This is a genomic window from Mycobacterium sp., from assembly GCF_036490025.1.
Classification (GTDB): Bacteria; Actinomycetota; Actinomycetes; order Mycobacteriales; family Mycobacteriaceae; genus Mycobacterium.
Genome location: NZ_DASXEP010000167.1, coordinates 57,672 through 144,000 on the forward strand (window position 1 = coordinate 57,672; position 86,329 = coordinate 144,000).

Genomic DNA, 86,329 nt, shown 5'->3' on the forward strand with positions numbered 1-86,329 from the left:
ACGCGCGTACATCCCGTCGGTCGATGGTGTGCTTTCGACTGCCGCGCTGACGCGGCGGATCGCCGACGAGGTGGCGTCCGGCGGTGTCGTGCTGGCGCTGCACGAGTCTGCCGACCAGTCGCTGACGGAGCTGCAGCTGGCACAGGCGAAGTCGGTGACGTTGGTTGTCGGTCCCGAGGGCGGGATCGCTCCCGACGAGTTGGCCGCGCTGGCGGATGCCGGCGCCGTCGCCGTCCGGCTGGGCCCGACGGTGCTGCGCACCTCGACCGCGGCTGCCGTCGCATTGGGCGCGCTGGGCGTCTTGACGCCGCGGTGGGAACAGCCCGACCACGGGTCGCGCAGCGCGCCGAGATCGACGTGAGCGCGGCGTGTTCTCGACTTTTCCCACGCTGGCGGCGATCTCGACGTTGGTGGGCAGTCAGCGGCTAACCATTGGGTTGGCCAACCGACCGGCGGTAGACTCGAGAGGCTAACCCGCTGGCTACACCGCAGAAAGCAGGCATTAGAACCCACGTGACGCCCCGCGAAACCAACGCTGCTGGTTCGTCGACATCTCAGGTCCGCAGCAGCATCGACGTTCCGCCCGACCTCGTCATGGGCCTGCTCGGTTCCGCCGACGAAAACCTCCGCGCCCTCGAAGGCCTGCTGGCCGCCGATCTGCATGTGCGCGGCAACGCGGTGACGCTCTCCGGTGCGCCCGCCGACGTCGCGCTCGCCGAGCGGGTGCTCTCCGAACTCGTGACGATCGTCGCCGGTGGCCACCCGCTGACCCCCGAGGAGGTGCGCCACAGCGTCGGGATGCTGGTCGGCACCGGCAACGAGTCACCGGCCGAGGTGCTGACGCTGGACATCTTGTCCCGACGCGGCAAGTCGATTCGGCCCAAAACGCTCAACCAGAAGCGCTACGTCGACGCCATCGATCACCACACCATCGTGTTCTCAATCGGTCCGGCCGGGACCGGCAAGACTTACCTGGCCATGGCCAAGGCGGTCAACGCGCTGAAGACCAAACAGGTCACCCGCATCATCTTGACCCGGCCGGCGGTGGAAGCCGGTGAGCGGCTTGGCTTTCTGCCGGGCACGCTGAGCGAGAAGATCGATCCCTACCTTCGTCCGCTCTACGATGCGCTGCACGACATGATGGACCCCGAACTGATCCCGAAGTTGATGGCGTCCGGGGTGATCGAGGTCGCGCCGCTGGCATACATGCGGGGTAGGGCGCAGCCGATGTTCACCAAAGTGTTGACTCCCAATGGCTTTCGACCCATCGGTGAGCTTCGGGTCGGGGACATGGTAATCGGCTCGGATGGACACCCGACCGAGATTCTCGGTGTTTACCCGCAGGGTTTCAAGGAGATCTACCGCGTCCACACCCAGGACGGTTCGTCGACACTCGCATCAGGTGACCACCTCTGGTCCGTCTACACCCGTGCAGATCGCCTCCGTGGCAAGCCAGCACGCGTGCTGCAAACCAAAGAGATGGTCGGCAACCTTCGGGCGGCGCACTACCACCGCTACGAATTGCCTCTGTTGAGTGCGCCCGTCAGTTTCGAACCACAGCCGGTGTTGATGGATCCATATGCGCTGGGACTGCTTCTAGGCGACGGGTGTCTTACTTGCTCGACGACGTCCAGTTTCGCCACCAACGATCCCGAGTTGGCTGAATCCCTGGGCCGCCTGATACCTGGTATTGAGGTGCGGCGAAAGTCTGTGGTGGATTATGTGCTGAACCGGATCACCCATCCCGGCGAGGTAATCACGATCGAAAACCCGGTGACAGGTGTCTTGCGTCGACTCGGCCTTGCGGGTTCGCGTTCCAATACCAAGTTCATTCCTGATTGCTACTTGATCAACTCAGCCGACGTGAGGCTAGCTGTCCTTCAGGGTCTGCTCGACTCTGATGGCGGTCCGGTAACTCAGGCCGGCCGAACCTGTCGTATCCAGTTCACCACCGTGTCTCACCGACTGCGCGACGATGTTGTATTTCTGGTTCAGTCGCTCGGAGGGGTCGTCACCCAACGGACCCGGCTTGCCGCTAACCGCAAGCCGGGATTAGCCCGCGGTCGAGACGTGCACCATCGCTCTGACGCCCACACACTCGATATTCGTCTGCCCGAGGGCATTGTCCCCTTCCGCCTAGCACGGAAAGCCGCCAAGTACGACGCAACCGGCGGGGGTCGTCCGATGCGATTCGTTGACCGTATCGAGTCCGCTGGTACCGAGGAGGCAGTGTGCATACGGGTCGCGGCGGCGGACTCGCTATATGTGACAGAAGATTTTCTGCTTACGCACAACACGCTCAACGATGCGTTCATCATCCTCGACGAGGCGCAGAACACCACTGCCGAGCAGATGAAGATGTTTCTCACCCGACTCGGATTCGGCTCCAAAGTCGTTGTCACCGGCGATGTTACGCAGGTCGACCTGCCGGGCGGCAATCGATCGGGGCTGCGGGCGGCGGTCGACATCCTGGACGGCATCGACGACATTCACGTCACGGAGTTGACCAGTGCTGACGTGGTCCGGCATCGGCTGGTCTCCGAAATCGTGGACGCCTACGCACGATACGAGGAGCCCGGGCTGACGCTGAACCGGGCTGCGCGACGTGGCTCGAGCGCCCGCAGCCGCCGGTGAGCGCGCCGTGAGTCGCGCCGGCGACGATGCAGAGCGAAGCGATGAGGAGGAGCGGCGCCAGTGAGCATCGAAGTCGCCAACGAATCCGGAATCGACGTCTCCGAATCCGAATTGGTCAGCGTCGCAAGGTTCGTCATCAACGAGATGGACGTCAATCCGGTCGCTGAGCTGTCGATGGTGCTGTTGGACACCGCGGCGATGGCCGACCTGCACATGCGCTGGATGGACCTGCCCGGGCCAACCGATGTGATGAGCTTTCCGATGGACGAGCTCGAGCCGGGCGGCCGGCCCGACGCGCCTGAGCCGGGACCGGCGATGCTCGGTGACATCGTGTTGTGCCCCGAGTTCGCCGCGGAGCAGGCCGCGGCCGCCGGTCATTCGCTGGGTCATGAGTTGGCGCTGCTGACAATTCACGGCGTACTGCATCTGCTCGGCTACGACCACGGCGAGCCGGACGAAGAAAAAGAGATGTTCGCCTTGCAGCGCCGGCTGCTCGAGGAGTGGGTCGCCGATCAAGTGCAGGTCTACCGTCAGCAACGCCAGCACGAGCGCGACCAGCGGTTGCTAGACAAATCAAGGCATTTCGACAATTGAACAGCCTCGCCTCACTGGTCGGTGGGATCGTGCTGATCTGCCTGGGCAGCGTGTTCGCGGCCATCGATGCCGCGATCAGCACGGTGTCGATGGCACGGGTGCACGAAATGGTTCGCGACGAGCGGCCGGGGGCGGTGCGTCTGGCCAAGTTGATGACCGACCGGCCCCGATACATCAACCTGGTGGTGCTGCTGCGGATCGTCTGCGAAATCAGCGCGACGGTACTGCTGGCCCGGTTTTTCTATCGGGAAGTGAGCCGCGACTGGGGCCTGTTGATCGCCGCGGCCGTCATGGTGGTGATCAGCTTCGTCGTCATCGGGGTCGGTCCGCGGACGCTCGGGCGCCAAAACGCCTATTCGATTGCCCTGGTGTCAGCGCTCCCGCTGCAGGTGATTTCGGTGTTGCTGGCGCCGATCAGCCGGCTACTAGTGGTGCTCGGGAACATGCTGACGCCCGGTCGGGGCTTCCGCAACGGACCGTTCGCCTCCGAAATCGAGTTGCGTGAAGTCGTCGACCTGGCACAGCAACGCGGTGTGGTCGCCGCCGACGAGCGACGGATGATCCAGTCGGTGTTCGAACTCGGCGACACGCCGGCCCGTGAGGTGATGGTGCCGCGCACCGAGATGATCTGGATCGAAAGCGACAAGTCCGCCGACGAAGCGACCTCGGTGGCCGTGCGCAGCGGGCATTCCCGCATCCCGGTCATCGGTGAGAACGTCGACGACATTGTCGGGGTGGTATACCTGAAAGACTGTGTCCAGCAAGCGTATTACTCGTCCGTGGGCGGTCGCGACACCGTCGTCACGGAGGTGATGCGCCCGGCGGTGTTCGTGCCGGACTCCAAGCCGCTGGATCAGCTGCTGCGAGAGATGCAGCGCGACCGTAATCACATGACGTTGTTGGTCGACGAATACGGCGCGATTGCCGGGTTGGTGACGATCGAGGATGTGCTGGAAGAGATCGTTGGTGAAATCGCCGACGAATACGACGCGGCCGAGGTCGCGCCGGTAGAGGATCTGGGCCACAATCGGTTTCGGGTATCTGCGCGGCTACCGATAGAGGACGTCGGTGAGTTGTACGGCGTGGAATTCGACGAGCATCTCGACGTGGACACGGTCGGCGGGTTACTGGCCTTGGAGTTGGGTCGCGTTCCACTGCCCGGCTCCGAGGTGGTATCCCACGGCCTACGGTTGCACGCCGAGGGAGGTCCCGACCATCGCGGGCGGGTCCGCATCGGCACCGTACTGCTCAGCCGCGCGGAGGTCGTGGGTGCGGAAAGTGACTGAATTTCATTCCGGCTTCGTCTGTTTCGTCGGACGGCCGAACACGGGTAAATCGACGCTGACCAACGCGGTGGTCGGCTCGAAAGTGGCGATCACGTCGAGCCGTCCGCAGACCACCCGGCACACCATTCGGGGCATCGTGCACCGCGACGATTTCCAGATCATCCTGGTCGACACACCGGGACTGCATCGGCCGCGCACGCTACTGGGTAAGCGGCTCAACGACTTGGTCCGCGACACCTACAGCGAAGTCGACGCCATCGGCTTGTGCATCCCTGCCGACGAGGCGATCGGACCGGGGGACAGGTGGATCGTCGAGCAGATCCGCTCCACCGCGCCTAGAACGACCTTGGTTGCCGTCGTCACCAAAGCCGACAAGGCGTCCAAAGGCCAGTTGGCTGCCCAGCTCGTTGCCGTGAGCGAGTTGGTCGGCGACGCCGCGGAGATCGTCCCGGTCTCGGCGGTCACCGGTGAGCAAATCGACGTGCTCACCGGGGTACTGGCCGCCGCACTGCCGGCCGGACCGCCGTACTACCCCGACGGCGAGCTCACCGATGAACCCGAGGAAGTCCTGATGGCCGAGTTCATCCGGGAAGCCGCATTGGAAGGCGTGCGCGACGAGTTGCCGCATTCGCTGGCGGTGGTCATCGACGAGGTGAATCCACGCGAGGGCCGTGACGACCTGATCGATGTGCACGCCGTGCTGTTCGTCGAGCGGGACAGCCAGAAGGGCATCGTGATCGGCAAAGGCGGGGCGCGGCTGCGCGAGGTGGGCACCGTCGCCCGGAGCCAGATCGAGAAGCTGCTGGGCACCAAGGTCTACCTCGAGTTACGCGTCAAGGTTGCCAAAAACTGGCAACGAGACCCTAAACAGCTTGGCAGGCTTGGCTTTTGAGCCTCAGTCAACACCGCCGAGCAGACGCAAAAGCCCCTAACGCCCCGGCGTGTTGGGAGCTTTTGCGTCTGCTCGTGTGTCCGTGCCGGTATTCCACCACACGACCGGTTGCTTGGCCGTCCAGCCGCCCAGCGCCTCCAATTCGGCGGCGAGAGAAATCAGCAGCGGCTCGCTGTTGGCCGGTCCCATCAGTTGCACGCCGATCGGCAAGCCTTCCGAGGTGAAGCCGGCCGGAACATTGATCGACGGCCACCCCAACACATTCCACGGCCAGGTGACCGGGCAGGCGGCGATCATTTGGCGATCGGTGCCCAGACCACTGAGCCGGTCGAAGGTGTGTGCCGCCGGGGCAGGCTGCGCGGTCGTCGGCGCGAGCACGACGTCCACGATGCGGAAAATCGAGCCCACCCGACGCTGGTCGGCCGCTTCGTGGGCACGGGCGGAACGCAGTATCGACTCGGACAGCACCCGGCCCATCCGCATGTTGGACAGCGTCCGGTCGTCCAGCTCCACGCCGTCACCCAGCCGCTGGGCCCATTCCAGCAGCCCGGATGTGGACCGCGACAAGAAGTTCCAGGACAACCGCAGCCCGTAATCGGGATTACCCGAGACGACGTTGTGGCCGAGCAGTCGAAGTTGGTCGCCCACCGATTCGACCGCTGTCCTGATCTCTGGATGCAGGCGAGCCCGAAATGCGGTGAACGGGAACCGAGTTGACAGCGCGATGCGCAGGGGGCCGGGTGCGATGCCGACATGGTCGGACACCGTCACCGGTTGCGGCTTGTGCAGGTCGCCGTCGACGTTGCCGGATGCGGCGTCGAGCACCAGCGCCGCGTCCGCGACGGTGCGGGCCAGCACGCCGTTGACCGTGATTCCGTTGAACGCCTCCCGCAGCGGCCACGTCGAGATGCGGCCACGCTGGGGTTTGATGCCGACCAGGTGGGTCCAGGCGGCCGGGATGCGGACGCTGCCTGCTCCATCGGAGCCGATCGCGGCGGTGACCAAGCCGGCGGCCACCGCGGCCGCGCTGCCACCGGAGGATCCGCCGGGTGTGTGCTTGCGCGACCACGGGTTGCGGGTGTGGCCGAACCCGGGTCCGCTGGTGAACGGCCATTGGCCCAGTTCGCAGGTGTTGGTCTTGCCGACGATCACGGCACCGGCCGCCTTGAGGCGGCGTACTACCTCGGCGTCTTCGGTGGCCGGCCGCACGTACCCGGATGTGCCGAAGGCGGTGGGCTGCCCGGCGACGTCGACGTCGTCTTTGACTGCGATCGGCACACCCAGCAGCGGTGCCTGATCGCCGGCGGCGCGCCTACGGTCGGCCTCGGCAGCGTCGGCCAGCGCGGTCTCGGTGAGCACCACGCGGAAGGCATTCAGCGTCGATTGGCTCAGGTCGATGGCGTGCAGGGAGCGACGAACCAGCTCGTCAGAGGTCACCGCGCCGCTGGCTAACTGGTAGAGCTGGTCGGTCAGCGTCGGGAAGCGGCGATAGGCGGAGTTACTCATCGGTATCGACATTATCGGCGCGTGCGCGAGGTGCCGTCGCAACGTGGTGACAAACTGATATCTATGCGGCTGTACCGGGACCGGGCGGTGGTGCTGCGCCAGCACAAGCTCGGCGAAGCCGACCGGATCATCACCATGCTCACCCGCGACCACGGACTGGTCCGCGCGGTGGCCAAGGGTGTGCGCCGCACCCGCAGCAAGTTCGGCGCGCGTCTGGAGCCGTTCGCGCATATCGATGTACAGCTGCATCCGGGCCGCAATCTGGACATCGTCACGCAGGTTGTCTCGCTTGACGCGTTCGCCACCGACATCGTCAGCGACTACGGCCGCTACACCAGCGCGTGCGCGATGCTGGAAACGGCCGAGCGCCTCGCCGGCGAGGAGCGGGCACCCGCCCCGGAATTGCATCGACTCACCGTCGGTGCGCTGCGCGCGGTGGCCGACGGTAGCCGGCCCCGCGAACTGGTGCTCGACGCGTATCTGCTGCGCGCGATGAGCATCGCCGGGTGGGCCCCGGCGCTGACCGAATGTGCCCGCTGCGCCACGCCGGGTCCGCACCGGGCATTTCACGTCGCCGCGGGCGGCACCGTCTGCGGGTACTGCCGCCCCGCCGGTGCGACGACGCCACCGCTGGGTGTGCTGGATCTGATGTCAGCGCTGCGCGACGGCGATTGGGAGGCCGCGGAAAACGCACCGCAATCGGCCCGCAGCCACGCCAGCGGATTGGTGGCCGCTCACCTGCAATGGCATCTGGAGCGCCAGCTGCGAACCTTGCCGTTGGTCGAGCGGATGCGACGTGTCGATGTGGTCGATCAGAGCCTCCTCGACCGTCGCATAGCTCTGGTCAGGCAGGATGTGGCTGATGGGGACGAGCCGGGTGAGCCGCTCAGAGCGCAGGGCTGAGCGCAAGCGGAAGCCCGATTTTCCGCAGCTCGCCCCGGCGCCCGAGGACTATCCGGTCTTCCCGGACACCTCGACGTGGCCGGTGGTTTTTCCGGCGTTGCCGCCGTCGCCCGATGGCGGGCCCCGCCGGCCACCCCAACACATCTCCAAGGCGGCCGCCCCGCGGATTGCGGCGGACCAGTTGCCCGATCACGTCGCCATCGTGATGGACGGCAACGGCCGCTGGGCCACCCAGCGCGGTCTGCCCCGCGTCGAAGGCCACAAGATGGGCGAGGCGGTCGTCGTCGATATCGTCTGCGGCGCAATAGAAGTCGGAATCAAGTGGTTGAGCCTCTATGCGTTCTCCACCGAGAACTGGAAGCGGTCCGCCGACGAAGTCCGGTTCCTGATGGGGTTCAACCGCGACGTGGTCCGCCGCCGTCGAGTCAGCCTCAACGAGATGGGCGTGAAGATCCGGTGGGTGGGCTCGCGTCCACGCCTGTGGCGCAGCGTGATCAACGAGTTGGCGGTCGCAGAGGACATGACGCAGAGCAACGACGTGATCACGGTGAACTATTGCGTCAACTACGGTGGTCGTACTGAGATTGCCGAAGCGGCAAGGGATATCGCGCGTGAGGCTGCGGCGGGCAAGCTGAACCCCGAGCGGGTGACCGAGACGACCGTCGCGCGGCATCTGAACCGGCCGGACATCCCCGACGTGGACCTGTTGCTGCGAACTTCGGGTGAGCAGCGGACGAGTAACTTCATGCTCTGGCAAGCGGCCTACGCCGAGTACATCTTCCAGGACACGCTCTGGCCCGACTACGACCGCCGCAACCTGTGGGCGGCCTGCGAGGAGTATGCATTGCGACATCGACGGTTCGGGACGGCATGATGCCTTCCCTGCAGGAGCGTTTGCTCTCAGTGCTTTCCGAGGTGCTGCACGTCGAGGAGGAATCCGACGGAGCGCTGACCGTGCATCACGACGGCACGATCGCGTCGTTACGGGTGGTCACCGTCACCGACGACCTCGACCTGGTGTCGCTGACACAGATGGTCGCGTGGGATCTCGTGCTGACCAAGAAGGTTCGTGACACCGTGGCCGAGCAGTCGCGGGCGACCCTGCTGGGGTCGGTGGCGCTGGTGGAGAAGCCCGGTGACGGGCCGGCAAAACGCAATTCCGGGAAGGCCGCAGATGTGGTGTTGCGCTACAACTTTCCGGGCAATGGCCTCAGCGACGAGGCGCTGCGCACGCTGGCCCTGATGGTGCTCGGCAAGGGCGCCGAGATCCGGCGCGCAGTAACGGCATAGCGCCGCGTCAGCGGCGACAGTCCGAGCAGGTGCCGTAGATCTCGATGGTGTGGCTGACATCGGAGAACCCGTGTTTGGTCGCCACTTCGGCCGCCCATGCCTCGACCTCATGGTCACCGACCTCGACCGTCGACCCACAACTGCGGCACACCAAGTGGTGGTGATGGTGTTCGGAGCAGCGCCGGTACACCGATTCGCCGGTGTCGTTGCGCAGGGTGTCGAGCATGCCCGCTGTGGCCATCGACTGCAGTGTCCGGTAAACGGTGGTCAGTCCGATGTTCTCGCCGCGCCGCCGCAACTCGTCGTGCAGCTCCTGAGCGGAGCGGAAATCGTCGAGGGTGTCCAGCAGGCTCGCGACCGCCGCGCGCTGCCGGGTGGAGCGCACGCCCGCCTTGGTTTCGTCGGCGGCCGCGCTCATCGGCGCCGCTCCTCAGCATCGCTGCGCTCTGCATCGTCGCTGGCGCGGCTCACGGCTTGTCCTCGCCGGCATGGGCGACGGCGTCGACCACGATATGCGCCAAATGGTGGTCGGCCAGCCGGTAAAGGACTTCGCGTCCAGACCGTTCCCCGGCAACCACGCCCGCGGCTTTGAGGATCTTCAAGTGCTGGCTGACCAGCGGCTGCGGGACGCCCAGCGCATCGACCAGCTCATGCACGCAGCGCTGGGACACGTGTAGCTGCAGCACGATAGCGATCCGCACCGGGGCTGCCAGCGCGCGCAACAGCTCACCGGCGGCGTCGAGAATCTCCCGCGGCGGCGGCGAGGGCAGCTCGGCAGAGTCGCTGTGCTGGTGTTCGCTCACCAGTTCGTCGCCGCCGGCTGTGGTTGAAGGTAAGAGAGACATACTGCTCCCACTGTCACATGCATGATCACGCATGTCAAAGAACGCCGGGTCGATCGTTACGATGACGGATTGTCCGCTCGAAGCATAGGAGTCATCACCTCGTGGCGTCCGTCATCGACACCGTCGTCAACCTCGCCAAACGACGTGGCCTGGTCTATCCCGCCGGCGAAATCTACGGCGGCACCAAGTCGGCGTGGGACTACGGGCCGCTGGGCGTGGAGCTCAAGGAGAACATCAAACGGCAGTGGTGGCGCACGGTGGTCACCGGCCGCGACGACGTGGTCGGCCTGGACTCCTCGATCATCTTGCCGCGCGAGGTGTGGGTCGCCTCCGGGCATGTCGAGGTTTTCCACGACCCGCTGGTGGAGTGCCTGAACTGTCACCACCGGCATCGTCAGGACCACATGCAGGAGGCCTACGCACTCAAGAAGGGCAAAGGCGAGGCGGCCGTCGAGCCAGATTCAGTGCCGATGAGCGAGATCGTCTGCCCCGACTGCGGCACCAAAGGCCAGTGGACCGAGCCGCGCGAATTCAACATGATGCTCAAGACATATCTCGGCCCGATCGAGACGGAGGAGGGTCTGCACTATCTGCGGCCCGAGACCGCGCAGGGCATCTTCGTCAACTTCGCCAATGTGGTGACGACCGCTCGCCGAAAGCCACCGTTCGGTATCGGTCAGATCGGCAAGAGCTTCCGCAACGAGATCACGCCGGGCAACTTCATCTTCCGCACCCGCGAGTTCGAGCAGATGGAGATGGAGTTCTTCGTCGAGCCGGCGACCGCACGCGAGTGGCACCAGTACTGGATCGACACCCGGCTGGCCTGGTATGTGGAGCTCGGCATCAACCCCGAAAACCTACGGCTCTTCGAGCACCCCAAAGACAAGCTTTCGCATTACTCCGACCGCACTGTCGACATCGAGTACAAGTTCGGTTTCTCGGGCAACCCGTGGGGTGAACTCGAGGGGGTCGCCAACCGTACCGACTTCGACTTATCCACGCATGCAAAGCATTCCGGAGTCGACCTGTCTTTCTACGACCAAGTCAACGACACCCGCTACACGCCCTATGTGATCGAACCGGCGGCGGGGCTGACCCGCTCGTTCATGGCGTTCTTGGTCGACGCCTACCACGAGGACGAAGCGCCCAACGCCAAAGGCGGCGTGGACAAACGGACCGTGTTACGACTCGACCCGCGGCTGGCGCCGGTGAAAGCGGCGGTGCTGCCGCTGTCGCGGCATGCCGACCTGAGCCCCAAGGCACGCGATCTGGCCGCCGAGTTGCGCAAGTACTGGAACGTCGAGTTCGATGACGCCGGTGCGATCGGGCGGCGTTACCGACGTCAGGACGAGATCGGCACACCGTATTGCGTGACGGTGGATTTCGACTCGCTCGACGACCACGCCGTGACGGTCCGTGCTCGGGACGCCATGACGCAGGAGCGGGTGGGCATCGATGCGGTGTCCGACTATCTGGCCTCGCGGCTGCGGGGCTGCTAAAGCGTGCAGCGACCGATGGAAAAAATTTTCGCGATTTCCAACACTATTGGTCACACGATCAATATCATGGTGACCGTCGACGCGACGGCTCACTAGGGCGTGGTGAGCTGTCGCGTCCACCATTTTATGCAGAACTCGTTGCTTCTAGAACCGGCCACCGCCGCCCATGAAGCCGCCATCGGAGCCCGAGCCGCCGAACGACGTCGGGCCCCAGCCGCCGCCGAATCCGCCTCGCATGGCGCCACCGAGCATGTCGCCGATGATGATTCCACCCATCATTGCGCCGGTGTGGTCGCCGTTGCCGTAGCGCGCCGTGTACGCGCGCTGAGCGGACTGGACGTCGGCCTCGGCCAGCGACTGGGCCTGCGCGGCCAGCGATGCGGCGCGGTTGGCATGGGTGATCGCTTCGTTCAGGTCGCTGGTCTTCTTGTCCTGCGCCGCTTGGATTTGCCGACTCGCCTCCGCCAGTCGGGTACGCGCCTCGGGTCCGACGCTGCCGCGACGGTTGTCGATGTATTCGGACACGGCGTGCACGCGGGACTGCGCGGTGAACAATGACTGCTCCAACGTCCGGTTGAGCCGCTCGGCGGCTGCCTGCTCCTCGGCGACGGTGGCCAGCAGCCGATTCAAGTCGGCGTTGGCCTTGGCCAATCCGGTGAACGAGCCGAGTGGATCGGATGAACCGGTGCTGCGGGCGGTGTCGAGCGCCGTGGCCGCCGTGCGGCGGGCACTGGCCAGATCGCGCAGATGCGGCGCCTTGGCTCGTTGCGCGCTCTGCACCGCGGTGTCGGCATGCTCGATGCCGGACTGGATGTCGGCAATCAGGGTCGGCAGTGTGGCGACCGCGTGCCGGATGTCGGTGGCGGCGGTGTCGACTGCGTCAAGCAGCGAGCGGGCTTGTCCCAGCGATGATTCCGCGGCATGTACGGCGTCGACGAGACCGCTCTGCTCGCCGCTGACCGGCCTGGCCGACAGGTCGCGGGCCCGGCTGAGGTTCTGGTCTGCGAAGGCCAGCCGGTCTTTGGCAGTCGCCACGTTGGTGGCCACCGAAGCCAGTGCGGCAGAGTCGAATTCGCTATGCAACTCGGTCATTCGTTCTTCAGCGGGATCGATGCGTGCGGTCAGCTCGACGACCTGTTGAGTCAGGGCGTCCAGGCGCGCCGGCGCGTTGACCACCAGGTCGCGCATCTCTTCGAATCCGTCCCGCTGCGACTCCAGTTCTCGATCGGCCCGCGATGCGGCGACGATGACCTCGGTCAGCAGCTCGCGCCGCTGTGCCCGGGTTTCGGGGATCGCATCATCGAGTTGCTGACGCACTGTGAACGCTTGAGCCAGAGCTGCTTTGGCGTTGTCCACCGCGCGGGTGAACGGCGCGGTTCGCTGTTCGCCGAACTCCTCGATCGTCAGCGCGAGCTCGTTGGCGCTGGTGCGCACGGCGTTGTCGACGTCGACGACTTTCCACCGCGACAGGTCGTCGAGGGCACCCAACGACAACCCTGCCAACGCATCCGGGTCGGTGGCGTCGACCCGTTTCGCCGCGGCCAGTTCGGCGGCACGCCTGCGACGGCGCCGATAACGGGTGAACACATACAAGGCCACCACCGCGACCAGGATCACGCCCAGACCGATCAGCAGCGGCGCGCTGCTTGGTGGCTGCGGGCCCCGGTCGAGCCCGTTGGCCGCCGCGATCGCGGCGCCGGCCCAGTCGCCGCGGCGCAGCGCGGGTTCAATCTGGTTGCGCCGCAAATCGTCGACCTGACTGGCGCTGATCGTCTGCACTCGGCGCGGAACCCGGAACGCATAGGAACGATCGACGGTCGCCACGGCGAGTATCGCGTCGAAATCGCCCAGATCGCTTGCGGCTTGGGTGTTCTCCGTCCAGCTCACCGCCGGTTGTCCGGAGAAGTCGGTGACGAAGACCACCCACAGCTGGATGTGGCGATCGGAGTACAGCTTGCCGGCGGCCGACTGAACAGCCGAGCGGGCTGAGCCATTCAACGCCCCGGCGTTGTCGGTGAGATAGCCGGCGAGCCGGAACGGCGGCTGAGCCGTGGCCGATGGTGCTGCCATGAGTGCAGTAATCAGCATCACCATGAACACGGCGACCGAGCGGAGGGTGGTCATGTTCGCCAATCTAGCCTCGCAGCGAGCCGGGTCCCATGGTTGCCGGCTGTTGCGCGGCGCCGGTGCTCGCTACTGGCAGACTGTGCGTCGATGACCCAGCACGGCCCCTACGACGACTTCGACCGCCAGCGGGTGGTGGCCGAGGCGCCGAAGACTGCGGGATTGCCGGGCAGCGATGCTCAGCGCCGCACCGACTTCGCCCGGGATCGTGCCAGGGTTCTGCATTGCGCCGCGCTGCGTCGGCTCGCGGACAAGACTCAAGTCGTCGGGCCGCGGGAAGGGGACACTCCGCGTACCCGGCTGACCCATTCGCTGGAGGTCGCCCAGATCGGGCGGGGCATGGCGATCGGATTGGGCTGCGATCCCGACCTCGTCGACATGGCCGGGTTGGCCCACGACATCGGCCACCCGCCTTACGGCCACAACGGCGAACAGGCCCTCAACGAGGTCGCGGCGGCGCACGGTGGCTTTGAGGGAAACGCGCAGAACTTCCGGATCTTGACCATCCTGGAGCCCAAAGTCCTTGACCAGCAAGGCCATAGCGTCGGCCTGAATTTGACCCGGGCGGGGCTGGATGCGGTCACCAAGTATCCCTGGGAGCGACGCCGGGATCAACGCAAGTTCGGCTTCTACGACGTCGACCGCGCGGCCGCCGCCTGGGTGCGCGACCGGGCTCCGGCAAACCGGCCCTGCCTGGAGGCCCAAGTGATGGACTGGGCCGACGACGTCGCCTATTCGGTGCACGACGTGGAGGACGGTGTCGTGTCCGGACGGATCGACCTTCGTGTGCTCGCCGACGAACACGAAGCCGCCGCGCTTGCCATGCTCGGCGAGCGTGATTTCGCCGGAGTCCGCGCCGACGACCTGGCCGCGGCCGCACATCGGCTGTCGGGGCTGCCGGTGGTCGCCGCGGTCGGAAAATACGATGCCACGCTGTCGGCCGCAGTGTCGCTCAAGCGGATGACCAGTGAGCTGGTCGGCCGGTTCGCTTCGGCGGCGATTGCGGCCACTCGCGCGGTCGCCGGACCTGATCCGCTCGCCCGCTACCAGGCCTACCTGTCCGTGCCCGAGGTGGTACGTGCCGAGGTTGCCCTGCTCAAGACGCTGGCATTGCAGTTCATCATGTCCGACCCGCGACACCTGGAAATCCAGGCCCGACAACGGGAACGCATCCATCGGGTGGCGGACGGGTTGCTGGCCGGGGCCCCCAACACCCTGGACCCGGTTTTCGTCCCCGCCTTCAACGCCGCCGCTGACGACGGCGGGCGGCTACGGGTGATCGTCGACCAGATCGCCTCCTACACCGAGGGACGGGTGGAACGTATCGAGACCGCTCAGGCCTGAGCCACGGTTAGGGTCGTGGACATGGTCAAGTCCTCGCTCGTCATCGCCACAATGTCCATTGCCGCACTCAGCGCGTGCAGCTCTCACCAGCCGTCGTCCACCGCGAGCTCGACCAGTGCCGCGGCGGGCGCGCAAACTCTGAGCACTGAATTGCACACGGCCGATGGTCGGTCGGTGGCGACCGCCACTTTCGAATTCGCCAACGGCTATGCCACCGTCACCGTGAAGACCACCGCGGAGCACATCCTGACGCCGGGATTTCACAAAATGCACATCCACGGTGTCGGCAAGTGCGAGCCGAACTCGGTCGACCCGATGATGGGCGGTGCCCCCGGCGACTTCCTGTCGGCCGGCATGCATTACCAGGCGCCCGGGCACACGGGCGAGCCGATGAGCGGGGATCTCACGTCGCTGGAGGTGCGCCAGGACGGTGCCGCCTACCTGGTGACCACCACCGACGCGTTCACCAGGGACGATCTGCTGGCCGGCAGCAAAACAGCGCTGTTGTTGCATGGCGCTGAGCACAGTCCCGACGCCGAGAAGCGATTCGCGTGCGGCGTGATCGGCACCGGCTGATCCCGGCGGGTCGCTTCGGGCATCGTCGCCGGGGGGCGGCTCTACACTAGGCCGATGGCCGGCCGTATCTCCGATCGCGATATCGCGGCCATCCGCGAAAGAGTCCGCATCGAGGACGTCGTCGGCGACTACGTCCAACTGCGCAGGGCGGGCGCGGATTCGATGAAGGGCCTGTGCCCGTTTCACGACGAGAAGTCGCCGTCGTTCCATGTGCGACCCAACCACGGCCACTTTCACTGCTTCGGCTGCGGCGAAGGCGGCGACGTGTATGCCTTCGTCCAGAAGATCGAACACGTCAGCTTCGTGGAGGCCGTCGAACTGTTGGCCGACCGGATCGGGCACACGATCAGCTACACCGGAGCCGCGGCGACCAACGTGCAGCGCGACCGGGGGAGTCGCAGCCGGCTGATCGCCGCCAACGCCGAGGCGCTGGCGTTCTATGCGGCGGCGCTGGAATCGCCGGAGGCCCAGCCTGCGCGAAAGTACTTGACCGAGCGGAACTTCGACGGTGACGCCGCGCGCCACTTCGGCTGCGGCTTTGCGCCGTCGGGCTGGGATTCGCTGACCAAGCACCTGCTGCGCAAGGGGTTTGAGTTCAAAGAGCTCGAGGCTGCGGGCCTGTCGCGGGAGGGCCGTCGTGGCCCGATGGATCGATTCCACCGCAGGCTGCTGTGGCCGATCCGGTCCTCGGCCGGCGAGGTGATCGGGTTCGGGGCGCGACGGCTGTTCGACGACGATCCGATGGAAGCCAAGTACGTCAACACGCCAGAGACGTTGCTGTACAAGAAGTCTTCGGTGCTGTTCGGTATCGATCTGGCCAAGCGTGAGATCGCCAAGGGACATCAGGCCGTCGTCGTCGAGGGCTACACCGACGTGATGGCGATGCACCTGGCCGGGGTGGCGACGGCGGTGGCATCCTGCGGCACCGCGTTCGGCGACGAACACCTGGCGATGCTGCGCCGACTCATGATGGATGACAACTTCTTTCGCGGCGAGCTCATCTACGTGTTCGACGGCGACGAGGCGGGTCGGGCAGCCGCGCTCAAGGCGTTCTCCGGCGAGCAGCAATTGGCCGGCCAGTCGTTCGTCGCGGTCGCGGCCGACGGCATGGACCCGTGTGATCTGCGGCTGGCGTCCGGTGACGGCGCACTGCGCGATCTGGTGGCACGACGAAGTCCGTTGTTCGAGTTCGCTATTCGTACGACACTGAACGACATCGATTTGGAAAACGCGGAGGGCCGGGTGTCCGCGTTACGCCGTTGCGTGCCGATCGTCGCCCAGATCAAGGACCCGACCCTGCGTGACGAGTATGCGCGACAACTGGCCGGCTGGGTCGGCTGGTCAGACGTCGCACAAGTCATCGGCCGGGTGCGCGAAGAAGCGAAACACCCCACGGCGCAAGGGCGCGACAAATCACGTCGTCCCGTCAGCACGCAGGCTGAGGCCGGAGCGCGGACGCTGGCCGCGCCTCGCCCCGATCCCAAGGACCCGACGCTGTGGCCGCAACGCGAGGCGCTCAAGTCGGCGCTGCAATACCCGGCGTTGGCCGGGCCGGTGTTCGACGCGCTCACCGTCGAGAGCTTCACCCATCCCGGTTACGCCGCGGTGTGCATGTCGATCGAAGCGGCCGGCGGCGCCGCAACCGGTGTCGGCGGGGCGGAATGGCTTGACACGGTGCGGCAAAAGGCGCCGTCGCCGGCTGCGGCCGGGTTGGTCACCGAGCTTGGCGTCGAGGCGATCCGGGTCGACGACGACGAGAAGCTGCCGCGCTACATCTCCGGCGTCTTGGCACGTCTGCAGGAGGTCTGGGTCGGCAGGCAGATCGCGGAGGTCAAGTCCAAATTGCAGCGGATGTCGCCGGTGGAGCAGGGCGACGAGTACCACGCGCTGTTCGGCGATCTGGTCGCGATGGAGGCCTATCGACGCAGCCTGCTGGAGCAGGCCAGCGGCGACGGCCTCACCGCCTGACGGTGCCGCGTCAGCGTGCGGTTTGCGGCCGCTGCGGCTCGACCACGCTGATCGCGTCGTCGATCTCGGACAGCGTCACCATCCGCGCGTCCGGCGAGACGCGATTGGCGACCTTGCGCCGTCCCGCTTCGATCAGCGACTTAGCGGCGGGGCTGCTGGTCAGGGCGCGGTAGGTGCCGACGATCTGCTCGTAACGGCGCCGTCCCGCCTTCGTGCCCAACACATAGCCCAGTCCCAGCACGACGACGTATCGGATCAAAACGGTCCCTCCCGAGATTGGCGCTTCTGCGCCCATCCTGCCCCATACTCGCGGGGTGGTGCCCGCCGGCGGGCCCTCAATCTGGTTGGGCGTGCGCACGCCGGTACGCTAGAGTCATCCAGCGATCCGCGCCGATGTGCACGCGGACACCAGGCAGTCCCCTGTAGCTCAATTGGCAGAGCATTCGGCTGTTAACCGAAGGGTTGGTGGTTCGAGTCCACCCGGGGGAGCAAGCCCTCTAGCGACTCGGACCTAAACCCGGGAACGGCGAAGAACTTTTGGTCGGCGTGCTCGACTTGTTCAAGTAGTCCGGGCAGTAGGCGCTCGATGCCAGTGCAGCGAATTTCATCGCGCCGCCGGAATTCAATCCCGGGTTGAGCAGGCTCAACTTGCTGATCACGTCCTGTTCGGAGGTACCCGCGTTCATCATGTCGCAGGCCATCCGGCCGGCCGCGATGGCGCTCGACCCGTTGTTGTACGTCATGCCCGCGTTGTTGAGTGAGTCGAGGAAGGTCGCGTCCGCAGCCGGATTGTCAGGCACGCTCGGCGGGGGCGGGTCGGCCTGGGCCGGCACGGCCAGCCCGACCATGGTGGCGACGGTGGCAAGCACAAGAGGCAGTCGCATCACCTCATTGTCTGCCAGATCGGCGCGGTTGTCCTGTCGACAATCCTGGCCGCGGGATCGGAGTGGGGGTTGGATGGAGTCTGTGACAACAGTGGAGTCGCGATCTGAGCCGGTCGCGGAAAGCTCAATCACCTGGGCCGACGGCGCGTTGCTGGCCATTGACCAGCGCCTGTTGCCGGGGGAGCTGCGCTGGCTGCGGATCACCACGGTCGACGAGGTCATCGACGCGATCAAGGCCCTGGCCATCCGCGGAGCGCCCGCACTCGGCGTGGCCGGCGCCTTCGGGGTGGCGCTGGCGGCCTACACCCATCCCGGCGATGCCGACACGACAACGTCGGAAGCGGCGCGGATCGCGTCGGCCCGGCCCACCGCAGTGAATCTGGCCTGGGGTGTACGGCGAGCGCTGGCCACGCTGCCGGCGGGGCCGGATGCGGTGCTCGCCGAGGCGCGGCAGATGCTGGCCGAGGACGCCCTAGTCAATCGGATCTGCGCCGCCCATGCCGCCGACCTGGTGCTGCGGCTGTGTCCCGATCGGCCGTTGCGGGTGCTCACGCACTGCAACACCGGCCGGCTGGCCACCACTGCTTACGGCACCGCACTGGGCGCGGTGCGGGTGTTGCACGACCGCGGCAAGGTCGCCGAGGTACTGGTCGACGAGACACGACCGCTGTTGCAGGGAGCCCGGCTGACCGCGTGGGAGCTGGCCGAGGCCGGTATCGCGCATCGGCTGACGATCGACTCCGCGGCGGCCTGGGCGATGGCCACCGGACAGGTCGACTGCGTGATGGTCGGCGCAGACCGCATCGCCGCCGATGGTTCGGTCGCGAACAAGATCGGCACTTACGCGTTGGCAGTGGCTGCGCACCGGCACGGCATCCCATTCATCGTCGTCGCACCGGAATCGACACGTGACATCGCGACGGCGACGGGAGCCGAGATCGTCGTCGAGGAGCGGGCGGCGGCCGAAATCACCCATGTCGGCGGCATTGCCACCGCACCGCACCGTACCGACGTTTTCAATCCCGCGTTCGATGTCACACCCCCGGACCTGATCACCGCTGTGGTTACCGAAAACGGTCCCGTTGGCGAGCCGAATAACGCTGTGGGACAGCGTATTTGCGAAATCTCCCGAAGCCTATACGCGCGCGGCTGGATGCCCGGTACGGCAGGCAACATCTCGGTACGTACCGGGCAGACGGCGACGATCACCGGCAGTGGGCTGTCCAAGGGCGAACTCACCGCCGACGACATGGTGACGGTGACTGTCGCCGACTCACAACCGGTGTCGGGCAGCCGCCGGCCGTCGGCAGAGACGGCCATTCACACCGCGATCTACCGGGCCACCGACGCCGATGCCGTGGTGCACGTCCATGCACCGCACGCGACCGCCCAAACGGTCGGTGCATCAAAGACTTTGACGTTCAGCGGCTACGAGCTGATCAAAGGCCTGGGTACGACGCAGACCATCAGCGTCCCGGTCTTCACCAATCACGCCGACGTCGCACGCATCGGCGACGACATCGAACAGCACCTGAGAGAGCATCCCGAAGCTCCGCCGGTACTGTTCATCGCCGGCCACGGAATCACCGCGTGGGGCGCCGATCTCACGCAGGCCCGCGATCGGGTCGAATGCCTGGAAGCCATCTGCGAGCTGGTGACGCTGACCGGGCGTCGCGAGATAGGGGTCGAATGACACTGCTACAGGTGATGGCCGACGACAATGCCGCTCAGGTACGGCTGCGCACCGACGACGTCAGCCTGATCGGCGCCGAACTGCTCACGCGGGACATCGTTTTCGACCGCTTGCCGATTGCGACGGACCTCAACGCGAGCCAGCCGCTGGAACGCATATTGGCCGAGCACGCCGACCAGGTTGCGGTGATCAACTTCGACGACCGCTACCGGCATATCGACGTGGCCGCGGTACAACCCGACCGCACTGACCCCGGCTGGCACGCGACGGCGGCCGCGGCGCGCTCGAAATTCCTTGCCGAACATCACCACGCCGAAGACGAAGTGCGCTTCTTCATCGCGGGCCGCGCCTGCTTCTATCTACATCTCGAACCGGAAGTCTTCGCGGTGGTCTGCGAAAGCGGCGACCTGATGACGGTGCCGGCGGGCACCCGGCACTGGTTCGACATGGGCTCAGAACCCGACTTCGCGGCGATCCGGTTTTTCGAGCAAGAGGACGGCTGGATCGGCCACTTCACCGGCGATGCGATCGGAGCAAGCTTTCCGACGCTCGATCAGCTCGTTGCGACGTGATCGCAGCGGTCGTCATCGACATCGAAGGCACCACCAGCCCGACCAGTTCGGTACGCGACGGGCTCTACGGCTACACCCGCGGACAGCTAGGACAGTGGCTGGCTGACAACATCGGCGGAGCCGCGGATTCGGTGATCGCCGAAACGCGCGAACTGGCTGGGCGGCCGGGCGCCGCGACTGCCGAGGTAGCGGAAATCCTCCGTCAATGGCTGGATTCCGACGTCAAAGCCGGACCGTTGAAAACCGTACAAGGCCTGATCTGCGCAGCGGGCTTTCGCGCCGGCGTATTGCACGGCGAATTCTTCGACGACGTCCCGGCGGCGCTGGCGGCCTGGCATGACGCGGGTATCGGGCTGCATGTCTACTCATCGGGTTCGGTTCGCAATCAACAGGATTGGTTCGGCTATGCTCGCGGAGACGAACTGGCGTCGCTGATCAGCGGCTGGTTCGATCTGGCCAATGCGGGCGGCAAGCGTGAAAGCTCCTCGTATGCAATGATTGCCCGGACGATCGGCGTGGCATCGGATCGAATCCTCTTCCTGTCCGACCATCCCGATGAACTTGACGCAGCCGCCGCGGCCGGCTGGTCGGTGCTGGGAATCCACCGGCCCGGTGAACCGAATTCCCCGCGTCCGCCGCATCGATGGATCACCTCGTTCGACGAAGTCGACCTGCCAGGTCGGTGACCGCGCCTGCCACCAGGCACGTCTTGAACTCACGGTGATTTCAAATTGCCGGGAAACGCCGCCGCCGGGAAACTCCTTCTAGGCAACTGTCAACAGGTGTTGGGAGCGGAACTCGATGATCTTCACGCAGCACTACCTGGACTGCTTGTCACAGGGGTCGTACCTGATCGGGGATGAGAGCACCGGCAAAGCCGTGGTCGTCGACCCCCGCCGCGATATCGACGCCTATCTGGCCGAAGCTGCCGAAAATGGACTGCAGATCGACCGGGTCATCGAAACGCACATTCACGCCGACTTCCTGACCGGGCATCTGGAGTTGGCGGCCGCGACCGGCGCGCAGATCTGCTACAGCCAAGACGCCGAACTCGAGTTCCCGGTTGAGTCTTTGCCAGACGGTCAGCGAATCTCGTTGGGAGAAGTCACTTTAGAGATTCTCGCGACACCGGGTCACACGCCCGAGTCGATATGCATCGTCGTGTATGAGCACCCTGGCGACGAGGTGCCCTACGGCGTGCTCACCGGCGACACGCTGTTCGTCGGGGACGTCGGGCGTCCTGATCTGCTATCCGGCGGCGGCCTGTCAGCGGACTCATTGGCGCGATCGCTCTACGAGTCGTTGCACGACAAACTGTTGAAGCTGCCCGATGCCACTCGGGTATTTCCTGCCCACGGCGCCGGATCGGCGTGTGGCAAGCAGATATCCAGCGATACCAGTTCGACGATCGGCGACCAGCGCCGCGACAACTATGCGCTACAACTTCCCGACGTCGACGCATTTGTTGGCGCGATCACCGAGGGTCAGTCACCGCAACCGCGCTACTTCGCGTTCAACTCGGTGCGCAATCGCGAGCAGCGCCCGCTGCTCGACGGCAACGCGCCGTCCTTACTGGGAATCGAGGGAGTGTGGCGGCACGCGGCGGTGGGGGCGATCCTGCTGGATACCCGAGAGCAGGCCGAGTACGCCCGCGGTCACCTGCGCGGTGCCGTCAACGTCGGCCTGCAGGGAAGATTCGCGGAAAACGCCGGTCAGGTATTTCCGCCCGACCGCGACATCATCCTTGTCGGCGCCAGAGAGCTCGCGCAGGAATCCAAGACCCGACTGGCCCGCGTGGGGCTTGACCGCGTCATCGGCCAATTGGACGACTTGGCAGGTGTTTTCGCACGATCCCCGCATATGGTCGAGACCGCTGCACGCTTCACCCCCGAGCAGCTCGCCGAACTGCTGAACCTCGAACCCGCTCTGCAGGTGGTGGACGTGCGCAACCCGGGGGAGACGGAGGACGGCATCGTTCCGGAGGCTCAGGAGATCCCGCTGCCGACGCTCACCGATTCGTTCGAAAGCCTCGATCGCTCAGCGCCGGTGGTCACGTATTGCGCCAGCGGGTACCGCTCACTGGTGGCCGCCGGCGTGCTGCGGGCCGCGGGCTTCGAGAACGTCGGCGACCTGGTCGGTGGATTCGGTGCGTGGCAGGACGCCGGAATGCCGATCAGATAGAGAAGTCTTCGCCATGCCACACGCCGGCTTCGGGCGGCCGGATGACGCGGCCGGTGTGCGGTGTGTCGCCCTGGGATTCGAGCCTGGCCACTCTGGTGAGTAGGGACTGCAGGCTGACGCCCACCAGGTCGGGCATCATCGAGTCGTCACCGCCATTCGGCTTGGCGCGGCTGATGGCCTGTCCGGGCACGCCGACGACCACGGCGCTGGACGGTACTTCTTTGACCACGACGGCGTTCGCACCAATCCGGCTGTCGTCGCCGATCTTGATCGCGCCGAGCACTTTGGCTCCGGCGCCGATGGTCACCCGGTCGCCGATGGTCGGATGACGTTTTCCGGTGTCGTTGCCGCTACCGCCGAGGGTGACGCCGTGATAGATCGTGACGTCGTCGCCCACTTCCGCAGTTTCCCCGATCACCACACCGGTTGCGTGGTCGATGAACAAGCCGGTGCCCAGGATGGCTCCCGGATGGATATCGACGCCGGTCAGAATGCGGGTGATCTCCCCGATAGTGCGGGCGGACACCTTGGCGCCGCGTCCCCACAGCCAATGGCTGACCCGGTGGCCCCAGATGGCGTGCACCCCGGGATAGGCGAAGACGACCTGCAGCGTGCTGGGGGCGGCCGGATCGCGTTCCTTCGCCGCCCGTATGTCGTCCCGGAACGCTGCGAGCATGGCTAGTCGGCCGCGTCACCGAATAGCGGTGTGCTCAGATACCGCTCGCCGAAGTCGGGCAGGACGACGACCACGAGTTTGCCTGCGTTCTCGGGCCGGCGGGCCACTTGCAGCGCCGCCACCGTGGCCGCACCCGAGGAGATGCCGACCAGCAGGCCCTCTTCTCGGGCCAACCGGCGAGTCAGGTTGACCGCGTCGTCGTTGCCGACGGTGATGATCTCGTCGACCAGATCCAGGTCGAGCACCGGCGGGATGAACCCGGCGCCGATCCCCTGGATCGGGTGCGGTCCCTTCTTGCCGCCGGACAGCACCGGCGACGCGGCCGGCTCCACGGCCACGAACTGCACCGAGGGCTTGCGTTCCTTGATCACCTCAGCGACACCGGTAATGGTGCCACCGGTGCCGACACCCGCCACGAAAATGTCGATCTTCCCCTCGGTGTCGCGCCAGACCTCCTCCGCGGTGGTTTTGCGGTGGACGGCCGCGTTCGCCGGGTTTTCGAACTGTTGGGGGATGAAATACCGCTGATCGGTCTTGGCCAATTCCTCGGCTTTGGCGATTGCGCCGGGCATGCCCTCGGCACCCGGGGTCAGGATGAGTTCGGCACCGTAGGCGAGCAGCAACTTCCGCCGCTCGACGCTCATCGTCTCGGGCATGGTCAACACGAGCCGGTAGCCCCGTGCCGCGGCCACCTGCGCCAGCGCGATGCCGGTGTTTCCGCTCGTCGGCTCGAGGATGATGGTGTCCGGGTTGATCAGGCCCGCTTCTTCGGCCGCGTCGATCAGGGCCAACCCGAGGCGGTCCTTCACGCTGTTGGCCGGGTTGAAGGATTCCAGCTTGGCGACAACGTCGGCGCCCGCGCCGTCGGTGACTCGGTTCAACCGGACCAGCGGTGTATTTCCGATCAGTTGTGTGACGTCTTCGGCAATGCTCATTTACCTTCGCTCCAACGATCGTCGATCAAAGTTCGTCGGCCTCCCACCTTATGTCGAACTCTATGGCCGTGTCGGTGGGGATGGCTAGCGCAACGGGGGTAAACCGTTGTGCCGCCCCGTCCAACGCCACCCCGGTCAACACGCGTCCGCGCAGATCGCCGGGAGTTTTCGCGGTCAGTGTCGCCGCCGACGTGCCGGGCGCGCGACGGAGGTAGAAATCGGTCCCCGGTTCAACGGTGTCAATCGAAAAACCGTCGGCGTCAACGAGATCGTGCCCGTCCGATGCGGTCAGCGTCAGCGCGGTTGCCACCCGAAAGGGTCCGATGAGCTCGGAATCGGCGACGGCGTCGACATCGACGAGTGCGTTCTCAATCGCGTCGCCTCGCGTTGTGCCACCAACTGTGTGCGCCCCGTTGAGCAGATAGTTGTACAGGTGCACAACCTTGTCGGTGTTGCGATAGTGCCGGGCGCCGGTCAGCCAGAAACTGACCCGCCCGATTTTGGGCGTACCGGTCTCTGACGTGGTGATCAACCGGTAATAGCGATAGCCGCGCCCGCCGCGGCCGTGGCTGCTGGTCGATAGCGTGCTGCCCTCACCCAGCGTGCGTTGGTAGCTGCCTGCGTCGCTGCCGGTGGTCAGCAGCGATCCCGAAACATCCTGCCATACAACGCCATTGACGGATTTCTGCAGTCTCAGCTCGGCGGCGGCGCCGGACTCGGTCCACACCGAGTAGCCGCCCAGCTGAGGTTCGCCGTCGAATTCGTAGGTGGTGACCGCTCCACGTGCGCGGCGCACGGCGACCGGCACGTTGAGCGGTCGGGTGTCTAAGGCCAGCCCGTTGGTCAGGTACCAGATCGCGGCCTGGGTGGCGGCGATCGCCTCGTGTTCGCTGATGTTGGATGGCCCGATCGAATAGCCGGCCGCGCGCACCCGTTGGCTCAGCTCAGTAGTGGGCAGCAGCGGGAACGAGTTTCGCAGGATCCAGTCGACCTCAGCTTCTGTGCCCGACGCCCGCAGGTGAGGCAGCTCCGACCACGTCCCGGGCAGATAGCGCGACGGGTGGTGTGGCGCGACGCCGGTGAAGTCCAGCGAGTAGGCGGGCACGTTGGGATTGAGCCGAATCAGGTCGGTGCGTGCCCAGTTCCCGTCGGTGAAAACGATTTTGTCCACCGTGTGCGAATAAGTGCCGCCGCGGTAGCGGGTCATCGGTGTCAGTTCGATGGCCGGCCGGACCGCGACGCGGCTTTTGGTCGCGACCCGTGCCGCCGTACGGCGGGCTGAAAACAAGATTGTCATCGTTGCTTGGTCTTCCCGAAAGACTTTGGAGCGGTGCGCAATTCGATTCCGCCAAGCAGGCGGGAATCATTACCCCGATGCGGGGAAGCGCGAGGATTTCTACAGCGTCAGAGAGCGTCCGGAAATCAACGACAACAACAGCAACAACAGTGCACGGCGAGGCAGCGCGACGGGACAAAGCGCGGCGGTGCGGCGTGTTGCATAGCGCCACTATAGGGCATGATCTGATGCGGGCCGTTCGTCCGAAGATTCCCGCACTCCGGCGGGAAAAAAATCAGGCTGAGTTTTACACTTGCCACGGCTCGGTGCGGAGCCTTCGGCGCGTCGGCCTGTGCGGCCCGGCACCGATCAGCACTCGACGACGGAAGGACCACGATGACGTCGGCTCAGAACGAGTCACAGGCACTTGGCGATCTTGCTGCCAGGCAGCTGGCTAATGCGACCAAGACTGTTCCCCAGCTTTCCACCATTACGCCGCGCTGGCTGCTGCATCTGCTCAGCTGGGTGCCGGTGGAGGCGGGCATCTACCGCGTCAACCGGGTGGTCAACCCCGAGCAGGTGGCGGTCAAGTCCGAAGAGGGTGCGGGCTCCGAAGGGCCGCTGCCCGAGACGTACGTCGACTACGAGACCAACCCGCGCGAATACACGCTGCGAACGATCGCCACGCTGCTCGATATCCACACCCGGGTTTCCGACCTCTACTCCAGCCCGCACGACCAGGTCACCCAGCAGCTGCGGCTGACCATCGAGACCATCAAGGAGCGCCAAGAGTTCGAGCTGGTCAACAGCCCTGAGTACGGTCTGCTGGCCCAGGCCACGCCCGAGCAGACAATTCAGACGCTCGCCGGTCCGCCCACGCCCGACGACCTTGACGCACTGATCACCAAGGTGTGGAAGACGCCGAGTTTCTTCCTGACCCACCCGCTCGGTGTCGCGGCATTCGGGCGTGAAGCCACCCGTCGTGGAGTGCCGCCGGTGGTCGTCAGCCTGTTCGGCGCGCAGTTCATCACCTGGCGGGGCATCCCGATCATCCCGTCGGACAAGGTGCCGGTGGAGAAGAGCAAGACCAAGTTCATCCTGGTACGCACCGGTGAGGAGCGGCAGGGCGTGGTGGGGCTGTTCCAGCCCGGCCTGGTCGGCGAGCAGGCTCCGGGTTTGTCGGTGCGGTTCACCGGCATCAACGAATCGGCGATCGCCCGTTACCTGGTGACGCTGTACACCTCGCTGGCCGTGCTCACCGACGACGCGCTCGCCGTTCTCGATGGCGTTGCTGTGGACCGATTCCATGAGTACAAGTGAGCACCGCGCGGTAGACGCCGAAAGCGACTTGCCCCTCAGCGCTGCCGAGCTTTCCGCGCTGGCCAGCCAGTTGTACGCGGCCAGTATCCGGCCGAGTTTCGACAGTCCGCCGCAATCCGCGCCGGTTGCCCCCAGGGGTAACGCGCCGGACACCACGGCAGTCGCCTCGGCAGGTCAGACGGCTGCCGGCTCGGCGGATCAGTACCCGGTGCCGGTTCCGCTGCTCGGTGTTTCCGACGTCTACCTGCCCGCTCCGACATCCCCGGAACCCGAGCCGCCGCCACAGATGGTGCCGGTGGCCCCGCGGGGCACCGTGCCGGATGCGACGGCAGCGCCGTCAGCCGCGGCGACTACCGGGGGTGTCGCAGATCCCTACCTGCCGCCGGCCGATCTCAGTGCGTTTGCAGTGCCGACCGAAGGGATCGTCCCGACGCTGCCCGGGGTGCTGGCCGCAGCGACGCCCACTGTCCCGGTGGCTCCGCGCGGATCGGCGCCGGCGTGGCCGGCAGATGCGCCGTCGGTTCCCGAGCTGGGTTGGTTCGACGGCGTGCACACCGACCCGGACACGCCGGCCGGCGACGAGAGCAATTATCACTTCTTGACCGCCGCCGACCCGGTGCCGGTGTTACCGGATGAGCACGAGGTGTTCGACGTCACCGCGGTGCGGGCGGATTTCCCGATCCTCAAAGAGGTCATCCACGGAAAGCCACTGATCTGGTTCGACAACGCGGCCACCACTCAAAAGCCGCACGTGGTGATCGATCGGCTGGTGACGTTCTACTCCCACGAGAACTCCAACATCCACCGTGCCGCGCACGAGTTGGCGGCGCGGGCGACCGACGCCTACGAGGAGGCTCGCGATACCGTCGCCGAATTCATCGGCGCGCCAAGCTCTGAGAACATCGTGTTCGTTCGCGGCACCACCGAGGCCATCAACCTGGTGGCACACGCGTGGGGCGGCAAGCATCTCCAGCCCGGCGACGAGATCGTCATCACCCATTTGGAGCATCATGCCAATATCGTTCCTTGGCAGCTGATTTCGCAGAAGACCGGTGCGATCCTCAAGGTGGCTCCGATCGATGATGCAGGCAACCTGTTGTTGAACGAGTTCGAAGACCTGCTGGGCCCGAGGACGAAACTCGTTGCGGCCAGCCAGGTGTCGAATGCGTTGGGCACCGTGGTCCCAGTCGACAAGATCGTCGAGCTGGGTCACCGTTACGGAGCTCGGGTACTGATCGACGGCGCCCAGTCGGTCCAGCACATCCCGGTCGACGTCGCCGAACTCGGTGCGGACTTCTTCGTGTTCTCCGGCCATAAGATATACGGCCCCACCGGAATTGGTGCGCTCTACGGCACCGAGGAGGCGCTGACCGAGACGCCGCCGTGGCAGGGCGGCGGTCACATGATCGCCGACGTCACCCTGGAACGGTCGCTCTATCAGGGTCCGCCGACCAAATTCGAAGCCGGTACCGGCAACATCGCCGACGCGGTCGGACTCACCGAGGCGCTGCGCTACGTGCGGCGGCTGGGAATCGACCGGATCGCCGCCTACGAGCATGCGCTACTGGAATATGCGACGCCGCGGTTGGCCGACATCCCCGGAGTGCGACTGGTGGGCACCGCGACGGAGAAGGCCAGCGTGCTGTCGTTCGTGCTGGCGGGTCACGATCCGCTCGAGGTGGGCAAGGCGCTCAACGCCGAAGGTATCGCGGTGCGCGCCGGCCATCACTGCGCGCAACCGGCGCTGCGGCGGTTGGGGCTGGAGGCGACGGTGCGCCCGTCGTTCGCCTTGTACAACACCTTCGAGGAGATCGACGTCTTCCTCAACGCGGTGCGCCGGATCGCCGAAGGTGGCACCAACGTCGGCTAGTTCACATTTCTTCTAGCTGATTCGAACTATCCCGCCGCGGGCTGTCGATCCGTAAATTTACGACGTGGTCTGTGTGTGCAGGCGGGCAGCGGCATTGATGCCGCGCGCTTGCACGCGCGCATACCCACAGATTGCAGGGTGATTCCAAAACTTCCCCTTAGGCAGAGGAGCGCGATGACGTGCATCGTGAGACGGCAGAGCGAGCAAACTCGATGAACGCCGCTGCCATCGCCGTGACCTCAACAATCGCAGGGGAGTCAGTCCTGTTCAAGGCAGAATATCCGAGCGGCTGGACGACCCGTCCGGTGCGACGCGGTGGGTCCGATGAGCAAACTAGCCCAGCTGTAAGGTCATGGTCGTCGTCACGCCGGTCCGACCTTCGGTGGAGCGGATAGCCGGTGCCAGGTAGATCTGCAGGGCCGACGATTGCGGGAATCGACTGGTCCAAGCCCGCGAGTGGAATCGGCGATTTCGTGGTTCTGGCCGGCGAAACGTTCGCTGCCGCCTTCCGTCGCCCCTTCGCGTTGCGCGAGCTCATCGAGCAGATTTGGTTCGTGGCCCGGGTGTCCATTGTTCCGACGCTCGTGCTCTCGATCCCCTACACCGTCCTGATCGTCTTCACGCTGAATATCGTGCTGATCGAAGTGGGCGCCGGCGACCTGTCCGGCGCCGGGGCCGCGCTGGCCTCGGTCACCCAGGTGGGGCCGGTGGTCACCGCAATCGTGGTCTCCGGCGCCGGCGCCACCGCAATGTGCGCGGACTTGGGTGCCCGAACGATTCGTGAAGAGATCGACGCGATGAAGGTCATCGGCGTCAACCCCGTTCAGGCACTGGTAGTGCCCCGGGTCATCGCCGCGACATTCGTTGCGCTGCTGCTGTATTCAGCGGTTGCCGTGGTGGGCCTCACCGGCAGCTATTTCTTCGTGGTCTACGTGCAGCACGTCACGCCGGGGGCGTTCATCTTCGGCATGACGCTGCTGACCGGCCTGCCGCAGGTGATCGTATCACTGGTCAAGGCAATGCTTTTCGGGCTTTCGGCGGGTCTGATCGCGTGCTACAAGGGCTTGTCCGTGGGCGGCGGACCGATCGCGGTGGGCAACGCCGTCAACGAGACCGTGGTGTTCGCCTTCATGGCCTTGTTCCTGATCAACATCTTGGCCACTGCGTTCGGCGTGAAGGTGGCACCATGACCGGCCGGCGGGAGCGGGTTTCATGACGACGGCCGAAGAAGACGAGAGGTACATACCCGGCCGCGAGGTCCTGCGTCGCGTTGTCGAGGCGATCCGCAGCCTGGGCGAGCAGACGGTGTTCTACGGCAACGCACTGGGTTCCACCGTCGACGCCGTCCGACGGTATCCGGGTGAGGTGCTGCGGCTGATCGCCGTCCTGGGAATGGGTACCGGGGCGCTCGCCGTCATCGGCGGCACGGTGGTCATCATCGGATTTCTGACGCTGACCACCGGCGCGCTGATCGCCGTGCAGGGCTACAACACGTTGTCCAACGTCGGGATCGAGGCTCTCACAGGGTTTTTGGGAGCGTTCCTCAATGTCCGCTTCATCGCGCCGGCGACAGCGGGCGTGGCGCTGGCTGCCACCATCGGCGCCGGCGCAACCGCGCAACTCGGGGCCATGCGGATAAACGAGGAAATCGACGCGTTGGAGTCGATGGCCATCCGGCCGATCACCTACCTGGCGTCCACCCGCATCGTGGCGGGCGTGCTCGCGGTCATTCCGATCTACACCGTCGCGGTGCTGATGTCGTTCCTGGCCACCCGTTTCGGTACCACGATCATCTACGGGCAGTCGCGGGGCGTGTACGACCACTACTTCTCGTCGTTCCTGCACCCGACCGACCTGTTGTGGTCGTTCACCGAGGCGCTCGCGATGGCCGCTGCGGTGATGGCGGTGCACACCTATTACGGCTACACCGCGACCGGCGGTCCGGCCGGTGTCGGCGAGGCAGTCGGTCGTGCGGTGCGGTCCTCGATCACCGCAGGCGTTTTCATTCTGTTGACCATCACGCTGTCGGTGTACGGACAGTCCGGCAATTTCCACTTGTCGGGGTGACGGGATGAGCCAAGAGCACCGGCGGCGCCGGGGAATTGATCCGATCTGGTGGGCACCGGTACTGGTGCTGGTGGTCGTGGCGGTCAGCACGCTGACCGCGATGGCGTTCGAGGGAACTTTGCGGACGACCGTTCCGCTCACGGTGATTTCCGATCGGGCCGGTCTGGTCATGGAGGACGACGCGAAGGTGAAGCTGCGCGGCGTCCAGATCGGTGAAGTGGCAAAAGTCGTGTCCTACGCTGATTCGGCCGGCGCGAACCTTTCGAAGCTGAAGCTAAAAATCTATCCGAACGAATTCCGCTACCTGCCCAGCAATATCGAGGCGGAGATCAGGTCCAGCACCGCGTTCGGAGCGAAGTATGTCGACCTCGTCGTCCCTGCAGAAGGCGCCAGCCATCGCGAATTGGCCAAAGGCGCTGTGCTGCATAGCCGCAACGTGACCGTTGAGGTCAACACAGTGTTCGAAAACTTGCAGTCGATCGTCCGCTCGATCGACCCGGCGAAGCTGAACGGTGTGCTGTCGGCATTGGCCGAAGGTTTCCGCGGCAAGGGTGAGCGCATCGGTGAGGCGATCACCGAAGGCAACAAGGCCCTGCTGGCAGTGAACCCGAAGCAAGCGACCATCCGGAAGGACTGGCAGCTGTTCGGCAAAACCGTCGAGGCCTATTCGGTTGCGGCGCAGGATATCTTGTCGACTCTTGATTCGTTCTCGACGACCAGCGTAACGATCACCAAGAACAAAAAAGCGCTCAACGAGCTGCTGCTGGACGCAATCGGCTTCTCGAACGCCGGAATCAACACCATCGGCCGAAATGAGCAGAACCTGGTCAGCGCAATCAACCTGGTGGCGCCGACCTTCGAGCTGCTGAACAAATATTCACCGACCTACACCTGCACATTCCAGGGCGCCGTGTGGTACCTGGAGAACGGCGGTCGAGCTGCCATGGGGGGCAACGGCAAGTCCCTCATGATCGACGGCGGACTGCTTTTCGGCGACGACCCGTACCGCTATCCCGATAACTTGCCCATCGTGCAGGCCAAGGGTGGGCCCGGAGGCAAGCCGAGTTGTGGTTCCTTGCCTGACGCGAGCGCGAACTTCCCGGTGAAGTATCTGGTTACCGACACCGGATTCGGCACCGGGCTGGATATCCGGCCGAACCCCGGCATCGGTTTCCCCGGCTACGTCAACTACTTCCCGGTCACCAAGGGCACGCCCCAGCCACCGCTGATCCGCTACCCTGGCGGTCCGGCGCCGGGCCTGGCGCCCGCCTACCCCGGACAACCGCCGTCCGGTGCGCCTGACTACGCCGGCGCTGCCACACCGCCGGTCCCGCCCGCACCGCCATCGCCCTAAGTCACCTGAGCCTCGCGAAAAGTAAGGAACCGCAATGAGAACCAACGCCGGCGCCATCGCGCGTGTGGTGGCGTTCACCGTTGTCTCCCTTGCTTTCGTGTTCATCCTGGTTACCGTCTTCGGGCAGTTCCGGTTTGACACCCGTACTTCCTACAGCGCGGTGTTCGCTAATGTTTCCGGGCTCAAAGGCGGGAACTTCGTCCGTATCGCCGGTGTAGAAGTGGGCAAGGTCAATGACCTCAAGCTTCAAAAGGACGGCACTGTCCACATCGACTTCGCCATCGACAAGGGACTGAGGCTCACCGAAGGCACCAAAGCGTCGGTGCGCTACGAAAACCTGATCGGCGACCGCTATCTCGCTCTCGAGGATGGACCCGGCCCGCCAAGGAGATTGCCGCCGGGAGCAACGATTCCGTTGGCCCGTACCTCTCCCGCTCTCGACGTCGATGCCCTCATCGGTGGTTTCCGGCCACTGTTCCGCGCGTTGGATCCCGATCAGGTCAACGCGCTGTCCGGCCAACTGCTCAGGGTGTTCCAGGGTGAGGGAGCCACCATCTCGTCGGTTCTCGGCGAGACTTCCGCGCTGACTACCACGCTGGCCAACCGCGACAAGCTCATCGGAGAGGTGATCACCAACCTGAACACCGTGCTGCACACCTTCGGCACACGGGACCAACAGTTCTCAGACGGCCTGGACAAGCTGTCCCAACTTGTCGGCGCACTGTCCGAGCGCAAGACCGATATCGCCAAGGACGTGGCCTACATCAATGCCGCAACGGGATCCGTTGCCGACCTGTTGACGACGGCGCGCCAGCCGATCAGGGAAACCGTGGTGCAAACGGACCGCTTCGCGGGGCAGGTCGAGTCCGATCACGACTACTTCGATGATCTGGTCAAAACCCTTCCCGACGTGTATCAGGTGTTGTCGCGCAACGGTCTTTACGGCGATTACTTCGGCTTCTACATCTGTGACGTGATCATCAAGCTCAACGGCAGAAACGGACAACCGACGTTCGTCAAGCTGGTGAGCCAGGTAACCGGGCGGTGCTTGCCGAAAAAATGACCTCGATTACAAGCCGTTTCAGCGCGCTGAAACACAAGCTCAAGCCACGCGACATCAAACCGCTCGCGGACCGCAACCGGACCACGGTCGGTCTGGTCGGCATCGGCATCGTCCTCGCCATGGTCGTTGCCGTCTTCTCCTACGAAAAGATCCCGTTCCTGACCGGCAAGTCCGGCTATTCCGCGTATTTCACCGAGGCAGGCGGAATCAAACCGGATAGCGACGTGCGAGTTTCAGGACTGTCGGTCGGCAGGGTGTCCAGCGTCAAACTGGACGGGACGAAGGTCAAGGTGAGCTTCACCGTTGACGACGACGTCGCCCTGGGCGATCGCACCGAGGCGTCGATCAAAACGGAGACCGTGCTCGGCAACAAGATGCTGGAGATCACCCCGCGCGGTGAAGGCAAGCTCGAAGGTCCCATTCCACTCGAGCGCACCCGCGCGCCTTACGACCTGCCGGATGCGTTGGGCGACTTGACCAGCACTATCAGCGCTCTGGACACCGCAAAGCTGTCTTCGGCGCTCACCACGTTGGCAAATACCTTCAAGGACACCCCGCCCGATCTGAAGGTTGCATTGGAGGGCGTTGCGCAGTTCTCCAGCACGCTGGACAATCGCGACGCGAAATTGCGCAGCCTGCTGGCGAATGCGAACAAGGTCGTCGGCGTGCTGGGCAAGCGCAGCGATCAGATCGCGAGCTTGGTCATCAACGCCAATGCGTTGCTGGCCGAGCTTCTGATGCAACGCAATTCAGTCGACGCGCTGATGACCAACGTCGGGGCCGCGGCACGGCAGATCTCTGCTGTCATCGGTGACAATCGGACGCAGCTCAAGCCCGCACTGGACAAGCTCAACAGTGTGCTGTCGGTCTTGGACGACCGCAAGAAGGAACTGCAGCGCACCTTGTATCTTCTTCCGAAGTACGCGATGTCGTTCGGCGAAGTGCTCGGGTCAGGGCCGTTCTTCAAGGCCTCGCTGGTGAACCTGACGCCGGGACAATTGATACAGCCGTTCACCGACGCGGCGTTCTCTGATCTGGGGCTCGATCCCAACGTGCTTCTGCCATCGCAACTTACCGACCCGGGCACCGGCCAGCCAGGCCTGCCGCTGCTGCCGTTGCCCTATCCGCGCACCGGACAGGGCGGCGAGCCGCGACGGTCGATCCCGGATGCGATCACCGGCAACCCGGACCAGCAGTCATGCGGTCCGGCCGGCACGCCGCTACCCGGCCCGGCCTGCTATCCGTACCGGCCGCCGCCGCCGGCGCCGCCGCCAGGTGGGCCACCGCCCGGCCCGCCGGCGGATCTCAAGCCGCCGCCCAAGCAAACGCCGGTGTACGTGCCGGCGCCCAATGAAGTACCCGCGAATGGCGGTCGCTGATGGTATCCGCGAATGTCAGTGCGACGGTTCGCAGCCGGCTCGGCAACGTCCGCGGGTGGATCCAGAACCATCGACGCGTCACAAGGGTCGGGACCGCGATCAGCCTGGTGCTGACTCTGCTTGTCGGGATCAGCATGATGGTTTCGCCGTGGTGGAAACAGGTGACCCGGAACACCTACATCGCATACTTCCCGAACACCAACGGTGTCTACACAGGCGACGAAATCCGGATTCTCGGCGTCGCCGTCGGAACGATCGAGAAGATCGACCCGCAGCCCGACGCGGCGAAGGTGACGTTCACCGTCGACTCGCAGTATTCGTTGCCCGCCGACGTCAAAGCGGCGATCCTGTCGCCGTCGCTGGTCACCGCGCGTGCGATCCAGCTCGTCCCGGTCTACTCCGGCGGCCCGAAACTGGCTGACGGCGCGACCATTCCCGAAGAGCGGACCGCGGTGCCCGTCGAGTGGGACGACCTGCGCAAGCAGTTGGAGAAGCTCACCGATTCGCTGCAGCCCACGACCGAGGGCGGGACCAGCCCGCTGGGGCAATTCGTCAACAGCTCGGCCGCGAACCTGCGTGGCGAGGGTGACACCGCGCGGGACACCGTCATCAAGCTTTCCCAGGCGGTTTCAGCGCTCGGCGACCACAGCACCGACATTTTCAGCACGGTGCGCAACCTGGAGAAGTTTGTCTCCGCGCTGACCGCAAGCAGTGATCTGCTGGCCTCGTTCAACAAGAATTTGGCCAGCATCAGCACCGTGATGACTAACACTCCCAACGAGTGGGGCCAGGCTATCCAGGGATTAGACGGCGCCGTCAACGATCTGCGCCCGTTCGTCGCCGAGAACCGAGAGGCCATCGGTACCACCTTCGACCATCTCAACGCCATCACCACGGCGTTGAACGACAGCCGCCGGGACATCAAGCAGACCCTGCACGTCGCGCCGGACGTGTTCCAGAACTTCCTCAACATCTACCAACCGGCGCAGAGTGCGGTGACCGGCATCCTGGCGCCGGTGAACTTCGCCGATACGGTCCAATTTCTCTGCGGTGCAATCGAATCAGCAGGGCGTGTTGGGGCGAAGCAGTCGGCGCGACTCTGCGAGCAGTATTTGTCGCCGATTATGAAGAACCGCCAATACAACTTCCCGCCGATCGGCCTCAACCCATTCGTCGGAGCATCGGCGCGCCCCAACGAGATCACCTACAGCGAGGACAAACTCAACCCGCACATACCGCCGCCGGGATCGCCTGGCGACCTGCCCGCCGGTGGCAACGGCCCCTCGCCGACGTCGCCGCAGGCGCTGCCGGGCGGCGCCGTGCCGCCGGCGCCGACCGCCGTCCATTCGACCGACCCCAATGCGGGACTACCTGGCCTGATGGTGCCCGCGGCCGCACCGGCACCCCCGGCGGGTGCGCCATGAGGCGGACAGTTGCTGCGGCGCTTGCCCTCTCGTGCTTGTGCTTGCTGACGGGTTGCGGCTGGAGGGGTCTCAACACGCTCAGGCTGCCGGGGACCGAGGGCAAGGGCGACGGCGCGTACACCATTCAGGCTCAACTGCCCGATGTCGTCGTCATTCAGCCGAACACCCGGGTGCGGGTGGCCGACGTCAACATCGGCAACGTCACCAAGATCGAGGTTCAGGACTGGCATGCCCTGGTGACCATGCGGATCAACGGCAATATTCACCTGCCGGCGAACAGCACCGCCAAAGTCGGCCAAACCAGCCTGCTAGGCTCCATGCACATCGAGCTGGCGCCGCCGACCGACGAGACGCCGACCGGTGAGCTCAAGAACGGCTCGCTGATTCCGCTGTCCAGAGCAGCGACGTACCCGACCACCGAGCAGACCCTCGCGTCGGTGGCGATTCTGCTCAACGGCGGCGGACTGGGTCACCTTCAAGAGATCACCCGAACTTTCGCGACGGCGTTGACCGGCCGTGAAAAAGAGATGCGCAGCCTGTTGACCCAACTGGACATCTTCGTCACCGAGACGAAAGCCCAGACTGACGACATCATCACGGCCATCGACAGTCTCAACTCGTTGGTCGGCCAGGTGGCGGAGAAAGATCAAACGGTCGACAAGGCGCTCACGACGATCCCGCAGGCGCTGGGAGTCCTTGCAGATACCCGGAAGACACTGGTCGATGCGATCGACAAGGTGGGCCAGTTCAGTGCCGTCGCTGCCGCCACGATCAATCAGACCAAGAAATCGCTCGTCGACCACTTCCGCAACCTCGCGCCGGCGCTGCGCGAGCTGGCCAACGCCGGGCCCGCCCTCACCAGAGGTCTGGACTTCCTGTCCACCCTTCCGTGGGTGAAAAGCACCGCCCCCAATTGGTTTCGGGGTGACTTCGCCAACATCTCGCTCGTCGTCGACCTGACCTTGAGCCGCCTGGACAGCGGTTTCTTCACCGGGTCGAAGTGGGAAGGAAATCTCACCGAACTCGAGATGCAGTGGGGCCGAACCATCGGCCAGATGCCCAGCCCGTACACCGCGGTCAATCCACTGATCGTGCCCTACCACTGGGGGGGTTACTAGCATGGCGCGTACAAGTTCGCTGCGCCTGTCCCGCCGGATCTGGACACAGCTGTCGATCTTGGCATTGGTCACGTTGATTTCAATCGCCGTGATGGCGTTCGGCTTCGTGAAAGTGCCTGCGCTGCTTGGGGTTGGTAGATACACGGTGAACGTCGACCTGCCCGCCTCCGGCGGGTTGTACCCGACGTCGGTGGTGAACTATCGCGGTAGCGAAGTCGGCAGCGTGAAATCGGTCGATGTCACACAAGGCGGGGTACGGGCAATTCTCTCCCTGAAATCCGGCATCGCGATTCCCGCCAACGTGACAGCGGCGGTGCACAGCCGCTCGGCGATCGGTGAGCAGTTCCTTGAATTGACACCGCATTCCGGCACCGGCCCGAAATTGCGTGACGGTGATGTCATCGCCGTCGGCAAGACGCAGATCCCCGTCGACATCGGGTCGCTGCTCGACACGACCAATAAAGCGTTGAAGGCGATCCCGCAGGAAAATCTGCACACTGTCGTCGAGGAGGCATCCAAAGCCGTTGCCGGTTTGGGGCCGGAGCTGTCCCGGCTTGTCGACGGTGGCACCGCGCTGGCGATCGACGCCGGCAAGACCAGCGACACGTTCTCCCGGCTGATCGACGAGTTCCCGCCGGTGGCCAGCTCGCAGGTGCGGACGTCGGATTCGATCGCGACGTGGGCGCGGCGGGTCAACGCGATCACCAGTCAGCTCAAGGCACAAGACAATTCGTTCGCCGACCTGCTCAATACGGCCGGCCCGGCGCTCGACGAAGGCACCGCCCTGTTCGACCGGCTGGCTCCCACGTTGCCGGTGCTACTGGCGAACCTGGTGAGTTTGGGCAACATCGCGTTGTCCTACCGCAACGATCTCGAGGAGCTGCTGGTTCTCTTCCCGCAGGGCACCGCGGTGATGTCGTCGATCATCGTGCCGGACAGGGTTGCCAAGCAGGACTACAAAGGCATCTATCTCGACTTCAACTTGAACCTGAATTCGCCGCCGCCATGCAACGCGGGATTCTTACCGGTGCAGCAGCAGCGCATCCCGGTCCGGGAGGATTATCCCGACCGCACCAACGGTGAGTTGTATTGCCGCATTCCGCAGGATTCCGACATGAACGTCCGTGGTGTACGTAACAATCCCTGCGAGACGAAGCCGGGCAAGCGCGCCCCGACGGTCGAGATGTGCGAAAGCGACGAGCAGTACCTCCCGCTCAACGACGGCCTGTTCTGGAAGGGCGATCCAAACGCCACGTTGAGCGGCCAGACTGTGCCGCAATACCCGAAGGGCGGCGCACCGTATTCACCGGGGGAGCATTGGCACCCGCCCGCTGAGTCGACGGTACGGCCGCCGGTCGCCATCCCTTATGATCCCGCGACCGGAACCTATGTCGGCCCGGACGGCCGTCAATACAGCGAATCCGACCTCGCCGCCGGCATGAAAGGTAAGACATGGCAGAGCATGATGGTGCCGCCGAAAAAGCCGAATCCGTAGACGCCCCCGAGCTCGTCGACGACGACAGCGACGAGGTCGCCGACCCGGACACAAAAAAGCCCGCACGGCAATGGTTTTCGGGCATTCCCAGACAGATCTCCGTCGGAGTCGCCATCGTCGTGGCTTTGGTCGGCTTAGCAGGCTGGCTGGGATACCGCGTGCACCAGGACCGCCAGGTGCAGGCGCAGCGCAACCTCTATGTGCAAGTCGCGCGGCAGACCGCGATCAATCTCACCACGATCAACTACACCGAGGTCGATGCCGACATCAAGCGGGTTCTGGACTCGGCGACCGGTGCTTTTCACGATGAATTCCAGAACCGGTCGCAACCATTCGTCGAGGTCGTCAAGAAGGTGCAGTCGAAAACCGAAGGCACCGTCGCCGAGGCGGGGCTGCTGTCTTACACCAAAGACCAGGCGCAAGTACTCGTCGCGGTGGCGGTCAAGACGTCGATGGCCGCAGCCCCGGTCGACCAAGAGCCCCGCAGATGGCGGATGCGTCTTACCGTCGACAAGACTGGGGACAGCGCCAAGGTGTCGAATGTCGAGTTCGTGCCGTGAGCAGCCGAACGGCGTTAACTACGCAGGAGGAGGACTCCGCGATGTCCGGTGACAACGACTCAGTCGCCGACGAGTCGTCGCCCGACGACCTGGCTGAGCGCGATGATCTGGTCGACGCGGCAGAGGCGGCTGACGAGGCAGATCTGCTCGACGTCGAGGAAACCGTCGCCGAAGACGATGGCGCGGACGAGGTGCCGACCAAGCAAGGCGCTCGGTTCTCTTGGGGTCGGCTCCTGGTTGTGCTACTTCCCGCGTTGGCGTTGATTCTGGCTCTCGGGGTCGGCTATCTGAAGTGGCTCGACGGGACGGCGCGGGAATCTCGAGTGGCCGCAGAGCAGTCGGTTCGAGCCGCCAGTGACAGCACCGTCGCGATGTTGTCGTACCAGCCGGACACCGTGGACCAGGAATTGAAGGCCGCCGCTGATCGGCTTACCAGCGGCTTCCGCCAGCAATACCTGCATCTCGTCAATGATGTGGTTGCGCCGGGTGCCAAGCAGCAGCACATTTCGGCGGTGGCCACCGTGCCTGCGGCAGCTTCGGTTTCGGCGACCGGAAAGCACGCGGTGGTCTTGGTTTTCGTCGATCAGACCACCACTATCGACAACGATGCGCCCTCTCAGAGCACGTCCAGCGTGCGCGTCACGCTCGACAAAGTTGATGGCCGGTGGCTGATTTCGCAGTTCGACCCGGTGTAGCGATGGACAAGTGAGGCGGAGATGAAGAGTTTGTCGATGACTTGGCGGCGGCTTTACGTCATCGCGCTGACCCTCGGATGGTGTGCGGCGACATCGCTTTCGGGCTCTGCGGGCACCACGAGGGCGGCCGGCTTCGAGAGCCTGCTGGTGCCGTCGCCGTCGATGGGCCGTGACATCCCGGTGGCCTTCCTGGCCGGCGGTCCGCATGCGGCGTACCTGCTGGACGGGTTCAACGCCGCACCCGATGTCAGCAACTGGGTGACTGCGGGCAATGGGATCAACACCCTTGCCGGGAAAGGGGTTTCGGTGGTAGCGCCGGCCGGCGGCGCCTACAGCATGTACACCAACTGGGAGCAGGACGGCAGCAAGCAGTGGGAGACATTCTTGTCGACAGAGCTGCCGGACTGGTTGGCTGCCAACAAGGGCCTGGCGCCTGGCGGGCACGGCGTCGTGGGCGTCTCGCAGGGCGGGTATGCGGCTGCGGCCCTGGTCACCTTTCATCCTGACCGGTTCCGCTATGCCGGATCACTGTCGGGATTTCTCACCCCCGAACGCGCCGGCGTGGACGGGACGATCACCGCGGCGCTGAAGCAAGGCGGCGCCGACAGCGATCACATGTGGGGCCTGCCCCAGCTGGGGCGCTGGAAATGGCATTCGCCGAACCAGAACATCCAGCAGCTGGTGGACAACGATGCACGGCTCTGGATTTACAGCCCCGGCAGCGGCGCGCCGACCGACCAGGGTGCAATGGCCGGCTATGGCGATATCTCTCAAGGGACCAACGCGCAGTTCTACTCGCACTATCGAGATGTCGGCGGCAAGAACGGCCACTTCGACTTGGGCCGTGGTGGCGGCAACGACTGGCCGACCTGGGGACAGCAGCTGGGCGCGATGTCCGGCGATCTCGCCGCCAACATCCGCTAGCAGTTCGAGAGAAATGAGATGCCATGACTGACAGGCGCATTCGCCGCCTTGGACGGGCGCCGTCGATACTGTTGGCGGTCGGCGCCGGGTTGACAGCATCGAGCTCGGTCGCGGTTGCATCGGCTGCTCCCGGGGTTCCCGGAAACAACGACCGGCTCAACAATGGCATCGTGGTTAACGTCGACACGATCAAGAGGCAGGCCGGTTGCACCACCAACCTCAAGATCAACCCGCAGTTGGTGTCCGCTGCGCGGCAGCACACGGTCGATGTGCTCAACAACCGGAACCTCGACGGTGATATCGGGTCGGACGGGTCATCGGTGCCGGATCGGGCCCGCGCGGCGGGCTATACCGGCACGGTCGCCGAAACTGTCGCGATCAACCAGTCGCTGACCATCAATGACCTTGACGTCATGGGCAATTGGTATTACCGGCCCGACTATATGGCGATCATGTCGAACTGCGCCAACACCCAAATCGGGGTGTGGTCGGAGAACAGCTTCGACCGCAGCGTGTTGGTCGCCGTGTACGGGCAACCGGCATGATGAAACGCGAGATATGGCTGGCCGGCCTGATTTTCGCCGCGACAATCGGTGGTGGCGCAACCGCGCTGGCGACGCGCGCGCACGCCGTTCCGGCCCCCGATATCGAGTTCATCTACGACACCACCGTGCGCAAGCAATACAGTTTCGCGAACACGGCGGATGCCATCAGCTATGCGCACGGCATCTGCGACAAGATCACCGGCGGCGCCAGCTACGCCCAAGTCATTGGCGATGTGAAAAACGATGTACGGCCCAACGACGAGTACTCGGCCAACTATCTGATATCGAACGCGGTGAACATCTATTGCCCGGCCCAGCTGTGGCAATTGCGCAATTCGGCCGGCGGCTATGCCCCGCCGCCGCAGTGACTCAGATGTCGAAGCCGAGCTATCCGCCGGCGTTGCCGAGGTCCGGCGCGTAGGACGGTGGTGGATAAACGCCGCGGAGCAGCCAGGCGTACGCCGCGATACCGTATTCCAGCTCGTCGCTGGCGTCGTAGTCCGGGTTCGGATTCATCTGGCTAGCGTATCGCGCTGGACCGCCGGGCACCGGTCGAACCCGCACTACGTGGAGGTCGCGCAAGACTTGCGGTGATTTTAACGATCGGCGACCGGTCGCGGTGCGAGCCGCGAGGTCACCCGTGCACTAGTGCCGAATCGGTAGCGCCTGTCTCATCGGCACCGGCCGCGGGCAACTTCTCCGGGTGCAGCATGTCGGCGTAGCGCAGCGACTCGGGGATTCCGAAGCCGTCGACCAGGGTTTCGGCGTACGGCCGCAGCAACCGGCACCGGTCGTTGATACCGCGGGTGACCGCCTTGGCCCGTTCGGTGGACAAGAAGCGGTGTTCGACGTACCACGCCTTGTCCTCTTCGATGATGGTCAGCGCGTAGAGGTCGCAGACCAGCCCGAGGATCTCGCGGGCTTGGTCGTCCTCGCACACGTCGAGCCCGGCGACGAACGCCTCCAGCACTACCCGGTCGATGTGGGCCCTGGCGGCATGCAGCACATGATCCTGTACCGAGTTGAACGCGTCGAACGCCGACATTTCTTTCGATTTGGACTGCAGCCTGCGCGCCACCGAGGCGATGATGTATTCCTCGCGGTCCTCGAACATCTGCAGCTGAGTGCCGCGGTTGAACAAGCTGCCTTCCTCTTCGTTGTCTTGTCGGGCGTCAATGAAAGTTTGGATAATCGTCTCGGCCGCAGTACGTTTCAGCACGCGCTCACCGGCGAAGTTCGCCGCGAAGCGCACCCATTCCACCGGGCTCATGCTCTTGATGTCGTCGGCGTAGGCGGTCAGCAGTTCCTTGGCCACCAATTGGATCAGCACGTGATTGTCGCCCTCGAACGTTGTGAACACGTCGGTGTCGGCACGCAGCGCGATCAGCCGGTTGTCGGCCATGTAGCCGGCGCCGCCACACGCTTCGCGGGCCTCCTGGATGGCGGTGGACGCGTGCCAGGTGTTCACGGCTTTCAGGCCGGCGGCCCGTGACTCCAGCTCGCGTTGTTCTTCGGCGTCAGGTGCGTCAGAGGTTTGCAAATCATGGCACTTGGCCACTAACTCGTTCTGCGCGAACTGCAACGCGTACGACTTCGCGATCAACGGGAACAACCGGCGCTGATGGACCAGATAATCCATGATCAGCACCTCGCCCTCATCGTCGGGCGCGCTGAACTGCTTGCGCTGCAGGGCATATCGGGTCGCGATGTCCAGAGCCACCCGCGCCGCGTTGCCGGCGCTGCCTCCTACACAGATCCGGCCGCGGATCAGGGTGCCGATCATCGTGAAAAACCGGCGGTTGGGGTTTTCGATGGGCGAGTTGTAGGTGCCGTCGGCTTCCACGTCGCCGAATTTGTTGAGCAGGTTCACCCGCGGAACACGGACGTGGTCGAACACGATGCGACCGTTGTCGACGCCCGGCAGCCCGCCCTTGTATTGACAGTCCGAGGTGGTCACGCCGGGCAGGTCGTTGCCCTCGTCGTCGCGGATCGGCACCAGGAAGCAGTGCACCCCGTGGTTGACCTGCTCGCCGTCCTCGGTGGTGATCAGCTGGGCGAATGCCGCTGCAATAGTGGCTGTTTCGGCAGCACCGCCGATGTAGTCCTTGCGTGCGGTCGGGGTCTCGGAGTGGATCACGAACTCTTCGTTGTCGGCGTCATAGGTCGCCGTCGTCTCGAGTGCCTGGACGTCGCTGCCGTGTCCGGTCTCGGTCATCGCGAAACAGCCGCGCAAGTCGAGGTTGATGATCTTCTTCACGTACGCCTCGTGGTGGCGTTCGGTCCCCAGATTCTCCACGGCCCCGCCGAACAGGCCCCACTGCACGCCCGCCTTGACCATCAGCGACAGATCCGACATGGCGAGCATCTCGATCATCGTGACCGCGGCCCCGACGTTGCCGTGGCCGCCGTGCTCTTTGCGGAAGCCGTCGTCGGCTGCGCCACCGGCGGCCATGATGCGCATCTGCTCGGCCACTTTGGCCCGGGCGATCACCGTGTTCGGTGTGTAGTGCGGACGGAAGATGTCGTCGGCCAGCCGCTGACGCACTTGGTTCTTCACGTCGCGCCAACGTCCGTCGAGCGAGTTGCGCAGATGTTCCGCAATAGTGGTCATACCCGACGGTAACCGATCACAATTGAGACGCCGAGATTAGCTTCGCCGGACCGGCTGACACTTAACCAAAGGTGTCTATAGTCTGTCGCGCGGTCGCTGCGATGCGGCCAAGGGAAGGTGTGCCATGGGCGGGACTCCCCGCGCTTTCAGCAAAGAGGGCGCGGTTGAAGTGGAGACCGTTGCGGCTGCCTTGCAGCCGAAATTCACCGTGGCCGCCGGCCCGGAGAAGGCGGCCGCACACACCTGGCTGGATACCTTCGACTGGCGGCTGCACTCCGCGGGGATCGCGCTCGAATACATCGACGGCGGCCCGCTGGTCCTGCAGCTTCCGGACGGTGCCCGGTTGCAGGCGCCGCTGGCCGGGCTGAAATGGCCCGCGGAGGTGCACGACCTGCCGGCGGGGCGGCTCCGCGATTGGCTCGCCCCGATCATCGCGTTGCGTGCGCTGATGCCGGTGGTCGCTGTTCGGTGCATGGTCCGGGAAAGCCGGGTGCTCAACGTCGATCAGAAGACGGTCGCCCGGTTGCTGACCGAAAATGTTGACGGCGGCACCAGTCAGCTGCGGATTCAGCCGCTGCGCGGCTATGACGCCGAGAGCGATCGGATCGCGCGTCTGCTGGGTCGTCTCGACGGCTTAACGGCGATGACGACGACGCCGTACAACCTCGCGCTGACGCACGCGAGCCGCAGCCCCGGAGACCGAAACGGCAGTACGACGCGGCTGCGATCCGAAACGCCTGCGGCGGTCGCGGTTGCGCAGATGCTGGCGGGGTTTGCTGCGACCATCGAGGAGAATGTGCCGGGCACCATCGTGTCGATCGACACCGAGTTCCTGCACGACCTACGGGTAGCGGTGCGGCGGACCCGCTCGATTCTGAAGCTCGCCGGTGACGCGCTGCCGGCCAATCTGGCGGAGCGGTTCCAGCCGGAATTCAAGTGGCTGGGCGATCTGACCACTCCGGTCCGCGATCTGGATGTGTACCTGCTCGAACTGGACACCACGGCCGCCCGGCTGACCTCGGCAGACCCCCGCGATCTCGATCCGTTCCGGTCATTTCTGGTTCGGCACCGGGCTGTTGAGCGGCGGCGGCTGGTGCGCGGGCTGAGGTCGCAACGTTTCGCGCAGCTGATGACCGAGTGGCCCAGCGCACTGGCCCAGGTGGCCGCCGACGCCAAGGGCGGGCCCACGGTCGCGATGTTGGCGCGGCAGCGACTCACCGGGGCATATCGGAATGCGGTGCGGCGCGGTAGACGAATCACTGTGGACTCGCCAGGCGATGAGGTGCACGCGCTGCGCAAGCGGTGCAAGGAGCTGCGCTATTTGCTCGAGGTGTTCCGGCCGGTGTGCGCCAACGCACCACACCGTGGGCTACTCAAAGAGCTCAAGTGGCTGCAGGACGTTCTCGGTGAATTTCAGGACGGCGAAGTGCAGCGGGAAGCTGTCCGGGAATTCGCCGCGGCGATGATGAAGCAGGGGGCGGCCCCGCCCGCGACAGTGTTGGCGATGGGGGAGATGGCCGCGCAACTCGACGCGCACCAGCTGAACGCACGCGCGGCACTGGCCGACCGGCTGCAGCCGTTTCTGGCTGAGCAGAACCGCGACCTCGTGAAGGCTCTCGTGCGCTGATGAAGGTCTACGCGACGTACAACATCAAAGGCGGCGTGGGCAAGACCTCGGCCGCGGTGAACCTGGCGCACCTTGCCGCGCTCGGGGGCCATCGCGTACTGCTCTGGGATCTCGACCCGCAGGGCGCGGCGACCTACCTGTTCCGGGTGCGGCCCAAGGTCAAGGGCGGCGGCCGGGCTCTGGTGGACGGCACGCGATCGCTTGACGACGCGATCAAGGCCACCGATTTCGACGGACTTGACCTGCTGCCGGCGGATTTCAGCTACCGCAACATGGATGTGCAGCTCGACGACAGGAAGCGGCCGACGCGCCGGATCCGTCAGCTGTTGCGACCGCTCGACGGGCAATATGACATCACCTTCCTCGACTGTCCTCCGAGTATTTCGTTGTTGTCGGAGAACGTCTTACATGCCGTCGACACCCTGCTGGTGCCGATGATCCCAGCGACGTTGTCGGTTCGGACATTCGACCAATTAACCGGCTTCGTCAGCGATTTCGATGGCCGCCGACCGCAAGTGCGGGCCTTCTTCTCGATGGTGGACCGGCGTAAGCGATTGCATTGCGAACTGGTGCAACGGTTGTCGACCGAAAGAGCCGGAATCCTGGCCACCGCAATTCCGGCGCTGTCGATCATCGAGCAGATGGCCGAACACCGGTCGCCGGTGACGGCATTCGCCCCGCACAGCGCCGCATCCCACTGCTACAAAGCGCTGTGGTCGGAGATCAACGGCGGGTGAATCACGCTCGACTGTTATTGACGCCGGCGCGAAGGCCGCCTCAATCGCCAGCGCAGCGCCACCGTGGCGGCTACGCCGAAGCCCAACAGCAATCCCATGTCGAGCAGCCACTGGCCAGCCGAGTGTTTCCATGAATCATCGGACTCGGCAAGCGGATTGACCGCGTGCACATCGACGGTGGCAGCCGCGGCGGCGAAGCCCCACCGGGAAGGCACCAGCGCGGCGATCTGCTCCAGGGGCATCCGGCCGGATATCGGGAACATCGCTCCGGCGAACACCAGCGAGATCAGGACGATCAGCACGGCGGTCAGCAGGATCTGCTCGGAGTACGTCGCGAGCGAGGAGAAGGCCAGCGCAACCATCGCCGAGACGATGGCGGTGGCGGCCAGCGCGATGAACAGTTCGACGTCGGCCCCGAGCTTGCTGTGGCCGAGTAGAACGGCGCCTTGGGTGGGCGCCCCTTTGCCGGCGGCAGCGACGACGGCGATGACGGCGGTCTGGACGATGGCGGCAAGGCTGTAGACGATGAACTTGCCGGCCAGCAATGCCGTCGCTGACAACCCGTGCGCTTGCTCGCGGCGGAAGATGCGCTGTTTCCCGAAGAGGTCGCGGATACCCAACGCCGTGCCCATCGTGACGGCGCCGATGACGAGCACGGCGAGGATCTCGACGGCCGCGTCGGGGCTGTTGCCGTACCGACTTGCCGGGCCCAAACCGGCGTCCCCGGGTACCAGCAGTGACATCGCGCCGAAAAGCAGCGGAAGGATTGCCAGGAAGATGAAGTACCGCTGATCCGCGACCATCAACCAGGCTTGCCGACGGGTCGCGACAACGATCTGGCGCAACAGTTTTGGGCGCCTGGCAGGGGCGGCGCGCCGGATGGCGGCTCGCGGCTCCTGGTCGGCGGCGGGCGCGTCGTGCTGACGGGCCAGGTACGCGTCGTGGGCGCCATAGGGATCCGCACGGATTCGCTCGATGATCTTTACCCAGTCGGTCGTGCCCAGCTCCGCACCGATCTCCGAGGGTGCTCCGGCGAACACCGGAATGCCCGACGGGGTCAGCACCAACACCTGGTCGCAGACGTCGAGGCCGGTCGGCGCGGTGGTCGCCATCACGACGACCCGTCCCTCGTCGGCGAGTTGCCGCAACGTCGTCGCCATCCGTTGGTGCGCCGCGGAATCAAGGCCCGCGGTGGGCTCGTCGAAAACAAGCAGCGAGGGCTCGGTCAGCAGTTCCATCGCCAGCGATGCGCGCTTGCGTTGTTCGACGGTCAGATTGCCCGCCCTGACGGTGCGCAGCGTGCTCAGCTCCACCTTGTCGATCACCGCGCGCACGACCTCGCGGCGATGGTCCGCGGAAACCTCTGGCGGCAAACGCAATTCGGCGGCATAGCTCAACGCTTGCTCGATGGTCAGCTGCGGATACAGCAAGTCGTGGCGTGGCACCACTCCGACATGCGGCCGTACGTCATCTGCCGCAACGTCGTGGCCGCCGAAATCGACACTGCCGACGCTTGGTTGCACCGCGCCGCCCAGCACGTCGACCAGAGCAGATGTGCTCGCTTCCGACAGCCCGACGACCGCGGTGATCGTCCCCGGCGACGCAGTGAAGGAGAGATCGGCCAAGGCCTGTTCGCCGTCAACGCTGAGCCGCACCCGGCGCGCCTCCAGCGGCCCGGTGATGCGTTCCGGTTCCGGTTCCGCTTCCGGTGAAGGCGACGGTGACGCGACCTTCTCGTCGTCCTGCTGGGGCAGCTGAGTTGTCGGGGCCGCCTCGTGCGGCCGGGGTTGCGGACGCCGCGGCAACAGCTTCTGCATTGCGCCGGTGAGGCGCGCGGTGACCACGCTCCGCTTTGGTTGAGCCGACTGCGGGGGCGGTGGCGTCGCTTGCGATGGCAGCGGAGGCAGTGGTGGCGGCGGCGGAGGCGGCCTGAGCGGCGGCGGTGGCGGAACCGGGGGCCGGTCGTAGTGAAACGGCCGAGTGGCCGGTGGCGCGGGGGGCCGCATCGGCGGAGGGGGTCGGATCGGCGGAGGGGGTCGGATCGGCGGCGGGCGTCGGATCGGCGGCGGCGGGGGCGGCGGGGCGCCGAGCTGGAAGACCAGGCGTGGCCCGTGCTGCGGATCGCCAAGCGTGATCGCTCGACCGTCGTGGATGAAGACGGTCGACATCCGCACACCGTCGACATAAATCCCGGCTTCGCTCCGATCGACAGCGATCCACTGGCTGCCGTTGAAATGCAGCACCACCAGGGTCGGGTCAGTGCGGGTGCCCAGGCCGTCGAGGCGGATGTCGGCGCTGCCGTCGAGCCCGACGGTCACATCTCGGCCGGGGGGAAAGCTGTACCTACGAGGGCCGAGCCAGACGATCAAGGGGAAGCCGAACGCCGCCGTCGACACAGCCACCCCCTTTCCCGCCCATCATTTCGAGTCGACAGACCATTATCCAGCCGCCATCATGCGCCGAGAACCGACCCTTGGTCGTCGGCGCTGGCCAGGCGCCGCCGGGGCAGCTGCTAGCGAGACGCGCCCGGCCGTGGGACGGGCGGCGCCGAATCGTCGAGCAACTGGCGCAGCACGGCGACGGCGTCGATCAACGTCTGGCGATCTGCGGCATTCAGCTGGCCAAGCTGTGGCTCGATCGCACGGGCGCGATCGACCCGGACGCGGTTGAGCGTCTGTGAACCCTCGGCGGTGATCCGGATGCGGACGGCCCGGGCGTCGCCGGGGTCTACCGTGCGGGTGACCAGGCCTGCGTCTTCGAGCCGTCGGACCTGCGTGGTCATCGTGGGTTGGGAGCAGTGATCCACCGCGGCCAGCTCGCAGATACGTGCCTCAGCCTGGGCATCGATCGTCGACAGGAGCCGTGCTTGTGCGGCCGGCAATTGCATGTGGATGCGCTGGGTGGCATAGCGGTTGAGCCTGGCGACGACGGCGAGCAGATCCGCGCCCAGACCGGCGACAGCCTCCTCGGCCGCGCCCCGCTCATTGGTTGCGGATGACATCATGTGTATATGGCTAGCATAGCTAGGCTATCTAGATCGCGAACCGGCCAATTTCATTGCCGTTAACTCAAATGAACCGCCTATGTTTGCTCACGGGAACACCCCGCGACGGCTGGCAGAATCGATGAAATGAACGCGACTCGTCCTGCGGCCGGGACACCCGGGTCCCGCGCGCTGCGTCCCGGCGAGCTCGCGCAGTCATCGGTTATGGCCGCACTGTGCGCGGCGACCGCGATCATCTCCATCGTCGTTCCCTTCGCCGGCGCGCTCTCGTTGCTGGGCACCGTGCCGATGGGGTTGCTGGCCTATCGCTACCGCGTTCGTGTGCTGATCGCGGCGACCGTCGCCGCCGGCTTGATCGCCTTCTTGATCGCCGGCCTCGGCGGCTTGCTGACGGTGGCCAACAGCGCTTATGTGGGCGGACTGACCGGGATCGTCAAACGCCGGCACCGGGGAACCGGGACGGTGATCGTGGTGTCCTTCGTCGCCGGAGCGGCGTTCAACGCGGTCGCGGTTGGGGCGCTGGCGCTTCTCGCGCGGCTGCGGCACTTGATCTTCGACGCGATCACCGCCAACGTCAACGGCGTCGCGGCCGTCCTGACGGCAACCGGACGCTTCGTGACTGAGCACCCCTTCCCGCTCAGCAGACGGATCGGGGATGGCCTCGCGGCAACGGCCCGCGGACTGCAATGGTCCCTCGGCGAGGCGCTGCACTACTGGCCGTGGCTGATTTTCGCCAACGGCATCGTCTCGATCGTGGTGGTGTCCTTGATCGGATGGTGGGCGCTGTCGCGTGTGCTGGACCGGATGCGCGGTATCCCCGACGTGCACAAACTGGATGCAACGCTGGACACGGCCCCGATCGCGCCGGTTCCGGTGCGGCTGAATCAGGTCCGCTTCCGCTACCCGAATACCGACAACGACGCGTTGCGCCCGGTCAACCTGGAGGTTCGGGCCGGCGAGCATCTGGCCATCACCGGAGCCAACGGCTCGGGTAAGACCACGCTGATGCTCGTGTTGGCCGGCCGGGAACCGACGTCAGGCGTCATCGAACGTCCCGGGGCGGTGGGACTGGGCCGGTTGGGCGGCACCGCGGTGGTCATGCAGCATCCGGAAAGTCAGGTGCTGGGCACCCGGGTCGCCGACGATGTGGTGTGGGGTCTGCCGCCGGGGACCACCACCGATGTGACCCAGTTGCTTCGCGAGGTCGGCCTGGAATCGCACGCCGAACGTGACACCGGAAGTCTGTCCGGCGGTGAATTGCAGCGCCTTGCGGTGGCCGCGGCGCTGGCGCGCGAACCGGCGCTGCTCATCGCCGACGAGGTCACCAGCATGGTCGACCAGCAGGGCCGCGAGGGGCTACTCGGGGTGTTGTCCGGGCTGAAGCAGCGGCACCGGACTGCACTCGTGCACATCACGCACTACAACAACGAAGCCGATTCCGCCGACAGCACAATCAATCTCAGCGAGTCGGGAGACAACACCAGCATGGTCGACACGGTCGCCGTGCCGGTGACCACGCCGCCGACGGGACACGAGTCCGGGCCGGCAGTCCTCGAGGCCATCGGCGTCGGCCATGAATACAACAGCGGGACACCGTGGGCCAAGGCGACGCTGCGCGATGTCAACTTCGCGGTACACCAGGGCGATGGCTTGTTGATCCACGGTGGCAACGGTTCGGGCAAGTCGACGCTGGCGTGGATCCTCGCCGGACTGACGGTGCCGACCACCGGCTCCTGCCTGCTTGATGGCCGACCCTCACACGAACAGGTTGGCGCGGTGGCGCTGTCATTCCAGGCGGCCCGACTTCAGCTGATGCGCAGCCGGGTCGACTTGGAAGTGGCTTCTGCGGCGGGCTTTTCGCCCGAGGACCAGGGCCGGGTGGCGACCGCGCTCGCCGTCGTGGGGTTGGACAGTGCGTTGGCCAAGCGGCGCATCGATCAGCTCAGCGGTGGCCAGATGCGCCGGGTCGTGCTGGCCGGTCTGCTGGCACGGTCGCCGCGCGCGCTGATTCTCGACGAGCCGTTGGCCGGCCTGGATGCCGTCACCCAAAGCGGTTTGGTGCGATTGCTCGAGGAGCTGCGCCGTGAGCAGGGTCTGACCCTCGTGGTGATATCGCACGACTTCGCCGGGTTGGAAGAGCTCTGCCCGCGCACCTTGGATCTGCGTGACGGCGTGCTGCATGCGGTCACGGCGGCAGCCGGGGGATTGTCGTGACCACGGCGTCACCCGACGAAGGATCCGAACGCCGGCCGTCTCGCTCGGTCGTGCTGCTGCGCCCGGTGCCCGGTACCTCCGTGGTGCACGAGCTCTGGGCCGGCACCAAACTGCTGGCGGTTGGCGGCATCTCGGTACTGCTGACGTTCTATCCGGGGTGGATCGCCATTGGACTGATGGCTGCGCTGGTGCTGACGGCGGTCCGGCTCGCGCACATACCGCGCGGCGCGCTTCCGAATGTGCCGCACTGGCTGTGGATCCTGTTGGCGCTCGGCGCGATGTCTGCGGCGTTCGCCGGCGGTAGCCCGGCTCTCGAATTAGCGGGGGTTTCAGTCGGATTCGGTGGACTGTTGAATTTCCTGCGGGTCACCACCTTGTCGTTCGTGCTGCTGGGTCTGGGAGCGATGGTGTCCTGGACAACCAATGTCGCCGAAATCGCGCCGGCCGTGGCCACTTTGGGCCGCCCCCTGCGGTGGTTACGGATCCCGGTCGACGAGTGGGCCGCCACCATCGCTTTGTCATTGCGCGCATTCCCCATGCTGATCGACGAGTTTCGGGCGCTCTACGCCGCGCGCCGGCTGCGGCCCAAACGGGTCGCGGATACCCGCAGGGCCCGTCGCAGGCGTTGGAAGGCGGAACTGATCGACTTGCTCACGGCGGCTCTCACGGTGACCTTGCGGCGCGCCGACGAGATGGGTGACGCGATTACGGCCCGCGGTGGCATCGGCCAGATCTCGGCGATGCCGTCTCGGCCGAAACGGGCCGACTGGGTGGCGCTCGCGATCACTGTGGCGGTGTGCGCCGCCGCGATCGCGCTCGAAATTCCGCTCGGGCGCTAGCCCCGCGCGGCAGCGTTGGCGGCGTCCTGGGCACGTCGCAGCATCATTGCGATATCGCCACGGCCCAGGAACATCTCGTCGAAATAGGGTTTGAGGGCCTGATTCCCGGCGCCGAACCCGGCGCCCCCGGGCGCGGCGATGCGTGGGCCGTCGAGGACAGCGAAGAACGGTCCGACATCGACGCCCTTGCTCCGCCAGTAATCGAAGTACACCTGCTGGGCCGGGATGACCGCGGGAATGGCGCTGCCCTGGCCGCCGATGTATCGGTTGCCCTCGGCGCTGCCCATCCACGCCAGCACCTGGCGCACCGCGTCGGGGTGCACCGATGCCGAATTGCCCGCCGCGGCAATGCCGTTGGTGACGCTGACCCGGCCCTTCGGGCCGGCGGGCAACATCGATACGCCCCAGTGGAAGTTGGCCTGCCCGGCGACCGTCGCCAAGTTGTAGGTGCCGGACTGGAAGAGTGCCATTTTGCCGGCCAGGAACTGGTTGCGGGAGAAGTCGCCGTTGTCGTTGGTCTCCGATGCCGGCGGCGCGACGTGGTCGTTGTTGATCAGCCTGACCAGGTAGGTGAAAGCCTCGATGGCGCCTGGGTTGTCGAACGCGAAGTGGTCAGCGCTCTGGAACGCGCCCCCGGCCGAGCCGATGTAGTTCAGGTAGATGCCCTGCGCGTCGTTGGCCGCGTTGTAAGCCCACTGCCGGACCCGTCCGGCATCGAAACCCGGTGTGGCCGCGCTATGTCCCGCGGCATCGACGGTGAGGCGGGCAAGTAAGGGGCGCAGCGTGTCATCGCCGTCCGGACTCCAGCGCAGTGCGGTCAGGTCGGCGACGTCGACCCCGGCGGCGGCGAGCAAATCCCTGTTGTAGTACACCGCGATGCCGGCATCGGTGAGCTGCGGTACTGCCCAGAGTGTTTGGTGGCGGGTGAACTGGTCGACCACCGACGGTTCCCACGCCTTCGCGGCGCTTGGTCCGAGGGTTTTCCCGATGTCCATCAGCCGGCCGCTGTCGGCGTATCCGGCCAGGTAGGCGTTGGAGACCCAAAAGATGTCGTCGGCGCTGCCGCCTGCGACATCGGTGCGCAGCGTGGTGAAGTAGTTGGAATACGAGACGACGTTGGTCCGCACCTCGATGTCCGGATGAGCTCGGGTGAACGCCGCGAACGACTTTCGGTACGCGGCGGCGACCTGTTCGTCCCACAGCCGGACGGTGACGATGATCTTATCGCCGCGCGTTCGCGCCGTGACATCCAGCAGCACGGCCGCGATGGCCAAGAGCGCGGCGATCAGCGCGAAGCCCAAGGCGAACAGCGTGGAGTACCGGGCCCGGCTCACTTCAACCCCGTGACGACGATCGAGCGGACGATGTGTCGCTGGAACATCACGAACAAGACCAGCAGTGGCACGATCGCCACCGCCGTCGCGGCCATGACCAACGTCCACTGGGCGTTGTAGCGCGACTGCAGCGCCGCCGTCGCCACCGTCAGCACCTGCCACTTGGTGCCGCTGGTGATCACCAACGGCCACATGAAGTGATGCCATTGCGATACCACGGTGATCAGCATCAGCGTCACCAGCACCGGCCGACTGGACGGTATGACCACGTGCACGATCACGTCCAGCGTGTTGGCTCCGTCGAGATAGGCGGCGTTGATCAGGTCATCGGGGATAGCGCGAAAGTATTGGCGGAGAAGGAAAATAGCGTAGGGCGAGCCGAAGACGAAGGGTAATACCAACGCCCAGAAGGTGTTACGCATCCCCAGTTGCGCCATCATCAGATACAGCGGAACCACGGTCACGCTGCCCGGCACCATCAACGTCGCGAGGTACACCCAGAAAAGCGCGTCCCGGCCGGGAAACCGCAACCGCGCGAACGCAAACGCGGCCAGCACCGAGGAGCTCAGCTGGCCCAGCAGAATCACCGCTGTCATCAACGTCGTCACCGCAAGCGCCCGACCGAATCCGGCGCCACCCAAGTCGGCGTAGTTCGCGAGCGTCGGTGGCCGCGGCCACGCCAACGGTGTGCCCGTCGCGAACTGGTGGGCGGAGGTGACTGAGGTCAGCAGGCCGAGCACGAACGGTGCCAGCGTGATCAACGCACCGGCCAGCAGGCCGGCGTAAACCAATACCGCCGCAGGTCTTTTAGGTGAGGTCATAGCTGACCCGCCGACGGAAGTACAGGTGCTGGACGATGGTGACGGCGGCCAGGATGACGAACAGCACGACCGCCATCACCGAGGCGCGGCCGATCGCCGCGGCCCCGAACGCCTCCGCGTAGATGCGGTGGGCTACCAGATCGGTACGGTGCTGGGGGCCGCCGCCGGTCAGCGCGTAAACTGTGTCGAAAACCTGTGCGGCACTGATGACTCCGGTGACCAGCACGAAGAACATGGTGGGCCGCAGCATGGGCAGCGTGATGCGCCAGAACCGCTGCAGGGAGGTCGCGCCGTCGATGCGTGCCGCCGACTGGATCTCGGCAGGGATGGCCAGGATCCCGGCGAGGAAAAACAGCGCGACATATCCGACGTTGGACCACACGACGACCGCCGACACCACTGGCAGCGCCAGCCCGGGATCGGTGAGCCATTCGATGCGATGCCCGAGCAGCGTGCTGATGGCGCCGTCGGTGGGTGCCAGGATCCAGCGCCACAACATCGCGATCGCCAGCGGCACACAGATCCACGGCAGCACGTACATCGTGCGGAACACACCGCTGCCGGGCAGGTCGCGTGCCAGCAGCGCCCCGACGGCCAGCCCGAGCACGGTTTGCACCGGGACCACGATCGCCACGAACGTCAACGTCACCAAAAGGGAGTTGCCGAATGCCTTGTCGTTGAGAACCGAGCGCCAATTCTGGCCTCCGACATACTCGATCGGGCCCAGCAGGTCCCACCGATGCAGGCTCAGCCACACCACCACCAAGATCGGCAGCAGCAAAAACGCGACGACCCCGAACAGGCTCGGCGCGAGCAGGGCATACCCCAGCGCCGTCGATCTGCGTCCGGTGTTCTTCATCGGATTTGCGGCGTGTGAAAACCCCTGGCTGTAGCCGGAGGAGAAAATTGCCGCGTTCCTCCTTTCGGGGTTTTGTCGGTGGCCGCGCCTATGTTGCGGGTGTGTGCAGGTTTCGGTTGCTTCCTAGTATTGAGCAGGTGCCAGTATTGGCCGAGCATTGTCGCCATGCCCGGTTTGTGTGGAATCTGGCCGTCGAGCAGCAGCAGCACTGGCAGCCAGGACGCCAGGCACCCCGTTGCAACGAGCAATGTGCCCAGTTGACTGCGGTGACAGCACGGGGAGACCTCGGCATTAGCCGGTCTGTAAACCGTGAACCTCAACCCTGTTCTCCTGCTGCGTAGCTGGGACGGAGTTGGAACCGACCGGCTTAAGCCGGTGGGGGACGTCAATAAAGCCGGTGGATACGGTGGAAACGTGACACCGAACCGGGAGATCGATGCCGACTTCCTCAGCCTGCCGCGCCACGAACTGGCCGATGCGTCGCTGTCCGCGGCCACCGCAGCCGGCGCCACCCACGCCGACCTGCGAATTCACCGGCTGATCAATGAGGTCATCCAGTTGCGCGATGGCGAGCTGGAGACCGCGGTGGTCAACCGCGAGATCGGCCTGGCCGTCCGGGTGGTCGTTGGCGGCACCTGGGGATTCGCGTCGCACGCCGAGCTGTCGCCGGAAGTTGCCGCGGACACGGCACGTCGCGCAGTGTCGGTTGCGCGCACGCTGGCCGCGTTGAACACCGACCGGGTGGAGCTCGCGCCTGAGCCGGTGTACGCCGACGCCGCCTGGGTGTCGAGTTATCGCATCGACCCGTTCACCGTGCCGCTCGCCGAGAAGATCGCGGTGCTCGACGAATACTCCGGCAGGCTGTTGGCTGCCGACGGCGTCGATCATGTGTCGGCCAGCCTGCAGTCCGTCAAAGAGCAGACTTTCTATGCCGATACCGCCGGCTCGTCGATCACGCAGCAGCGGGTGCGGGTGCAGCCTCGATTGGAGGCGGTCACTGTGGACTCCGGCGGCTGCGGATTCGACTCGATGCGGACCCTGGCGCCACCGATGGGTCGCGGCTGGGAAATGCTGGCCGACGACGAGGTGTGGAACTGGACCGACGAGCTCGCCCAATTGCCGTCGCAGCTGGCCGAGAAGATCAAGGCGCCCAGCGTCGCGGCCGGCCCGACGGATCTCGTGATCGACCCCACAAACCTGTGGCTGACCATCCACGAATCCATTGGCCATGCAACCGAATACGACCGCGCCATCGGCTACGAGGCGGCATACGCAGGAACGTCGTTCGCCACCCCCGACATGCTCGGCACGCTGCGCTACGGTTCGCCGATGATGAACGTGACCGCCGACCGCACGGTCGAATTCGGTTTGGCCAGCATCGGTTACGACGACGAGGGGGTGGCCGCCCAGAGTTGGTATCTGGTGCGCGACGGGATCTTCGTCGGGTATCAATTGGATCGGGTGTTCGCTCCCCGGCTCGGCCAGGCCCGGTCCAATGGCTGCTCCTATGCCGATTCGCCACACCACGTGCCGATCCAGCGGATGGCCAATGTGTCGCTGCAGCCCGGATCTGAAGACTTCAGCACTGCCGACCTGATCGGCCGCGTCGATGACGGTATCTACATCGTCGGCGACCGGTCGTGGTCAATTGACATGCAGCGCTACAACTTCCAATTCACCGGACAGCGGTTTTACCGGATCCGGAACGGGCGTCTGGACGGTCAGCTGCGCGACGTTGCCTATCAGGCCACCACGACCGATTTCTGGAATTCGATGGAAGCCGTGGGCGGCCCGTCGACCTGGCGGCTGGGCGGAGCGTTCAACTGCGGCAAGGCCCAGCCCGGGCAGGTGGCCCCGGTCAGCCACGGCTGCCCGTCGGCGTTGTTCCGCGGGATCAATGTGCTCAACACCCGCGTGGAGGCGGGCCGGTGATCCGCGCCGGCGAGCGGACCGTGCGCCACATGAGCGGCGCCAGTGCTGAGGAGTGGCGCAAATGATCAACGCGCAGCAGGTCGTCGACATCGCGCTGGACGCTGCCGCGCGGCTCGGCGGCGCCGACGAGACCATCGTGCTGGTCGGTGACCGCGTCGCGACGTCGTTGCGGTGGGCGAACAACTCGATGACCACCAACGGCGTGTCGACCGCTCGCAGCACAACAGTGATTTCGATTGTCCGACAAGGTGATAGCGCGCGGGTGGGCACGCTGTCCTCGGCCGAGGTCGACCCGTCGGCGATCGAGGGATTGGTCGCCGCGTCGCAGGCCGCCGCCGCCTCGGCGCCCGAGGGCCGCGACGCCGCGCCGCTGCTGAGTAGCAACACCGTGCCGGCCGACTGGGAGGCGCAGATCCCGGTGACCGGGCCCGAGGTGTTCTCCGGCATCACCGGCCCGCTGGCTCGCGGATTCCGAGGCGCCGACCAGTTGTACGGCTTCGCGCAACATGTGCTGGAGACGACGTTTCTTGCGACGTCGAGCGGACTGCGGCGCCGCGACACCCAACCGACCGGCTCGGTGGAGATCAACGCCAAACGTGACGGGGCCAGTGCCTGGGTGGGCGTCGGAACACCCGATTTCGTCGGTGTGCCAACGGATTCGTTGCTCGAGCAGCTGTCGAAGCGATTGGGTTGGGCACAGCGCAGGCTCGAGTTGCCGGCGGCACGCTACGAGACGATCCTGCCGCCGTCGACAGTGGCCGACATGATGGTCTACCTGGCTTGGTCGATGAGCGGCCGCGGTGCGCAAGAGGGTCGCACCGCGCTCAGCGCGCGCGGCGGCGGAACCCGGGTAGGGGAGAAGTTGACCGACTTGCCGCTGACGCTGTATTCCGATCCCGCGGTGCCCGGGCTGGGCTGCACACCGTTCGTGGCGACCGCGAGTTCGACGGAGACGCTGTCGATTTTCGACAACGGGATGAACATCGGCCGGGTGGACTGGATTCGCGACGGGGTAGTCAACGCGCTGGCCTACCCGCGGGCCGCCGCTGCCGAATTCGGCGCCCCGGTTGCCGTCGCGGCCGACAACATGGTGATGACCGGCGATGGCACCGACCTCGCCGACCTGATCGCCCAGACCGAGCGGGGGTTGCTGTTGACCACGCTGTGGTACATGCGCGAGGTCGATCCCACCTCGCTGCTGCTGACCGGACTGACTCGGGACGGTGTCTACCTGGTCGAAGACGGTGAGGTGACGGCGGCGGTCAACAATTTCCGATTCAACGAGAGCCCGTTGGATTTGTTGCGACGGGCCAGCCAGGCCGGTGTCAGCGAGCCGACGCTGCCGCGGGAGTCGGGCGATTGGGTGACTCGCGTCGCGATGCCGTCGTTGCGGATTCCGGACTTCCACATGTCATCGGTGAGCCAAGCGACATAATCGGCTTGTGGTGCTGCACGACGAGTTGACCCGGCTGGTGGCGTTGTCACCCGGCGACGGTCGCACAACTTCCCTGATCCGGCGCATCTGCGCCCAGACCGTCTGGTTGCCCGCGCTGCCTGCCGAGGTCGAGGTGAGCCGCCCGGGATCGGACGCCGAGGGCGTCGTCGCCGACTTCGCCGAACAATTCAGCATCGACGTCTCGACGATCGGCGCCGAGCAGCGCTCGCGGCTGTGGAAAGCACTGGGCGACAGCACCTTCAGCATCGTCGTGCAGATGTATATCGCCGACTTCGTACCACGGGTGCGCGCCGGACTGGAAGCGATCGGCGTCGGTAACGAATACCTCGGGTGGGTTGCCGAGCCGGTCACGTGGGATCACGCCACTGATCCGTCCGGCACCGTGTTCAACGAGTTTCTGCCGACGGTGGCCCGGCTGCGTCAGCTCGATGCGCTGACGGCCGAGGTGGTTCGGTTGCGCGGCGCCACCCAACACAACTGCCGGCTGTGCAAGTCGCTGCGCGAGACGACGGCGCTGGACGCCGGCGGATCGGAGACGCTGTACGGCGACATCGAGCAGTTCGAGGCATCGGCCCGGCTGACCGACCGGCACAAGGCGGCGTTGCGCTACGTCGACGCGCTGATCTGGTCGCCCAGCCGGATCGACGACGAGGTGGCCGCCGGGGTGCGTGCGCATTTCTCCGACGCCGAGGCCGTCGAGCTGACCCTCGACGTGATGCGCAACGCCAGCAACAAAGTCGCGGTGGCGTTGGGCGGCGATGCGCCGCGGGTCGAGCACGGTACCGAGCAGTATCTGCTCGATGTCGACGGCCAGACGGTCTTCACCTGACATCGGTCTTTGGGCTGGCCGCGCCGGTCTTGAACCAAAACGGCGCCGCACTCGTGCTACTACCGGAAGGCTGGTCATGGAGATTCCGGAAACCAACCGGACACTAGTCGCTGACGCGTTTGCGCGGCTGTCTGCTGAGGATCGTGCATTTGTTCGACGCGCGTACTATTACGGCTGGACAACCGCACAAATCGGCGCGGACCTGGGAGTCGCCGAAGGCACCGTGAAAGCGCGGCTGCATCACGCGCTGCGAGCCCTGCGGCAGACGCTGCAGGAGATGGGAGTGGCACCATGACCGCCTTTTCGGGGCAGGGAGCACCCGTCCCCGGACCGCACGGACAAGATGGCCACAAGTATGCACAGTGGGACGCGGCCTACGTGCTGGGGTCACTGTCCGAGATGGACAGGCGCGAATTCGATGCACACCTGGGAGAGTGCCCGACATGTCGGGATGCGGTAACCGAGCTTTCCGGGATTCCCGCCCTGCTGGCGCTGCTCGACCTCGACGAGGTTATCGACCAAGATGATCCGATAGCAATTCGGCCGCCGATGCCGCAGCCGGATCTGATCGGTCGGCAGTGGGAAATGTCCGCCGTTGCAGGCTTGCTGAAGCGTGCAATCGATGGCCACGGCGCGGTAGTCGGCGTAGTCGGCTCACCTGGCATCGGCAAAAGCCGTCTCGTGCGCGAAGTTTCGGCAATGGCAGGCGCTCAAGATGTTGACGTGTTCACCGCCTTCTGCGAATCGCACACCAGCCAGATTCCCTTCCATGCCGTGACGCGTCTGTTGCGCGCAGTCACCGGCGTCGAGAGTCTCGACCCACCTGCCGCCCGGGCGCAGATCCGGGCTCAGGCTCCCGACGCGGCGCCCGAGGACTTGCTGCTCTATGACGACCTGCTGGGCATCGCCGACCCCGATGTGGAGCTGCCGAAAATCGATCCGGATGCTCGTCGGCGGCGGTTGACCATGTTGGTAAACGCGGCCTCGCTGGCCCGCCGGGCCCCGGCGGTCTTTGTCATCGAGGACGGCCACTGGATCGACGAGGTCAGCGAGTCGCTGTTGGCCGATTTCTTTACGGTCATGCTGCAGACGCCCTCGCTGGTCTTGGTCACTTACCGGCCCGAATATCAGGGCGCGCTGACGAGAGTGGCAGGTGCCCAAACGGTTGCCCTTGCGCCGCTGAGTGATTCAGAAACCGCGGGACTGGTCTCGGAGCTGCTCGGCCCGGATCCGTCGAATGGCGCGCTCGGCCAGAGGATCGCTCAGCGGGCCGCCGGCAATCCGTTCTTCGCCGAGGAGATCGTGCGCGAACTGGCCGGGCGCGGCGTGCTTCGCGGTGAGCGGGGTGCATACCGCTCGGCCGCAGAGGTTGGCCAGGTGAGCGTGCCGGTCACGCTGCAGGCAACCATCGCTGCCCGCATCGATCGGCTCGACCCAATGGCGAAGCGCACGCTGAGCGCAGCGGCAGTGCTGGGTGCGCGGTTCGACCTGGACCTGCTGGGCGCGCTGGGCGTTGAACCGGTCGTTGATGACCTGCTGGCCGCTCAGCTCATCGATCAGGTCCGCTTTGCTCGGCAACCGGAATACGTATTTCACCATCCGTCGATCCGCACGGTGGCCTACGAATTGCAGCTCGAATCGGATCGCGCCGAGCTGCACCGACGCGTCGCGGCCGCCATCGAATCGCGCAACCCGGTTGCGGGCGATGAAAATGCCGCGTTGATTGCCGAGCATTTGGAGGCGGCCAGTGATGGGCACGCCGCTTACGGCTGGCAGATGCGGGCCGCAACCTGGGCGACCAACCGTGACATCGCCGCCGCATGGCGGAGTTGGGAGCGTGCCCGGACGATCGCCGACGCCCTGCCCGCCGATGACCCCGGCCGAACATCCATGCGCATTGCGCCTCGCACCATGTTGTGCGGGATCGCCTGGCGAGTCCATGAACATGCGACCGGCGTCCGCTTTGAGGAATTGCGCGAGTTGTGCGCCGCGGCCGGGGACAAGGCGTCATTGGCCATCGCAATGTCGGGGCAGGTGATGGATCACTTGCACCAGGCCCGGCTGCACGAGGCGTCGCAGCTGGCATCGGAAGCGATGGCCCTCATCGAGTCGCTGGACGATCCGACCTTGACGGTGGGCCTGTCCCTAGCGTCGATCTACGCTAGAACTAAGTCCGCCGAGTGGCCTGACGCGCTGCGATGGTCACAGATGGTTATCGGCCTGGCCGACGGCGATCCCTCAAAAGGCAACTTCATCATCGGCTCTCCGTTAGCGCTTGCCTTTACGACGAGGGCAACGGCCAGTTATTGCCTGGGACTTCCGGGATGGCGCGACGACCTGCGGCACGGCCTCGCCATGGCCCGCAGCACCGACCCGATGTCTTTTGCCACCGTTGTCACCTATGCCTACTCCGCGGCAATACCGCCGGGCATGCTGAGGCCCGACGATCGCGCGATGGCCGAGATCGAGGATGCCCTGCGAATTGCGGAACAATCCGGTGATGATGTCGCGGTCGCCATCTCCCGGATGACGCTGGGCATTGCGCTGGTGCACCGTCGGACCAACACGGAGCGCGACCGGGGACGGCAAGTCCTGGCAGAGGTCGGTGAAGTGTTTTTGCATCGGGGGTTCTTCCTGGCCGAATTACCTATCGTCGAGGTCTGCTTGGCTCGTGATCAGGCTCAACGCGGAGATCGCGATGGCGCCATACCGCTCCTGCGTGCGGCCGCAGACGGCCAGTTCCGCGACGGACGCCTGCTGGGGTGGAGCATTCCGGCGACAGGTGTTCTGGTGGAAACACTTATCGAGCGGGGGGCCGAAGGCGACTTGGCCGAAGCCGAGGCTGCGATCGAGCGGTTAGCGGAGGCCACGATCGAGCGGTTAGCGGAGGTCGACGGTGGTTTCGCAGTGCGCGAGATCTGGCTGCTGCGGCTGCGGGCTCTGTTGGCGAGGGCTCACGGCGATGCCGCGTCCTATGCGCACTTCCGGGATCGCTACCGCGACATGGCGAAAACCCTTGGCTTCGAGGGGCATATCGAGTGGGCCGAGGTAATGCAATGACCGCCGCCATTGTGCACTTCTCGACGCCGATACGTCCCCGAAAATAGGCTGCGCCGAGGTCAGCATTGAGGGGTTGGGGCCGCATGGTCTGCGGCACACCACGGCGTCCCTCGCGATAACGGCGGGCACTACTGTCATGGTCGTGCAATGCATGCGTGACAAGCCGGAGGGTATATCGGCAGCTAGTTGATCCAGGGGCGGTAGCTCAGTTGGTTAGAGCCGCGGACTCATAATCCGTTGGTCGCGGGTTCGAGCCCCGCCCGCCCCACTCAGCCCCACTCGGCTGTTGTATGACCTCGGGTGATGCGGGACATTTCAGTTCTGGGTCATGCCTGACAGTGTTTCGGCTGATCCTTTACAGCGGTTTCGGTTGATCCTTGACACTCCCTAGATGAGGGAGTTAAGCGTGGCTGAGCAGAGGTATCAGGCCGTGATTGGTGATGGCCTGTCGATCTCGCAGGTCGCCGAGAAGGTCGGGGTGTCGCGCCAGACGCTGCATGCGTGGCTGGCCCGCTATGAGGCCGAGGGCCTCGACGGGCTCAAGGACCGGTCGCATCGGCCGGTGTCGTGTCCGCATCAGATGGGCGCCGAGGTGGAGGCCTTGTTGTTGGAGTTGCGGCGTTCACGCCCGTATTGGGGGCCGCGGCGGCTGGTGTTCGAGCTGGCCAAGCGCAACGTTGCTCGGCTGCCGTCGGCTTCGGCGGTGTATCGGGCGTTGCTTCGTGCCGGGATGATCGACCCGAGTCTGCGGGATCGACGCTCGCGCAAGTGGAAACGCTGGGAGCGCGGGGCGCCGATGGAGTTGTGGCAGATGGATGTCGTGGGTGGTTTCCCGCTTACTGATGGCAGCTGCGCCAAGGCGTTGACGGGCATTGATGACCATTCCCGGTTGTGCGTGGCGGCGAAGGTGATGGCTCGTGAGCGCACCCGCGCGGTCTGTGATGGGCTACGCGCCGCGCTGGCCAGATTCGGCGCGCCCGAGCAGATCTTGACCGATAACGGCAAGGTGTTCACCGGTCGGTTCAACCATCCGCCGGTGGAGGTGCTCTTCGATGCGATCTGCCGTGAGCACGGGATCGAGCATTTATTGACCCAGCCGCGCAGTCCGACCACGACGGGCAAGATCGAGCGGTTTCATCGCAGTCTGCGGGCTGAATTCCTGAGCAGCCGAACACCTTTCGCGAATCTCAAGACCGCCCAGCAGGCATTGGATGAATGGGTCGACTACTACAACACCACCCGACCACACCAATCCCTGGACATGACCACCCCCGCCCAACGATTCGCCACGGGCGCAGTGCTGACACTTCCATCGGCGGCGGCGCCCACCCCGCGCCACGACCGCACTGGGGATGACTGGGTCAGCCGCCGGGTGACCACCAACGGGATAGTTAGCGTGGCCTGGCAGCAGGTATGCCTGGGCGCCCACCATGCCGGCGCCCGCTGCGATGTCCACGTCGATGGTGACCTGCTGCGCTTTTTCATCGGCGACGATCTGGTCAAGACCGCTGCACGAACCAGCCGCGGCGAGGTAAGAAACAAACGGGCCTTCCGCAGCCGCGAACAGGCCTAACTGGCGAGTCCCCGATACCAAGTCCACCCGGAATTAGAGTCGGGTTTGTTTGATTCAGATTCAGTTGATGCTGCAGGCCACTGGGGTGTGGGTGCATCTGCAGGCTGCAGCGTACTCGGCGGGCGTGCGGTAGCCCAGGGCCGAGTGGCGGTGTCGGTGGTTGTGCTCGCCCTGGAAGTCGCCGATGACCACGCGGCCTCGAGCACGGTGTTCCAGTGGTTGCGGTTGAGGCACTCCTTACGTAGCCGGTTGTTGAACGACTCGATGTGTCCGTTGTTCCACGGCGTCCCCGGCGGGATATACGCCATGCCCGTCCTTCCGTTGCAGAACTGTTGCAGCGCTTGAGAAATGAACACCGGTCCGTTGTCCATCCGCTGCGGTCCAAGCCCAGCTTCCGGGATAGCCTATGCGCGAGTGTATTCGGCTACGTCGAAGACTCGGCTGGACTCGTCACTGCTCGCGAAGAGTCCCGGCTTGCCGAAAGTGGGCATGGTGTCAGCGACCGCTGACAGAGATTCACCTGCGATCCACAGCGACAGCGCTCTGACCTGAACTCAGAACAGCTCGCTGTCGAGGTGTTCTTCTGTTCGGCCACGTGCGAATTCGGCGGGATATCCGGTGCGGGCCGGCGTCGCGACCCGAAGACCTCGGCGGCCGCCGACGCGAAGCGGTCATCGCTTAACCGCGACCAACGCGATTCGGCGATCAAACCTGCCGCGTTCTGCAGGTACCCGTCAATGTGGTCCAGCGGCGAACACGAGCAGACCGTCTCACAGCCTGCGGCACAACAGATCCGAGACACGCCGGTGTGCGCTTGTTCGGCACGTCCTTTGCGCGGGTGCCGTCACCAGGCTTGAAATTACAGCCCGATTGAGGACAGCAGATCAGCAAATCCCGACGGATCAACGGCACCGACCGCATCGGTGATGCCTGGGGGAAGAAACAGGTCAACGATGGGGGTGATGTTTTCATTGCCGAACGGTGTGAGCACGAAATCCCCGACTGTGGCTGAAGTCCCGGCGCTATTCATGGACTCCTCGAAAACGTTGCCGTACCCCAACCCGAACTCCGAGATCAGGAAACTGGTCGGCTCGTCGGGCAGGACGGTCCCGGTGCCGCCGAGCGTGGTGATCTCCTCGCTGTAGCCGCCGGGCAGTCCGAAGTCCTGGCCGAGCTGACTCAAAATTCCGGATAAGCCGGTTGCGTCGTCAAAAGGCGTTGGCGTGTATTCGACATTCCCGGTGAACGTGTCAACCGGAAAACCAAGGCTAGAAAGACTGAAGTCCTGGGTGCCAAAGGTATCTGTGGTGTCCAAGTTGTTCGGGTCGGTGACGGTACTGATCGCCTCCTCAGGACCTACCGGCGCGACTGTGTACACGGGCGCGAACAGGTTCGACGGGTCCGGGCTGTAGGGGACCACAGCCGGGTCGAACTGATTACCCGAGCTGGCAGCCAAAGCCGTGTCAGACACGGCGGAGCCAGCTATGCCCACGCTGTCGTCGCCAGTGGCGTTGGCGGCTGGTGCGACACTCATGCCGATCACTGCGGCGGCAAACGCAGACCCGCCAGCCAGACCCACACCGGCGATCCAGAAGTGAACGTTGATGGTCATAAAGACCCCCATCGAAGATCGCACCGATGCCGATCGGCACGTAAGCATTACTGAGATTTCCTAAGTTTAGGCGAAGTTGGCCTCGCGCCCAACCCAACTCGACAGACTTCCAGCAAGGTCCCAGCAGGACTCACAGCAATTGCGCGGCGAGATGCTGACCGGTGATGCTGATGCGGGCGTAACCGGTCTGTTGGGGCTCTGCTTGCTGGTGCAGGCATTGGATACGCGATGAACCGGTGTCTTATCTGTAACGAGTTTCGAGAGCTGCTGCGCGAGTTCAACTCTTTGGACGCCAACCTTGAGCGCCTGGTCGCCGCACCGGCCGCGGACTCAGTATGTAGGCGGCGGCGGTCGCGATCGTTTGTTGCCGGGCGCTACCAGCACTGTGAGAGCTATGTGGACGACAGGTGGGCCGGACGATCTACTAATTTCAGCGACGGGGCGGTTGTTGACCGTGCCGACGTCGGACTTGTATGCCCTGCTCTGGCGCGCCGGCGTCCTGGAGCTCCTGGAGACGAATCCGGCGCCCGCTGATCGGGCACCGGGTGGGCACCCGTCGCGGCTGGCTCCGAGCCCCGCCGACCATCCGACAGGCGAGTCGTGGCGGCCACCGCGGCCGTGGCGGCCGCAGCGGATCCCAGCGCCTGCGCCCAGCCCAGCGGGCCAACGGGCGTACACCCGAGCAACTGACTGATCCCTGGTGTATTCACCATCAACGCGAATGCGGCAAACGAGCCCGCCGCAGTGAGCACCACTAGCGGGGCGTGCGAGTCGACCAGGGTCTGGCCCAGCTCAACGGACACCAACGCGATTAACGCCACCGTGGCCGCCCGTTGCGACCGCCCGGTGATCGAGGCCATCGCCCACGCCGCGGTGCCGGCGGCCGCGGTGATCCCGCCGCGAAACGCCACTGCACGCCACAGCCCGCGCTCGTCGAGGCCGTGCCCGACGCGCTGCACCGGGCCCCTCGGCGTGCTGACCGCAACCGCGGTGGCCGGCAGCGCGTCGGTCAACGTGTTCATCAGCAGCAACTGGCGGGTGTTCAGCGGCGAGACCCCGGTCAGGGCGGTACCGATGACGGCGAAGATCACCTCGCCGGCATTGCCGCCGAGCAGGCCGGAGACCGCCGCCTGCACCCCGCGCCACAGTCGGCGGCCCTCGTCGATGGCGTCGGTCAGAGCACCGATGCGGCCGTCGGTCAGCACCACATCGGCTACGGTGTGCGCCGAGTCGCTACCGCGCGCCACCACACCGACCCCGACGGTGGCGACCCGGATCGCGGCGGCATCGTTGGCGCCGTCGCCCACCATGGCGCACACCTGCCCGGCGCGTTCGAGCGTCTGGACGATCTGCACCTTGTTCTCCGGCGACATCCGGGCGAATATCATCCGCTCGCACACCACCCGTTCCTGGTCATTGCGCGACAACGCATTCCACTCGGACCCGGTGATGACCCGATCTGCTGTGACCGACACGCCCAACTCCGCGGCGATCGCCGAGGCGGTGATGGGGTGATCACCGGTGATCAGCCGGATGGCCACGCCCCGCTCGGCCAGGTCGGCCAGCAGCTGTGGTGCTTCTGCTCGCGGGGTGTCGGCGATCCCGAGCAACCCGGTCAGCGACAAACCGGCACTACACAAGTCGACGATCTTGTCGGGGTCACCCTGGATCGACTTCGCCTGCTGCGCCGTTAACCGGCGCTGGGCCACCGCGATCACCCGCAGACCCTGCGCCGCCAGTTCGGCCACGGTGTCGCCGCTGCCGGCGCTGACGTCGTCACACGCTGCCAGCACCACTTCCGGTGCGCCCTTGATCATCAGCTCACTGCCCGACACCGCCGCCGAGAACGCCCGACCGGAACGGAACGGCAGGAACGCGTCCGGTGCCCGGGTTGCGGCGCTGCCTTCAGCCAGGTGGGCCGCCGCTTCGATGACCGCTTGGTCGGTGGCGTGTGCGTGCGCGGCCCCGTTCGGCGCCGGCGCGGCATAAGCGGCACAGCGCACCACGTCGTCGTCCGAATGCCCCGACACCGGATGCACCCGAACCACCCGCAGGCGGTTCTCGCTCAGCGTGCCGGTCTTGTCGAAGCAGACCACATCGAGACGGCCGAGCGCCTCAACCGATCGCGGCACGCGCACCAGCGCACCGGTACCGCTCAGACGTCGCGCCGACGCGTACTGCGCCAGCGTCGCCATCAGTGGCATCCCTTCCGGCACCGCCGCCACGGCGATCGCGATCGCGTCACCCAACGCTTGGCGAAGGCCCCCGCCGCGGAGCAGCCCGAGCGCACCGACCAGCACGCCCCCGCCGCCACTGACCGGGAAGGCGCGGTACATGACCTTGCTGAGCTGATGCTGCAGGCCGACGACGGGCAGGTCGCCGGAGGCCAGTTCGGCCGCCCGGCGCGTCTGGGTGTCGGCGCCGACAGCGGTGATCAGCGCGACCGCCGTCCCCGCCACCACCGTGGTGCCCGCGTAGAGCATGCAGTGTCGCTCGGCCAGTTCGGCCCCCGGCGTCGCCGCGGTCTGCTTGTCCACCGACAGCGACTCACCGGTGAGCGAGGATTCGTCGACCTCGAGGTCGGTGGCCTCGATGATCCGGGCGTCGGCCGGCACCACCTCGTTGCTGCGGACCTCGATCACGTCGCCGGGTTGCAACTGCTCGGCATCCACCTCGCTGTACGCCGACGTATCGTCGGTTGCGACTCTGCGTGCCAGCGGGGTCTGCTGCGCCAGCAGCACATTCAGCCGGCTCTCGGCCCGCATCTGTTGGCCGGCCGAGAGCATGGCATTTCCGATCAAGACGACACCGACCATCACCGCGTCGATCGGTGAACCCAGTATCGCTGTCGCCGCGGAACCGACCGCCATGATGGGGGTCAGCGGATCCGACAGCTCCGCGCGGACCGCCTTGGCGAACTGCCAGATCGCGTTGGGGGATTCCGCATCGCCCGTCGCAGCCAGTGCACCCGCATCGGCCTCCGGCGGCGGTAACACCTCGCGGACCTGCTGGACGGACATGGCGTGCCACTCGTAGGCGGGTGCCGGGCTCGGCGCGGCCGTGCGCACGACCCGGCGCGCCAGCAGGTATCCGGAGAGCAACCCGGCAGCAGCGCCGATGGTCACGGGCCCCGGCCCACGCCCCTGCCGGAGCCGGATGCCGGGCACCATCAGCACCGCGCCCAACGCCGATGCGCTGGCGGACAGCGTGATGCCACGCTGACTTGCCTCTCGGGCCGCCGGCAGCGCCCGCAGCACCTGCCACGCGCCGGCCAAGTCGGCCAGCAGCAGATCTGCATCCCAGGGCGGCGCGCCGTCGGCGGTCGGCATGACGCCCAGCGCCACGTCGGCGGAGCACAGCGCTTGCGCGGCGGTTGATGACAGCACCGCGACGGTGCTACCGGATTGTTGCAGCTCAGCCAGCGCGCTGGCGAGTGCACCGTCGACCGCCCGGTCGTGGTATTCCGGCACGGGTCGGACGTCGTCGAACGCGGTCCGCAGCTCGCCGAGGATGTCGACGTCGACCGAGACGATTGCGGCCCCGGATGCGCGTGCTTCGGCCAGCACCGCAGATGCCAACGGGTGGTGCGCAGGCTCGATCAGCGCCTCCACCGGCCCCTTGTGACCGGACCGCCCCACCGGCACCCGGGGAATCCGGTGCCAGCCCGGGCTCAGCCCGGGTTTGTCGAGCAGATTCTGTGCCTTTTCCCAGGCCGCGGCCAGCCGGTCGTCGCTGGCCCCGCGGACGGTGACTACCCGCAACTTCTCGCCGCACAGCACTCGGGGATCAACCAGCAGCGCGTCGACCTGGTCGAGGCGCCGTAAGGCCTCCGGTCGCAGCGGCAGCACCGCGTGTTGGTCGGCCAGGCCCCGCCCCAGTGTCGCTGCGAACGACTCTTTTGTGGTGCGCATGGCTTTGGGGGCGGCCACCGTGGCCGCGGTCGACGCCATCGCGACGTTGCGGGTGGCGGCGCCGACCAGGCCGGCGCCGATCGCCTGCACGAATGCCATGCGCTTGCCGTGGCGTTCGACGGATCCGACCGGTGGAGGCACCGGGCGTGAGCGGTGGTGCACGCCGCCCTGGTCGGCGAAGCGCGCCAGTTCGGGTTCGTGGCGGCTCCACGCCTCCGACGCGGCGCGGCACTCGGCGGCTTTGAGGCCCTGCATGGTCAGATCCACCGACAGGGTTGCCGGTGACAGCGTGGCAACGTGTGCGGCGGTGCTGACCAGCGACAGCACGGTGTCGGTCGCGCCGGCGCCGATGCGATCCTCCAGCAGGTGACGCACCCAGGGCTGGTAGTTCGCCAGCGAGGCGACCGCGCTGACAGCGACCGGCGCCGCCGGCCACCGCAGCGTCCGACCCGCGACCGCAATGACCAGCGCGGTGGCATTGACGCCAACCATCGCTCCCCGAACCGCCAGCAACAGACCGTCCCCCGGCAGGCTGCCTGCCCCGACGGACTCGTTCGCCGCGTCGCAGCCGTTGAGCTGGCGGCAGCGCTGCTCGGCGTCCGCGACCACTGAGCACAGCTGGCTCAGCGATGTCTGATCACCGTCGGTCTCGACGACCACCCGCGACAGCGGACGGTTCAGGCTGACCGAAGTCACGCCGGGCGTGGCTCGCAATGCCTCGGCCACCGCGTGCCCACGCTCGGTCTCGTCGGGACCGCCCAGTCCGCGCACCTCAATCCACGCGCGGCCCTCACCGCGCCAACAACGTCGGGTCAGCGTCGAGACGGAGGTCTCGCCGGATAGCACTTTGCCGCCTTCCCGGAGCGGCATGGCGGCGATATCGAGGCCGGCTTCCGCTGCAGAGCCAATGGCCCCCGCGGCGGTTGTCGCACGGTGCACCGCTGCGTCAACGAACGCGGAAGTTGCTCGGATTCCCATTTCGACCGCACGCAGCGGCAAGATTTTCTGCATGAGAATCCTCCGGCTGTCGTGACAACGCCGGAGGTCTCTTCCGCCGCATAGCGGCCCGCGGTGCCGGTCGTCCGATGACGGTCGACGTGATGACGACGCCGCGACGAAGGAATACTCCCCTCCGCCCAGCAGTATGCCAGACGTACGTCGCGTCCACGGCGGCTCCGTGGTCCGCTCCTGACCGGTATGCCGAACCCCGGGTGCGTGACGGCGACGTCCTTGCTGTCCTGGCAACGCACGATGTCACTTTCACTACGGGCCAGATTCACCGCGTCCTGAACGCCTTCTCAGAGGAGGGCATCCGCAAGGTCCTTGCCAGATTGGTCGTGCAGGGCGTGGTACTGGCAGATCGCGTCGGTAATACCTATGCATACCGATTGAACACCGCCCACCTGGCGGCGGAGCCCATTGTGGCGCTGGCGAAGCTCTTCAATAAGTTCTTGAGTCGGCTTGAGCAACACTTCAGCGGGTGGGAGTACCCGCCGGTGTACGCCGCGGTTTTCGGGTCAAGCGTGCGGGGCACGATGACCGCGGACAGCGACGTAGATCTGTTTTTGGTAAGGGAGAGTGATACGCCTGAGACCGTGTGGGCGCGTCAGGTGAACGAGCTTGCCACCGCTGTCACGGCCTGGACTGGCAACGACGCCCGGGTTGTTGAGTACACCGCCGCCGACCTGCCGGCCGCTCGGACCGAGCCGATGGTGCAGGAACTCCTCGAGCGTGGACTCACCGTGGCTGGATCGCGTGCATGGCTGTTCAAGCAACTGAAGCCGGTCGTGGGCAAGGGGAGGTGATGGATGGCTGAACGAACAAGGACCAGCACGGAGGCGATCCGCGCCGGGCGAAATCGGTCAGCACTCCCGAAACGGGAGAGAATCCTATATCTGTTGTGTGGCAAGCATTTTCGAGAATAGATGGCGGTGGCGTTAGAGCCGGGTCAGCTTGCTGATCGTTTGAATTTCGGTGTCTCGGTAGGGCCGTCCATCGGGTTGGAGCAGGTCTGCAAACCAGAGCTTCGGAGGCGTCGTGTATGGGTGATCCCAGGAGTCCCACGGTAAGTAGGTTTGGGTCTTTCCAGCGACCAGCCCCCAATTGATCGCACCAACGTTGTGCCGCTTGGCAACTGGCAGGACCCCGTCAACGGTACTGCCCAGGGACCGGGCCAGGTACTCGGTGCAGAGGATCGGCCGCCCCAACGGCGACAGTTCGGCGATCCGGGCCTCGAAGGCTGCTGGTTTGTCGTAGCAGTGGAAGGTGATCACATCGGAGTTGTCCAGTTGGATGTCCGCGATTTCGCTACGCCCCAGGGGATCTCCCCACACGCCGTCCCACACCGCACTCGTTAACGGTTGACTCGGATCAACCGAACGGGCCCACCCGAACGCCAGCGCGAGCAGGTCGGCGACACGCTCCAGCTTGTCTTTCCTCTCGACCTTGCGATACTCGCGCGCGGGATTGTCGGGCTCATTCCAGATGTCCCAAGCCAAAACACGGTCGTCGGTGCGGAATTGGCTCAGCACGCCCGTGACATAGTCGAGCAGAGTGCGACGGTAGTCGAGGTCATCGAGGTGTTTCGCGCCCGGGCTTTGCACCCAGCCGGAGTTGTGGACCCCAGGCTTGGGGGCGCGCTGCCGTCCCGGTTTGGGGAACGGATCCCAACATGAGTCGAAGAAGACAAACATTGGTTTGATGTGGTGGCGGGCGGCAATGCTGACAAACTGCGCGAGACGACTCTGAAAGCCGCGATGGTCTTGGGCCCAGAGCTGATCGTGGAGGAAGACCCGCACCGTGTTGAGCCCGTGCAACTGGGCCCAGCCGAGCTCGGTATCGATGCGCCGGGGGTCGAAGGTGTCGGCCTGAAACATCTCGAGCTGGTTGATGGCGTTCGAGGTGATGTAGTTGACGCCGACGGGCCAACCTTGCGCCTGATACCAGCGGTTGGCGCGATCGGGCGACCATGGGCTTTGCTCAGCGGCGGCGCGGGGCGCCGGGGTCAGCGTCGGGCCCGCCGCCAGTAACACTGGGAGCGTTAGCACCGTTCGACGCCTCACCCAGTGACGATAAGTCCCCGGTGACGTACGCGGCCGGGAAACTTCAGCCAGATGTCATTTCTCAGTCCGTTCCGCTGATGAGACGCACCACTTCTTAGATGCCGGTTATGCCAGCACAATCTCCCGGAGGGACCTGCCGCCAGTGCGGTAAGATCACCGCCGATATCGCCGGTTCGCCGGCGCGGCAAGGGTTTTGCTGTCGCTCAGCGGGACGCGAGTACAGTAGTTCCGATGGCTGTCGCCCCGTCGAATGAGCGGATGGTTGCCGGGGTTGCAGCTGCGTCCGTCTCGCTCGGGGTGGCCCAGCTGGTGGGCATCCTATTCGGCGCGCGGGCCGACGCGCGTGGCGCGATCGGCTCAGCGGTCGTCGATCTGACGCCGGGGCCCATCAAAGAGTGGGCTATTCAGACGCTGGGCTCTCTGGACAAACTCTTCTTGGCCTTCGTCGTGCTCGTGGTGATCGCCGCGATCGCCGCAATCGCCGGGAGCCTCGAGACTCAGCGCCGCCCGGTCGGCAGCGCCGTGATCGCCGCGGCGGGCATCCTCGGATGCGTAGCAGTGCTGTCGCGGCAGGGTGCGACAGCACTGGACACGATCCCCACCGTCGCGGGTACCGCCTGCGGGGTGGCCGCCCTACGCTTGCTCATCCATCGGTTCTGGCCCGGCCGGGGAGATCCGGCAGATAGAACCGACCACGACGAGCCGGATGCCGGCAGGCGCAGGTTGGTCATGTTCGGATTGCTCGGATTCGGAGTAGTGAGTGGCGTGGCGGGTGGGGTCATCACGCGGTTGGTGCATTCGGTGGCCGCTGACCGGAACAGCTTCACACTTCCCCGACCACGCATATCGGCGCCACCAATACCTGCTGATGTGCAACCGAGCGGCGTTGCGCTACCGAGCTTTATCACCGCCAGCGCCGACTTTTACCGGGTGGACACTGCACTCAGTGTTCCCCAACTCAGCCACGGCGACTGGCGGCTGCGCATCCATGGCATGGTGGACCGCGAAACCACCTACAGCTTCGACGACCTCGCCGACTTCGACGTCGTCGAAATGGTGACGACGCTAACGTGCGTGTCGAATCCCGTTGGAGGCACCCTGATTTCGACGGGCGTCTGGACAGGCTACCGGGTGGCTGACCTGCTGGCGGTGGCCGGTGTGCACGCGGACGCCGACATGATGCTCTCGACGTCGATCGACGGGTTCACCGCCGGCACGCCAGTGGAGGCTCTCACCGATGGCCGCGACGCGCTTCTGGCGGTCGGCCTCAACGGTCAGCCGCTGCCGATCGAGCATGGCTACCCGGCCCGGCTGGTAGTACCCGGGCTCTACGGGTATGTGTCGGCCACCAAGTGGGTCGTCGAGATGGAGCTGACCCGCTTCGACAGAGCGGAGGCGTACTGGACGCGGCAGGGCTGGGCACCGCGTGCACCCATCAAGACCGAGTCGCGGATCGACGTGCCGAAAGGTGGTCAGAAGGTGCCGATGGAGCCCGTGGTGTTCGGCGGTGTCGCGTGGGCACAGAATCGTGGCGTGCGGGCCGTGGAGGTCCGCATCGACGATGGCGTGTGGCAGCCCGCTGAACTGGGTGCGAGCTATTCCAACGAGACGTGGCGGTTGTGGAGCTTCCCCTGCCAGGCGAAAAGCACTGGGAAACACACCATCACCGTGCGCGCCACCGACAACACCGGAGCTGCCCAAACTGAAGATCGGGTCGGTAGCGTCCCCGACGGCGCCACCGGCTGGCACACGGTGGACTTCACCGTGGCGGAGTTGTGAAGCACTATTTCGACGAGAGTTTCCGCCAACTGAATACCGCAACCACGATGCCGATCAACACGGTGATCGGACCAATGATGGACCAGGTCGTGGTGTTGGTCATCGGGCTACCACCAAGCACTCCGAATCCCTGGAGCGCCCAAATCAGACCGAACACTGCGACGATCAACCCGGCCGCGAATGCAACGACGAAAGTCCTTCTCATATCGGGATCCTACGCCGGAGAGGCGAATGAAGAGCAGGGCCCAACGCGACGCGCTGTCCGCCAACAATGTTGAGAACAATCTTGGGCGGCTGCTTGAACGGAGTCCCTCGCATCGCCGCCGATTCATGTCCGGCAAGCTGCATGCGGAGTCAGTTCGCATCCTCACTGAGAATGTGACCCTGCAGGATCGTGCCCTCTCGAAAGAGTTGCAGCGCAAATACATTGAAGCGGTGGGCGGGGGTGCAGACGCTCGTCAAAATGGATACCTGTCACTGCGCGCGATGGTCACCGAGCCAAAACGGCTGGCCGAGATTCTCGTCGAGCGCTGCAGGCGATACGCGTAGCGAGGGTTGCCTGACGACTACTTCGGCTGGAGTTCGGCGAAGCGGGCCAGCGCGGTGGGGAGGTCTTCTTCGTCGAACATCTCCAACCGGCTTATCGCGTTGCCCTCGAAAATTAAAACGTTGATCACCCGCCACTCGGCGGCGAAACCGTCCTGCGAGGTGCCATGCGCCATGTAGGTGGCGACCGCTGCGCGGTTACTCAGCTGATGAACAACTTCGATGTGGTGGCCGAAGTCCGGCGTTATCTCCACAACGGCGCGGATGTATTCCGTCACATCCCCGGGCGCGAACGCTAGTCCCCGGCGGTGATCGATGTTGACACAATCTTGCGTTGTCGCCGGAAGCTCGTGCCGGTTCATCGCGGAGCAGGCGTCTGCGACGAGGTACCACGTCTGCGCCTCGGCGGCCGCTTCGCCGGCGAGGTACCGAGCATCGAGCTCTTCGAACGCGGCATCGATTTTGTCGGGTTCGACAAAGACAACGGCGGCGATCCGCTCGTCAGCGTTGATTTCGATGACTCCAAGCACTTCCGTGAGAAAAGCTTCGGACCCGTGATCACGATCCGAGAACTGAAGACGCATGAGGGCGAGACGCCCGCCGCGAGTCGCTATGACGGACGGAGTCACGTTCGTGGTCCACAGCTCGGCGACCGTACGCATGTCCGCTATTTGGGCGTCCCGGCCATGTTGGACTCCTGCACCGACAACTTGACGGCGATCATCGTTTGAGAAGTCTTCGGCCAGCATCTCTGCCATCTGGCCCCACTCGTTTGCCGCGAAAAGGGCAAGAAAGCGCTCACCTGCTTGGCTTGCCGAATTCTCCAACCGCCGGGCAGGCGTATGCAGTTCTTCAAAACGGGCAAGTGCGGCCTCGAGGTCGGCCTCGTCGAATAGTTCGCATCGGCTGATTTGGTTGCCGTCGAATGTCAAAAGGCCGATCTCGCGCCACTCGGCTTCAAAGCCCTCGTGTGAGGTTCCCATCGCCACCACTGTGACGACGGTTCCAAGTTCGCTCAGCCGGTGCACCGCCTCGTTCTGGAGCTTGACGTCCGGGGCGACGTTCCACGTGGCGCGCAGGAAAGGAATCAGTTCGCCGGGCGCGAACGCTCTACCCCGACGGTGATCGAGGTTCACCCAGTCTTTGGTCGACGGAAAGACTTCGTGTCGGTTCCACGAGGCCTGGGCCTGCATGACCACTGACCATATGCGAGAGTGGGTGGCCGCTTCACCGGCGAGGTAGCGGGCGTCGAGTTCCGCGAAGGCGGCGTCGATGTCGTCGGGGTCGAACACGAAAGCCGCTGTCATTTTGCCGTTGGTGTCGGTCTCGACGATATGGACGGTCTCGGCCTCAAACGCTTCCGGTCGCTGGTCGCAGCGCGAGTAACGGGCGCGCGTAAGGGCTAGGCGCCGGCCCCGGGTGGCGACGACGCTGAATGTCCCTGTCGTAAAGCCGACGTCGGCGGCCGCCTGCCAATCCTTGACCCCGTCATCCCGACCACGTCGCACTCCCGCGTTCACGGTTCGCCGCCGATCGTCCACGAGGTAGTCCTCGGACAGCTTTTCCGCTATGGCGACCCAGTCGCGAGCTGCGAAGTGCCGCAGGAATTGCGCGCTCACTTCAACAGCCGTGTTCTCCAAGCGAGGTACCGGATGGCTTAGCTGTTCGAACTTCGCTATCGCGGCATCGAGGTCTTCCTCCTCGAACAGCTCGACGCGGCCGAACGCTTGGCCGTCGACCGTACAGATCTCGAGTCCCCGCCACTCGGCGTCGAAGCCCTCTCGCGAGGTCCCGTGTCCCGCAAAGGTGATGACCGCGCCCAGGTTGCTCAGCCGATGCACGGCCTCGACATAGGTGCTGATGTGCTGATCGAGATCCCGCCCGGCGTCGAAGTATGCGATCACGTCGCCGGGCGCGAATGCGGCAGTACGGCGGTGGTCGAGACTGATGAAATCCGCTGTTGTGGCTGAGAACTCGTCCCGATTGATCGAGGCATAGGACTTCGCGACGACGGACCACGTCTGGGCGTGGGCGGCGGCTTCGCCGGCGAGGTATCTCGCGTCGAGTTCCTCGAAGGCGGCGTCGATGTCGCCGGGATCGAATAAGACGTGCGCCGCGATCCGATTGTCGGTGTCGAGCTGGGCGATGCCGAGCATTTCGACGCTAAAATCCCCTTGCTGCAGGTCGCGGTTCGGGGCACAGATACGGCTCAGGGTGAGGTGCTCCCCGCGGATTGCAATTGGGGTCGACGTTGCATCGGCCACAGCTTCGCCCAGAGCTCGAAAATTTGCGATCAGGACATCGCGCCCCTTCCAAACACCGATGTTCACCACGTGGCGGCGATCCTCGACAGAACTGTTGTCGGCCAGGATCTCGGCCATCGCCGCCCAGTTACGGGCCCGGGCGTGGGCAAAGAATCGGTCGTCTGCTCGGCTCGCAGCATTCTCTAACCTTTGCTTTTGCGGGTGCAGCTCGTCAAAGCGAGTGAGTGCGGCGTCCAGTTCTGCCTCGTCGAAAACCTCGGTGCGGCTTATCGTGTCGCCTTCGACTGTGAAGACTGCGATCCCGCGCCACTCGGCGTCAAGCCCCTCTCGCGAAGTCTCCTGCGCTGCGTAAGTGACGACTGCTCCGGTGTCGCTCAGCCCGTGCACTTGCTCGATATAGATCTTGATGTCTTGCTCGAAGTCCCACCCGGCTTCGATGTATGCGGTCAAGTCACCGGGACCGAACGCTGCCTCGTGTCGGTGATCGACGTTGACGCAATCCGGTGTGGTCGATGGCAGTTCGCGCCGGTTGAGCGCGGCATAGCTCCCTGAGACGACCGCCCATGTGCGCGCGTACGGTGCCGCTTCGCCGGCGAGGTAGCGGGCATCGAGCTCGGCGATTGCGGAGTCGAAGTCGTTGGGATCGAACGACACAACCGCGACGATCCGCTCGTCGGTGTTGATCTCGGCGATGCCGAGCACATCGGTGACAAATGCCTCGGGCTCTTGGTCGCGGCCCGAGAAGCGAAGACGCGCGAGGGCAAGGCGCTCCCCGCGGGTCGCCATGACGGTAGGTACGTTTGCCGCCCACAGGTCGGCCGCTGCCCGCATGTCTGCGATGTAGGTGTTTCGACCACCGCGGACTCCCGCACCAACTACGCGACGGCGATCGTCGTAGCCAAAGTTGTCGGCCAATATGCCCGGCATGGCGTCCCACTCGCCGGTGGCGAAGCACGCCAGGAAGCGTTCGGTCACTTGGCTCGCCGCGTTTTCCACGCGGCGTGCCGGCTGGCTGAGCTCGTCGAACCTCGCGAGCGCGGCGTCGAGGTCTGCCTCGTCGAAGATTTCGCAGCGATTGACCGCGTCGCCTTCGACCCCCAAAAAGGCGACCTCTCGCCACTCGGCGTCGAAGCCTTCGTGCGAAACGCCATGTGTCACATGGGTGCAAACCGCTCCGGCGTCGTTCAGGTCGTGCACCGCCTCGACGTAGATCTGGTGGTCTGCCGTGAGCTCGAACGCGGCACGGGTGTAGGCGTTCAGCTCGCCCGGCGCGAACGCGGCTGTCCGTCGGTGGTCGATACTTACACACTCGGGCGTGGTTAGCGGTAGCTCGCTTCGCCTCAGCGCTGCGAAGCCACCGGCGATGACGGACCATGCGTGCGCATGGGCCGCCGCTTCGCCGGCGAGGTAGCGGGCATCGAGCTCGGCGATGGCGGCGTCGAAGTCGTCGGGGTCAAACGTGACCACCGCCGCGATCTGCCCGTCGGCGTTGATCTCGTAGATGCTGAGGGTATCGACGTGAAACGTCTCGGGCGGCTCGGCGCTACCAGAGTATCGGGCACGGCAAAGGACGAGGCGCTCGCCGCGTGTCGCGATAACGGCCGACGCTACTTTCATGGCCCCTACGTCTGCGTTGGCGCGCGCATCTTGGACCGCGGCCGCCCGGCCACGTCGGATCCCCGCGTTCACGACTCGGCGGCGATCGTCGGTGGAAATGTCATCAGCCTGTAGCTGGGCCATCGCGTCCCACTTGCAGGAAGCGAAATACAACAAGAAGCGCTCGGCCACTTGGCTTGCCGCGTTTTCCAGCCGCGGCGCGGGTCGGCTGAGCTGTTCAAACCTCGCGAGCGCAGCGTCTAGGCCTGCCTCGTCGAACAGCTCGCAGCGGCTGAGTAGGTCGCCTTCCGCCGTGATGAGGAAAACTTCCCGCCACTCGGCGTCGAAGCCTTCTGGCGAGCTTCCGTACGTCAGGTGCGTGACGACCGCTCCGAGGTTGTTCAGCCGATGCACAGCCTCGATGTAGGTACTGCCGTCTTGTGCGAGATCCCAGGTGGCACGGACATACGCGATCAGATCACCGGGTGCGAACGTTGTCCCCCGACGGTGGTCGATGCTCGCGAAGTCCGGTGTCGTTGCGGCGATCTCATGTCGGTTAAGCGCGGCATACGCCCCCGCGATCACCGACCACGTGTGCGCGTACGGCGCAGCTTCGCCCGCTAGGTACCGAGCATCGAGCTCCGCAAAGGCCGCGTCGATGTATTCGAGGTCGAACGTGACGGCCGCCAGAATCCGCTCGTCCGCATCGATCTCGACGACGTTGAGGGCATCGTTTTGAATCGCCTCGGGGTCGCGGCCCGCGGCGCGCACACGTGTGAGGGCGAGATACTCGCCACGAATCGCGATGACCCCCACCATCGATATCGTGAAGCCAACGTCGGCGGCCACCTGCAAATCTTTGACCACGGCATCTCGACCATGTTGATTCTCGGCATTCACGACTCGTCGGTGGTCGATGCCGGAATAACAGTCGGCCACGGTTTCAGCCAGGGCGTCCCAGTCGCGGGCCGCATAATGCGACCATTCCTTCTCGAATACGCGCGTTGCCGCGTTTTCCAATCTTCGCGTCCGCGGGCGTTCTTCCTCGAACCGTGCATGCAGCGCTTCGAGCTCAGCCATCGCGGCGTCGATGTCGTCGACGTCGAACCAGATCTGCAACGCGACCCGACCCTCCTCGTCGATGCCGTATAGCTGAAGAAATTCGTCGTGCGGCGCTCCAGGGGTCGCGTCGGCAGTGCCCATCATCAATCGAGAGAGAGCCAGCCGCTCGCCACGCGCGGCGATCATGACATGGTCGATCCGTACGGCGCCCGTCTCGAGACCGCGCCTCGCCTCACGTCGCACTGCGGCCGATGGGAGCGCAAGGCCGACGATCTTCCGGCGACTCTCGATCGAGGCGTCGGGTGCGAACAGCCGCTCCAATTCGTCCCATGCTTCGCGATGAAGAGCAGCCATCACGCGTTCGCCCACGCGCACGGCTTCGTTGTCCAGCTCGATGGCCGGCACTTCAGGTGGAGCCGGGGACGTCGGCTCGACGCGCTCGCCGAGAATTAGCTGGGCCTTTTCCGCCAGCGCGGCAGCACCTTTCCGTTCGTACAACCCGACTGCTCGCTCAGCGGCGGCCCGCGCCCCCGAGGCATCGCCGGCACGCTCCAAAACCATCGCCAATGTCAGACACGCGTCGCCGTGATCGACCAATGCGTCGGTGCGCTCGGCCAACGCGACGGCAGCCTCGGCGACTCGGCGCGCCTCGCCGTGATCGTTGGCAATCGAGAGCAACCGCGCTCGAAGCGTGCGCCAGGCGATCGACGCTTTCAGCGCATGCCCGGCGAGACGTTCACTCTCCGTACATAATTCGTCGGCCTCTGCCTCTCGCTCGAGTGTGAGACAAGCGCGACCGAGCAGCGCGGCGGTTTCGGCGGTGTCGGCGTCCAGACCCATACGACGAAAACCGGTGTAGGCCTTACGTAGATGCGGCTCGGCCGCAGCGGGATCATCTGCAATGAGCTCGACGATGCCGGCGAACTGCTCAACTTCGAGCAGCGAATGACGTAAGCCGAGTTCGGTGACCGCGCGCCGGGCCGAGTCGATCATCCGTCGGGCTGCGGCGGCCCGCCCGCGGAACGCCTCCAACACGGCTTGGCAGCGCGTCGACGTCGCTTCCACCGCAGGCGAATCGGTCGTGATCCGCAGCAACCGCACCACGTCGAGACACCGACCGCCCGCGCGGGGAACCGGGTTGGGCCCCCACAACGCCGCCAGCGGCGCGTTCGCCAGCACGGCGTTCACTCGACCGTGATCGCGCGCGCGTCGCGCCGCCGTAAGCGCGTCATCCAGTGCGACTTCGCAGTCGGCGATTCGCCCGAGACGGGCGAGGCATGTGGCATGCACGGTGTGCGCCTTGGCTTCTCCAGCGGCGTCGTCCAGCTCGGCCAGCTTGGCGGCGGCAGCGCCCACGGCGGTTTCGGCCTCGTCCAATTGCTCAGGGTGAATCAGCATCGAAAGTTGTCCGTCGAAGCATGCCGCCCAGGCCGCCAGTCGAGCCGAATCGACTGACGCTGACTGTAATTGCGATACCGCTCCCGTCGCCGAAGCCACGTCACCCGCGGCCAGCAGGGCTTCGCAGCGGGCGATCAGTAGTTCCGCGGCCTGCTCGTCGCGGTCGGGCAGCTCGTTGTCGATTTCCTCCAGCGCGTGCAGGGCCCGGTCAAAGAAGTCGGCGGCACCTTCGTAGGCGAGGCGAGCCATCGCCTGATCGGCTGCCCGCCGGCAGTATTCGACGGCCTTGGCCGCGTTTCCCGCCCACGCACATTCGAAATAGTGGTGAGCCAATTCGGCGAGCAACTCGTCGCCGGCGCCGGGTTGTGTCTCCAACGTTGTAGCGATGCGCTGGTGCAGCCGCATGCGCCGTACTGACGCCAGCTCGGCGAGCAGCGACTGTCGGACCAGGGCGTGATTGAACCGGTAGTGACCGCCGGGTTCTTCGATGACGATGCCCGCCTTCGAAGCCTCGTCGAACGCGTCGATGAGGTCGGTTCCGACCACGTGCTCGACCAGGTCTAACGCGAACCGGCTGCCAACGACCGCGGCTGCGGCCAAAGCCTTGTTCGTCTCTGCCGGCAGCCGAGACAGTCTGCGGCTCACGGCTTCTCGTACGCCCTGGGGCAGGGTGCTCGGATCCCAGACGCCGCCGCTCTCATCGACGTGCCGCAAAGCCTCGATCAGGAAGAATGGATTACCGCCCGTCACTGACGCCAATGCGTTGGCGAGTTCCTCGTCGTCGTAGCCTGCTTCGGCTACATAGGCCGTCACGTCACCCTCGTCGAGGCCGCCGAGAGCGAGGCGGTCGGCCGTGCCGTCGCGGTGCAGGTCGGCGAGCATCGCCGCCAGCGGGTGGGAGCGGTCAAGGTCGGTGCTGCGGTAGGTGCCGACGATCTGCACGCGGGCGCGGTCGCCGAAGCGCAGCAGATGCCGCAACAGCAGCAGTGTCGGCTTCGCTGCCCAGTGCAGGTCGTCGAGTATCAAGACCATCGGCGCGCTTGCCGATGCGAGTTCCAGGAGCGTGACGACGGCGTCGAAGAGTGCATACCGTTCCGTGTCGGGGTCCGCACGAGCCGCGCTGGCAAGATCGGGCAAGGTATCGGTCAGCCCGGGCGCGAGTGGAAGCAGTGCTTCGATACCCCGCAACCCGCGCAGGCGGCGTTCGCTGATGCAGGGCATCAGCGCACGTAGGGCCTCGGCGAAGGGCTGGTACGGCGCACCGAGATCCTCGTCGCAACGGCCGTACAACACAATCGCGCCTTGCTCATAGGCCCGCTGGGACCACTCACCGGCCAGGCGCGTCTTGCCGACGCCTGGTTCGCCGGCGATGAATATGGTGCGCGCACCAGCGGCGAGCGTGGCCTGCCACGCTGACAGCAGCCGCTCGAGTTCACTGCCACGCCCGACGAATGGTCCGGGCCCGATCAGCACCGCGGGTAAAGCGGGACGGTCCAGTGGCACATCGCTTGTCGCCGGTGCTTCTTCACGCGTGGCGGTATCAAGGCGGAGCTCGAAAACGTGCTCCGGGCGCGCCAGGTTCTTGAGGTGCCGCATGCCCAGGTCGGTGAGCACAACGTCGTCGGGCAGTGCGTCGATGACGAGTTCGGCGGTAGCACCCGAGCACAGGATCTGGCCGCCCGCCGCCAGCGACCGCAGCCGAGCGGCACGGTTGACCGCCCGCCCGAAATAGTCACCGTCGCGAAACTCGGCCTCTCCGGTATGCAGGGCGACACGAATACGCATGGGCTCCAACAGTGCCCACGGCTCATGGACGATTGCGTCTTGCAGCTCCATGGCGGCGGCGGCCGCACCCGACGGCCGATCGAAGACCGAAAACGTCGCATCGCCCTCGCCGCGCGTCTTGATCAGCCGTCCTGCGCGCGACGTGATGACTTGCTCGACCAATTCGTCGTGGCGTGCCAGCGCCAGCGCCATCGCCTCGGCGTTTGCTTCCCACGCGGCGGTCGATCCTTCGATGTCGGTGAGCAAAAAAGTCACCGCCCGCATCACCGCCGGAAGCTGTTGTGTGACAGGCGTTTCCAATCCCGGGTCCTGCGCAACAACGGCGGCCTCGAGCCGACGGAGCTCCGGCCCGGGATCGACGCCGAGTTCGTCGGCCAGCAGCGACCGCGCCCGCTGATAGGCGGCCAGGGCTTCGCCCTGCCGGCCGGCGCGGTAGAGGGCGAGCATCAGCTGGCCCCAACGCCTCTCGCGTAGCGGCGCGTCCGCAACCGCGGCTTCGAGTTCACCGATGACTTCCGCGGCCCGGCCCGTCGACAGCAGCGCGTCAGCCCGATCCTCGACCAGCGCGGCGTGGCCTTCGATCCAGCGGGTCTTCTCGGAGATTCCCCGTCGGGTATCAGGCAGCTCCGGGATGCCGCGCCAGAGCGTGAGCGCCTCCTCGAACCGCGCCACCGCTTGACCGGTGTCGCCAGCGGCCGCGGCATCGCGGGCCTTCCTGGTGACCGCCCGGTAGCGCGAAGCATCAGTCTCGGATGGGCTGAGGATCCAGCCCGTCCCCTCGGTTAAAACGAAGCCGTCACCCAGGGTGCGACGCAGCGAGGAGATGTGAGTCTGCAGGGCTTTGGCGGCGGTGCGCGGCGGATCGTTGCCCCAGAGCAGCTCCAGCAGCGTGTCGGCCGAGACGACCGAACCGCCGTGTAGCCCGAGCATGGTGAGGATCGCGCGGGGTTTGGCGCCCGGGATCGAGACCGGGACGCCGCCGCGCCGGACCTGAAGAGGTCCCAAAACCCCCAGCTCCACCCGCTGAAGCGTACTCATAACCCCATCGTGGGGGAGCCGATTCAACACCCGGTCAAGATCGAGTAAAGGCGATCACGATCGCCCGCCCTCCGACAGTGGAAGTTGTTTGAGCCACCGGTCCCCGGGTAGACGCCAACCATGGCTTTCGCCGACTACCAAACCGAGCTCTACAACCAATCGCGAAGCGGTCACCCGCCGCAATTGCCCATCCAGTTCGAGGAACTGGAGGCCAAGGCGATCGCGGCGATGCCCCCTAAAGTACGGGGATATGTCGTCGGCGGCGCCGGCGACGAGCACACCCAGCGCGCCAATTGTGAAGCGTTCAAACGATGGGGCCTATACCCACGCATGCTCGTCGCCCCCGACGAGCGCGACCTGGCCGTCGACCTGTTCGGGGTGCACCTGCCCGGGGCGGTGTTCATGGCGCCCATCGGTGTGCTGGGAGTGTGCGCGCAGGACGGTCACGGCGACCTGGCGTGCGCGAAAGCTTCAGTGCGCACCGGCGTCCCGTTCTTCGCCGGCACATTGTCGGCCGACCCGCTGGAAGATGTCGCGGCCATCCTCGGCAACACCCCCGGTTTTTTTCAGCTCTACACGCCGCCGGATCGCGAGTTGGCGGCAAGCCTGGTCAAGCGGGCCGAAGCAGCTGGTTTCAAGGGCATCGCCGTCACCCTGGACACCTGGGTCACCGGGTGGCGGCCGCGCGACCTGGCCGATGGGAACTATCCGGATGTGCCCAGCGGCTGCTTGGCCAACTACACCACTGATCCCGTCTTCCGCGAGGGGCTGCAACCGGGTGAGGACGCGACCGAGGCGGCGGTGCGCAAACTTCCGCTTTTCGGTGGGCCGTTTCGGTGGGACGACCTGGACTGGCTGCGGTCGCAGACAAAGCTGCCCTTGATGCTCAAAGGCATATGCCATCCCGACGATGTGCGCCGCGCCAAAGATCATGGTGTCGACGCCATGTATGTGTCGAACCACGGCGGACGACAAGCCAATGGCGGACTGCCGTGCCTGGATTGTTTGCCCGATGTTGTGGACGCGGCCGATGGTTTGCCGGTGCTGTTCGACTCAGGTGTCCGCAGTGGCGCAGACATCATCAAGGCGCTCGCGATGGGCGCCACTGCGGTGGGAATCGGCCGTCCCTACGCCTACGCGCTGGCGATCGGCGGTGTCGAGGGCGTTGTGCATGTCCTGAGATCGATGCTGGCAGAAGCGGATCTGATCATGGCCGTGGACGGATATCCGTCCCGCAAGGACCTCACACCGGACGCCCTCCGCCCGGTCCCGTACGCGGTGAACGGATAGCCGGCCGGAGCTCGCGTCGCACGGCCATTGGGCCGAACCTATGAATTTCTCAGACGGCCGAAAAATTTGGCCGGAACAAGCTAGCGTCTGCCTCGTTGTCGTCTGCGACTGACTTCCGCGCGCCCAAGGTCGGGAAAAGGTATCGCCGCAATTCCGCACCACGTGTATCAGTTCGTGCGGGTGCGCGTCGGGTGGCTGGGCGGATCGACGACAACTAGAGTCCAGCTGGTATTCGGCCCCACGTCTGGCTCGAACGTCAAGCAGTACCGCTCGCCCCGAGGACAAGAGACTTTCAGCTCAAGATTGGAAGCGCCCAATGTATCGGTCCGTCCCGACGCTTCAAGAAACCGGAGCGTAACTCAATGAAAAAAGCAGCCTTCACGACACTTCTTGCCGCACCATCAATCCTCGCAGGGTCCGTTTTTCTGCCACCAACGAACAATGTTCGTCACTACGACTACAAATTGGTCGATGAAGCACTCGTCATCATCCCGGTCGACAATCCAGCGTATGCGGACGCCGCTGCAGATCTGTACCTCCATGCGGCTGGCTTCGACGTCGCTCCCGACTACGCGAACGTCGCCACACTCGATATGCC

66 protein-coding genes, 2 tRNA genes and 7 pseudogenes (1 of these 75 running past the window's edge) are annotated in these 86,329 nt (G+C 65.4%); 53 read left to right on the forward strand and 22 right to left on the reverse strand.

Annotated elements, in window-relative coordinates; all coding sequences use genetic code 11:
* The 7 genes and pseudogenes from VGG53_RS18920 to era all read left to right on the forward strand — a co-directional run.
* On the forward strand, positions 1 to 361 hold the 3' end of the coding sequence (locus VGG53_RS18920; RefSeq protein ID WP_331519624.1) for a 16S rRNA (uracil(1498)-N(3))-methyltransferase. It extends 422 nt beyond the left edge of the window; 361 of the gene's 783 nt are visible here — the last part of the coding sequence; its start codon lies off the left edge, out of view; the stop codon is at positions 359 to 361.
* A gap of 152 nt (positions 362 to 513) precedes the next feature.
* Positions 514 to 1,218, forward strand: a pseudogene (locus VGG53_RS18925) (PhoH family protein); the annotation flags it as partial.
* A 351-nt stretch (positions 1,219 to 1,569) separates the two neighbouring features.
* Positions 1,570 to 1,980, forward strand: a pseudogene (locus VGG53_RS18930) (phosphate starvation-inducible protein PhoH); the annotation flags it as partial.
* 315 nt (positions 1,981 to 2,295) lie between these two features.
* Positions 2,296 to 2,634: pseudogene (locus VGG53_RS18935) on the forward strand (PhoH family protein); the annotation flags it as partial.
* A gap of 60 nt (positions 2,635 to 2,694) precedes the next feature.
* The gene (gene ybeY / locus VGG53_RS18940) at positions 2,695 to 3,228 is read left to right on the forward strand and encodes an rRNA maturation RNase YbeY (protein WP_331519625.1); all 534 of its coding nucleotides are present in this window, start codon (positions 2,695 to 2,697) and stop codon (positions 3,226 to 3,228) included.
* Positions 3,225 to 4,514 (forward strand): hemolysin family protein, encoded by a 1,290-nt coding sequence (locus VGG53_RS18945; RefSeq protein ID WP_331519627.1) that lies wholly within the window; start codon positions 3,225 to 3,227, stop codon positions 4,512 to 4,514. Before ybeY ends, VGG53_RS18945 begins: the two co-directional genes overlap by 4 nt.
* Complete coding sequence (gene era / locus VGG53_RS18950; protein ID WP_331519628.1) at positions 4,507 to 5,406, forward strand: GTPase Era; 900 nt, start codon at positions 4,507 to 4,509, stop codon at positions 5,404 to 5,406. Before VGG53_RS18945 ends, era begins: the two co-directional genes overlap by 8 nt.
* Before the next feature lie 36 nt (positions 5,407 to 5,442).
* On the opposite strand, the gene VGG53_RS18955 is transcribed toward era, so the two are convergent.
* Positions 5,443 to 6,912 carry an amidase gene (locus tag VGG53_RS18955; protein ID WP_331519629.1) on the reverse strand — a complete coding sequence of 490 codons (1,470 nt, stop codon included), beginning with the start codon at positions 6,910 to 6,912 and terminating at the stop codon, positions 5,443 to 5,445.
* A gap of 63 nt (positions 6,913 to 6,975) precedes the next feature.
* Between VGG53_RS18955 and recO the strand changes: the two genes are divergently transcribed.
* Genes recO through VGG53_RS18970 form a run of 3 tightly spaced genes read left to right on the forward strand, consistent with a single transcriptional unit; the run spans position 6,976 to position 9,105 of the window.
* Complete coding sequence (recO, locus tag VGG53_RS18960; protein WP_331519630.1) at positions 6,976 to 7,815, forward strand: DNA repair protein RecO; 840 nt, start codon at positions 6,976 to 6,978, stop codon at positions 7,813 to 7,815.
* Positions 7,775 to 8,689: a decaprenyl diphosphate synthase gene (locus tag VGG53_RS18965; RefSeq protein ID WP_331519631.1), complete on the forward strand. Its 915-nt coding sequence runs from the start codon at positions 7,775 to 7,777 to the stop codon at positions 8,687 to 8,689. The genes recO and VGG53_RS18965 overlap by 41 nt, the downstream gene beginning before the upstream one ends.
* The gene (locus VGG53_RS18970) at positions 8,689 to 9,105 is read left to right on the forward strand and encodes a hypothetical protein (protein WP_331519632.1); all 417 of its coding nucleotides are present in this window, start codon (positions 8,689 to 8,691) and stop codon (positions 9,103 to 9,105) included. Before VGG53_RS18965 ends, VGG53_RS18970 begins: the two co-directional genes overlap by 1 nt.
* 7 nt (positions 9,106 to 9,112) lie before the next feature.
* Here VGG53_RS18970 and VGG53_RS18975 read toward each other — a convergent pair whose 3' ends face one another.
* On the reverse strand, positions 9,113 to 9,523 hold the full coding sequence (locus tag VGG53_RS18975) for a Fur family transcriptional regulator (protein WP_331519633.1): 411 nt from the start codon (positions 9,521 to 9,523) through the stop codon (positions 9,113 to 9,115).
* Between the two features lie 49 nt (positions 9,524 to 9,572).
* Complete coding sequence (locus VGG53_RS18980) at positions 9,573 to 9,950, reverse strand: metalloregulator ArsR/SmtB family transcription factor (protein WP_331519634.1); 378 nt, start codon at positions 9,948 to 9,950, stop codon at positions 9,573 to 9,575.
* 68 nt (positions 9,951 to 10,018) lie between these two features.
* Here VGG53_RS18980 and VGG53_RS18985 point away from each other — a divergent pair, with 68 nt between their 5' ends.
* A complete protein-coding gene (locus tag VGG53_RS18985; RefSeq protein ID WP_331519684.1) occupies positions 10,019 to 11,449 on the forward strand; it encodes a glycine--tRNA ligase in 1,431 nt (476 codons plus the stop codon).
* 144 nt (positions 11,450 to 11,593) lie between these two features.
* Here the strand turns inward: VGG53_RS18985 and VGG53_RS18990 are convergent, their stop codons facing one another.
* Positions 11,594 to 13,573 carry a TPM domain-containing protein gene (locus VGG53_RS18990; RefSeq protein WP_331519635.1) on the reverse strand — a complete coding sequence of 660 codons (1,980 nt, stop codon included), beginning with the start codon at positions 13,571 to 13,573 and terminating at the stop codon, positions 11,594 to 11,596.
* Positions 13,574 to 13,663: 90 nt separating this feature from the next.
* Here VGG53_RS18990 and VGG53_RS18995 point away from each other — a divergent pair, with 90 nt between their 5' ends.
* The 3 genes from VGG53_RS18995 to dnaG are packed head-to-tail and all read left to right on the forward strand — an operon-like array spanning position 13,664 to position 17,461.
* Positions 13,664 to 14,917: a deoxyguanosinetriphosphate triphosphohydrolase gene (locus VGG53_RS18995; protein ID WP_331519636.1), complete on the forward strand. Its 1,254-nt coding sequence runs from the start codon at positions 13,664 to 13,666 to the stop codon at positions 14,915 to 14,917.
* 21 nt (positions 14,918 to 14,938) lie between these two features.
* Entirely contained in the window at positions 14,939 to 15,493 is a 555-nt protein-coding gene (locus VGG53_RS19000) for a superoxide dismutase family protein (RefSeq protein WP_414689001.1), read from the forward strand.
* A 54-nt stretch (positions 15,494 to 15,547) separates the two neighbouring features.
* Complete coding sequence (gene dnaG, locus VGG53_RS19005) at positions 15,548 to 17,461, forward strand: DNA primase (protein ID WP_331519637.1); 1,914 nt, start codon at positions 15,548 to 15,550, stop codon at positions 17,459 to 17,461.
* 10 nt (positions 17,462 to 17,471) lie between these two features.
* Here dnaG and VGG53_RS19010 read toward each other — a convergent pair whose 3' ends face one another.
* On the reverse strand, positions 17,472 to 17,720 hold the full coding sequence (locus tag VGG53_RS19010) for a hypothetical protein (protein WP_331519686.1): 249 nt from the start codon (positions 17,718 to 17,720) through the stop codon (positions 17,472 to 17,474).
* A 157-nt stretch (positions 17,721 to 17,877) separates the two neighbouring features.
* Between VGG53_RS19010 and VGG53_RS19015 the strand changes: the two genes are divergently transcribed.
* Positions 17,878 to 17,950 (forward strand) — tRNA-Asn (locus tag VGG53_RS19015).
* Between the two features lie 8 nt (positions 17,951 to 17,958).
* Here the strand turns inward: VGG53_RS19015 and VGG53_RS19020 are convergent.
* On the reverse strand, positions 17,959 to 18,345 hold the full coding sequence (locus tag VGG53_RS19020; protein WP_331519638.1) for a DUF732 domain-containing protein: 387 nt from the start codon (positions 18,343 to 18,345) through the stop codon (positions 17,959 to 17,961).
* 82 nt (positions 18,346 to 18,427) lie between these two features.
* On the opposite strand from VGG53_RS19020, the gene mtnA reads away from it, so the two are divergent.
* From mtnA to VGG53_RS19040, 4 genes are all read left to right on the forward strand, one after another.
* On the forward strand, positions 18,428 to 20,038 hold the full coding sequence (gene mtnA, locus VGG53_RS19025; protein ID WP_331519639.1) for an S-methyl-5-thioribose-1-phosphate isomerase: 1,611 nt from the start codon (positions 18,428 to 18,430) through the stop codon (positions 20,036 to 20,038).
* Positions 20,035 to 20,610 (forward strand): 1,2-dihydroxy-3-keto-5-methylthiopentene dioxygenase, encoded by a 576-nt coding sequence (locus VGG53_RS19030; protein WP_331519640.1) that lies wholly within the window; start codon positions 20,035 to 20,037, stop codon positions 20,608 to 20,610. The genes mtnA and VGG53_RS19030 overlap by 4 nt, the downstream gene beginning before the upstream one ends.
* Positions 20,607 to 21,296, forward strand: a complete 690-nt coding sequence (gene mtnC, locus VGG53_RS19035; protein ID WP_331519641.1) for an acireductone synthase — start codon at positions 20,607 to 20,609, stop codon at positions 21,294 to 21,296. The genes VGG53_RS19030 and mtnC overlap by 4 nt, the downstream gene beginning before the upstream one ends.
* A gap of 115 nt (positions 21,297 to 21,411) precedes the next feature.
* Positions 21,412 to 22,791, forward strand: coding sequence for an MBL fold metallo-hydrolase (locus VGG53_RS19040; RefSeq protein ID WP_331519642.1), 1,380 nt, complete (start codon positions 21,412 to 21,414; stop codon positions 22,789 to 22,791).
* Here VGG53_RS19040 and cysE read toward each other — a convergent pair.
* From cysE to VGG53_RS19055, 3 genes are read right to left on the reverse strand one after another with little or no spacing between them, the layout of a single operon-like run.
* Entirely contained in the window at positions 22,784 to 23,467 is a 684-nt protein-coding gene (gene cysE / locus VGG53_RS19045) for a serine O-acetyltransferase (protein ID WP_331519643.1), read from the reverse strand. The two genes, VGG53_RS19040 and cysE, sit on opposite strands and share 8 nt — an antisense overlap.
* Before the next feature lie 2 nt (positions 23,468 to 23,469).
* Complete coding sequence (cysK, locus tag VGG53_RS19050; RefSeq protein ID WP_331519644.1) at positions 23,470 to 24,402, reverse strand: cysteine synthase A; 933 nt, start codon at positions 24,400 to 24,402, stop codon at positions 23,470 to 23,472.
* Positions 24,403 to 24,427: 25 nt separating this feature from the next.
* Positions 24,428 to 25,699, reverse strand: a complete 1,272-nt coding sequence (locus tag VGG53_RS19055; RefSeq protein WP_331519645.1) for a TQXA domain-containing protein — start codon at positions 25,697 to 25,699, stop codon at positions 24,428 to 24,430.
* A 375-nt stretch (positions 25,700 to 26,074) separates the two neighbouring features.
* Here VGG53_RS19055 and VGG53_RS19060 point away from each other — a divergent pair, with 375 nt between their 5' ends.
* From VGG53_RS19060 to VGG53_RS19130, 15 genes are all read left to right on the forward strand, one after another.
* The gene (locus VGG53_RS19060) at positions 26,075 to 26,998 is read left to right on the forward strand and encodes a family 2A encapsulin nanocompartment shell protein (RefSeq protein WP_331519646.1); all 924 of its coding nucleotides are present in this window, start codon (positions 26,075 to 26,077) and stop codon (positions 26,996 to 26,998) included.
* Positions 26,985 to 28,868: a family 2A encapsulin nanocompartment cargo protein cysteine desulfurase gene (locus VGG53_RS19065; RefSeq protein WP_331519647.1), complete on the forward strand. Its 1,884-nt coding sequence runs from the start codon at positions 26,985 to 26,987 to the stop codon at positions 28,866 to 28,868. The genes VGG53_RS19060 and VGG53_RS19065 overlap by 14 nt, the downstream gene beginning before the upstream one ends.
* A 434-nt stretch (positions 28,869 to 29,302) precedes the next feature.
* The gene (locus tag VGG53_RS19070; protein WP_414689004.1) at positions 29,303 to 30,058 is read left to right on the forward strand and encodes an MlaE family ABC transporter permease; all 756 of its coding nucleotides are present in this window, start codon (positions 29,303 to 29,305) and stop codon (positions 30,056 to 30,058) included.
* A 22-nt stretch (positions 30,059 to 30,080) separates the two neighbouring features.
* Positions 30,081 to 30,935, forward strand: coding sequence for an ABC transporter permease (locus tag VGG53_RS19075; RefSeq protein WP_331519648.1), 855 nt, complete (start codon positions 30,081 to 30,083; stop codon positions 30,933 to 30,935).
* A gap of 4 nt (positions 30,936 to 30,939) precedes the next feature.
* On the forward strand, positions 30,940 to 32,289 hold the full coding sequence (locus VGG53_RS19080) for an MCE family protein (RefSeq protein ID WP_331519649.1): 1,350 nt from the start codon (positions 30,940 to 30,942) through the stop codon (positions 32,287 to 32,289).
* Positions 32,290 to 32,323: 34 nt separating this feature from the next.
* Entirely contained in the window at positions 32,324 to 33,352 is a 1,029-nt protein-coding gene (locus VGG53_RS19085; protein ID WP_331519650.1) for an MCE family protein, read from the forward strand.
* Positions 33,349 to 34,731 (forward strand): MCE family protein, encoded by a 1,383-nt coding sequence (locus VGG53_RS19090; protein WP_331519651.1) that lies wholly within the window; start codon positions 33,349 to 33,351, stop codon positions 34,729 to 34,731. The genes VGG53_RS19085 and VGG53_RS19090 overlap by 4 nt, the downstream gene beginning before the upstream one ends.
* Positions 34,731 to 36,155, forward strand: coding sequence for an MCE family protein (locus VGG53_RS19095; RefSeq protein ID WP_331519652.1), 1,425 nt, complete (start codon positions 34,731 to 34,733; stop codon positions 36,153 to 36,155). The genes VGG53_RS19090 and VGG53_RS19095 overlap by 1 nt, the downstream gene beginning before the upstream one ends.
* Entirely contained in the window at positions 36,152 to 37,273 is a 1,122-nt protein-coding gene (locus tag VGG53_RS19100; protein ID WP_331519653.1) for an MCE family protein, read from the forward strand. Before VGG53_RS19095 ends, VGG53_RS19100 begins: the two co-directional genes overlap by 4 nt.
* 1 nt (position 37,274) lies before the next feature.
* Complete coding sequence (locus VGG53_RS19105; RefSeq protein WP_331519655.1) at positions 37,275 to 38,768, forward strand: MlaD family protein; 1,494 nt, start codon at positions 37,275 to 37,277, stop codon at positions 38,766 to 38,768.
* Entirely contained in the window at positions 38,726 to 39,328 is a 603-nt protein-coding gene (locus VGG53_RS19110) for a hypothetical protein (protein WP_331519656.1), read from the forward strand. Before VGG53_RS19105 ends, VGG53_RS19110 begins: the two co-directional genes overlap by 43 nt.
* Positions 39,329 to 39,369: 41 nt before the next feature.
* Positions 39,370 to 40,023: a hypothetical protein gene (locus VGG53_RS19115; RefSeq protein ID WP_331519657.1), complete on the forward strand. Its 654-nt coding sequence runs from the start codon at positions 39,370 to 39,372 to the stop codon at positions 40,021 to 40,023.
* A 21-nt stretch (positions 40,024 to 40,044) separates the two neighbouring features.
* Positions 40,045 to 40,947, forward strand: coding sequence for an alpha/beta hydrolase-fold protein (locus VGG53_RS19120; RefSeq protein ID WP_414689002.1), 903 nt, complete (start codon positions 40,045 to 40,047; stop codon positions 40,945 to 40,947).
* Between the two features lie 23 nt (positions 40,948 to 40,970).
* Complete coding sequence (locus VGG53_RS19125; protein ID WP_331519659.1) at positions 40,971 to 41,492, forward strand: CAP domain-containing protein; 522 nt, start codon at positions 40,971 to 40,973, stop codon at positions 41,490 to 41,492.
* Positions 41,492 to 41,860, forward strand: a complete 369-nt coding sequence (locus VGG53_RS19130; RefSeq protein ID WP_331519660.1) for a DUF732 domain-containing protein — start codon at positions 41,492 to 41,494, stop codon at positions 41,858 to 41,860. Before VGG53_RS19125 ends, VGG53_RS19130 begins: the two co-directional genes overlap by 1 nt.
* Before the next feature lie 19 nt (positions 41,861 to 41,879).
* Here the strand turns inward: VGG53_RS19130 and VGG53_RS19135 are convergent.
* Together VGG53_RS19135 and VGG53_RS19140 are read right to left on the reverse strand one after the other, a co-directional pair.
* Positions 41,880 to 42,035, reverse strand: a pseudogene (locus VGG53_RS19135) (hypothetical protein); the annotation flags it as partial.
* A gap of 91 nt (positions 42,036 to 42,126) precedes the next feature.
* Positions 42,127 to 44,103, reverse strand: a complete 1,977-nt coding sequence (locus VGG53_RS19140; RefSeq protein WP_331519661.1) for an acyl-CoA dehydrogenase — start codon at positions 44,101 to 44,103, stop codon at positions 42,127 to 42,129.
* Positions 44,104 to 44,227: 124 nt separating this feature from the next.
* Between VGG53_RS19140 and VGG53_RS19145 the strand changes: the two genes are divergently transcribed.
* Both VGG53_RS19145 and VGG53_RS19150 read left to right on the forward strand, forming a co-directional pair.
* Positions 44,228 to 45,730 (forward strand): CHAD domain-containing protein, encoded by a 1,503-nt coding sequence (locus VGG53_RS19145; protein WP_331519662.1) that lies wholly within the window; start codon positions 44,228 to 44,230, stop codon positions 45,728 to 45,730.
* Positions 45,730 to 46,467 (forward strand): ParA family protein, encoded by a 738-nt coding sequence (locus tag VGG53_RS19150; RefSeq protein WP_331519663.1) that lies wholly within the window; start codon positions 45,730 to 45,732, stop codon positions 46,465 to 46,467. The genes VGG53_RS19145 and VGG53_RS19150 overlap by 1 nt, the downstream gene beginning before the upstream one ends.
* A gap of 14 nt (positions 46,468 to 46,481) precedes the next feature.
* On the opposite strand, the gene VGG53_RS19155 is transcribed toward VGG53_RS19150, so the two are convergent.
* Positions 46,482 to 48,863, reverse strand: a complete 2,382-nt coding sequence (locus VGG53_RS19155) for an ATP-binding cassette domain-containing protein (RefSeq protein ID WP_331519664.1) — start codon at positions 48,861 to 48,863, stop codon at positions 46,482 to 46,484.
* A 116-nt stretch (positions 48,864 to 48,979) separates the two neighbouring features.
* Complete coding sequence (locus tag VGG53_RS19160) at positions 48,980 to 49,471, reverse strand: MarR family winged helix-turn-helix transcriptional regulator (RefSeq protein ID WP_331519665.1); 492 nt, start codon at positions 49,469 to 49,471, stop codon at positions 48,980 to 48,982.
* A gap of 126 nt (positions 49,472 to 49,597) precedes the next feature.
* On the opposite strand from VGG53_RS19160, the gene VGG53_RS19165 reads away from it, so the two are divergent.
* Complete coding sequence (locus VGG53_RS19165; RefSeq protein WP_331519666.1) at positions 49,598 to 51,685, forward strand: ATP-binding cassette domain-containing protein; 2,088 nt, start codon at positions 49,598 to 49,600, stop codon at positions 51,683 to 51,685.
* Complete coding sequence (locus VGG53_RS19170) at positions 51,676 to 52,524, forward strand: energy-coupling factor transporter transmembrane protein EcfT (RefSeq protein WP_331519688.1); 849 nt, start codon at positions 51,676 to 51,678, stop codon at positions 52,522 to 52,524. The genes VGG53_RS19165 and VGG53_RS19170 overlap by 10 nt, the downstream gene beginning before the upstream one ends.
* Here the strand turns inward: VGG53_RS19170 and VGG53_RS19175 are convergent.
* From VGG53_RS19175 to VGG53_RS19185, 3 genes are read right to left on the reverse strand one after another with little or no spacing between them, the layout of a single operon-like run.
* Complete coding sequence (locus VGG53_RS19175) at positions 52,521 to 53,858, reverse strand: sugar ABC transporter substrate-binding protein (protein WP_331519667.1); 1,338 nt, start codon at positions 53,856 to 53,858, stop codon at positions 52,521 to 52,523. The two genes, VGG53_RS19170 and VGG53_RS19175, sit on opposite strands and share 4 nt — an antisense overlap.
* Positions 53,855 to 54,679, reverse strand: a complete 825-nt coding sequence (locus VGG53_RS19180; protein WP_331519668.1) for a carbohydrate ABC transporter permease — start codon at positions 54,677 to 54,679, stop codon at positions 53,855 to 53,857. Before VGG53_RS19180 ends, VGG53_RS19175 begins: the two co-directional genes overlap by 4 nt.
* Positions 54,666 to 55,538: a sugar ABC transporter permease gene (locus VGG53_RS19185; protein ID WP_331519669.1), complete on the reverse strand. Its 873-nt coding sequence runs from the start codon at positions 55,536 to 55,538 to the stop codon at positions 54,666 to 54,668. The genes VGG53_RS19180 and VGG53_RS19185 overlap by 14 nt, the downstream gene beginning before the upstream one ends.
* 101 nt (positions 55,539 to 55,639) lie before the next feature.
* Here VGG53_RS19185 and VGG53_RS19190 point away from each other — a divergent pair, with 101 nt between their 5' ends.
* The 9 genes and pseudogenes from VGG53_RS19190 (at position 55,640) to VGG53_RS19230 (ending at position 64,388) form a co-directional block, all read left to right on the forward strand.
* Positions 55,640 to 55,879, forward strand: coding sequence for a helix-turn-helix domain-containing protein (locus VGG53_RS19190; RefSeq protein WP_331519689.1), 240 nt, complete (start codon positions 55,640 to 55,642; stop codon positions 55,877 to 55,879).
* A gap of 73 nt (positions 55,880 to 55,952) precedes the next feature.
* Positions 55,953 to 57,470 (forward strand): TldD/PmbA family protein, encoded by a 1,518-nt coding sequence (locus VGG53_RS19195; protein WP_331519670.1) that lies wholly within the window; start codon positions 55,953 to 55,955, stop codon positions 57,468 to 57,470.
* A 61-nt stretch (positions 57,471 to 57,531) separates the two neighbouring features.
* A complete protein-coding gene (locus VGG53_RS19200; protein WP_331519671.1) occupies positions 57,532 to 58,905 on the forward strand; it encodes a metallopeptidase TldD-related protein in 1,374 nt (457 codons plus the stop codon).
* A gap of 7 nt (positions 58,906 to 58,912) precedes the next feature.
* The gene (locus tag VGG53_RS19205; protein WP_331519672.1) at positions 58,913 to 59,755 is read left to right on the forward strand and encodes a carboxymuconolactone decarboxylase family protein; all 843 of its coding nucleotides are present in this window, start codon (positions 58,913 to 58,915) and stop codon (positions 59,753 to 59,755) included.
* A gap of 94 nt (positions 59,756 to 59,849) precedes the next feature.
* Positions 59,850 to 60,050, forward strand: a pseudogene (locus VGG53_RS19210) (sigma factor-like helix-turn-helix DNA-binding protein); the annotation flags it as partial.
* Entirely contained in the window at positions 60,047 to 62,815 is a 2,769-nt protein-coding gene (locus VGG53_RS19215) for an AAA family ATPase (protein ID WP_331519673.1), read from the forward strand. The pseudogene VGG53_RS19210 and the gene VGG53_RS19215, both read left to right, overlap by 4 nt.
* 46 nt (positions 62,816 to 62,861) lie before the next feature.
* Positions 62,862 to 62,963: pseudogene (locus VGG53_RS19220) on the forward strand (site-specific integrase); the annotation flags it as partial.
* Positions 62,964 to 63,009: 46 nt separating this feature from the next.
* Positions 63,010 to 63,083: transfer RNA gene (locus tag VGG53_RS19225), tRNA-Ile, on the forward strand.
* A gap of 123 nt (positions 63,084 to 63,206) precedes the next feature.
* Positions 63,207 to 64,388: an IS481 family transposase gene (locus VGG53_RS19230; RefSeq protein ID WP_331519674.1), complete on the forward strand. Its 1,182-nt coding sequence runs from the start codon at positions 63,207 to 63,209 to the stop codon at positions 64,386 to 64,388.
* Here the strand turns inward: VGG53_RS19230 and VGG53_RS19235 are convergent.
* Positions 64,385 to 64,759: an integrase core domain-containing protein gene (locus VGG53_RS19235; RefSeq protein WP_414689003.1), complete on the reverse strand. Its 375-nt coding sequence runs from the start codon at positions 64,757 to 64,759 to the stop codon at positions 64,385 to 64,387. The two genes, VGG53_RS19230 and VGG53_RS19235, sit on opposite strands and share 4 nt — an antisense overlap.
* A gap of 488 nt (positions 64,760 to 65,247) precedes the next feature.
* The gene (locus VGG53_RS19240; RefSeq protein ID WP_331519675.1) at positions 65,248 to 66,000 is read right to left on the reverse strand and encodes a hypothetical protein; all 753 of its coding nucleotides are present in this window, start codon (positions 65,998 to 66,000) and stop codon (positions 65,248 to 65,250) included.
* Positions 66,001 to 66,394: 394 nt separating this feature from the next.
* On the opposite strand from VGG53_RS19240, the gene VGG53_RS24090 reads away from it, so the two are divergent.
* Positions 66,395 to 66,694, forward strand: coding sequence for an Rv1535 domain-containing protein (locus VGG53_RS24090; RefSeq protein WP_414689005.1), 300 nt, complete (start codon positions 66,395 to 66,397; stop codon positions 66,692 to 66,694).
* Here VGG53_RS24090 and VGG53_RS19250 read toward each other — a convergent pair.
* Positions 66,663 to 70,922: pseudogene (locus VGG53_RS19250) on the reverse strand (HAD-IC family P-type ATPase); the annotation flags it as partial. The gene VGG53_RS24090 and the pseudogene VGG53_RS19250 overlap by 32 nt on opposite strands.
* 74 nt (positions 70,923 to 70,996) lie before the next feature.
* Here VGG53_RS19250 and VGG53_RS19255 point away from each other — a divergent pair.
* Positions 70,997 to 71,716, forward strand: coding sequence for a nucleotidyltransferase domain-containing protein (locus VGG53_RS19255; protein ID WP_331519676.1), 720 nt, complete (start codon positions 70,997 to 70,999; stop codon positions 71,714 to 71,716).
* 132 nt (positions 71,717 to 71,848) lie between these two features.
* On the opposite strand, the gene VGG53_RS19260 is transcribed toward VGG53_RS19255, so the two are convergent.
* Complete coding sequence (locus VGG53_RS19260) at positions 71,849 to 72,973, reverse strand: 1,4-beta-xylanase (protein WP_331519677.1); 1,125 nt, start codon at positions 72,971 to 72,973, stop codon at positions 71,849 to 71,851.
* A gap of 231 nt (positions 72,974 to 73,204) precedes the next feature.
* On the opposite strand from VGG53_RS19260, the gene VGG53_RS19265 reads away from it, so the two are divergent.
* On the forward strand, positions 73,205 to 74,752 hold the full coding sequence (locus VGG53_RS19265; RefSeq protein WP_331519678.1) for a molybdopterin-dependent oxidoreductase: 1,548 nt from the start codon (positions 73,205 to 73,207) through the stop codon (positions 74,750 to 74,752).
* 4 nt (positions 74,753 to 74,756) lie between these two features.
* On the opposite strand, the gene VGG53_RS19270 is transcribed toward VGG53_RS19265, so the two are convergent.
* Entirely contained in the window at positions 74,757 to 74,957 is a 201-nt protein-coding gene (locus tag VGG53_RS19270) for a hypothetical protein (protein WP_331519679.1), read from the reverse strand.
* Positions 74,958 to 74,983: 26 nt separating this feature from the next.
* On the opposite strand from VGG53_RS19270, the gene VGG53_RS19275 reads away from it, so the two are divergent.
* Positions 74,984 to 75,301, forward strand: coding sequence for a hypothetical protein (locus VGG53_RS19275; RefSeq protein ID WP_331519680.1), 318 nt, complete (start codon positions 74,984 to 74,986; stop codon positions 75,299 to 75,301).
* A 17-nt stretch (positions 75,302 to 75,318) separates the two neighbouring features.
* Here VGG53_RS19275 and VGG53_RS19280 read toward each other — a convergent pair whose 3' ends face one another.
* Positions 75,319 to 84,441 (reverse strand): BTAD domain-containing putative transcriptional regulator, encoded by a 9,123-nt coding sequence (locus tag VGG53_RS19280; RefSeq protein ID WP_331519681.1) that lies wholly within the window; start codon positions 84,439 to 84,441, stop codon positions 75,319 to 75,321.
* Positions 84,442 to 84,561: 120 nt separating this feature from the next.
* Here VGG53_RS19280 and VGG53_RS19285 point away from each other — a divergent pair, with 120 nt between their 5' ends.
* Positions 84,562 to 85,731 carry an alpha-hydroxy-acid oxidizing protein gene (locus tag VGG53_RS19285; RefSeq protein WP_331519682.1) on the forward strand — a complete coding sequence of 390 codons (1,170 nt, stop codon included), beginning with the start codon at positions 84,562 to 84,564 and terminating at the stop codon, positions 85,729 to 85,731.
* A gap of 362 nt (positions 85,732 to 86,093) precedes the next feature.
* A partial coding sequence (locus VGG53_RS19290; RefSeq protein ID WP_331519683.1) for a hypothetical protein occupies positions 86,094 to 86,329 on the forward strand: 236 nt, incomplete at its 3' end.

Bases quoted from the DNA above. Each gene is read 5' to 3' on its own strand.
- VGG53_RS18955 (WP_331519629.1), bottom strand. From the start codon at position 6,912: ATGAGTAACTCCGCCTATCGCCGCTTCCCGACGCTGACCGACCAGCTC.
- recO (WP_331519630.1), top strand. From the start codon at position 6,976: ATGCGGCTGTACCGGGACCGGGCGGTGGTGCTGCGCCAGCACAAGCTC.
- VGG53_RS18965 (WP_331519631.1), top strand. From the start codon at position 7,775: ATGGGGACGAGCCGGGTGAGCCGCTCAGAGCGCAGGGCTGAGCGCAAG.
- VGG53_RS18970 (WP_331519632.1), top strand. From the start codon at position 8,689: ATGCCTTCCCTGCAGGAGCGTTTGCTCTCAGTGCTTTCCGAGGTGCTG.
- VGG53_RS18975 (WP_331519633.1), bottom strand. From the start codon at position 9,523: ATGAGCGCGGCCGCCGACGAAACCAAGGCGGGCGTGCGCTCCACCCGG.
- VGG53_RS18980 (WP_331519634.1), bottom strand. From the start codon at position 9,950: ATGTCTCTCTTACCTTCAACCACAGCCGGCGGCGACGAACTGGTGAGC.
- VGG53_RS18990 (WP_331519635.1), bottom strand. From the start codon at position 13,573: ATGACCACCCTCCGCTCGGTCGCCGTGTTCATGGTGATGCTGATTACT.
- VGG53_RS18995 (WP_331519636.1), top strand. From the start codon at position 13,664: ATGACCCAGCACGGCCCCTACGACGACTTCGACCGCCAGCGGGTGGTG.
- VGG53_RS19000 (WP_414689001.1), top strand. From the start codon at position 14,939: ATGGTCAAGTCCTCGCTCGTCATCGCCACAATGTCCATTGCCGCACTC.
- dnaG (WP_331519637.1), top strand. From the start codon at position 15,548: ATGGCCGGCCGTATCTCCGATCGCGATATCGCGGCCATCCGCGAAAGA.
- VGG53_RS19020 (WP_331519638.1), bottom strand. From the start codon at position 18,345: ATGCGACTGCCTCTTGTGCTTGCCACCGTCGCCACCATGGTCGGGCTG.
- VGG53_RS19030 (WP_331519640.1), top strand. From the start codon at position 20,035: ATGACACTGCTACAGGTGATGGCCGACGACAATGCCGCTCAGGTACGG.
- VGG53_RS19040 (WP_331519642.1), top strand. From the start codon at position 21,412: ATGATCTTCACGCAGCACTACCTGGACTGCTTGTCACAGGGGTCGTAC.
- cysE (WP_331519643.1), bottom strand. From the start codon at position 23,467: ATGCTCGCAGCGTTCCGGGACGACATACGGGCGGCGAAGGAACGCGAT.
- cysK (WP_331519644.1), bottom strand. From the start codon at position 24,402: ATGAGCATTGCCGAAGACGTCACACAACTGATCGGAAATACACCGCTG.
- VGG53_RS19055 (WP_331519645.1), bottom strand. From the start codon at position 25,699: ATGACAATCTTGTTTTCAGCCCGCCGTACGGCGGCACGGGTCGCGACC.
- VGG53_RS19060 (WP_331519646.1), top strand. From the start codon at position 26,075: ATGACGTCGGCTCAGAACGAGTCACAGGCACTTGGCGATCTTGCTGCC.
- VGG53_RS19065 (WP_331519647.1), top strand. From the start codon at position 26,985: ATGAGTACAAGTGAGCACCGCGCGGTAGACGCCGAAAGCGACTTGCCC.
- VGG53_RS19075 (WP_331519648.1), top strand. From the start codon at position 30,081: ATGACGACGGCCGAAGAAGACGAGAGGTACATACCCGGCCGCGAGGTC.
- VGG53_RS19080 (WP_331519649.1), top strand. From the start codon at position 30,940: ATGAGCCAAGAGCACCGGCGGCGCCGGGGAATTGATCCGATCTGGTGG.
- VGG53_RS19085 (WP_331519650.1), top strand. From the start codon at position 32,324: ATGAGAACCAACGCCGGCGCCATCGCGCGTGTGGTGGCGTTCACCGTT.
- VGG53_RS19090 (WP_331519651.1), top strand. From the start codon at position 33,349: ATGACCTCGATTACAAGCCGTTTCAGCGCGCTGAAACACAAGCTCAAG.
- VGG53_RS19095 (WP_331519652.1), top strand. From the start codon at position 34,731: ATGGTATCCGCGAATGTCAGTGCGACGGTTCGCAGCCGGCTCGGCAAC.
- VGG53_RS19100 (WP_331519653.1), top strand. From the start codon at position 36,152: ATGAGGCGGACAGTTGCTGCGGCGCTTGCCCTCTCGTGCTTGTGCTTG.
- VGG53_RS19105 (WP_331519655.1), top strand. From the start codon at position 37,275: ATGGCGCGTACAAGTTCGCTGCGCCTGTCCCGCCGGATCTGGACACAG.
- VGG53_RS19110 (WP_331519656.1), top strand. From the start codon at position 38,726: ATGGCAGAGCATGATGGTGCCGCCGAAAAAGCCGAATCCGTAGACGCC.
- VGG53_RS19115 (WP_331519657.1), top strand. From the start codon at position 39,370: ATGTCCGGTGACAACGACTCAGTCGCCGACGAGTCGTCGCCCGACGAC.
- VGG53_RS19120 (WP_414689002.1), top strand. From the start codon at position 40,045: ATGAAGAGTTTGTCGATGACTTGGCGGCGGCTTTACGTCATCGCGCTG.
- VGG53_RS19125 (WP_331519659.1), top strand. From the start codon at position 40,971: ATGACTGACAGGCGCATTCGCCGCCTTGGACGGGCGCCGTCGATACTG.
- VGG53_RS19130 (WP_331519660.1), top strand. From the start codon at position 41,492: ATGAAACGCGAGATATGGCTGGCCGGCCTGATTTTCGCCGCGACAATC.
- VGG53_RS19140 (WP_331519661.1), bottom strand. From the start codon at position 44,103: ATGACCACTATTGCGGAACATCTGCGCAACTCGCTCGACGGACGTTGG.
- VGG53_RS19145 (WP_331519662.1), top strand. From the start codon at position 44,228: ATGGGCGGGACTCCCCGCGCTTTCAGCAAAGAGGGCGCGGTTGAAGTG.
- VGG53_RS19150 (WP_331519663.1), top strand. From the start codon at position 45,730: ATGAAGGTCTACGCGACGTACAACATCAAAGGCGGCGTGGGCAAGACC.
- VGG53_RS19160 (WP_331519665.1), bottom strand. From the start codon at position 49,471: ATGATGTCATCCGCAACCAATGAGCGGGGCGCGGCCGAGGAGGCTGTC.
- VGG53_RS19165 (WP_331519666.1), top strand. From the start codon at position 49,598: ATGAACGCGACTCGTCCTGCGGCCGGGACACCCGGGTCCCGCGCGCTG.
- VGG53_RS19180 (WP_331519668.1), bottom strand. From the start codon at position 54,679: ATGACCTCACCTAAAAGACCTGCGGCGGTATTGGTTTACGCCGGCCTG.
- VGG53_RS19185 (WP_331519669.1), bottom strand. From the start codon at position 55,538: ATGAAGAACACCGGACGCAGATCGACGGCGCTGGGGTATGCCCTGCTC.
- VGG53_RS19200 (WP_331519671.1), top strand. From the start codon at position 57,532: ATGATCAACGCGCAGCAGGTCGTCGACATCGCGCTGGACGCTGCCGCG.
- VGG53_RS19215 (WP_331519673.1), top strand. From the start codon at position 60,047: ATGACCGCCTTTTCGGGGCAGGGAGCACCCGTCCCCGGACCGCACGGA.
- VGG53_RS19230 (WP_331519674.1), top strand. From the start codon at position 63,207: ATGAGGGAGTTAAGCGTGGCTGAGCAGAGGTATCAGGCCGTGATTGGT.
- VGG53_RS19235 (WP_414689003.1), bottom strand. From the start codon at position 64,759: ATGGACAACGGACCGGTGTTCATTTCTCAAGCGCTGCAACAGTTCTGC.
- VGG53_RS19240 (WP_331519675.1), bottom strand. From the start codon at position 66,000: ATGACCATCAACGTTCACTTCTGGATCGCCGGTGTGGGTCTGGCTGGC.
- VGG53_RS24090 (WP_414689005.1), top strand. From the start codon at position 66,395: ATGTGGACGACAGGTGGGCCGGACGATCTACTAATTTCAGCGACGGGG.
- VGG53_RS19255 (WP_331519676.1), top strand. From the start codon at position 70,997: ATGACGGTCGACGTGATGACGACGCCGCGACGAAGGAATACTCCCCTC.
- VGG53_RS19265 (WP_331519678.1), top strand. From the start codon at position 73,205: ATGGCTGTCGCCCCGTCGAATGAGCGGATGGTTGCCGGGGTTGCAGCT.
- VGG53_RS19270 (WP_331519679.1), bottom strand. From the start codon at position 74,957: ATGAGAAGGACTTTCGTCGTTGCATTCGCGGCCGGGTTGATCGTCGCA.
- VGG53_RS19275 (WP_331519680.1), top strand. From the start codon at position 74,984: ATGAAGAGCAGGGCCCAACGCGACGCGCTGTCCGCCAACAATGTTGAG.
- VGG53_RS19280 (WP_331519681.1), bottom strand. From the start codon at position 84,441: ATGAGTACGCTTCAGCGGGTGGAGCTGGGGGTTTTGGGACCTCTTCAG.
- VGG53_RS19285 (WP_331519682.1), top strand. From the start codon at position 84,562: ATGGCTTTCGCCGACTACCAAACCGAGCTCTACAACCAATCGCGAAGC.